Here is a 114,454-nt window from a genome sequence, read left to right as displayed (position 1 = left end):
CGGCGCACTCCATGTCCAGGGTGTGCACCAGGCCGAGGCCCAGGTCGGTGGCGATGAAGAGCCGGCCGTGCTCGTCCAGCCAGGCCGACTCGAAGCTGGCCTCCAGGCCGGTGTGGCTGCGCAGCTGCGGTGCGGCCGCCGTGGCCGTCAGGCGCCACACCCAGGGCGTGGCCTCCAGTTCGACATAGACGCGCTGCGGACCGTTCTGGAAGAACCAGCAGCCGGCGTCGTCATGCAGATAGTTGCGCTCGATGAACTCGCGCAGCTTCTCGTGGGCGATACGGCTGCCCTTGACGACGGGGAAGGGCCCGGCGGCCTGGATGCGGTCGTCGCGCATGTACCACTCACCGCGCGCGTCCAGCGCCAGCCAACCGTAGCAGTGCGGCACATTGGGCCATTTCTTCAGCGCGGCCTTGACGATGTCATCCATGCGAGCCAGTTTGCCCTATAGAAGCATCAAAAGGAACCGGCCAGCCAGTTGCAGACGGCCTCCGGCATGGCCAGCACATGGCCCGGTGGCCAGCCGCTGGGGAAGCCGACATGCCCACCCTGGCGCGGTTGCCACAGCGTGACGAAGGGGCCGACCTCGGACTCGCGCGGCAGGCAGTCGGCCGGCACGAAGGGGTCGTTGCGCGCATTCATCACCAGGGCCGGGATGCGCAGGCTTTTCAGATGGGGCTTGGCCGAGGCCCGGGACCAGTAGTCGTCGGTGTTGCGGTAGCCATGCAGCGGCGCCGTGAACAGATTGTCGAACTCGTACAGATCACGGGCGGCGCGCAGGCGCTCGCCGTCGAACAGGCCCGGGTGCTGCTGCAATTTGCGCAGCGCCTTGGGCACCATGCTGCGCAGGAACATGCGGGTGTAGACGAGGCGATTGAAGCCCTTGCCGATGGCGCGGCCGCTGGCCGCCAGATCGACCGGCGAGCACACCGCCGCCACCGCCTGGGCCGTGGTGCCAGCGGTGTGGCCGGCCTCCTGCGCCCAGCGCAGCAGGGCATTGCCGCCCAGCGACACCCCGACGGCGACGATGGGCCCGCGGTGCTGGGCGCGCAGCCGGTCCAGCATCCAGCCGACTTCGACATGGTCGCCCGAGTGATAGGCCCGCGGCGCCAGATTCAGCTCGCCCGAGCAGCCGCGGAAGTGCGGCACCGCATAGGCCCAGCCGCGGGCCCGGGCCAGGCTGGCGAAGGCCAGCGCGTAGTGGCTGTTGGACGAGCCTTCCAGGCCATGGAACAGCACCAGCAGCGGACGTTCCGTGCCGGCCGCGACCTCGTCGACCAGATGATCGACATCGACGAAATCGCCGTCCGGCGTGGCCCAGCGCTCGCGGCGATAGGTCGGCTTGGCGGCCTGGAAACGGCGCGCCCACAGCGCCGCCCAGATCGTCTGTGCATTGCCGCCGGGCAGCCACAGCGGGGCGTGATAACCCGAGGCGTCACTCATCCGTCAATGCAGCACAGCCGGCGCTTCGATGATCTCCTGCACGTCATTGGCCGTGCCGGGGCTGGCATGGTGGACGACCATGCGCCAGCCCATGGCCGTCTTCAGATAGACGTTGGTGGCAATCACCCAGGCGCTTTGCGGGCCCTTTGGGCCCTGCACCTGCACCCGTTCCAGCACGTTGTGAATGGAGGTCTCGCCATTGCTGAGCGTGCGCACGCGCTCGGGCATGGCGTGCACCGGCCCCTGACTCAGCACGGCCTCGAAGGTGGCGCGGATGGCGCCGATGCCGACCACGCGCGGCCCGCCCGGGTGCACGCAGGAAACCTCCTCCTCGTCGGCCCAGACGGCCATCAGCCGGTCCAGATCTCCCTGCTGCAGCGCTTCGTAGAACTGTGCCTCGGTGTCCTCGGGCGAGGACAGCAGCGCGGCGGCCCGGGCTTTTCGCAAAGGCATGTGCAAGCGCGGCTCAGTGGTGCGCGTGCACGACTTCGCCTGCCTTCAGGCGATACACGGTGCCGCAGTAGGGGCACTTGCCGCCCTCGGCGTTGGTCACCACGTCGATGAAGACCTTCGGGTGGTTGCTCCACAGCGCCATCTTCGGGTTCGGGCAGGCGACGACGCCGGGGCCTTGCAGCTCGGCTGCGGTGACTTCAACAACTGATTTGGATTCGCTCATGATGTGCCTCAGACCTTGGACAACCAGCCGGCGTACTTGGGATTGCGCCCGTGCACGATGTCGAAGAACGCGGCCTGGATCTTCTCCGTGATGGGGCCACGCGAGCCGACGCCGATCTCGATGCGGTCGAGCTCGCGGATCGGCGTCACTTCGGCGGCGGTGCCGGTGAAGAAGGCCTCGTCGCAGATATAGACCTCGTCGCGGGTGATGCGCTTCTCGACCAGCTTCAGGCCCAGGTCCTGGCAGATCGAGAAGATGGTGTTGCGGGTGATGCCGTTCAGCGCACCGGCCGACAGGTCGGGCGTGTAGACCACGCCCTTGTTGATGATGAACAGGTTCTCGCCGGCACCCTCGGAGACGAAGCCCGAGGCATCGAGCAGCAGGGCCTCGTCATAGCCGTCGTCGGTGGCTTCCATATTCGCCAGTATGGAGTTGGTGTAGTTGCTCACCGTCTTGGCCTGCGTCATCGTGATGTTGACGTGGTGGCGGGTGAAGCTCGAGGTCTTGACGCGGATGCCGCGCTTCATGCCGTCCTCGCCAAGATAGGCACCCCAGGACCAGGCCGCGACCATCAGATGCACCTTGGCACCCTTGGGGCTGACGCCCAGCTTCTCGGAACCTATCCAGATCAGCGGGCGGATGTAGGCGCTGTCCAGCTTGTTCTCGCGCACCGCGCTCTTCTGCGCCTCCATCACCTGCTCGGGGCTGAAGGGGATCTTCATGCGCAGGATCTTGGCGCTGTTGAACAGGCGCTCGGTGTGTTCCTGCAGGCGGAAGATCGAGGTGCCGCCATCGGCCGTCTTGTAGGCGCGCACGCCCTCGAAGGCGCCGCAGCCATAGTGCAGCGTGTGCGTCAGCACATGGATCTTGGCGTCGCGCCATTCGACGAGTTCGCCATCCATCCAGATCTTGCCGTCGCGGTCGTCCATGGACATGAGGGGCTCCTAGCTGTGGTTTCGGGCCATTTTATGCGCTGGCACCCGAAGCGCCGACCGTGACTTTGTTCTCACAGATCGGCGGCGCAGTGCGTCAAGCCCCCCGAGGCGCGGGGGCGCGGATGCTGGCGCTGATTCCGCCCATTTTTTACAGTCCGGGCACCAAAGCAAGAAACCGCTTTTCAATTTTGTTGGGAATCCGCATGAACCGCCCTCTGACCCTCGCCTCCTTGATCTCGGCTGCTGCGCTGTCGCTGGCTGCGCCCGCACAGGCCCTGACCATCAATGCCGGCGGCCCGCTGTGCTCGGCCTCGGCCACCACCACCTCGCAAGCCGGTTATGTGGCCTGCCTGGGCTCTTTCGACGGCAATATCGACAACCAGCTGAACGGCGCCGGTGGCGTGTTTGCTGCCATCGCCGCCGCGCCGAGCGCGGGTTTCGGCTTCAGCACCAATCAGTATTTCAACAGCGGCAACTACGCTGTCTCGGGCAACCCCTTCGCCACGGATGCGGGCGCCCTGGACAATGGCGTGATCAAGTTCGACAACGCCCAGACCGGCAAGTTTGTGCTGGGCATCAAGCAGGGCAATGATTTTTCGCTGTATCTGTTCGATGGCTCCGCCGTGGTTGGCGGCATCTCGCAACTGTCCATCGACTCCAATGGCGTCAAGGCCGGCGGCGGCATGGTGATCTCGCATGCCGGCTTCTTCGGCACGCCGACCGCGGCCGTGCCCGAGCCCGAGACCTATGCGCTGATGCTGGCCGGCCTGGCGGCGGTGGGATTTGTCTCGCGCCGTCGCAAGAGCGCCTGATTCGCTTCGACACATGGTGAACCCCGCCGCGGCGGGGCTTTTTCATGCCGCAGCGGTTTCGTCGCCTGCCTCGGGCCGTGTCAGCGTGCGGCGCACGCAGCGGCCGTCGGCGAACTCCAGCTCGACACCGACGCCGCCTTCGTCCTCCCAGCGCCAGACCTCGGGTTGCTCCGTGACCCGGATGCCGAGGCTGCCGGCGATGGCGATCACGTCCATCAGCCGCATGCCGTCGCGCAGCTTGGTGTGCAGCATCACGGCGCTGCCCACCGATCCCTTGGGCGCGCTGCCGGCCTTTTGCAGCAGCCGCATCACGCGGCTGAACTGCAGCAGCAGCCAGAACGCCACCAGGCTCACTGCCAGCACGACGCCCTGCCAGCCATAGGAAAACCATCCCGCCACCACGGCGGCAATGGCCAGGGCCCAACCAATCCAATTGTTCATGGGCGCGATGTTAGGGCCTGATCCACACGGATCGAATGCGGGGAGACCACAACCCGCCGGGTGACTATGCCAACTCCCGCAGCAAATCGATCGCCTGCTCGATCCGCTCCACCGCATGCACGGTCAGCCCCTCGATGGCCTTCTTCGGCGCATTCGCCTTGGGCACGATGGCGACGCTGAAGCCCAGCTTGGCTGCCTCCTTGAGCCGCTCCTGGCCGCGCGGCGCCGGCCGCACCTCGCCGGCCAGGCCGACCTCGCCGAAGGCGATGAAGCCCCGCGGCAGCGCCTTGCCGCGCAGCGAGCTCTGGATCGCCAGCATCACCGCCAGATCGGCCGCCGGCTCGCTGATGCGCACGCCGCCGACCGCGTTGATGAACACGTCCTGGTCGTTGGTGACGACCCCGGCGTGGCGGTGCAGCACGGCCAGCAACATGGCCAGGCGGTCGCGGTCCAGGCCCACCGACAGGCGGCGCGGGCTGGGGCCGCCGCTGTCCACCAGCGCCTGCAGCTCGACCAGCATGGGCCTTGTGCCCTCCAGTGTCACCAGCACGCAGGAGCCCGGCACCGGCTCGCCATGGGTGGACAGGAAGATCGCGCTCGGATTGGCCACGCCCTTCAGACCCTTGTCGGTCATCGCGAACACGCCGATCTCGTTGACCGCGCCGAAGCGGTTCTTGATCGCCCGCACCAGGCGGAAGCTGGAATGGGTGTCGCCCTCGAAGTACAGCACCGTGTCGACGATGTGCTCCAGCACGCGGGGGCCGGCGATCGCCCCTTCTTTCGTCACATGGCCCACCAGCACGATGGCGCAGCCGCTGGCCTTGGCGGTGCGCGTCAGCTGGGCCGCGCATTCGCGCACCTGGGCCACCGAGCCGGGGGCCGAGGTCAGGTGCTCGGAGTAGAGGGTCTGGATCGAGTCGATGACGCAGAAGGCCGGCTGCTCTTGTTCCAGGGTGGCGAGGATCTTCTCCAGGCTGATCTCGGCCAGCACCCGCACCCTTGTGCCGGCCAGGCCGAGCCGGCGCGAGCGCATCGCGATCTGCGCGCCCGATTCCTCGCCGGTGACGTACAGCACCTTCAGCCGGGCCGACAGATCGTCGATCGCCTGCAGCAGCAGGGTGGACTTGCCGATGCCGGGGTCGCCGCCGATCAGCACCACGCCGCCCTCGACGATGCCGCCGCCGAGCACGCGGTCAAGCTCTTCCTGGCCGGTCGGGGTGCGCTCGAAGTCGCTGGCCTCGATCTCGCTCAAGGTGGCCACCGGCTGGCTCTTGGCAAGGGCCTGGTAGCGGTTGTTCTTGCCGCCGCCCCCAGGCGCCTCGGCCACGCTCTCTATCATCGTGTTCCAGGCATTGCAGTGCGGGCACTTGCCCAGCCACTTGGCGCTGGTGCCGCCGCATTCGTTGCAGGTGTAGATCGATTTTTCTTTGGCCATGGGCCGATTGTCCTAGCTATTTCTGCGCAGCATCGTCAGCGCCTCGGGCAGCGAGTCGGCCGCGGGCAGCCAGTGGTCGATGGCGGCGCCCAGGGCGATGCCCAGCACCAGCATCATCAGCGCACCGCGCCAGGTGTGGGCCAGGGCCCGGCCCAGCCAGCCGTCGCGCTGGTAGCGGTGCTTGTAGGCCAGTCCGCCCGCCCAGGCCGCCAGGGCGACCTCGACCGCCACCGCCAGCAGTACCTCGACGCCGAACACCATCAGCACGGCCGCACTCAGCACGCCGGCCAGCAGGGCGATGATGGTGACCAGGGCCACCAGCGGCACGACGACGACGGCGCCCTCGTCCAGCGCGCCCAGGGCCTCGCCACCGACCTTGGCCGCTCCCTTGGCGAGCTCTCCGGCGGCGTCGCCGGCCAGGTCACCGAAGTCACCGGATGCACCGCCGCCACCAAAGTCGCCGCCCCCGCCCGCCTCGAACGGCTGGCTCGCGCCGCCGCGACCGGGTCTTGGCAGGGGCAGATCGGTCAGGGCGTCGGCCAGGTCCGGCAAGCCCTGGTCCCGGCTCAGCAGATAGGCGGCCCAAAGCCGCAGCAGGGCCAGGTAGATCAGATACGTCAGGGGCAGCAGCAGGGCATAGCGCCAGGCCAGCGCCTCGATACCGGCCCATCTCAGCAGGGCGCCGCCGCACATCATGCCGGCGAGGGTGCAGGCGGCGATCAGGAACACGTGCCAGCGCAGCCAGCGCTCGCGGCGCAACTGCCTTCGGGTCAGCTCCACCCTGCGGCGCTCGGCACGGTGGAACGAAACGCTGTCGGTCATGGCGGACGCTCCCCCTTTGAGCTGCATGGCCGGTGGCCCCGGCGTTCTTCGCACAACTGTACTGCCTGCGCCGCCAGGGTTTGTCCGGGCGTGATACAAGGCTCGCTGCGTTGTGCGCCCCATCTTGGGGCTGGGAAGAAAAAAATGGATTTCTCCGTCTGGCTGACCTTTTTCGCCGCCTCCTGGGCCATCAGCCTGTCGCCAGGGGCCGGCGCCATTGCGGCGATGAGTTCGGGGCTGAACTACGGCTTCAGGCGTGGCTATTTCACGACCTTCGGGCTGATCCTGGGCATCCTGACCCAGGTTGTGGTGGTGGGCGCCGGGCTGGGCGCGCTGATCGCGGCGTCGACCCTGGGCTTCACCCTGGTCAAGTGGCTGGGCGTGGCCTATCTGGTCTGGCTGGGCATACAGCAGTGGCGGGCACCGGCCAAGGCGATGGTGGCGACCGACACCGGGGCCCGGGAAGTGACGCGCCGCCAACTGGTGCTTCGCGGCTGGATGATCAATGCGGTCAACCCCAAGGGCACGGTGTTCCTGCTGGCCGTGGTGCCTCAGTTCCTGGACCTGCATCAGCCGCTGGCCCCGCAATACCTGGTGATTGGCGCCACGCTGTGCTTCACCGACCTGGTGGTGATGGCCGGCTACACGGTGCTGGCCTCCAAGGTGCTGTCGGTGCTGCGCTCCGCGGCCCATATCAAGGCGATGAACCGCGCCTTTGGCACCCTGTTCATTGCCGCCGGCGCCTTGCTGGCCGGCTTCAAGCGCGCCGCTTGAAGTTCTCTGACCGCGCGCTGTTCTGGGGCCCGACCCTGATCTGGGCCTCGACCTGGCATGTGATCCTGTACCAGCTGGACAGCACGGTGCCGGTGCTCAACTCCGTGGCCTGGCGTTTCGGCCTGGCGGCTCTGATGCTGTTCGCCGTCGCGCGCTGGCAGGGCACTTCGCTGCGCCTGCCGCTGTCGGCCCATGGCCTGATGCTGGCCACCGGCATTGTCCAGTACAGCGGCAACTACTGGTCCGTCTATCAGGCCGAGCTGCACATTCCCAGCGGCCTGGTGGCGGTGCTGTTCTGCCTGATGGTATTCGGCAATGCGCTGTCGGGCCGGGTGTTCTTCGGCCAGCGGGTGACGCGGCGCTTTCTGATTGCGGCCAGCGCCGGCGTGATCGGCGTGGTGATGATCTTCTGGCCCGAGATTGCCGAGACCGGCGCGAGGCCCACCGCCGCCCTGGGCCTGGGGCTGGGCCTGCTTGCGGTGCTGGCCGCCTGCATCGGCAATGTGCTGACGCTAACGCTGACCCGCCGCAGCCTGCCGCTGATCCCGATCCTCGCCTGGAGCATGGGCTATGGCGCGCTGTTCCTGCTGCTGATGTCGCTGCTCACCGGCCAGGGCCTGCATTTTGATTGGCGGCCCAGCTATCTGCTGAGCCTGCTCTACTTGACCGTGTTCGGCTCGGTCACCGCCTTCGTGCTGTATTTCAAGCTCGCCCAGCGCCAGGGCACGGCCCGCGCGGCGCTGACCGGGGTGGTGATTCCGGTCATTGCGCTGGTGATTTCGGCCGCACTTGAGGGCTGGCAGCCCAGCTGGCTGTCGGTGGCCGGCATGGCGCTGTGCCTGGGCAGCATCTACGTGGCCACGCGGCGCGCCTGACAGGCTTTACAGCCAACAGCTACAGTCGGTTGGGGTCGGAGCTGCCGGGAGTACCCGTCAAGTCCAACCCGCAATGACTAATCAAGCAGGCGCTGCGTGCGGGCCTCCCGGGCGGCCTGGGTGCGGTTGCTGACGCCCAGCGCACGGAAGATGGCGCCGACATGAACCTTGATGGTGCGCTCGGCCAGGCCCAGCCGGCGGCTGATGTGCTTGTTGGACAGGCCGTCGCAGACCAGGCGCAGCACCTCCAGCTGGCGCGGCGTGAGCTTGCCCGCCGTCGGCGCCATCGTGGCGGCCTCGCTGATCTCGTCCGCCTCGGCATCCGGCAGTGCCAGCATCAGCGGCGGCACATAGGTCTGGCCGGCCAGCACCAGGCGCAGGGCCGCCGACAGCGTGGCCGGGCCGGCCGACTTGGGCGCGAAGCCGGTCGCGCCGGCGGCGATCAGGCGGCGCACCTGGGCATGGTCTTCGCAGGCGGTCAGCACCAGGATGGGCAGCTCGGGGCTGCGCCGGCGCAGCTCGGTCACCAGCACGGCGCCATCGCCGTCCGGCAGGTTCAGATCGACGATCAGCGCGCGGATCACGCCGCTGTCGGCGAGCCGCAGCGCCTCGGCCACGCTGCCGGCCATCGCCACGGCGGCGGCGGGCGCGATGTCGCGCACCAGGCTGGCCATGGCCTCGCGCATCAGCGGATGGTCGTCAACGACGAGATAGCTGCCGCCGAGGTCCGGGCCGGCCACCGGGTCGGTCATGATGCTCACAGGGCGGCCTCCGCGGCGGCCGCTGCCTCTTCCGCCTCTTCCGTATCCGCCCGCCGGCCTTGGGCCAGGGCCTGGGCGATGGCCACCCGCAGGTCCTCGGTCGCCACCGGCTTGTGCAGCAGCAGCAGGCCGCTGGCCTGGGCCTCGACCAGACGCTCGGGCGCGGTATCGCCGGTGATCAGGATGGCGGGTATGTCCTGGTTGTACTCGTCGCGCAGCCGCGCCACGGCATCCAGGCCGCTGGCCCCCTCGCGCAGACGGAAGTCGCTGATCAGCAGCTCGGGTGTGGCCGGCTCCAGCAGCAGGCCCGCCAGCAGTTCCGCCACGTCGCCGGCCGTCAGCACCTTGCAGCCCCAGCCGGACAGCACCGCCTCCATCGCGGCGAGGATGTCGGCGTCGTCATCGATCACTGCCACGAACAGGCCCGGCGGCGGGGCGCTGTCGGGGGCCGGGGCCGCCGGACCCTGCTCGACGGCCGTCACCCCCGCACCGGCCGGTGCGACGACGGGCAGCGCCAGCGTGAAGACCGTGCCGCGCCCCGGCGCCGAGCGCAGGTTCAGCGCCAGGCCCAGCAGCTCGACGGTGCGCCGCACGATGGCCAGGCCCAGGCCCAGGCCCTTGTTGCGGTCGCGTTCCGGGTTATGCAGCTGCACAAACTCCTGGAACACATCGGCCTGGCGCTCCGGCGGAATGCCGATGCCACTGTCGCGCACCTGCAGCACCCAGCCGCCCGCCCCGCGACGCAGCGCGATCAAGACCGTGCCCCGGTCGGTGTAGCGCAGCGCGTTGGACACCAGATTGCGCAGCACCCGTTCGAGCAGCACCGGATCTGTCTCTATCCACAGCGGCTGGGGCGGCAGGCGAAGACGCAGGCGCAGGCCGGCGGCGCCGGCGCTGGGCTGCTCCTGCTCGGCCACCCGCTCCAGCAGCGGCGCCACGGGAAAGCGGCGCCGCTCTGGGTGCACCATGCCGGCGTCCAGCCGCGACACATCGAGCAGCGAGTTGAACAGATCGGCCATGGTCTCCACCGCGTGGGCGGCATGGGTGGCCAGGCGCTCGCCCTCGACCGTCAGCGGCTGCTTGCGCAGGGCGCTGAGAAACAGCGACAGCGCATGCACCGGCTGGCGCAGGTCATGGCTGGCGGCGGCCAGAAAGCGGCTCTTGTCCAGGCTGGCGGCTTCGGCGCGCTCCTTCTGCAGTTGCAGATCGGCCGCCAGTTCGGCGACGGTGTAGCGGCTGCGCAGCGAGTCGCGCAGCGTTCGGTTCAAGCTGGCGGCGAAGCGGATCGAGGTCAGGCCGAAGGCAAGCACCGTTGCTGCCACCGCCAGGTGGGCCACGCTGCCGGCCCACAGGCTCATGCCGACGACGCTCGCCACGCTGGGCACCAGGAAGGCGTAATAGGCCGGCAGCAGCACCGACAGCGCATGCATGGCGCTGCTGGTCATGCCGCCGATCAGAAAGATCAGCAGAATCTGCAGGTCCAGCCGCTCCGGGGGCCACAGAAACACCAGGCCCGCAGCCCACAGCAGGCCGCTCAAGCCCGAGGCGACGATGATGGCGCGGGCGCGGGCAGGCGCATTGCGCGGGTGGGCCGGCCGGTGGCGAGTGAGCCACCAGGCCCAGGCGTTGAAGGCGCTGTGCAGCATCTGCAGCGCAAACCAGCTGCCCAGCGCCACCGTGCTGACCAGCCCCTTGACGCAGACCAGCACGACCAGGGGCGTCAGCGTGTTGCCCAGGATGATGGAGGGCAGGGTGCGCTGCAGTGCGGTCACTTGGTCGGCCAGGATGCGCGCCTCCAGCGGGATGGCGGCGGTGGATGGGGCCATGCGTTGCATGGCCGGCATTGTGTCCGCCTGCCCCGCCGTGAGGAACCCCCTAATGACGCAGATCGGCCGCAGACCGCCGCAGACCGCCCACAGATGGCGGATTACTCGATCAGGCCCTGCGCCCGAGCCACCGCAGCGATCTGACTGCGGCTGCGCACCTGCAGCAGGCGGAACAGGCCGTCGATTCTTTCGCGCGTGGCCGCCGGCGCCAGGCCCAGGCGGCGGCCTATGTCCTGACTGGACAAGTCCTGGCACAGCAGGCGCAGCAGTTCCAGCTGCGGCGCCGCCAGGCTGACAGGCGCGAGCAACTGGCGCAGCGCGGCCAGCAGCGCGTCGTGGCCGGCCGATTTGGCGCAGAAGCGCCGGGCGCCCAGCGCGAACAGGCGGGCCAGGCCGGCCTCGTCGGGCTCGCAGGCGCTGAACACCAGCATGGGCAGGGCCGGGCGGCGGCGGCGCAGCGCCTGCATCAGGGTCTCGCCGCGGCCGTCGGGCAGTTGCAGATCGACGATGGCCGCGTCGGGGGCGTCGCGCTCGGCCAGCGCCAGCGCCTGCTGCAGGCTGCCGGTGACCGAAACCCGCAGAGCCGGCTCGACCTCGCGCACCAGCGCCGCCACCGCCTCGCCCATCAGCCGGTGGTCATCGACAACCAGCACATGGCGCATGGGCGCGGCCGTCAGGTCCTCGCAGCCCGGCGCCGCCCTGCGAGGCCCAGGCCGGCCAGCAGCAGGGCCGCCGTGGCGGGCTCGGGCACCGGTGTGGCAAAGCTCTGGCCCTGGGCGATCAGGGTCAGGCCGGCGCTGACGCTGATCGCATCGGCGCCGGTATTGTCCAGCTGCAGCGCAAGCGTGTCGCCGACGCTGTCGGCGGACGGGCCCAGATCGGCATAGGCCGCGGCATAGGCGGTGTGGAACACCGGCAGCGTCGAGGCCGAGCCCAGCATCACCACCGTCAGGTTCACCTGGGCGCTGTCGCAGCTCAGGCAGCCGGGGGCCAGGCCGCTCACCTCGGCATCGAGCTGGTAGCTCAGACTCAGGCGCAGCCCGGTCTTGGCGCCGAGCAGGATGCCGCCGAAGTCCAGGCCATAGCCGCTGATGGCCGAGGCATAGAAGCTGCCGCCCCCGCTGCTGCCGCCGGCCTGCAGGCCGGTGGCCGTGACCGCCGCCGCCGCGCTGGACCCCGAGGCCCCGGTCGAAGCCGCCAGAGGTCCGCCGGCGCTGGGCAGGAAGAGGCTGAAGGGCAGGGCCGCGGGGTTGTCGCCACCGACCTCGCCGCTGATCAGGCTGCTGCCGTTCAGCCAACTGGCGCTGGGCGCCAGCCCGTCGCCGGGGTCGAGGTCGATCAGTTCGAAGCTCAGGCCGCTGATCTGGCCCTGGGCGCTGACCTGGGCCGGCGCGGGCCCGGCCAGGGCCAGGCCGGCGGCGAGTGCGGTGATGCCGGACAGTAGCTTGCGGTTCATGGTGCGTGATCTCCGGGTGAAGGTGAACGGGTTGCGGTGAACGGGTAGGTGACGGTGCGGCGATGCTCACCAGACCGTCGAGGCGGACAGATGCAGGCGCGGGCGGCGGGTCGGTGCCTCTGCGGCCTCGGCGGGCGGCTGGCGCAGCGGCCAGGCCAGGCCCAGACGCACAGAGACCGGGCCCCGCTCGCCGGCCAGGCCCAGGCCGACCGAGGCCAGGGTCTGTGCGCCGTGGCCACCGCCCGGCCGGCTGCTGCCAACGTCGGCATGGGCCAGCAGCTGCAGGGCGCAGTGCGTCGCGCAGCGGGTGAGGTCACCGAGGGCCAGCGGCCGCCGCCATTCCAGCGAGGCAAAGGCGCCGCGGCGTGCCGAGAGCAGGCCTTCGGCATAGCCGCGCACGCTGGCGGAGCCGCCCAGCTGGAACTGCTCCGACGAGGGCAGGTCCGGATCGGGCGAGAGCTGCAGCGCGGCGCGCAGCAGCCATTGCTGGCCGTTGGCCAGGCGCAGCAGCCGCGCCAGACTGGCGCGCAGCACGGTGTAGCTCGCCTCGCCGCCGGCCGCGCGCAGGCCGCGCGCCAGCTGGGCCTCGCCGCTCCAGCTGCCGGCCTCGTCCTGCCAGTCCAGCGTGCTGCTCAGGCCCAGCACCGTCAGCCGCTGCTGGCGCACGCGCTCGCCGGCCACGTCGGTGGCCGAGTCCTTGGCGCTCAGGCGCAGGCCCGCGCTCCAGCTGCCTTCGGGCTTCAGCCACAGCGTCTGGGTCAGGCCCAGGCCCAGATCGCGCGAACTGCCGGTCAGATCGAGTGCGGCGAAGCTGCCACGCCGCACCGCGATGCGGCCATGGCTGTAGCTCAGGTCGAGCCGGCGCAGCGGTGCCAGGGGCAGTGCATAGCCCAGGCTCAGGCTCGGGCTGGGTGCCCGGCCGGTGAGCAGCAGGCTGGCGTTGAGGCTGTCGCCGCGCTCGCTGAGCAGGGGCAGGCGCAGGGCCAGGCCCAGGCGCCGCTCGCCCAGGCTGCTGCTGCCGGCGTTGTCGGCGAACAGCGTCCACTGGCTGAACGGCGGATCGCTGGCCTGCAGGCCCAGATCGCTGGTGCCCGGGCTGGCGCCGGCGGCCAGGGTGGCGGCCAGCTGCACCTCGTGGCTGCGGTTGAAGCGCTGCAGCGCCGCCTCGATGCGCGGCACCGAGACCAGCTCGCCGCTGACCAGGCCCAGATGTTCGCGCACCAGGGCCTGGCCTAGCCGGGTCGGGCCCAGCGCGATGCGGCCCAGCCTGGCCTCGACCAGCTGGATGCGCACCCGGCCCTGTTCGATCTCCTGCGGCGGCAGCAGCGCCCGCGCCGTCGGCGCGCCCTTGGCGGCGTAGAGGGCGTTGATGGCCTCGGTGAGCTCCACCAGGTCGGCCAGGCTCAGCGTGCGGCCCTCGTAGGGGGCCACCAGGGCGCGCAACTCGTCGGCGCCAAGCACTTCCGACGGCCCGGTCTCGATGCGCTGCACCGGGATATTGCGCAGGCGCGAGGCCGGCGGCAGCGCCGCCGGGGCGGCCGGCGTGCCCAGAGGCGCCGGCGCCGGCCTGCGCTCCAGCTGCTCCTCTTGGCGCTGGCGTTCGCGCTGCTGGCGCTCCAGGCCCTGCTGGGCGCCGGGGTCGGGCGGCTCGGCGGCCTGTACGGCGCCTGCCAGTGCCATGGCGATGAGGCCCAAGCCCCTCATGGCTTGGCTGGCGGCAGCACCTTGCGGCGCCCCGCTTCGAGTGTCACCCCCTGCACCGCCGTCGGCATCGGCCCCAGCACCAGCAGATCGCGCACGGCCTTGGCCTTCAGGCTGCCGCCGGCGCTGACAAGACCGCTGGTGCGCAGGTCGCGGCCGGCCGCAAAGCCGGCGTCGCCGCTGCTGCGCATCACGCCGCCCAGGGCCAGGTCGTTGCCGGCCTGAGCCTGCACGCTGGCGGCCTGCAGCATGCCGCGCAGCGTCCAGTCGCCGCCGGCCTGCAGGTTGGCCAGGCCGCCGATCTGCAGCAGCCCGTCCAGGCCCAGCGTGCCGCCGGCCAGCAGGGCCAGGTCGCCGCGCGTCATCAGCGTGCCGCCGATCTGCGCGATGCCCAGCAGATTGAAGCTCGCCGGGCCACGCAGCTCCAGGCTGCCCTGCTGACGCAGGCTGGCGGCCTGCGCCCGCAGCGCACCGCCGACCACACCGGTGCCGCGCAGCTCCATCGCACCGCCGGCAGTCAGCTCGGTCGCGCCCTGCAGCGCCTGATGGCCGGCCAGCAGCAGGCTGCCGTCGGCCGACACCGCGCTGGCGCCGCTGGCGCTCAGGCTGCCCAGGCTCTGCAGGCGGCCGCTGGCGCTCAGGTTCAGTGCGTCGGCCTCGACGCGGCTGCCTTCATCGAGGCTCAGGTCGCCGCTGCGGGCCTGGAGCCGAGTGTCGCGGGCCTGTATCGTCGTGGCCTGCGCCTGCAGGTTGGCGGCCGTCAGGTGCACGGCGGCGCCATGCAGGGCGCTGCCAGGGCCCAGGGTCAGGCTGCCGGCGCTGTCGATATCGATGCTGGTGAGGGCCTCGACGGCGCCGCTGATGCGCATTGCCGGCACCTGGGCGGCGATGCGCAGCGGGCCGTTCGCCACCCGTGCCGAGGCCAGCTCCAGCGCCTCGCCGCTGGCCGCCAGCCAGGCGCCGCTGCCGGCCTGCAGCTGCAGCGGGCCGGTGACCGAGACATCCAGCGCCGCCAGCGGATCGCCCGGCAGGCCGATGCTGCCGCCGGCGATCAGCGTCAGCGCGCCGGCGCGCACGTTCAGATCGGCGCTGTTGAGCCGTCCGGTCAGCGAGCCGGGGCTGGACAGCCAGGCCGCGCCGGGCGTGAAGATCTGGTCTATCACCAGCCCCTGCGCGCCGGCCAGGGTCAGGTCGTGCGCCGCGCGGGCGGTGACGCTGCCGCCGGCCTGGGTGGCCACCTGCAGCGGTGTGCCCGGTGCGCCGAGCGCGCCGCCGCCGGCCTCGACCAGCACGTCGCGCCCGCTGACGGCGCTGCTGCCGGCGGTCAGCTGGGTCAGGCTGCCGCGCGCCTTGATGCGCACCTCGCCGTTGGTGCTGAGCACCTGCTGCAGGCGCAGATCGCCCTCGGAGCCGAGGTAGATGGCCTCGCCTGCCTTGGCGCTGAGGGCGCCGCCGCTGCCGCCAGTGTCGCGCATCGCCAGGTCGATATCGTCCTTGGCGGTGATGCGCAGGCCGGTGGGCGTGAGCTGCAGATCGGCGCGGTCGGCGGCCAGCAGCGCCAGCTGCTGCTCGGGCGTCCACTGCCGCGGGTCGCGCGAGATGTCGGTGCCGGCCGATGCCCGGCCGATGCCGTTGCGCGCCTCCAGCTGCAGATTGCGGCCGCTGACGTTGGGGTTCTCGACCAGGATCTGGGTGTCGGCCGTGTCCTTGAACAGCCCGGCCGCGACGCGCTGGGTGATCTGCGCCTCGTTCCATACGCCGCCGTTGGCCAGCGCCTGGCGCAGCGCCGGATGAGCAGCGCTGTCGAAGTGCCAGACCGGGTCGTAGCTGCGCGCATCGCCCTTGCCGAACTCGGTGGCGGCGCGATGATAGAAGGCCGTCTGGCCATCGCGCCAGGCCGCCAGCTGGGCATCGTTCCAGCCATTGGCCGCCTTCAGCTGGGCCGCCGTGCCGGCATCGACGACGTAGACGAACTTCGGGTCGTAGGCGCTGGCCGCGAAGCCCTGTGACAGGCCCTTGCTGTCGAAGCGCTCCTTGAGCCCGCGCATCTGCCAGTAGGCCAGGTACTCCTGGCGCTTGCCCTGCTCGTAGCGCTGCAGATTGAGCTCGACGCCGGCCTGGGCGCCGCTGTCGGCGGTGAGGCCGGCGCGGCGCGCCACGCCCAGCAGGGCCTCGCGGGTCTCCTGCTTGACCGATTGCACGGTGTCCACATCGACGATGCCGCCGTTGGCCGCGCGCAGCAGCACGTCGCCGCCCGAGCTGGCAACCTGGGCCAGGCGCAGGTCGCCGGTGGCCTCGGCGATGCCGATGTCGCGCGCCGCGCGGGCCTCCAGACCGCCGCGGTCGGCCGGCAGATTGATCAGCAGCGGTGCGGTCAGGCTGCCGATGCTGCCGTTGTCGGAGATCAGCCGCATGTCCCCGGCGGCCAGCGCCGACGTGGCGCCGCCGCCGCGCACGATATCGCCCTCGGCCTGCAGGTACAGGCGTCCGGGGGTGTCGACACGGCCCAGCCGCAGCCCGCCCTGGTAGGCGCGCAGGGCGATGTCGGTGCCGGCACGCAGGTCGACGCTGCCGGTGGCCGAGAGCTGCACCTCCAGCGGCCGGAACTCGCTGCCGCTGCCGTTGCCGAACTCGCCGATGGCGCCGTTGCGCGCCGTCAGTGTGAGCCGGTCGGCGATCACCTGGCCGGCCGTGACGCCGCCGGCCAGGCCGATGCGGCTGGCGTCCAGCAGGGTCGTGCCCTTCAGATTGCGCACCGTGTCGCCCAGCTTGATGGCGGCATCGCGCGAGGTGACGCTGAGCGTGCCCTCGTCGGCACCGATGAAGTTGATCGCCACCGGCCGGCTGGCCGCCAGGCTGTGGGTGAAGAAGTTGCGCTCCTTCCAGCTCCAGTCGCGGCGCGTCTCGATGTTGTCGTAGAAGTCCGCCGCGCCCGAGCGGTAGCGGCGCAGGAAGTACTCGGGCGTGCCGCCGCGTTCGTAGCGGTCCTTGCGGAAGTCGTAGATGTAGTCGGCCGTGCGCTTGTCGCCATTCGTCAGCCACAGACCGCTGATGCGCGGCGTGTAGACCGGTGGCGGCGCGACCACCACGGTCTGCGTCGGCGCGTTCTTGGCCAGCCAGTCGGCCAGCTCGCCGAAGTCGCAGCTGACGGCGCAGGTGCGGGTGTAGATCTGGCTGTAGGCGACGGCGATGTTCTCGGCATTGATCCAGTTCAGCCGCCGGTTGGCCCGCGGCGTGTACAGGGCACTGCGGCCGCTGGTGTCGCTGGCGACGGCGCTGACCAGCGGCCGCGCATCGTCCTTGCTCGCCACATTCTCCTGGGTGGTCTGGACCTGGCCGTTGCTGCGTGTGATCGTCGTCACCAGATTGTTGCCTGCCGCGTCGCGGGTGCTGGTGTCGGTGATGCGGATGCGGCCCTGGGTGCCGGCGCCGGTGTCCAGGCGGTTCAGCACCAGCGCACGGTCGGTCAGGTTCTCGACCTGGATGCGGCCGTAGCCGTCCAGCACATTGAGCTGGCCGCCGCCGGTGCTGAGCACGTCGCCGAACAGCTGCATGAAGCCGCCCTCGACCTGGATATTGCCCAGCTCCAGCTCCTGGGCCGCGGCGTTCCAGCGCAGCTTCGGGCGCAGCGCTGCGTCGAGGCTGGCCATGGCGTTGTTGCGCAGCGGCACCCAGGCGCCGTTGGCGTTCTTGGCGTCGGCGTAGGCGGCGTTGTCTATGCTCACCCGCACATCGGCGATGCCGCTCTGGATCACGCCGTTGAGATTGAGCTTCTCGCCGCTGATGAAGACATTGTTGCCGGCGATGATCGTGCCGCCGGGCCTGGCCACCGTGGCCACCGTGTCGCTATTGGTCAGCGGCGTGATGGTCGCGGTGAGCGGGTCGCGGGCGGCCGGGAAGCGGCTCTTGGAGGCCGCCTCCTCAGCATCGGTCAGCGACTTGATGACCAGCGTCGGGTCGCCGGCCGTGTGGGTGTAGCCCAGACTGAAGGTCTTGATGAAGTCGCCCTGGGTGGCAATGTCCACCGTCTGGGCGCTGATGTCGGACGAGACCTGCACCGAGCCGGTGCTGGCAATGCGCACCAGGCCGCGCGGGTTCAGGATATTGCCGAACACCTGCACCTCCGGCTTGGGCGTGGTGCCCTCGGCGGTGTTGCGCAGCTCGATCAGCGGCGCCGGCGAGTTGCTGCGCTCGTCGATGCGGCCCAGCGCGGCCACCCCGCCCGGCGCGTTGCGCAGATTGATGTCGGCGTTGGAGGCGATGCGCGCGCCATTGAGCGTGATCTCGCCGCCGCTGTCGCCGGGGATGCACAGCGCCGCAGGGCAGGCGGCCGTGCCGGCCTGGTTCTTCACGCTGAGGAAGCGGTTCGAGGCGTTGTTGACGCGGATGCTGGCGTCGCCGGGCGCCACCAGCTCGCCGCCGCTGCCGCCCGTCAGCGCCCCGCCGCTGATGCGGATGTTGCCGCTGGTGGCCATCGCCGGGTTGAGATCGATGAAGCCGACCTTGGCGCCCACGCCCAGCTGGGCGCGGCGCGCCTGCAGCAGGTCGAGGTCGGCCTGGAAGCCGGCGGCCACCGCCGGGTTGTCGGCATAGGTCTGCACCAGCTGCTTCAGCGCATTCATGCGGCCCTCGATCTCGCGGCCGAGATCGACGTTGTCGCGGGTGCTGAAGCTGATGCCCTCGCTCTGGCGCAGCACCTGGCCGGCGCTGCCGATGTCCAGGTACTGGCGCCAGTGGGTGCCGGCGAACAGCGTGCCATCGACCTGCACCGTCGAGGCCGGGCGGTCGAACTCGGCGCCGGCCTGGATGTCCAGGCTCAGATCGCTGTCGAAGATCTGGCCCAGGGCCTGCAGTGCCTCGCGGTACAGATCGGTGCCGCGGCCGAAGCCGCGCAGCTCGCGCTGGCCGCCGCCGGCCAGCAGCTCGATGTCCTTGACGGTGGCGATCGCCGCGCGCTGCATCTGCGCCTCGCGCGGCTCGCTGGCCAGCGGCGTGCCGGCCGGCAGTGCGTAGGGCTTGACGACGATGCGATTGTCCTGATCGACGATGGCCAGCGCATCGGGCGCGCTCGGGATGGGCACGGCCGTGCGGTTCCACAGCCGCGTCTCGGCATCGGCGCGCAGCACGTTGTCGACACCGGCGCGCAGGCGCACGCTCTCGTCGGACTCGATGCGCCCGCCGTCCAGAGTGATGCCGTTGGCGGTGACGATGCGCGAGCGCGTGCCGCCTTCTGCCGCGCCGGCCAGGCCATAGGTCTTGCTCTGCGCCTCGGTATCGACGACGCCGCTGGTCGAGGCCTCGATGCGCACATCGCGCTGGCTCTTCAGCAGCGCACCGCTGCCGATGCGCACCTGGGCGTCGTTGCGGCGTGCATCGACGAAGGATTCGGTCCTGGCCACCGCGATCGCACCACCGGTGTCGAGCAGCACGCTGTCGAACACATCAAGCCGGTTGCGCGCGGCGATGTCCAGCTCGGCCTGCTTGCCGCCCTGGTCGTTGCTGCTGATCTGGGCGCCATCGCCGACCAGCGCGCGGGTGATGTTGTCGATCTGCGTCAGCGTGCCGCCGGAGGAGCCGGAGAGCACGCCGCCCGAGGCGGCGCGCACCGCCCAGTCGGCGCCGGCGCTGTCCTTGGCCACGGCGCTCAGCGCGTCGAGCTTGAAGGCGTTGGCGCGCACCACGCTGTCCGGCGCCAGCTCGGCGCTGGTCGTGTTGGCGCTGCTGTTGAACACATTCGCGCCCGAGTAGCCGGCCACCGAGGCCGAGGTGCTGTCGGCCTCGCCGTGCAGCCGGGTCAGGTGCTCGGCGGCGATCTCGACGCTGCGCGCATCCACGGTGCCCGCCAGGCGGGTGAGGGTGTTGGCGGTGGCCACGTTGTTGACACGGGCCGCCAGCACCACGCCCAGGCCACCGGCGCCCGAGGCCGACTTGGCGCCCAGCGCGTCGCTGCTGTCGCTGCCCAGGCTGACGGTCTGGGCCGTCAGCCGGCCGGCGCCGATCAGCGTCTGGGTGTCGCTGTGCACCTGGGTATTGGCCAGATTGCCGCCGGCCGCCAGCAGGCCGCCATTGATGCCGCTGACATCGCTGCGGCCATCCACGTCCGACTGCGCATGGGCCGAGAAGCCGCCCGACAGCGTGATCTGGTGGCCGGCGCCCAGGCTGACCTGGGTGGCGGGCCGCACCGTGGTGCTGGCCTCGGTGGCGCTGGCACCAAGCAGCAGGCCACCGGCGGCGGCCTTGGCTTCGGCCTCGGCGCTGGGCGCGTACAGGGCCAGATTGCCCGGGCCGGTGCCGATGCGCTCGCGCTGCGTCTCGGCGCGCAGGCTCAGGCTGCCGGCCTGGGCCTTCAGGCGCTCGCCGATGCTGACGCTGGCGTTGGACGCGATGTCCACATCGGCCAGCGACATGCCCATCGACACGCCGGCCGAGACCGTGATGCCGCGGGCCACCGCGCTGCCGCGCGGTGTGGCCGTGGCGCTGAAGCTGGCGCTGCCCTGGCCCAGGGCCAGGCTCACATCGCTGCCCACCGTGGTGCTGGCACGCACGCGGTTGTCGGTGTCGGCATCGACACCGGTGCCGGCGCCGACCAGGCCGCCCGCCGCCGCCAGCACGTCGGTGGTGGCGGCGCTGCCGGCATGGCCGCTCACCGTCAGACCCGCCGCCTTGATGCTGCTGCCTGCGGCCACCCGGGCATCGGCCAGGCTGCTGTCGGCGCTCAGGCCTATGGCCGCGCCAATGCCCACCAGGCCACCGGCCGCGCCCAGGCCCTTGGCTTCAAGCCCGTGGTCAACCCCGGCATCGACCGTCACGCCACCCGCGGCCTCGACCGTGCCACCGATCTCGGCCACCGTGTTCGCCGACTTGCGATTCAGCGCCAGGCTGGCGGCCAGGCCGAGCGCACCGCCGCCGCCGGCATAGGCCTGCTGGCTGGCCGTCTCGGACTGGTCGTCCCGTGCCTGCACGCGCACATCGCGGCCGGCCCGGCTGCGGCCCAGCAGGGCGGCGCGGGTGCGTTCCTCGGACAGCGCCACCGCAAAGCCGCCGCCCAGCGAGGCCCCGGCCGACAGGGCCACGCCCACAGCCTTGGTCCGGATGTCATTGCGGGTATGGGCATCGACGGCGATGTCGCGGCCCGCGGTCAGGCTGGCGCCACTGGCCACCGCCGCCTCGGCGCTCTGCCGCGTGGGCGTGGCGGCGAAGTCGCCGGAGGGATCGACGCCGGCACGGGCGCTGTCTGCCTTGGCGCGGGCCTGCTGGGCCCGTGCACCGCCCGAACTGCCCAGCTGGTTGCCGGTGCTGCTGCCGCGCATCAGCTCACCGACCTTGGCCACCGAGGCCGAGGCGTTGTCGTTGGAGTCGCTGTCTGGCCGCCCGCCCACCGACACCACCGACACGGCGCCGGCAATGCCGGCCGTCAGGCCGGCGCCGCCGGCGATGGACAGGGCATCGATGTCGCGGCCGGCCTCGGCCTCGACGCGGATGTCGCGGCCGGCGCGCACATCGGCGCCGCCGGCGACGCTGGCCCGCGCGCCGCTGCGCAGCAGCACCACATCGACCGCCGCGCTGGCGCCCACGCCGACGCCCACGCCCAGGCCGCCGACCTTGTTGTCGATGCGCACCGTCTCCTCGGCCCGCAGCAGCACGTCCTGCGTGGCGGCGCTGAGCTGCGTGTTGATGCGCGATCCGGCGCCGATCTCGGCCTCGGTGCTGCCCTTGGCGACCAGCACATCGACCGTGCCGGCCACGCCCACCGCCCCGGCCAGCGAGGCGGTGGCGCCATAGACGTGCTGGGTGAAGTCGGCATCGGCGGCCACCGTCGTGGTGGCCGGGGCGTCCAGGCGCGAACCCAGGGTGCGCGCCGAGGTCTGCTGCTCGCTCAGATTGATGGTGGCGGTGATGCCCACGCCTACCGCGCCGGCGGCCAGCGCGCCGGCGGCGATATCGACATCGCCGCGGCTGGTGGCCTGCACATCGATGCGGCCCTGGGCGCCATCGATCTGGCTGTTGCTGACCAGGGTCTCGGTGCGGCCCTTGCTCATGATCAGGCCCAGCGAGCCGGCCAGGCCCACGGTGCCGCCGCCCAGGCCCACCACGCCCTGCGTGATTTCGTTGCTGGAGCGTGACAGCACCCGCGCGGCCTCGCGGCCGGCCAGCGCCGCTCCATCCAGGGTGGCACTGGTCAGGTGGCTGATGAAGGCTGTGTCGGCCGCCCCGCCGACGCCGGCCGTGCCGCCGACCGCGCCGCCGCCGGTGCCGGAGAACAGCTGGTCGTGGTGGTAGGCGGCGACCAGGCCCTGCTGGCTTGCCTGGCCCTGGTCCAGCGCGCGGTTGAGGCGCGCCTGGCCGTCGACGCGGGCCCGCGTGGCGCCGCCCATCAGGCTGACGGTGACCGTGCCGGCCACACCGGCCGTGCCGCCGCCGGCCACGGTGAGGGCGAAGTTCTCGACCCCGGCGGTCGAGACGGCGACCACGCCGGCGCCATGCAGCTGCTCGGTCTGCTGGCGCGTGGACAGCGGGTTCTGCGAGGGCAGCTGGGTGGCACTGCTGCGGGCGCTCAAGGCCCCGCTGGGCACGGTCACGCCGTTGGAACTGTTTGCGTTCTCGACCAGGCCTTCGAGCAGGGTGCCCGCACCGCTGAGCTCGGCCGCGGTGTCGGAGGTGATGTCGTTGAAGGCGATCGCCCCGCCGGCGCCCACCGTGCCGCCCACCGCCGCAGCGCCGGCGCGCGACTTGATGAAGTCGTCGGCATCGGCAAGCAGCAGCGCGTTGTTGCGCGCGCTGACCCGGGCCCCGCCGTCGATGCGGGCCAGGGTCGCGCCGCCGGCCAGATTCATGGCAATCGAGCCGGCCACGCCGGCGGTGCCGCCGGCCGTGCCGGCGATCGCCCAGACGTCCAGGGTGGCGCTGCGCTGGGCCTGCACGGCGATGTCGGCCGCGTCCAGGCTGCCGCCGCTGACCCGTGCCGTTACTTCGCTGTCCACCTCGTTGTACGAGGCGGAGGCGCCCACCGCGGCATTGCCGGCGGCGCTGGCCGCGCCGGTGACGGACTGCAGCTCGGCGCTGTCGCGCGCCAGCAGATTGATGTTGCGGCTGGCCGCCAGCTGGGCGCCGCTGGCCTCGGCGCTGGTGTCGTTGGCGATGCGGTTGATGCCCAGCGAGCCGGTGACGCCGACATTGGCGGCGCCGCTGCCGCCGGCGGCGACGGCCTCGATGTCCGAGCTCTCGCGGGCGTCCAGCGTCAGGTCGCGCCCGGCCAGACTGCCGCCGACGAGCTTGGCGCTGGTGCTGTTGGCGATCTCGTTATAGGCCGCGGCAATGCCGATCGAGGCCGAACCGGTGGTCAGCGCCACGGTGCCGGCCACCGACAGGATGGACGAGTCGTCGAGCGCCGCCAGGGTGACCTGGCCCGCGCCGGTCTGCACCATCGCCTGCCGGGCCATGGCCTGGGTCTCGTTGCCTATCAGGTTGATGGTCACCGCACCGCTGCCGGCAATGCCCTGCGAGACGCCCAGCGCCGCCGCGACCGAAATGATCTCGTTGTCGCTGCGGGCCCGCAGCTCCAGGCCACCGGCATCGACGCTGCCGCCCGACAGATCGGCGTTGCTGCGGTTGTTGACCTCGGCCAGGCCCAGCGCGGCGCCGAAGCCGGCCTTGCCGCCATAGCTGGCGGCACCGGCGATGCTGCGTATGCTGGACGCGTCGGTGGCCTCCAGCCGCACCGTGCCGTCCGAGCTCAGCTGCGCGTCGCTGGCCTGGGCCAGGGTCTGGTTATCGACCGTGCTGTAGGAGACCGAGCCAGCCACGCCGACCTTGCCGCCGGCATTGGCGCCGGCCGTGACCGACCAGCTGGCGTTGCTGTTCAGCGCGCTGCTGGCAATCGCGGCGGGGGCGCTGAGCCGGGTGCTGGCGATGCCGGCCTCGGTGACCTTTTCCAGCTGGTTCCAGGCGAAGGCGCCGGCCAGGCCAGCGGTCTTGCCCGAGGCGATGCTCAGCCCGCCGGCGGCGGCCAGGTTCAGCGTCGGGTTGCTGGCCACCAGCTGGGCGCCGGGGGCCAGCCCGCTGAAGGACCAGGTCTGACCGTCGTCATCGCTGGCATAGGCGATCAGGCTGGGCAGGGTGCCGCGGACGCTGATGTTGTCCAGGCCGCGCACGCGCGCGCCGGTCTGGTCGCCGGCGATGTTGACCGAGGCGGCGGCCGAGATGCCTATGCCCGATTTGCCCTGCTGGCCGGTGTCGCCGCCGGCGGTCTTGGTGCCGTCGCCACCCTTGCCGGCCTCGGCGCTGCTGCCCGAGGGGCCGCTGCCGGCCAGCGCAAACGCGCCCTGGGTGCCGGCACTTCTGGCGTCCAGCAAGAGATTACCGCTGGCCGTCAGGCTGCCGCCGCTGGCGGTCTCGAACAGGCGGTTGCCCAGCAGGGCCTCGGTGTGGCGGTCCATCTCGTTGAGCGCGACGGCAAAGCCCACGCCTATGCTGCCGCTGCGCGCGACGCCACCGGCGATGTTGACGATCAGGCTGTCGTCATGGGCCAGCAGCAGCACATTGCCGGCCTCGACCTGGCTGCCGCCGGCGATCTGCGCGACGGTGCTCAGCTCGGATTGCAGCATCGAGAACGAGCCGTTGATCGACAGCTTGCCGGCCTTGCCGGCGGTCTCGGTGACCATGATCTGGTCGAAGTCGGTGCGGGCGGAGACGGCCAGATCGTCGGCGCGCAGACTGGCGCCGCTGCCTATGCTGGCGTCGGCGCCGCCCTTCATCACGAATTGCAGATAGGAGCCGCCGACCCCGGCCTTCCCGCTGCCGCTGTTGCTGGTCAGCAGGGTGGCGTCCATCTCGGGCACGCCGGTCAGGTGCAGCATGCCCTGCTCGGCACTCGCTGCGACACGCACATCGCGGGCCGGTGTGACGGCGGCGCCGTCGGTGTTGATCTGGGCCGCGCCGATGCGGGCCCGGGCGGCGTTGTCCAGCGTCAGGTAGGTGACGGCCGCGGTCAGCGAGAGCTTTTCGCTCTCCACCGAGTTCTGCGTCCAGGTATTGCCCTGGCTGGGCTTCTCGGCCACGTCCTTGAGCTTGGAGCCCAGTTCGGCGTAGGCGGCCGGGCTCTTCCAGTCCATCTCGCGCAGCTGGCGTATCAGCGCGGCATGGGGCTCCCAGCCGGGCAGCAGCCTGGACTGGGCGCTGAGGTCCAGCGCGCCGGCGCTGTTGACGGTGGCGCCGTCGCCTATCGTGGCCTCGGTGACATGGTCCATATCGGCCACCACCACGGCGCCCGAGATCGCCACGCTCTTGTTGTTCTGCTGGTTGTCGCCGGCCGGAGGAGGGTCCGAGTGGGCGCGCTCGTCGACGGCGGCCGAGGCGCGGAAGATGGGGGTGTCCACCGCCCTGGCGCTGACGCTGGTGCTGCCCTGGCTGGTCAGCCGGGCGGCCGGGGCGATGGCGGCGCTGACCCGGTTGTCGATATCGGCGAAGGCGACGCTTGCCGACAGGCCGAACTTCTCCTTGTTGCCGCTGCGGCCGTCGGAGCCGGGGATCTTGGCGATCAGGCCCGTCAGGCCCTCGATGAAGGAGCCGTCCAGCGTGCGCGCGCTGGTCACCGCTTCGCCGACGTTCTGCGGCTTGCCGGCGGTGCCGGCGGCGGCCTGCACACTGCTCGTGCCATCGTCTAGCAGGGCGGCCACCTTGATCGCACCGGCCTGGGCCGTGCCGGCCAGACGGGCATCGAACAGGGTCTTGTTGAGGCCCACCGAGACGCCGGCCGAGGCCATGCCGTCCTGGAAGGAGCCGCCGCTGCTGGCCACCTCGAAGCTCTTGGCGCCGCCGGCGTCCAGGCTCAGCGTGCGCCCGGCCGTGAGCTGGCTGGCGGCCGTGCTGCGCACGGTGGCGGTCTCCTCGGCAAAGCCCAGCGCCACCGCCGCATTGGCATAGCCGGTCGGATTGGAGGCATTGTTGTTGGCATTGCCGAGATTGGTGGTGCCGACCTCGACCGACACGGTGTTGTCGGCCTGGGCCTTCAGCAGCACATCGCGGCCGGCCTGCAGGCTGGCCTGACCTATGTCTATGCTGGCCCGCGAGGTTGATTCGCCATAGCCGACGCCGATGATGGTGCTGCGCACATTCATGCGCGCCTCGGCCCGCGAGGTGGCGCGCATGTCGATGTCGCCGCTACTGGCCTGCAGCAGCGAACCGCCGCCGACGCTGATGCCGGCCTCGGCCTTGGAGATCGTCACATCGACGAACAGGCGCAGCGAGGTGAAGAAGTCCAGCAGCGTGTTCTCCAGCGACTGGAAGGGCGTGGGGTTCTGCGCCGACTGGCTGGCGGCGAACAGGTATTTGTCGTCGGCGGTGGCGCGCAGCTGCACATCGGCGCCCTTCAGCGTGGAGCCGCTGATGACGATGCGGGCCGACTGGTCCTCGGTGGAGCCGAAGGTGGCGCGCGAGGCATCGTCGCTGGCGCTCAGGCGCAGCAGGGCGCCGGCCTGGCCGGCCGAGCCCTGGGCCAGCAGGCGGGCGTTGTTGCGCAGCTCGATCTGGGTGGCGGCCAGCTCGATGCCGCCCGAGGGGCCCTGCGAGGGCGCGCTTTCGTGCTCGGCGGCGGTGCCGACCCTGGGGCCCAGATCGCGGCTGCTCAGCAGCGCGCCGTCCAGGCTGAGCTTGCCGCCGGCCTGCGCCGTCACGGCCGCGCCGCCGCTGGGGCTCAGCGCGCCATACACCTCGCCGGCCAGGGCGATATCGGCGCTGCCCAGCAGGCGGATGCGGCCGCCCGCCGTGCTGACGCCGGCAGCGCTGTCCAGGCCGCTGACATTGACCAGGCTGGCGAAGGCCGCCGCCCCGCCGGGCCCGGCGGCGATGCGCGACCCGCCCTCGGCCGCGAGCTGGCCGGCGGCCAGGCTGATGGCGTCGGCGGCGTTGAGCCGGCCCTGCACGCGTACGAGGCCGCCGGGGCTCAGCGGGTAGCTGCCGGTCAGCGCCTGCAGCACAGCGCCGTCGCCGATGCCGCCCTGGCCATCGATCAACTGGCCCATGAACAGCGGTGTCGGCGCGGCCAGGGTCAGGCTGCCAGCGTTGAGCACGCCGCCGGCGCCGACGACGAAGCCGGCACTGTTGAAGAAGTAGACATTGCCGCCGATGCGGCCGTCCTTGTAGGCATTGACCCAGCCGTCGATCTGCGAGGGCGGCCCGGAGACGCTGTTGATCAGGTTGGCGCTGCCGGCGGGCAAGAGCAGATTGACCTGCTGGCCGCCTGCGACATCGAAGCGCGAGAAGCTGTTGAAGGCGGTGCTGCCGCGCGTGGTGGCGGTCGTCACGGTGGCCAGATTGCCCTGCTGGCTGACCTGGGTGGCGGTGCGCTGGTCGGGCACCACATGGATCGTCTGGCTGGGCGTCTGGCCAAGGGCGGCGGGCGTGGCCACCATCAGGCTCATGCCCAGACCGCTGGCCCAGGCGCAGCGGCGCAGCACGCAAATATATTGACGGCGCAGGTATCCGATAGCGGCGGCGGTCATATTGTTCTCCCTGACTTCGCGGAACCAGGTTCGACTCTCGCCGCTTGAGCGTCCGCCGACCATTGGGCAGAAGGACTAGTACCCCCCTGTTTCACGGCGCAGGGGCCGTGACTTTGCGCCGCCCCGGCGCGCACGTTCTGGGCTAGCATCGCTGCGCGGTGAGTGCCGGATCGGTCGCGGGAGGGCGAGTTGGATCGAATGCTGGGGCGTCTTGCGGGGCTAGGAGCCTGTCGGGCTTGGGGTCGGGCCCGCGCCGGGACGAGTTGCGGCGCCAGACTAGGCGTCGGCGAGGCGTGGGATGGGTCGCCCACAACGAGCCGGCAACGACGTATGGCGCCGCAAATCGTCCCGGCCCTTCGGGTTGAGTCTGCAAGGGGGAGCATCCGTCGTTGCAAATGCGCGCCGGGTGTACAACCCGGCTGTGCTTTGCGCCTAGGCTGCCCCCCCTTGCAGACTCAACGCGGGCCCGACCCCGAGCCCGACAGGCTCCTAGAGTTGCCGACCAGGCTATGGCTTGCATCGGCCTGGCGGCTGTTGGCGCTGCTGCTGGTGGCCTGGATGGCGGCCGGCGCGGCAGGGGCAACCGAACCGGCGCTGCGGCTTGAGCCGGCCGAGCGGGCCTGGATCGCCGCCCATCAAGACAAGGTGCTGACGGTCGGTTTCGACCCCTATGCCGGCCTGGACAGCTTCGAGTTCCAGGGCCGTCGCCTGGGTTTGCTGCCGGCCTTGCTGAAAGACATGCGCGAGCAGCTGGGCCTGCGCCTCGAGCCGGCCGAGGTGAAGAGCTGGGACGATGCCTACAGCCGCTTCGTGGCCGGCAAGATCGATGTGCTCTATGGCGCCAATGTCACGCCCGAGCGCGAGAAGATCATGCGCTTCACGGCCCCGGCACAGAAGTACCCCTACACCGTGTTTGCACGCAAGGACTCCAGCGTGCAGACCCTGGGCGACCTGGACGGCAAGCGGGTCGGCTTTCTGTCCAACGACTTCGTCATCGAGCAACTGCCCAAGGAGTTCCCCAATATCCACATCCAGGTGGTGAGCTTCGATGACCAGCAGCTCGGCCTGAAGGCCCTGGCGGCAGGCGAGGTGGATGGTTTCGTCACCGCCGGCGGCGGCATCGAGTACGAGTTCCTGCACGAGCACCCGGGCCTGGCCCTGGTCGCGGTGCTCAAGGCCATCACCTCGGACATGACCTTTGCGGTGGCCAAGGACCAGGTCTTGCTGGGGCAGATCATCAACCGCTATCTGGAGCAGCGCCGCGACGCCATCCGCGCGCTGGCCGGCGACGCCGGGCGCATTTACAACCGCAAGGTGCTGCGCCTGACCGAGGCCGAGCTGCGCTGGCTGGATCAGAAGGGCGAGGCCGTGGTCGGCGTGGCCGAGGACTATCTGCCCTTCGACTACTACGACAAGGGCCGCTACAAGGGCATTGCCGGGGCCACGCTGGAGCGCATTGGCGACATCATCGGCATCCGCTTCAAGGTCGTCAGTGCGCCGTTCGTGCAGCTGATGGAGAGGGCCAGGGCCGGCGACGTGCATGTGCTGAACATGGCCAAGACCGACGATCGCCTGGCCCACTTCCTGTTTCCGCGCGCCATCAGTACCGAGCGCGACATCATCGTCGGCCTCAAGAGCAGCCCGCCGGTGCAGGATGTCTATGACCTGGACGGCCAGCGTGTGGCCGTCATCGATGGCTTCTGGCACGAGGAGTACCTGCGCAAGAACCTGAAGCAGCCGCTGATCGTCAAGACCGACAGCATCCAGGAGTCGCTGCGGCTGCTGCGCACCGGCAAGGTGGCCTATGTGATCGAGAACCCGACCGTGGTCGAGTTCTATATCAATGGCCTGGGCTACGCCGAGCTGGTCAAGCGCGGCGCCACGTCAAAGGACTCCTTCATCTATTTCGGCGTCAGCCGCCAGCAGCCCGAGCTGGCGGCCATCATGGACAAGGTCATCCCGCTGATCCAGTTCGAGGAGATGAAGCACCTCGGCATCCAGACCGTGCCGACCCTGCGCAACGAGGCCAACAGCCAGCTGATGATGATGCTGGCCGCATTGGGCGCACTGCTGCTGGTGATATTGGCGGTGACGGCCTATGTCGTGCGCAAGCTGACCGCTCAGCGCGCCAAGACCCAGTTCCTGCGCGAACGCGAGCACCTGCTTTATACCGACAGCCTGACCGGCTTCCACAACCGTAACTACTTCAGCCAGATGAGCGATGCCGGCACGGCCGGCGACTGCCCGCAGGCCATCGTGGTGGCCGACATGAACAACCTCAAGCAGGTCAATGACAGCCATGGCCATGCCGCGGGCGACGTCTTGATCACCCTGTTCGCCCAGACCGCGCGGGCCCAGTGGCCCCAGGCCAACTGCTTTCGCATCGGTGGCGACGAGTTCCTGTTCATCCTTCCCAATCGCGGCGAGGCGCAGTTGCTGGAGGAACTGGCGGAGTTGAAGGCTCGCCTGCAGCAGGCCCGCCACGAGGCGGCCCCCGGCGTCTGGGTCAGCCCCAGCGCCGCCCTGGGCCATGCGCTGCGCAGCGATCCGCAGATACCGCTGCACAGCTGCATCGCCCAGGCCGATGCCAGGATGTATGAGGTCAAGGCGGGCATGAAGAAACGTCGCACCGACAGGCCGGACGGGGCCTAGGGGCCAGTCATGCCGAAGCGACTGTTGCTCATCGCCCTGTCGATGTGGGGCTGCGTCGTGTCGGCCGCCCCGATCAGCGCTCGCACCGAGCAGGTCGAGGCGCAGTTGCTGGCCAGCCATGCCGTCGTGCAGCCGGGCCAGCGCCTGACGGTGGGCCTGCGCCAGCGCATTGCGCCGCATTGGCATACCTATTGGAGGAACCCCGGCGACTCAGGCCAGGCGACCAGCATCGAATGGTCACTGCCGGCCGGGGCGGCGGCCGGCGAGATCGAATGGCCGGCCCCCAGCCGCCAGGCGATCGGGCCCATCACCAACTACGGCTATGAGCAGCAGGTCGTGCTGCTGGCCGAGCTGACGGTGCCTGCCGATGCCAGGCCCGGTGGTCAGTTCGCCGCGACGGCCCGCGTCAACTGGCTGGTCTGCAAGGACATCTGCATCCCGCAGCAGGTCGAGCTGGGCCTGGATCTGCCGGTGGCGGTGGTTTCGCTGCCCGGCAGCGATGCCCAGGAACTGGCGCGTGCCAGGGCCAAGCTGCCGCAGGCCAGCCCCTGGCCGGTACAGCTGCAGGCCGGCGCGCAAGGCCTGACCCTGCGCTGGCCGGCTGCGGCACCGACCCAGGCCTGGTTCTTCGCCGAGACCTGGGGTGTGGTGGCGCACAGCGCGCCGCAGCCCTTGGCCCGGGACGGCGAGCAATGGGCACTGCAGTTGCCGGCCGGCGAGGCGCCGCTGGCGGTGGGCAAGGCGCTCACCGGCGTGCTGGTGCTGACCGGAGCAGAGGGTGCCCGGGCCTACCGGATCAGCACCACCGTGGCCGGGCCAGGCGCCGCGCCGACCGGCGATGCCCCGGGGCTGGCCGCCGCGCTGCTGCTGGCCCTGGCCGGCGGCTTGGTGCTGAATCTGATGCCCTGCGTGTTCCCGGTGCTGTCGATCAAGGCGCTGGGCCTGATGGCGGCGGCGCGGGACTCGGCCCGTGTCACGCGCCGCCATGGCCTGGCCTACACCCTGGGCGTGCTGGCCAGCTTTGCGCTGCTGGCGGCGGTGCTGATCGCGCTGCGCGCGGCCGGCGCCGAGATCGGCTGGGGCTTTCAGTTCCAGTCGCCGCTGTTCGTGCTGGGGGTGGCCTATGTGCTGTTCGCCGTCGGCCTGAGCCTGTCGGGCCTGTTCGATATCGGCGCGTCGGTCACCGGGCTGGGCTCGGGCCTGGCCGAAAAGCCGGGCTACACCGGCAGCTTCTTCACCGGCGTGCTGGCCACCGTGGTGGCCACGCCGTGCACGGCGCCGTTCATGGGGGCGGCGCTGGCCTTTGCGCTGGCCCAGCCGGCACCGCAGCTGCTGGCGGTGTTCCTGAGCCTGGGTCTGGGGCTGGCCCTGCCCTATCTGGCGCTGAGCCTGTGGCCGGCGCTGCAGCGTTGGCTGCCGCGGCCCGGAGCCTGGATGAACACCCTGAAGCAGGGGCTGGCCTTCGCTATGTATGCCGCCGCCGTCTGGCTGATCTGGGTGCTGGCCCAGCAGACCGGGCCTGACGGCGTGCTGGTCGCCCTGGCCGGCATGACGGTGATTGCCTTTGCCCTCTGGTTGCGCGGCGTGCTGGCCTCGGCCTGGGTGGGCAATGGGCTGGCCGGACTGCTGATCGCCTTTGCTCTGGCCGGGGGCGCCTGGCTGCCGCAGGCCGGCCCAGCCCCGCCCGCGGCCAATGCCGGCTTCGAGGCCTACACACCGGAGCGCCTGCGGGCGCTGCGCGCCGAGGGGCGGCCGGTGTTCGTCAACCTGACCGCCGCCTGGTGCATCAGCTGCCTGGTCAACGAGCGGGTGGCGCTGAGCCGGCCCGAGGTGGCGGCAGCCTTCCAGCGGGCGGGCATCACCTATCTGAAGGGCGACTGGACGCACCAGGACGCCCGCATCTCGGCCCTGCTGGCCGAGTACGGCCGCAGCGGCGTGCCGCTGTACCTGTATTTCCCGGCCGGCGTGGGGACATCGGCCCTGGTCTTGCCGCAGCTGCTGACGCCGGGTATCGTCATCGATGCCTTGGCGACCCCTGTCAGGCCAAGTAAGGAGTGATCACGATGTTGATGCCGTCCAAATGTCAGGTGTTGTTGCTGGCCCTGAGTGTTGGCGCCACGGCCGCCTTCGCGGCAGCCAGCGTCGATCAGCCGGCCCCCGCCTTCACCGCCACCACGGCCGACGGCCGCAGCGTGGACCTGGACTCGCTGCGCGGCAAGACTGTGGTGCTGGAGTGGACCAACCACGACTGCCCCTATGTGAAGAAGCACTACGACAGCGGCAACATCCCCGCCCAGCAGAAGGACGCGGCGGCCAAGGGCGTCGTCTGGCTGCAGGTGATCTCGTCGGCGCCGGGCCAGCAGGGGCATGTGGATGGCGCCACCGCCGCCAGGCTCAATACCAGCCGCAGCGCGGCGCCGTCCGGCGTGCTGCTTGACCCCACGGGCGCGATCGGCAAGGCCTATGGCGCGCAGACCACGCCGCATATGTATGTGATCACGCCGACCGGCCAGCTGGCCTACAAGGGCGGCATCGACAGTATCGCCACGGCCCGGCATGAGGACATCGCCAAGGCCGAGCCCTATGTGAAGCTGGCCCTGGCCGATGTGGCCGCCGGCCGCAAGGTGGCGCAGGCCAGCACGCGGCCCTATGGCTGCTCGATCAAGTACGCGAGCTGATTCGCCTCAGGCGTGTATCAGTTCGTCCTCGGGCACAAAGATCCACAGCAGCAGATAGGCCAGCAGCCCGGTGCCGGCGCAGACGGCCAGCGCCACGAAAGCCAGGCGCCAGACCCAGGACTCCAGGCCGGTGACCCGGGCGATGCCGCCGCAGACGCCGCCGAACCAGCGGTCGTTGCGGCTGCGCCGCAGGCTCGGGCCGGCTGCTGAGGCCGAGTAGGCGGGGCCGCTGCCCAGCACGCTGGCCTTGGCCCGCGCATATTCGTCGTCCGAGAGCCGGCCGCTGCGGTGCAACTCGGCTAGGCGTTCCAGTTCGATGCTGATGGACATGATGGTCAGAGACTCCTGTGCATGGCAATGCGCCATGTCTGCAAGATAGGGGCGCATACCCGCTATTGCCAGGTCGGGGCGACAGACTGCAGACAGCCGAGCATAGGGGGCGAAAACCCGGTCTCAGTCAGTTGTCGGCTTGGCCCGTCCCGCTTTGATCCCGCTGCGCAGGCTCTTGCCCTCCAGGCGGCGCTGCTTGGAGCCATAGGTCGGCTTGGTGGCGCGCCGCGCCTTGGGGGTGTGGGCGACTGCCTGCACCAGCTCGACCAGCCGAGCCACCGCGTCGGCGCGGTTCTGCTCCTGGCTGCGCGACTCCTGGGCCTTGATGACGATCACGCCCTCGTTGGTGATGCGCTGGTCGGACAGCGCCAGCAGCCGTTCCTTGATCAGCGGCGGCAGGGTTGAGCGGCGGATGTCGAAGCGCAGGTGTACCGCGCTGCTGACCTTGTTGACGTTCTGGCCGCCGGGGCCGCTGGCGCGTATGAAGGAGAAGTCGAGCTCCCAGTCGGCCGGCGACCAGTCCAGCTTCATGCCGGCGGTGCTATTCGTGCGCCTGCACCGTCACCGGCACGCGCTGGGTCACGGCGGTCATCAGCTCCCAGCCAATGGTGCCGCCGGCGTGGGCGACCTCGTCGATGGACAGCCGCGTGCCCCTGGGCCCCTCGCCCCACAGCGTGACTTCGCTGCCGATCTGGGCCGAGGGCATGGTGGTCAGATCGACGGCCAGCATGTCCATCGACACCCGGCCCACCGTCTGCGTGCGCTGGCCCTCGACCAGTATCGGCGTGCCGCTGGGGCAGTGGCGGGGGTAGCCGTCGGCATAGCCGCAGGCGACGATGCCGATGCGCATCTTCGCTTCAGCGCGGAAGCTGCTGCCGTAGCCGACCGTGTCGCCAGGCTGCAGGTGCTGGGTGGCGATCAGCCTGGAGCGCAGCGTCATGCCCGGTTTAAGGCCCCAGTGGGCGGCGCTGTGCTCCGGATAGTCGGGCGAGCCGCCATAGCTCATGATGCCCGAGCGCACCCAGTCGGCGCGGACGGCGGGCGACTGGCTGTGCCTCAGTGTTGCGGCGCTGTTTGAGAGCGAGCGCTCACCGGGCAGGTCTTCCGTCGCCGCCACGAAGGCCGCCACCTGGTGGGCGATGCCATCGGCACCGAGGCGCTGGGCGTCGGCGTCGGAGAAATGCGTCATCAGTGAAATCTCGTCCACCTGGGGCAGCACATTGAGCCGCGTCCAGGCGGCGCGGAAGGCGCTGGGCGTGAAGCCGAGGCGGTTCATGCCGCTGTTCATCTTCAGGAACACGCGGTGCGGCTGATGCGTCTTGTGCATCGCCAGCCAGTCGATCTGCTGCTCGCAATGCACCGCATGCCAGAGGTTCAGGCGCGAGCACAGCTCCAGGTCGCGGGGCTCGAAGCAGCCTTCCAGCAGCAGGATGGGGCCGCGCCAGTCGAGGGCGCGCAGGCGCTGTGCCTCGTCCAGATCAAGCAGGGCAAAGCCGTCGGCGCCGCGCAGGCCGGGGTAGGCACGCTCGATGCCATGGCCATAGGCATTGGCCTTGACGACGGCCCAGACCCTGGCGTCCGGGGCGCTGGCCCGCGCGCGGGCAAGGTTGTGGGCCAGGTTCTGGGGGTGGATGAGGGCTTCGATAGGGCGTGGCATGACCGCAATTGTGGCAGCGCCCGGCAGCGCACGGGCGTGCGAGGCGACCCGGCAGGCTGCCGCCCAGCAAGACGCGCGTGCTATAAACCTCGCGGCAAGGAGATCAAGCGCCGGCAGGTCGCCGCAGCATCTGCGCAAATCGAATCGATGAAAAAAGGTTTTTACACGATCATGTCGGCGCAGTTTTTCAGCTCGCTGGCTGATAACGCCTTGCTGGTTGGTGCGATCGAGTTGCTGAAGTCCACCAACGCGCCGGCCTGGCAGGTGCCCGCGCTGGCGCCGATGTTCGCGCTGTTCTATGTGCTGCTGGCGCCGCTGGTCGGCGCTTTTGCCGATGCCGCGCCCAAGGGCAGGGTGATGTTCATCTCGAACAGCATCAAGGTGGTCGGCTGTCTGATGATGCTGTTCGGTGGCCATCCGCTGCTGGCCTATGCCATCGTCGGCCTCGGCGCCGCCGCCTATTCGCCGGCCAAGTACGGCATCCTGACCGAGCTGCTGCCGCCCTCGCAATTGGTCAAGGCCAATGGCTGGATCGAGGGCCTGACGGTGGGCTCCATCATCCTCGGCGTGCTGCTGGGCGGGCAGCTTGTCGGCCAGCGTCTGTCGGGCATGTTGCTGGGTTTTGATCTGCCCCTGATGGACACCGGCATCGACACCGCGCCCGAGGCGGCGATCGCCTCGATGATCCTGCTCTACATCATTGCCGCGCTGTTCAATCTGCGCATTCCGCGCACCGACACCGAGCTGCAGCCGATGAGCATCAAGCCGCTGGAGCTGGTGCGCGACTTCATGCTGTGCAACTCGCGGCTGTGGAGCGACAAGCTGGGCCAGATCTCGCTGGCCTCGACCACCCTGGTCTGGGGCGTGTCGGGCAATCTGCGCGTGATCGTCTTCCCCTGGGCTGCCGTGGCCCTGGGCTATTCGACCACCCAGGCCGCCTCGCTGGCCGGCGTGGTGGTGATAGGCACCGCGGTCAGCGCCGTCGTCGCCTCGATGGTGATGCGGCTGGACAAGGCCACCAACCTGATCCCCCTGGGCATCCTGATGGGCTTTCTGATGCTGGGCCTGAACTACATCACCAGTCTTGCGGTAGCCATTCCCTTCCTGGTGATACTGGGCGCGACGGTGGGCTATCTGGTGGTGCCCATGAATGCGCTGCTGCAGCACCGTGGCCACAATCTGATGGGCGCCGGCCGCTCGATCGCGGTGCAGAACTTCAACGAGCAGGCCTGCATCCTCGGCCTCGGCGCGGCCTACACGGCCTTGACCAAGTTCGGCATGTCGGCCTTCGGCGCGATCACCATCTTCGGCCTTGTGGTGGCCGGCGTGATGTGGCTGATACTGCGCTGGCACCAGCGCAACTGCATCGTCCATCGCGACGAGGTCGAGCGCCTGCTGGCGCTGGCGCGTACCGACAAGCATTGAGGTGACTTCGGCCAAGCTGCTGCCGGCGCTGGCCCTGTGCCTGAACGCGCTGATCTGGGGCCTGTCCTGGTGGCCCTTCCGCCAGTTCGAGGGCCAGGGCCTGCATCCGCTGTGGACCACGGTGCTGGTCTATCTGCTGGCGGTCGTGGCCATCAGCGTCACAAGGCGCGGCGCCTGGGGCCAGCTCTTTCGCACACCGGCGCTGTGGGTGCTGGTCGTGGCCTCGGGCACGACCAATGCCGCCTTCAACTGGGCGATGACGATAGGCGATGTGGTGCGCGTGGTGCTGCTGTTTTATCTGATGCCGCTGTGGGCGGTGCTGCTGGCGCGGCTGCTGCTGAAAGAGAAGCTGACCCGTCTGGCCTTGCTGCGCGTGGCCCTGGCCCTCACCGGCGCGGTGATCGTCCTGAGCCCCGAGGGCGGCGGTCTGCCGCTGCCCAGCAGCCTGCCCGACTGGCTGGCCATCGTCGGCGGCTTCAGCTTCGCGCTGAACAATGTGATGCTCAGGCGCGAGGCCGCCCAACCGGAGGCGGCGCGCGCGCTGGCGATGTTCTGCGGTGGCGTTCTGGTGGCGGCGGTGCTGGCCTCGCTGCTGTCTGTTCAGGGCCTCGCAACCTGGCCGCCGCTGCTGAGCCTCGGCTGGGCCCTGGCCGCGCTGGGCTTGGGCGGCTTCTTCCTGATCAGCAATCTGGCCCTGCAGTTCGGCGCCTCGCGCCTGCCGGCCAATGCCACGGCGGTGATCATGCTGGTCGAGGTACCCGTGGCGGCGGGCTCTGCACTGCTGCTGGGTGGCGGGGCGATCACGGCCGCCATTGCGACCGGCGGACTGCTGATACTGGCGGCCGCCCTGCTGGCCGCGCTGGAGCACGGTTAGGGAGGCCTGGGGTCATTGAAAGCCTTGCTGCACGCCGGCCCGGCCAGGGCTACGATGGGGGCTCTATCCCTGCCATTCACAACCCGGAGCGTCCCATGGCCGAACCCAGCGTCTACGACTTCAGCGCCGTTTCCATCGACGGCAAGCCGGCCGATCTGGCCAGCCAGCGCGGCAAGGTGCTGCTGATTGTCAACACCGCCAGTGCCTGCGGCTTCACGCCCCAGTTCGGTGGCCTTGAGCAGCTGTGGAAGGACTATGCCGCCCAGGGCCTGGTGGTGGTCGGCTTCCCCAGCAACGAGTTCGGAGGCCAGGACCCCAAGGCGAATAGCGAGATCGCCAGCTTCTGCCAGCTGAACTACGGCGTCAGCTTCCCGATGATGGGCAAGGTCAAGGTCAATGGCGCCGATGCCCATCCGCTGTGGAAGTGGCTGAAGGGCGAGAAGCCCGGCTTTCTCGGCACCGAGGGCATCAAATGGAATTTCACCAAATTCCTGGTCGGCCGCGACGGCCAGGTGATCAAGCGCTATGCGCCCAATGACGAGCCCGCCAAGATGCGCGCAGACATCGAGGCGGCGCTCAAGGCCTGAGTCTCAGGCGCGCACCCAGAGGCGACCATAGCCCAGCCGCAGCGCGCCCTGGCCGGCCTGTTTCCGCAGCCATTCATTGACGGTCTGGCGCGAGACCTGGGCCAGCGTAGCGAGTTCGGCCTGCGTGGTCTGCAGGGGCAGCCAGCCTTGCGCATCGGCCTGTGCGCCGCCGTGGCGTCGCACCTGCTGCAATGCCACGGCCAGCCGTTCGGCCGCGCTGGCGTGGCGGGAGGTTTCCAGCAGATGCAGGGTGCCGTCGAAGCGCTGGGCCAGTTCGCGCAGCAGGGCGCGGGCGAAACCCGGCACACGGTCCATCAGGTACTCATAGGCGGCATTGCCCAGCACCAGTAACCGGGTGGGGCAGGTTGCCAAGGCCTCATAGCGCGAGGGTTGCTGGGTGGCGAAGGCGGCAAAGCCGAACAGGCGCGGCGCGCCGACCATCTCGATGGCCGAGACCCGACCGTCCTCGGCGGTGAAACGGGTCTCGATCTCGCCGGCCAGCACGGCGTAGAAGGCACTGGTGTGTTGACCCTGGGCGAACAGCAGCTCGCCGGTGCTCAAGGGCCGGGCGCTGAGCAGGGGCGCGATGGCCGGATGTTGCACCGCCGCCCAGTCCAGCTGCGGGAAGTTGCTGCCCAGCACGTGCGCCAGGGCGGCCGCCAGCGGGGTGTCCGCGACGCTGAGCTCAGTAGCGATCGAGCGTTTTCTTCCAGCTGCCATCTTGCTGCAGGGCCTTGAAAGCACGTTCCAGTTCGGGGGCCCGGGCCAGCCAGGCAGAGTTCTTGGACAGCACCACATACGCGGGTTCGCCCTCCAGCCGGAATGGTTGCTGGGTCAAGGGCAGGGTGGAGCCGGCCATCATCAACTCGCCCTGGCGGGCAGGCAGAACCACCACATCCACGCGGCGCGCCGCCAGCATCTCCAGCGCCTTGCCATAGTCGTTGACCTCGTAGCGGGTGTAGCCGGTGCCGGCATCGAACAGCGCGCCATAGCGCTTGCCGCGCTGCACGGCGATGACGCGGCCCTGCAGGTCGCCGAGTTCGTGTATCGGTGCCGAGCTTTTGTGGGTGTAGAAGATCTTGGGCTCGCTGGGCAGCACGATCTGGGTGTAGTGCAGATAGACCTCGCGCTCAGGCGTGCGCAGCGGGCCCATCATCAGATCGGCCTCGCCGCGCTCCAGCATCTTGAAGGCCCGCGCCGAGGGCAGTTCGCTGAACTCGGCCTGCCAGCCCAGCCGGGCCAGCGCCAGCTTGAGCAGGTCGTAGTACATGCCTGAGCCCTCGCTGCCGCGAAACTGGCGGTAGGGCGGGTCCGAGCTGCCGACGACGCGCAGCGGCGAGCCAGCGGTCTGGGCCCACGCCTGCCAGCCGGGCAGCAGTCCCGCCAGGGCGACCAGAATCTGCCGTCGTGCCGGGCCACAGGGTCCGGCCTCCGCTGTCTCGATGAGAGGGCTCAAGCGCATGGGCGCAGCATACGCCGGCCTTGCGAGCGGGCGACGTGCGAATGTCGGCAACCCGACAATTCTGACCGCTTCTCCGCAGTAGGCTTGGCAGCATGACAAGCGACACCCCTTCCTTCCGGGCCGCCCAGGCCGCCGGCTATCGCCACTTCGCTGCGCAGGAGTGCGCCGACGACCCACTCTATGTGGCGATCTGCCTGGCTGTGGCCGACTCGCCCGAACTGCTGGAGCTGATGCTGCATGCGCCGGGCCGCCAGCGCCGGCCCAATCTGCTGCTGGCCGCCCTGCATGAGCGCATCCTGGCCGGTGTGCCGCATGGCTTGGCCGCCTATTACCCCAGCGTTGGCGGCCAGCGCCTGCCCGATGCCGAGCTGCCCGCGCTGCTGCTGGATTTCGCCCGCCAGCAGGGCGATCTGCTGGTGCGCTATCTGCAGACCCGCAGCACGCAGACCAATGAGATCGGCCGCTGCGCCGTGCTGTGGCCGGCGCTGCAGCAGATCGCCCGGCTCAGCGGCCGGCCCGATCTGGCGCTGCTCGATTTCGGCAGCAGTGCTGGGCTGAATCTGGGCGTCGATGGCTATCACTACGACTACGGCCGCTTCCAGCTCGGCGCCCCGGCCGCGCCCGGCCGGCCGCAGATTCGTTGCGAGTGGCTGGGCGACGCGCCGCCGCTGCGGGCCGATCTCGGCTGGCGCATCACGCGGCGCCTGGGCCTGGACCTGTCGCCCATCGATGTGAGCGACGACGACGCGGTGCGCTGGCTGGCCGCCTGCCTGTGGCCCCATGACCGCGAACGGGCGCTGCGCCTCGATCAGGCCGTGGCCCTGGCGCGTGCCGCCGGCCACCGTGTGCGGCGGGCCGATGACTGCATTGCCGAGATTGAGCCCTGGCTGGACACGCTGCCGGCCGGCGTGCAGCCGGTGCTGTTCAACAGCTGGGTGCTGGCCTACTTCCCGGCCGAGGAACTGGCCCGCTACCAGGCCGAGGTGGGGCGTCTGGTGCGCAGCAGAGGCCTGGCCTGGCTCAGTGCCGAGTCGCCGTCGCTGCGGCCGACGGGGCTGGCCCTGCCACCTACCGCGCCGGGTGCCTCGCCGCACAGCCTGTGGTCACTGGTCTGGCGCGACAGGACCGAGGCGCTGGCCTGGTCGCACCCGCACGGCCGCTGGGTGCAGTGGCTGGGTTGACGCGGGAACCGCTGGACAGGCCATCCAAAATGTTGGATGATTTCGTCCATCATGCGGGAAGAAGACACGATCAATCAACGCATCGCCCAGCGGGTGCGTGAGCTGCGCGCGGCGCGGGGCCTGTCGCTGGAGGGGCTGGCCGCTGAATGCGGCGTCAGCCGCTCGATGATTTCGGTCATCGAACGTGGCGAGAGCAGCCCGACCGCCGTGCTGCTGGAGAAGCTGGCCACCGGCCTGGGTGTGACCCTGGCCTCGCTGTTCGACGCCCCCGACGCCCGGCCCGAACCGGTGGCGCGCCGCGCCGAGCAGCCGCAGTGGCGCGACCCGGCCTCGGGCTATCTGCGCCGCAATGTCTCGCCGCCCGGCGTGGCGGCACCGTTCCAGATCGTCGAGGTCAGCCTGCCGGCCGGCGCCCAGGTGGCCTATGAAACGGGGGCCCGCGAGTCGCGCGTGCACCAGCAGGTCTGGGTGCTGGAGGGCAGGGTGCGGGTCACCGTCGGCGACGAGCAGCACCAGCTCGACAGCGGCGACTGCCTGGCCATGGCGCTCGACCAGCCGACCGGCTTCCACAACCCCACGAACGAGCCGGCGCGCTATGCCGTCGTGCTGACAACCCCCGCCAACCGATAGAGCCATGAGCCACGAACCCACCTCGAGCCGCCTGCAGACCGTCAACGACACCCAGCTGCAGCAGCTCGCCGAGCTGCTGATCGATTGCGTCGAGGGCGATGCCTCGGTCGGCTTCATGCACCCGCTGTCGCTGGAGCAGGCGCTGGCCTTCTGGCGGCGCGTGGCCGATGGCGCAGCCCGCCGCGAACGGGTGCTGCTGGTGGTCGAAGACGGGCAGGGCATTGTCGGCACCGTGCAGGTGGTGCTGGCCCAGCCCGACAACCAGCCGCACCGAGGTGATGTGTCCAAGATGCTGGTGCACCGCAGGGCCCGTCGCCAGGGCCTGGGGGCGGTGCTGATGCGCGCCGCCGAGGCGGCCGCCATCACCGAAGGCAAGACGCTGCTGGTGCTGGACACCGCCAGCGACGACGCCCGCCGCCTCTACACCCGCCTGGGCTGGCAGCACTGCGGCGACGTGCCCGGTTTTGCGCTATGGCCGCGCGGCGGCCTGTGCGCGACCAGCTTCTACTACCGCGAGCTGGACGTCTAAGCCGCCTCGATCTCGACGCGGTCGCGGCCCGCCGCCTTGGCTCGGTAGAGCGCCCGGTCGGCGCGGCCGAGCAGGGTGTCGGCGGTGTCGCCGGGCTGCCAGACGGTGGCGCCAAAACTGGCCGTGATCGTCGGTGCCGCGGCGGCAGCGGGCTGGGCCACGGCCGCGCGCAGCCGTTCGGCCAGCACGCGCACGCCGGCCGCGTCGGTGTCGGGCAGCAGCACGCAGAACTCCTCGCCGCCATAGCGGAAGGGCAGGTCCTGGGCGCGCAGCGCCGCGCGCAGGCGCCGGGCAAAGGCGGCCAAGGCCTCGTCTCCGGCGCGGTGACCCAGCTGGTCGTTGATGCGCTTGAAGTGGTCCACGTCGGCCATCAGCACCGCATAGGGCTGGTGGCTGCGCTGGGCCATGGCCAGCGCATGGGCCATCGCGTCGTTCAGCGCGCGGCGGTTGGCCAGGCCCGTCAGGCCATCGGTCATCGCCTGCTGGCGCACCTCGGCCTCGGCGCGCATCTTGCACAGCTGCAGAAAGCCCAGATTGGTGACGATGACGAACAAGAAGCCGAAGATGTAGATGGGCTCCTGCCAGGTCAGGGGCATGTTCAGGTAGTCGATGTTGGCGCCGGCCAGCAGCAGGCCGGCCGCGCGCAGCGGCAGCACCAGACCCATCAGCACATAGCAGGCGGCGACGACGCGCTGCACCCGCTGCAACTCGGCCTGCGGCCGCTGCCATAGCGCCAGGCCGTTGAGCAGCTGCAGCAGGCCGTAGACAAAGCCGTTGAAGATGGTGGCCACGGCGTACTGGCTGCCGGTCACCGCGCCCACGGCGGTGACGATCACAATCATCGCCAGCAGCCAGGGCTTGGCATAGCGGCGACCCAGGAACTGCCGGATCGCGACAAAGTACAGCGCCACGCTCACGGCGCCCAGCGCATTGCCCAGCCCGGCCGAGGCCCAGGCAGGCAGACGGCCGGCATTGGCGAGCAGCAGATAGGCCAGGCCCTGGGCAGTGACGGCCAGCGTCCAGGTGCGTAGGCCGTTGCCGCGATCGGCAGGGGTGCGCGCCACCCAGAACATGGAGGCCATGGCGGCCAGCGCGCAGGTCTGAGCCAAAAACAACGTGCGAAGGTCCACGAGAGGCTCAAAGGAAATCCAGGCCCGCATCGTAACGCGGGCGGGGCCAGAAGCCCCTGTGCCCAAGCGTGCGCTAGGTCCGTTTCTTGAGCTTTTGCAGCAGCGCCTGTGCTGCCTGGGTGGATTGCGTGGCGGCAGCACTCGCTCCTCGGGCGGCGAGCTCCTGTGCGGTGGCCGCACCGCTCTTCAGCCGATCCAGCGCCCCCGATCTGACAAAGGCGTCGGCACCCGCCTTGGCTGCCGTGCCCAGCGCCGCGGCGCCGGAGGCGACTGCCGCCGAGCCCTTGTCCAGCGTCGCGCTCAGGCCGCTGCCGACCGTCGCCAGCGAGTCCTTGAGCAGACTGCGCCGGGCCTCTTCGAAGACGGCCGCGAGCTTCTCCAGTGCCAGTTCTTCACGCTCGTCAATGTCGCCATCCGCCTCGGCCACCGCACGCAGAAAGGCCAGCAGCTCGCCGGTCATGACCTCGTAGTTGCAATCCGGATTGGTCTGGATGAAGTCGGCCAGCTGGCGGGCCAGCTCGCGCATCGAGAACGCGTCGAGGCCTGGTTCGATGTGCTTGCAGCCGATCTTGACGAAGGATCGGTCGTAGCCCCAATCGTCGATGAAATGGTCCTGGATGCAGGTGCGCTCCTTGGCCTTCACGCGACCATCGACGGCGGCCAGCTTCAGGGCCAGCGGCAACATCAGATCGAACAGGCTGATGGCCAGGAGGTCGATCGGCGTGTTGATGAACTTCGGTATCACGGTGACCCGGTCGCCCGATGCGCCGTTGAGCAGGTGCATCACGCCGTACCATGCGCCGCCGGAAACCACCGCCGCGGCCACCACCCAGCCGAGCGGCGTGCTGGCCGTGCCGAGGGCCGCCGCCACCAGGCCCGACTTGGCCACCGCCGCGCCGCCGCCCACCGCGCCGAACAGATCCCAGTACTTGCGCACCGCATTGGCATGGCGCAGCGAGGCATAGGCGTTCTCGCCTATGGCCAGCTTGCCCTTGAACTTCAGGGCATCGCTGACCACCTGCCTGACGCCATCGAACGGGGTCGCTTGCTCGGTCATGTAGCAAGGGTACCCCATCGCCCAAGGATGCCTACCTGCCCAGCGGCGGGAACGGCGCCTCGAAGGGCATGGCCTGCAGCGCATACCAGGAGCCGCCCCAGCCGCGCAGGGTCAACTGTCTGCCGGCCGAGCTCAGGTCTATGGCCTGGCAGGTGGACTGCGGGCGTTTCGGATTGGGGCCGCGCGCCGATTCGCAGGCCGCCAGTTCGGCATGGCAGTGCACGCCATAGCGCTTGCTGCCGGCGGTTCCCGAGTCTTCCTGGTAGCAGTAGGCGCTGGCCGGCGGCGCGGCATCGGCCGTCGCCAGCGGCGGCACCCAGACCTCGATCACGCCCGGCGTGCCGCTGAGCCGTTCCGACAGTTTGGTGACGGACCAAGCGACCTTGGCCTGCCGCGGCTGCAGCGCCTCGGCACATTCCTTGGACGCCGCGTCATGGTGGAGGACGGTGATGCGCTTAGGGCTTTGCGGCGGGCTGCGGCCGGCGCGGCGGGCGCTGTCCCAGACGTCTTCGACCGGTGGCACATTGGCGCCCAGCTCGCGCCAGCGGTCGCGCAAGGAGCGCACGCTGTCGCGCAGCTCGGGGCCGAAGATCTGGATGTAGATCGTCTTGCCGGCGCAGACAAGCGGCGGCGCGGCGGGCGCGGGGGCCGGGGCAGGGGCCGGGGCAGGGGCCGGCGCCTGCCCCGGCTTGCCGGGCTGCATGCTCAGCTTGTCAGGGCCGCTGGAGGGGGTCTTGGGCGTGTCCGGTGTCTCGATCGGCGGGGGCGGTGGTGCCACCGGCGTCGCTGCCACGATCACCGGCTTGGTCGGCTGCGGGGGCTGGCAGTTCAGCCGCGTCTTGTCGTCGGCGGCATAGTCGCGCACCCAGTAGCGCGGCACGCAGCTGAGCCGCGTCTCTTCGCGCAGGCAGGAGACGATCTCGCTGTCGTCGAGCAGCACCTCGCAGGCCGGATGCTTGGGCGAGGCCTCGGCGCAGCTCTTCTTGGTGTTGTTGAGGATCATCTGCATCAGCGCCGATTGCTTGAAGGCCTGGGTGTTGTTGCCGGTGCAGGCGGCATCGCTGATGCGCAGCAGGGCGGTGGCCATTTCGCCCAGCCGTGTGTCCTTGGCCTCGACGCCGGAGGCCGCCGCGGCGCTGGGGGCCAGCTTGCCGTACAGATCGGTCAATTCCTTGAGCACGCCGGGGTCCACCCGCTTGGACTTCTCGATCGCCTGCAACTGGCTGTCCACCGTCTGCCAGGCGGTGGCGCCCAGCGTGGCCAGCGCGCCGAGGCTGACCGAGGCGGTGACGGCGCCGGTGGCCGCGATGCGCGAGGGCAGGCGCTTGGGTGCGGCCACGCTCTTGGCCTTGCCCTCGGCGTCCTGCGTGACGACGCTGCCGTCGTCGATCTCGAACAGCATCTCGGCGTGGCGCTGCACCTGGGCCAGGAAGCTGGCGTCGAGCTGGCGGCCCAGCGTGTGGCCCAGCTGGAAGTAGCTCTCCCACTGCGCCTCGCTGAAGAACTGATCGGTCGTCGGCTCCTGCGGGAACAGCGGGTTGTCGGCCTTGAAATTGACCAGATCGACGGGCACCGCCTGACACATATTCGGTTTGACGATGACCATGTGGCCGACCTTGTCGCTGCGCCCGTAGCTGATGCGGGCCAGCGCCAGGCAGGCATGGCTCTCCGGCGAAACCAGATCGTTCAGCGACCCGAACACGCAGGGCGCCATGGCCGGGTCGTTGGCCGCGCCGAGCCTGGGCTTCAGGAAGGTGATCTCGGTCTGCAGATCGATGCGGGCCTTGCGCACCAGATTCTCCAGGTCGCCGAAGGCATAGCGGGGATCGGCGCCGCAGTCGGCGACGACGATCAGCTTGCATTCCTCGCGCAGCAGCGCATAGGCGCCGGTGTTCTCGAAATGGCCGCCATCGCTGAGGAACCAATCGCGACGCTGATTGCCGTCGAAGCGGCCGCGCAGCTCATTGAGCAGCTGGCCATACTTGCCGACGATGGGCGGCAGCACCTCGCCGGCGCGCCGCGCCAGCGCCGTGCTGTCCCACCAATAGCCCAGCCGTATGCCGGCCATGGTGAGCAGCGCGGCCATGCCCGAGCGCGTGCTGCCGCCCAGACCGGGCGCCACCGCCGCGCCCGAGATCGCCATCCAGGCGCCGAGGCTCAGGCTGCCACTGGAGTCCACCGCGCGCCAGTCGTCCTGGCCCACGCGCACGCTGCCCCGCGGGCCCACCGTCATCAGCAGGCCCTTGCGGTCCTGATTGAACAGGCCGCCGCGCGGGTCGCGGGTCTGGTTGACGCAGGCATTCAGCAGGTGGATGGGGCCGCCGGCCAGATGGGGCTGGTAGTCGGCCATGGCCTCGTCGTCATCGGGGTGTACATCCTGCACCGCGACCTGGGGGCCCTCGGCGGCCAGATGGCGCGGGTAGGGCGCGGTGGCGACCAGCGTGCCGGGCTGAAAGCGCTTGGCATTGGCCGCACCCAGATAGCTGCGCACCAGCCGCGCGCGGTAGAACGAAAACAGTGACGAACGGTTCAGGAACTCGCGGTTGCGCAGCGACACCAGCACCATCACCAGCGGCGGCAGCACCAGCACGGCCAGCCAGGTCCAGCTCAGCGTGTACTGCAGCCCCCGGGCCTGCTCGCCGTTGTTGAACAGCGAGCCACTGGCATTGCGATGCAGCAGGCTGACCCAGAACACCAGCAGCAGGGCCATCACCGCCAGGCCGGCGAAGTTGATCAGGCCCATCAGATTCATCCGCGTGCCCGGCGTCAGACTGCGCGGCAGGTCGGCGATCTTGGGCAGCACCGTGCGCAGCACCACCACGGTGATGCCGATGACCACGCCGGCCGTGCCATGCTGGACCAGCGAGGCATTGGCCAGCAGCCAGGCGAAGCCGTCGACCAGACCCAGGGCCGCGATGCTCAGCCCTATCTTGAGCGTGCGCGCCAGCGCGCCGGTGAGCTTGTTGCGCGAGAGATCGGGCGCGCGGCCCCTGCGCGTCAGCCGCCAGGCGATCAGGGTGCCGGCCACCCAGGCCAGCAGCACCCCGCCGGCAAACAGCATCAGCAGCGAGGGCAGCTGCAGGCTTTCCGCGGCCGTTGCCGACGGGGCGGTGTCGCGGGCTTCGCCCCAGTAGTTGGCCAGCTTCCAGACGCCGGCCAGGCTCAGCGCCGCGATGATCCAGCGCTGCGCCGCCAGACCCTCACCGGCCTTGGCCGGCAGGGCCCAGTAGGCGGTGGCCTGCACCGCGCCCCACCAGATGACCGGCGGCAGCAGCAGCCACAGGGTCGGCCAGTTCGATAGCGCGGCCAGCGTATCGACGCTGACCCAGCCAGGTCGCCAGCAACCGCCGTTTGCCATGCTGGCGCTGAAGATGCAGTCGGCCCAGCCCCACATCAGCAGATCGAAGCCGACCAGCAGCCCGCCCAGGAGCAGACAGAGCAGGGCCAGCTCGATGTGCACGCCAACCAGATTGCGGCCGAAGTTGGCGGCGGCAAACATCATGTCGCGGCCGCCGCGCGGGATCAGGTAGCGGCCGTTGGCGCGCAGCCAGAAGGCGAACCAGCGCCGGTCGGCCTCGCCCAGTGCCGCCTCGACCTCGATGGCGCTCTGGCCGCTGTCGCGCGCGTTCTGGAACAGTTTGCCCACCGTCGAACCGATATAGCCGCCGCCCGACACGGTGGACAGGATGTCGAAGTGATGGAAGACCTTGTTCTGCCCCAGGGCCTTGAGCAGGCCGAAGCAGAAGGTGGCGCTGCGTATGCCGCCGCCCGACAGCGCCAGACCCCACAGGCCCTGCTCGGGCGCGGGCCGGTCAGTGGTGGGCAGCTGGGCGCGGCGGGCCGCGGCCATGGCTGCGATGCTTTGCAGCGCCGCGGTTTCGGCGACTTGATCATCCGACATGCCGGTTCTCCCTGCGCGGCTATGGAGGCGCGCGCGGCCGACCTTGCTACAAAGCTGACTCGGTTGCAAGCCCTAGGTAGCCCGGATGGAATCCGGGGCCCCGGATTCCATCCGGGCTACTTCAGTCGATCAGCTTGCCGCTCGGCTCGAAGAAGGGATAGGGCCCTGCATAGTCGCCCACCGCCACCACATGGCTGACCAATTGACCGCCGTGCCAGCGGTGCAGCATATAGCCGGGGGGCTCCATACGGAAGGCGCTGGGCGCTTCGGGCCGCAGATCAAGGGCCACCTGGTGCGCGGTGCTGGGGCAGGTCAGCACCGGCCGGCCACCGACCGTGGTCTGGATGCTGCGGTGCAGATGGCCGCACAGTATCAGCTGGATCTGCGGGTGGTCGCGCACGATCTCGGCAAAGGCCTCGCGGCCGCTCAGGCCGAGCGCATCCATATGGGCGATGCCGGTCAGGAAGGGCGGGTGGTGCATCAGCACCAGCGTCGGCTGCGTCGGTGCGGCGGCCAGGGTCTGCGCCAGCCAGTCCAGCCGGTCGGCACACAGCTCGCCGCGGCCCTCCATGGGCACCAAGGTGTCCAGGCCGATGATGCGCAGCGGCCAGCGGCCGCCGGTGTCGTAGTGCATGAAGCCGCTGGCCGGGAAATAGGCCTGGTCGGCAAAGGCCTCGCGCAGTGCCTGGCGCTCGTCGTGGTTGCCGGCAATCACCAGCATCGGCATTTGCAGCGGCGCCAGCAGCGACCTCAGGAACTCGTACTCGGCCGGCCGGCCCAGATCCACCAGGTCCCCGGTGATCAGCAGCAGGTCGGGCTGTGGTCGCATCGCCGCCAGATGGGCGACGCTGGCCTGCAGCATCTTGGCGGTGTCCACGCGGCCATAGGCCAGCTTGCCGGGGATCTTGATGTGGGTGTCGGAGAACTGGGCAATCAGCATGATGAGGTCCCTCGGTTCAGGCCGCCAGCGCAAGCAGCCCTTGCGGATCGACTTGAAGGCGCACGCTCTGGCCCACGGCGGGGGCGCTGCGGGCCAGGCAGTCCATCGTCAGCGGCTGGGCCTGGCCGAGGTCGACGATCAGTCTTGTGCGGTCGCCCAGGTACAGCGAAGCGGTGACGGTGCCCACCAGATCGGCCGGCTCATCCTCGCCGACGATGCTCACATCCTCGGGGCGGAACAACAGCTCGCCTGCACCCGAGGCCTGGGCGCCCGGCCAGCGCAGCCGCCCCGCCGGGCAGGTGAAAAGCCCGCCGTCGCGGTACTCGCCCTGCACCCGGTTCATCGTGCCGATGAAGCCGGCCACATAGCGGTTGGCGGGCTGGTGGTAGATCTCGTGCGGCGTGCCCATCTGGGCCACGCGGCCATGGGACATGACGATGATGCGGTCGCCCAGCGCCATCGCCTCGGCCTGGTCGTGGGTGACGTAGATCGTGGTGATGGCCAGCCGGCGCAGCAACTGGTTGATCTCGACGCGCAGGGTGTCGCGCAGCTGGGCGTCCAGGGCGGTCAACGGTTCGTCCAGCAGCAGCGCGCGGGGGCGCACGGCCAGCGCCCGGGCCAGGGCGACGCGCTGGCGCTGGCCGCCGGAGAGCTGGTCGATCGAACGGTCGGCCAGCGGCGCGATGCGCATCATCTCCAGCATCTCGGCCACGCGCTCGCGCTGTGCCGCCGCCGGCAGCTTGCGTATGCGCAGGCCGTAGCCGATGTTCTCCGCCACGCTCATATTCGGGAACAGCGCGTAGGACTGGAACACCATGCCGACATTGCGCGCCTCTATGCTTTGCTGGGTCACATCGACGCCGTCGAACAGCACCTTGCCGCCGGCATCGGGCTGCTCCAGCCCGGCGATCAGGCGCAGAGTGGTGGTCTTGCCGCAGCCCGAGGGGCCCAGCAGCACCAGGGTCTCGCCGGCCTTGATCTGCACGTCGAGCGGCTCCAGCACGCGGGTGCCATCGGCAAAGGTCTTGGCGCAGGCCTGCAGATGAATGGACAGGGGGGCGGTCATGGTTTGGCGTCCGGGGTAGCGTCGTCGGCGATGAACTTGGTCGTGCGCGGCCGGGCCAGCGTCTGCATGGCCAGCAGCAGCGGCACGATCATCATGAAGAAGATCAGCGTGTAGGCGCTGCCCACCTCGAGGCGCAGCGAGGCATAGGCATCGGCCAGGCCCACCGGCAGGGTCTTGGTCAGCGGTGTGTGCAGGAGCCAGGTCATATTGAATTCGCCCATCGACAAGGTCACGACCATCAGCGAGCCGGCCAGGATGCCCTGCCGGCAGTTGGGCAGCACGATGTCGAAGAAGCGCCGGGCAAAGCCTGCCCCCAGCGAGGCCGCGCCTTCCTCCAAGGTTTTGAGATCGATGGACTGCAGCACGGCCAGCACCGAGCGCACCATGAAGGGCAGGGTGAACAGCACATGGCCGACCAGGATGAAGCTAAAGGAGGTGCGAAAGCCGCGCAGCGCGCCGTAGCTGGCGATCAGCGCCAGGGCCGTGGCCAGGCCCGGCATGGCGATCGGCAGCACCAGCAGTTCCTCGATCCAGCGGCCCACGCGATTGCGTGTGCGCGCCAGCACATAGGCGGTGGGCACGCCCAGCAGCAGGGTCACGACCAGGCAGGCCAGCGCGATGCCCACCGAGCGGAAGATGGTGTCGCGGTAGCCGTCCCAGACCTCGAAGATCCAGCGCAGGGTCAGGCCGCTGCTCAGGCCGGCAATGTAGTTGACGGTCAGCCCGGCCAGCATGGACAGGATCACCGGCACGATCAGGAAGGCGCAGACCGCCAAGGTGAAGGCGAGCTGCAGCACAAAGAGTTTGCGCGGGCGGTTCATGTCGGATCCTCCGACGCGCTTGGAGCGACATCCGACGCATAAAGGTTGAGGCGGCAGGGACGAGGGCGCGCCGGCCGCTGCGGGCTGAAGCATTGTCCGGTCCTGAACGGACCGAACTTCGGCTTCCTTATGCCCGCTGCGACCGGCACACCCTCGTCCCTGCTGCAGCGGGTGTGCAGGTTCGCAAGGCCGCAAGACTCTCGTACGTCTCGGAGTTGGCGGTCACCAGCGTATCCGCAGAGGGGGTGGGGGGCCGGCCACGGCGGGCATAAAGAAGCTGGAGGTCGGGCCGAAGGGACCGGCCCAAGCTTCAGCCCGTGGTGGCCGGCCCCCCGCCTCCTCTGCCACCCCATCGCGTCGAGGGACAAAGCACCGGTACACCGTCGCGAGTCGATCAATTTCATCTCAGCCTCAACCGGCGGCGGCCACAGACGAGCCAGCCGCCGTGCGCGCCAGCGCCAGAACCAACCAGGTGAGCGCGCCCAGCGTGAAGCTCAAGGCGGCGGCCATTGCGATATTGGCCGACATCGTGAACTCGGTGTAGATCACCATCGGCAGCACATTGATGCGGGTGGCCAGGGTGAAGGCGGTGCCGAAGGCGCCCACGGCGGTGGCAAAACAGATCGCGCCGGCCGAGATCAGCGCCGGCTTCAGGGCCGGCACGATCACGTCGACAACCACGCGCCAGGGCGAGGCACCCAGCGAGCGGGCGGCTTCTTCCAGCCGCGGGTCCAGCTTTTCGGTCGCGGCCATCACGGTGAGGATGGTGCGCGGGATCGAGAAATAGACGTAGCCCATGAACAGGCCCAGCATCGAATAGGCGAACACCACGCGCTCTCCGGTGGCCCATTCGGTGACCTGGCCTATCAGCCCCTGGCGGCCGGCCAGCATGATGACCATGAAGCCGATCACCACGCCGGGAAAGGCCAGCGGCAGCGTCAGCATCGCCACCAGCGCCGCGTTGCCGGGGAACTTGTGGCGCTGCAGGAACACGCCGGTGATGCCGCTGATCAAGAGCGTCAGCGCGGTCGTGGCCGAGGCGATGCCGAGCGTTGCCAGCAGCGCGTTGAAGTAGTTCGCGTCGGTCAGTATGGCCGTGTAGGCCGCCCAGCCGGTGGCCCCGCTGCCGCCCACCAGGAACAGCCGTGCCATCGGCAGCACGAAGAAGGCGCCGAAGAACAGGGCGGTGGGCAGTATCAGCAGGACCATGGCCGGGGGGGCGGTGAGTCGCTTACTGGACTTCGTTCTTGTAGCGCTCGATGATCTTGGGCTGGGCCGTGGCCAGGCGCTTCAGATCCACCGGCTTGGCGCGGGCGTAGTCGGCGTCGGGCAGGAAGCGGGCCTTGGCCTCGGCCGACAGATGCTCGGCGAACACCGGGCGCAGATAGGCATTGCCCCAAAGCGTCTGGCTCTCGTCGGACAGCACATAGTCCAGTACCTTGCGGCCGTTGTCGGCATTCGGCCCACCCTTGACCAGCCCCATCACATAGGGGAACACGACCGTGCCCTCCTTGGGGATCACGAAGCGCACGGCGGCCTTGTCGGTGTACTGGCCGCGGTAGGCATTGAAGTCGTAGTCCAGCAGGATCGGGATCTCGCCCGAGATCACGCGGGCGTACGAGGTCTGCTTGGGCACGATGGGCTGGTTCTTGGCCAGGGCCTTGAAGAACTTGATGCCCGGCTCGAGGTTGTCGTAGGTGCCGCCCAGCGCCAGATTGACCGCCATCACCCCCAGCTGGCCGACGGCCGCCGAGGTCGGGTCCAGATAGCCGACCATGCCCTTGTATTCGGGCTTGAGCAGATCGGCCCAGCTCTGCGGCACCGGCTTGCCGCCCAGCGCGGCGGTGTTGATGAACAGGCCCAGGGTGCCCGAGTGGATGGCGAACCAGTTGCCCTCGGGGTCCTTCAGGCCGGCCGGGATCTTGTCCCAGGCCTTGGGCTTGTAGGGCGTCAGCACGCCGGCGTCGCGGGCCGGGTCGGCGGCGATGCCGCCCAGATAGACGACGTCGGCCACCGGGCTGGCCTTCTCGGCGATCAGCGCAGCAATTGCCTGGCCCGAGTTCTTGTTGTCCGACGGCACCTGTATGCCCAGTCGCTGATTGATGGTCTTCAGCTGCGAGCCCCAGTCGGCCCATTCGGGCGGGCAGTTGTAGCAGATGGCGCGTTGCTGGGCCTGGGCCGGCGCGGTGCCGACCAGGGCGGTGAGGGCCAGCGCGGCGGCCAGCGCGTAGCGGTGGAATTTGGGCATGGACATGTCAATGTTCTCCAGTAGTGAGAGCAAGCGGGGGATAGGTCAGTGCAGAGGCCACCACCAGCTGCACGCCGGCGTCAAGCAGCATGGCGGCGATGGGCGCGGGCACCGGTCGGTCGGTGAACACGCGGTGGGCCTCGGTGATATGCCCGCCGCGCACGGTGGCGCTGCGGCCGAACTTGGAGTGGTCCAGCACCAGATAGCGCTGGCGGCAATGCTTGGCCAGCTCGCTGCGCATGCGCACCTCGTCCTGGCTGAAATCGAGCAGGCTGCCGTCCTCGGCCACGCCGCCGACGCCGTAGATGCCGATGTCGGCCGCATAGCGCGAGAAGAACTCGTGCGCCTCGCCGGCCACCACATCGTTGTCGGTATTGCGCAGCCGGCCGCCGGCCATCACCAGCTCGCAGCCGGGGTTGCGGCGCAGCGCCGCGACCACGTTCAGGTTGTTGGTCATCACCCTGAGCTGCTGGCGCTGCTGCAGGGCCGCCGCGCATTCCTCGGGCGTGGTGCCGATGCCGAAGAACAAGGAGGCGCCCTCGGGCACGGCCTGGGCCACGCAGCGGGCGATGGATTGCTTAGCCTCGCGGTGCAGGATGCGCCGCGCGGTATAGGCCACGTTCTGGGCCGCGTCAGGCAGCACATCGACGCCGCCGTGTCGGCGCCGGCACAGGCCGCGCTCGCACAGCGCGTTGACATCGCGCCTGATCGTCTGGGTGCTGACGCCGAAGCGCTCGGCCAGCATGTCAATCGATTGAAAGCCTTGCTCACCGACCAGGCCGAGGATGGCGTTCAAACGATCCTCCGCCGCGGTCAGCGCGGCTGGGGTCGTGTCGGAGCGCTTTGCGGCATTCATATGAACATGTTGCCCGTTCAAAATGACCATCTCGTGACGTTCATATGAACACAGCAAGGCTGCTCACGCAAGCCGGGTCACTACTGCCCCGCCGGCGTTCGAAGCCGCAGCCCCGATAATGCGGGCTGCCCGATTCAGGAGTTCATCACCATGTTCCAGCACGTTGACGCCTACGCAGGCGACCCGATTCTTTCGCTCAACGAGGCCTTTCAGAAGGACCCGCGCGCCAACAAGATCAATCTGTCGATCGGCATCTACTTCGATGACGAGGGCCGCATCCCGATGCTGGACTCGGTGCGCAAGGCCGAGCTGGCCGTGGTGGCCGATGCCGGCGCCCGCCCCTATCTGCCGATGGAGGGCGCGGCCAACTTCCGTACTGCGGTGCAGCATCTGCTGTTCGGCGCCGAGCATCCGGCGCTGAAGGCCGGCCGCATCGTCACCATCCAGGCGGTGGGCTCCAGCGGTGGCCTGAAGGTCGGCGCCGATTTCATCAAGCGCTATTTCCCCGACAGCGCCGTGTATGTCAGCGAGCCGACCTGGGACAACCACCGCGCCGTGTTCGAAGGCTCCGGCATCGAGGTCAAGAACTACCCCTATTACGACCCCGCCACCGGTGGCCTGCGCTTCGACGCAATGCTGGCCGCGCTGCGCGAGATGCCGAAGAAGAGCGTCGTGCTGCTGCACGCCTGCTGCCACAACCCGACCGGTGTCGACCTGACCCCGGCGCAATGGCAGCAGCTGGTGCCGGTACTGCGCGAACGCGAGCTGCTGCCCTTCCTGGACCTGGCTTACCAGGGCTATGGCGATGGCATAGAGGAAGACGCCTACGCCGTGCGCCTGCTGGCCGACGAGGGCCTGAGCTTTTTCATCGCCAACTCGTTCTCCAAGAGCATGAGCCTCTACGGCGAGCGCTGCGGTGCCTTGAGCGTGGTCTGCCCCGACGCCGCCCAGGCCGCGCTGGTGATGGGCCAGCTGAAGGCGGCGATCCGCCGCAACTACTCGAACCCGCCGATGCATGGCGGCCAACTGGTCGCCCGCGTGCTCAGCACGCCCGAGCTGCGCGCCGCCTGGGAGGCCGAGGTCAAGGGCATGCGCGAGCGCATCAAGGCGATGCGCAAGAGCCTGCACAGCGTCTTGAGCGCCAAGCTGCCGGGCCGCGACTTCGGCTACTTCCTGAGCCAGCACGGCATGTTCAGCTACACCGGCCTGACCCCCGAGCAGGTCGAACGCCTGAAGGCCGAGTTCGGCGTCTACGTGCTGCGCTCCGGCCGCATGTGCGTGGCCGGTCTGAACACGCGCAATGTGGAGGCTGTTGCCGTGGCGATGGCGGCGGTGCTGGCGGACTGAGTCGCGCCTGTGTCTTAGGCGGGCGGTGGCGCACCACTCTTGCCACGCCGCCCTGGTTCCGCGCATGCGCAGCCCCGCCAGACGACGGGCGGCTGTGCGGGGCTGAGGAGCGCAGCGGTTTGGGCCAGCACGCGCCAGCGTGCGGATCAAAAAACTGACTGGGCGCGTTTGTCCGAGCTTAGTGAGCGAAGCGAACGGGGGCGAGTTACGCGCCCGGCCCAAGACGGGAGCACCGCAGGGCAGTCGCCCTGCAAGGGCGACCCCCGCACTGAAGCCCGGCGACTGGTGGGGCTGCGCGTGCGCCGCCGCCAGCTTTGAAAAGCTTAGTCAGTCGCTGAACTTGGCGGCTGCAGTGCCCGCTCCGGTATCGGCGTTGACATCACGATAGACGTGCGCGTCTCGCCGTACTTGTTCATGCCCTCCAGCAGCGCCTCCAGCGCCTTCATGTCGGGCGCCACCACCGTCATCAGGTAGGAGTCGGCGCCGGTGACGTGGTGGCATTCCAGCACCTCGGGCTGCCTGCGCAGATGCTCCAGCAGCGGGCGCTTGCCGGGCTGCAGGGCGGTGATGCCGATGATGGCGCGCACGCCGTAGCCCACCACCGTGGCATCGAGCTGGGCGTGAATGCCGCTGATCACGCCGGCCTCCTGCAGGCGCTTGAGCCGCTCGGCGGTGGCCGGCAGCGACAGGCCGGCCTCCAGCGCCAGCTGCTTCAGCGGGGCGCGGCCGTCGAGCTGCAGCGCCTGCAGGATGCGCCAAGCCTTGTCGTCAAGTTGCAGCGTGTTCGTCATCGCCCTTGTTCACCAGAAATTCAGCAAGTCGGTGCCCATCATCGCCTGAATTTCACCATTCCGGCGGCAGCGCCCGCTGGCTACAGTGACCGTCATGGACACCTTCTATGTTTTCGCGAAGTCGCTGCTGATAGGCCTGTCGATCGCCGCGCCGGTAGGGCCCATCGGCCTGCTGACCATACAGCGCAGCCTGCAGCTTGGCCCGCGCGCCGGCCTGGCCACGGGCCTCGGCGCGGCGGCGGCCGATGCGGCTTACGGCGCGGTCGGTGCGTTCGGCGTGGCCTGGCTGATCAGCGCGCTGTCGGCGGCGCGGTTGCCGCTGGCCTTGTTTGGCGGCGCCTTTCTGCTGTGGATGGCCTGGCAGCTGCTGCGTGCGCCGGTCGCGCAGACCACGGCCAAGCCGGTCGGTGCGCCGGCCCCCCTGTGGCGGCACTTCGCCAGCACCTTTGTGCTGACCCTGTCGAACCCGGCGACGATCTTCTCCTTTATCGCCATCTTCGGCGCGATGGCAGGCGCCGGCCAGGTGGCGGCGCCCTGGACCATGGTCTCGGGCGTGTTCATCGGCTCGGCGCTGTGGTGGCTGGCGCTGAGCAGCGGGGTGGGGCGCTTGCGCGGGCGCTTCGACGCGCGCTGGCAGCGCCGCGTCAACCTGTTCAGTGCCGCGGTGCTGGCCGGCTTTGCGCTGTGGCAGTTGGTGCACATTCAAGAATTCTTCTGAAGGGCGTAAGGAAGCAGGCGGGGGTCACGACTCACGTTGGCAAGCAAGCGCAGTGCGGCTGCATCCAGCGAACTAGGGCTCGCGTAGATGCATCAGGCCACTGCAGGTTTGCAAGAGTGCCTACAACCGTCTGATTCATTCATTCGTTCCTTCCCCACATCTTTCAGGAGAACCACCATGTCGAACTTCAAATCCGGCCTCGCCGTTGCCGCCGCCGCCGCTGCCCTGCTGTCCATGGGCACCTTGAGCACCGCGGTGCAGGCCGCCGAAGATGGCGGCGTCAAGTGCGCCGGCACCAATAGCTGCAAGGGCACGTCCGAGTGCAAGACCGCCAAGAGCGAGTGCAAGGGCCACAACAGCTGCAAGGGCCAGGGCTGGGTCAAGGCCAAGTCCAAGGACGAGTGCACCAAGGCCGGCGGCAAGGTCGTGATGTCCTGACCGGCCGAATCGCCTCCCGGCCCTGACGCATGCGCCAGGGTTATGGGAGGCCCCCGGCCTTTCATTGGATCAATGGCGGCGTTCTCCTTACCCTGAGTGCCAGTCATAGGCTCCGTGGGTCGGGATGAAGCACATCGTAGTGATAGGCGGCGGCGTCGTCGGTCTGACGACCGCCTGGTCGCTGCTGGAAGCCGGCCACCAGGTGACGCTGGTCGAGCGCGAGGGCGAGGTGGCCAGCGGCGCCAGCCATGCCAATGGCGGCCAGCTCAGCTACCGCTATGTGTCGCCGCTGGCCGACGAGGGGGTGCCGTTCAAGGCCTTGAAGTGGCTGTTCGACCCCGATGGCCCGCTGCGCTTCCGCCCCGAGGCGAGCTGGCAGCAATGGTCCTGGCTGCTATCGTTTCTGCGCGCCTGCCGCGGCCCGGTGAACCGTCGCACGACGGCGCGGTTGCTGGCCCTGGGCGCCTACAGCCAGGCGGTGTTCGCCGATCTTGTGCGCAGCACCCGCCTGCAGGCCTTCGAGTTGCGCACGCCGGGCAAGCTGGTCGTCTACCGCCAGCCCGAGGAGTTCGCCCGCGCCGCGGAGCGCCTGCGCCTGCAGGGCAGCGGGACGGAACAGGCCCTGTCGCTGAGCGAGTGCATGCGGCTGGAGCCGGCGCTGGAGCCGGCCCTGACCCATGGCGGGGCGGTGCTGGCCGGCGGCATCTTCACCCCCGCCGAGGCGGTGGCCGATTGCAACAAGTTCTGCCAACAGCTGGCAGCACGCCTGCGCGAGCATGGCTTGTTCCGCGGCTTTGTGCAGGCCACCGCGCGGAGCTTCGAGCGGCGCCAGGGCAGGGCGGTGTCGCTGCACACCGACGGCGACAGCCTGAGCGCCGACGACTTCGTCATTGCCGCCGGTCTGCAGAGCCGGGCGCTGGCGGCCACACTGGGCCTGTCGCTGCCCATCTACCCGCTCAAGGGCTACAGCCTGACCGCACCGATAGGCCCGCAGCACCGTCCGCCGGTGGTCAGCGTGACCGATTTCGAGAAGAAGATTCTCTACGCCGGCATCGGCGACCGGCTGCGCGTGGCGGCCATGGTCGATCTGGTCGGCGATGACACGCGCATCGACCCCGGCCGCATCGCCTCGCTGCAGCGCTCGGTGCGCGCCACCTTTCCGCTCGCCGCCGACTATGACCAGGCCAGCGCCTGGGCCGGCCTGCGCCCGGCCACGCCCAGCGGCGCGCCCATCCTCGGCGCCAGCCCGGTACCCGGCCTGTGGCTGAACGTGGGCCATGGCGCCTTGGGCTTCACATTCGCCTTCGGCTCGGCAAGCATCCTGGCCTCGCTGATCTCCGGCCGGGCCAGCCCGATTCCGCTCGACGGCCTGCAGCTGCCATGAATGCTGGCGAACTGGCCGAGGCGCTGCGCGCGGCGGTGCGCGAACAGCGCTTCGACGAGACGCCCGACGCGATGCTCGGCGGCGCGGCGCTGACGCACCCACCCAGCATCGACCTGGCCGTGGCCGCCTTCATGCCCGGCCGTGCGCCGGTGTGGGCGAATGTGCTGTTCTCGCGCGAGCATCCGCAGGGCCTGGTGGCCGACATCTCGGCCGACGCCGGCCCGGTGCGCAATGTGCACTTCCTGGCCGATCAGACCGACGCCCAGCTGAACTCGATCGCCTGGAGGCCGCACAGCGACTGGTCGCGCCTGAGCTGGCGCAGCCTCGGCGGCGCGGGCGCGCCGCTGCGCTTCGTCGCGCCCTATCCGGCCTCGCTGTTGAAGCTGATGGTGGCCGTGGGCGTGGCGCGGCTGGTGGATGCCGGCGCCGTGGTCTGGGACGAGGCGCTGAGCTACCAGGGCGAGGTGCGCGAGGTGCGCGACTGGGGCCTGGACATGATCGCGCAGAGCAGCAACCAGGCCACCTCGGCCCTGGTGAGCCTGCTCCATGCCTGGGGTGCGATACGCCGCGACGCCGGGGGCGAGGTGCACAACGAGCTGCACCAGCTGTTCGAGGCCCAGGGCCTGCCGACGCTGCGCCTGGCCAATACCCGTGCCGATGGTGGCTGGGGTAATGGCGCCGGCTCGGGCGTGGGCCAGATCCAGATGACGGCCTGGGACACGCTGCGCCTGCTCTGGCTGCTGGACGAACAGGCGCCGCCACCACCCTGGCTGCCGCCCGGCGCGCCACCGCTGCTCAGCGCCGCCAGCCGCGCGCGGCTGCGCGGCTGGCTGGACGCCCAGGGCCTGCACACCCTGCTGTCCAGCGGTCTGTTGGCCGGCCTGCCCGGCTGGGTGCCGGGTCTTGATGCCCGCTTGCCGGCGGGCTGGCTGCAGGCCGACGGCACGGCCCGGGTGGCGGGGGAGACCTATCCCGGCGACCTGCGCGCGCTGGCCGCCAGGGCCACGCTGCGTTTTGCCCACAAGACCGGCACGACCGAGAACTACGCCTCCGATGCGGGTATCGTGCAGGGCATCGCCCCGGCCAGGCGCCACTACCTGATCGCCCTGCTCAGCAACCTCGGCAGCCGCTATGCCCCGCATCCGCTGTGCGCCAGCACCTGGCGCCTGCCGGCACTGGGTGCGGCGATCGATCGCTATCTGAGCGCCCGCATGGAATCTGCATGAGCTTTTCGCACCATACCGGCCTGCGCCCCGGCGCCACCCTGGGCGTGATCGCACCCGCCGGCCCGGCCGACGCGGAGCGCGTCGCTCAAGTCCCGGCGCTGCTGCAGCGCCACGGGTTTCGCGCCAAGATATTCCCCGGCTGCCACGCGCAGCACCCGACCCTTTCCTATCTGGCCGGCGACGACACGCAGCGCCTGCAGGACCTGCACGCCGCCTTCGCCGACCCCGAGGTCGATGCCGTGCTGTGCCTGCGCGGCGGCTATGGCTGCCTGCGGCTGATGGACCGTATCGACACCGGGCTGCTGCGCCGCCACGCCAAGCTGCTGATCGGCTACAGCGACATCACCGCCCTGCACCTGCTGCTCAACGGCATGGGTCTGCCCAGCCTGCAGGCACCGATGCCGGCCTCCGACCTGCTGCATGAGGAGGCCGGCCCCGACGCCGAGGCGCTGTTCACGGCCCTGCGTTCCGGCATGGCCGCCGGTCTGCGCCTGGAGCCGTCGCTGGGCGCTGGGCTGCGCCAGGGCGGGCAGGCGGTGGGCGAGCTGACGGGCGGCAATCTGGCCGTGCTCTGCTCGCTGCTGGGCACACCATTTGCGCCGCAGCTGCAGGGGCGCATCCTGTTCCTGGAGGACGTCAGTGAGGCGCCCTACCGGGTCGACCGCATGCTGGCCCAGCTGCGCCTGGCCGGCCAGCTCGATGCCGCCGCCGGCTTCCTGCTGGGCGGCTTCACCGAGGCCGACTCGCCGCAGGCGGTGCTGGCCGACTACCTGCTGCCGCTGGGCAAGCCGGTGCTCGGTGGCTGGCCCTCGGGCCACTGCAGGCCGCACCAGGTCTTGCCCTTCGGCCGACGCGTGGCGCTCGATGCCGGGCAGGGCAGCGTGACGCTGTTGGAGGATTTGCTGCATTTGACGTCGGAATAGGGCCAAACCGCGCCGCGGCCTGCTAACCTGCGCTCATCCAAACGGATGAGCAACAGATGGGTGCGCTCTGGTTTCGCGGTCCCTGGCTTGCGGGTGGGCTGGCGCTTGCGCTCGGTGCGGGCGTCAGTGTGCAGGTGGCCCGGCTGGACCTGGAGCATCAGGCCCAGGCCCAGCGGGCGCAGGTGTTCGGCCAGTTGGTGGCCCTGCAGGCGCAGCTGGTGGGCGTGCTCAAGAGCACCTTCAGCGCCACCAGCGGCCTGGTCTATCTGACCAGCCACCAGGAGCGGCTGCCCGCCGATCAGTTCAATGGCATCGCCCGGCGCACGCTGGCCCGGCTGCCGCAGATTCGCAATATTGCCGTTGCGCCCGATGACCAGGTGCAGCTGGTCTATCCGCTGAGCGGCAACGAGGCGGTGCTGGGCTTTCGCTACCAGACCCGTCCCGAGCAGTGGGCCACTGTGCTGCGCGCGCGCCAGCAGCGTCGACCGGTGCTGGCCGGGCCGGTCAAGCTGGTGCAGGGCGGAGAGGCCCTGATCGTGCGCGAGCCGGTGTTCCTCGACGCGCTGACGCCGGACGCCGGGCCGCGTTACTGGGGGGTCATTTCCATCGTTGTGTCGGTCGCGCCGTTGCTCAAGGCTGGCGGCCTGGTCGAGAGCCATCCGCTGGCCCTGCACCTGGTGGGCAGCGATGCGCGAGGTGACAGCGGTGCGCCGATCTGGGGCAATGCCCGCGTGGCGCAGCAGCGGCCGGTGCGCGTGCCGGTCGAAGTGCCCGGCGGCGAATGGACCTTGATGGCCACGCCGCAGGGTGGCTGGCAAACGCCACCGTTCTGGATGTCCAGCTACTTCCAGATCGGCCTGCTCAACAGCCTGCTGCTGGCGGCCTTCGTGGTGGCGCTGCTGTCGCGCCAGCTCAGGCTGCGCGAGAGCCAGCAGCGCTTCACCGAAATGGCCGCCAGCATCGACCAGGTGTTCTATGTGGCGGCGCCGGACCTGAGCCGCTTTGACTACGTCAGCCCGGCCTATGAGCAGATGTTCGGCCTGCCGGCCGAGACGCTGCTGCACAACCCGCGTGCCTGGTGGGATGCGGTGCATCCCGACGATGTGGATCGGCTGCGCAGCCGCCTGCGCGGAGGCAGCTGGCTGGGCAAGGTGCAAACCTTGTGGCGCGCCCGGCGCGCCGATGGCGAGCTGCGCAATCTGTGCACCAGCGCCTTCGCCGTCAAGGGCCCCGACGGCCGGGTGCAGCGCATCGTCGGTGTGGTCGAGGATGTGACCGAAAGGTTGCGGGCCGAGCAGGCGCTGCTGGACCTGAACAACACCCTGGACCAGCGCGTGCGCGAGCGCACCGCCGAGCTCAGCGACACCCTGCAGCATCTGCGCCAGACCCAGCACGAACTGGTGCGTTCGGAAAAGCTGGCGGCCCTGGGCGCGATGGTCGCCGGCGTGGCCCACCAGCTGAACACGCCGCTGGGCAGCAGCCTCACCCTGGCCACCGCCTTGCAGCACCAGCTCGACGAATTCGAGGCCGGCACCCGCGAGGGCGTGCGCCGCTCGACCTTGACGGGCTTCGTCGGCTGGACGCGCGAGGCGCTGGTCTCGCTGGTGCGCAATCTGCTGCATGCCACGCGTCTGGTGGAGGGCTTCAAGCAGGCCGCCGCGGATCAGGCCGGCAGCCCGCGCCGCAGCTTCCTGCTCGACGAGCTGGTGCAGGAGGTGCTGGTCACGCTGCAGCCGCTGCTGCAGGGTCAGACGGTCGCGGTGGCGGTGCAGCAAGATCTGGCCCCGAATCTTCGGCTGGAGAGCTACCCCGGTGCGTTGAGCCAGGTCCTGGCCCATCTGATCGAGAATGCCCTGCTGCATGGCCTGCATGGCCTGCAGGGCTGCGAGGCGCCGCAGCTGCGCATCGTCGCGCGCAGGCTGGACGATTGCCTGATCAGCCTCAGCATCATCGACAACGGCCACGGTATTGCCGCCGAGCACCTGCCGCGCATCTTCGACCCCTTCTTCACCACCCGCCTGGGCCAGGGTGGCTCGGGCCTGGGCCTGCACGAGGTGCACAAGCTGGTGACCGGCGTGCTGGGTGGTCGTGTCGAGGTCGAGTCCGCGGCGGGCCAGGGTTGCTGCTTCAAGCTCACCTTGCCGTTCGAGGCGCCGCCGTTGGCGCCGACCGAGGTGCAAGAAGTCAGCACCGAGGCCGCGGCCTAGAATGGCCCGATCTCTTCGATGCGAATGCCCCTTATGAAACTCCGTACTCCGCTGCTCGCCGCGCTGCTTGGCGCCGCCCTGCTGGCCACTGCCTCGGCCCAGGTCGCCGTCAAGGACCCCTGGGTACGCGCCACCGTCGCCCAGCAAAAAGCCACCGGCGCCTTCATGCAGCTGACCGCCGCCAAGGACACGCGCCTGGTCGCGGTCAGCACGACCTTGACGCCGATGGCCGAGGTGCACGAGATGGCGATGGACAACAACGTCATGAAGATGCGCCAGATACCGGCGCTGGACCTGCCCGCCGGCAAGGCCGTCGAGCTCAAGCCCGGCGGCTACCACCTGATGCTGATGGACCTGAAGCAGCAGGTGAAGGCCGGCGACACCGTGCCCCTGACCCTGGTCTTCGAGGACAAGGCCGGCAAGCGCGAGAGCGTCGAGGTCAAGGCCGAGGTGCGTGCGCTGGGGGCACCGGCCAAGCATTGAGCACAGTTCGGCCTCGCAGGCCGGCCCCGATGGATGCAGAATGGGCCATGAGGTACGCCGCCGCCGCGGCGACGTGTGTTTCGCGCTGAGGACAAGCGCAAAGGGAACCAATATGGCCAAGCTTTCCACGCTCGCGTTGATGGGAGCCTCGCTGTTGCTGCTGGGCGGCTGTGCAGTGGAGTGGCAGAACCGCCAAGCGGCGAAGGAGCTTGCGGAGCAGGCCCGGCCGCCCGGCTCGGCCTATGCGGGTTGGCGCGTGTTCCAGCAGCGCTGCGCCTCCTGCCACGGGCCGGCGGCCAGCGGCACCGCCCTTGCACCCGATCTGCTGCCCAGGGTTCGCGAGATGGGCTCGCACCGTTTCATTGGCCTGGTGCTCAAGCGCTACGACTGGAACCTGCCTGCCGCGCAGGCCGGCAGCAGCACCCTGGTCGATGAGGTCGTGCAGCGCAAGCAGGGCGCGCTGAGCATGCCGGCCTGGCAGGGCGAGCCGGTGGTCAGCGCCCATATCATCGATCTCTATGCCTATCTCTCGGCCCGCGCCCAGGGCTCGGTGGGCACAGGGCGCCCGGTCCAGCAGTAACTCGCGGACAGGCATGAGGATGAAGCAGGCCGCAAGGCTCACCACCGCGGGCGCCAGCATCGCGGTGCTGGCCGCATGCGCCCTGCTGCCCTTCAGCCCCGATCGCCGCGCCACGGCACCGGTGCTTGACGGCTTCGGTGCCAGCAGCCTGGTGCCTTCGCAGGCCAATGAGGCGGCGCGGCGGTTGTTCGCCCAGGGCATCGCCCAGGCCTATGCCTTCAACGAGGTCGAGGCGGTGCGCGCCTTCAAGGCCGCGCTGGCCCAGGACCCGGATTGCGCGTTGTGCGCCTGGGGCGTGGCCTATGCGCTGGGGCCGAATATCAACAACACCGATCGCGGCGATCTCAAGGAGGCGCTGCAGCATGTGGACCACGCCTTGAAGCGCAGCGCCGGCGCTTCGGCCCGCGACCGCGCCCTGATCGAATCGCTGGCGCTGCGCTATGGCCATGGCAGCGAGGCCCGCAATCTCGCGCCGCTGCAGGGCGAGGTCTGCGGTGCCGGCGGCACCGAGGAGAAGGCCGACCCGCTGGACATCGCCTACGCCGAGCGCATGCGCATGCTGGCCGATCGCTTTGCCGATGACGCCGATGTGCTGGCCATCTACGCCGAGGCAGAGCTGGTCGCCACCCACGGCGACTGGTGGGACCGTGACACCGGCAAGCCGGCCGGCCGCATCGGCGAGGTGGCCGACCGGCTCGAAGCGGGCCTGGCCAAGCACCCGAATCACACCGGGCTCAACCACTACCTGATACACACCGTTGATGCGGTGCAGGTGGCCGGCCGGGCGGTGGCCGCCGCCGACCGCCTGGGCGCGCTGGCGCCCAAGTCGCCGCACCTGCTGCATATGCCGGCCCACACCTATGCGCTGGTCGGCCGCTATGCCGATGCGACGCGTGTCAACCAGCAGGCCAACGCGGCCGATCTGGCGATGATGGCCGAGCTGAAGGCGCAGAAGTTCAGCATCAGCAAGGACTGGCGAGGCCACAACACGCATTTCCAGTGGTATGGAGCGCTGATGGAGGGCCGCGGCGACCTGGCACTGGAGACCGCGCGCGCCAGCGCAGCCCTGTCCACGGGCAACCACGAGTATGCCGAGTACCGGCGCAGCCTGCCGATGCTGACCCTGCTGCGCCTGCAGCGCTGGGACGCCTTGCTGCAGGAGCCGCTGCCCAGCGGCGGCAAGGGCCTGGCCTCGGTGCTGGGCGAGATGGCGCGCGGCACGGCGCTGGCACGTACCGGTCAGCTGGCGGGGGCCACGGAGGCCCTGGCGCGGCTGGAGCCGGCCGCCGCCAGGCTGATCACCCAGCACGCCGGCAGCACCTTCATCCCCAAGATCGTGCGCAGCCTCGTCAATACCGCACAGGCACAGCTGCGCGCCGAACTCGCACTGGCCGAAGGCCGCATCGACGACGCGCTGGTACGCCAGTCCGAGGCGGTGATGGCGTCCAGCTACGCCGACCAGACGGAGCCGCCTATGCTGGCCGGCGGCGCCCGCCTGCTGCTCGGCGAGATGCAGCTGCGGGGGCAGCGCCACGCCCAAGCCGAGCAAAGCTTTCGCATCGCCCTGGCCGAGCAGCCGCTCAGCGGCTGGGCGCTGGACGGCCTGGCCCGGACCCTGCTGGCTCAGGACAGACGCGGCGAGGCGCAGTCCTTGAGGGCCGAGCTTGACCGCAGCTGGCTGCTGGCCGACGCAGCCCTGCGCGCGCCGCGCTGAGCCGGCCCATGAAAAAACCCGCCAGCTTGCACCGGCGGGTTTGATGGGCCTGGGCCGAGGCCGCGATCAGAAGAACTTGTAGTTCGCCATCAAGGTGAACGAGCGGCCACGCGGGTCGGCCACTCGAGGCTCCCAGGAGCTGCCCGAACCGAGGTTGGAGTCGTAGGCGACCGAGAATGGCGGATCCTTGTCGAACAGGTTCTTGATGCCCGCCGTCAGGGTCAGGTTCTTGAAGCCGGTGTAGCTGGCGCTGGCGTTGTAGGTGGTGTAGCTGGCCACGTTGGGGTTCCATGCCGGCGGCACGACCAGACCCGAGGCCACGCCCGGCAGCACATAGTCCTTGTAGCCGTCACGGTAGGTCTGCGAGACAGTACCGATCCAGGGGCCCTTGGCATAGCTCAGGCTGATGGTGTGCTTCCAGCGCAGGCCCAGATCGCCTGCACGGCTGAACACGCCCACCTCGCTGGCACCGAACGGTGCGTTGACGATCAGCCGCGACTTCTTCTCGATCAGATAGGCACCGTCCAGATTGGCCGCCCACTTGCCGCCGGCCAGTTGGCCGTTGATCTTGGCGCCCACCTCGACGCCCTTGGTGACGCTCTCGCCGGCATTGATCCAGCGCCGGTCGATACCGACCAGATTGCCGCTGCCATCGCGGAAGAAGGCCTCGGGGAAGAGACCGAAGTTGCTGACCATTTCGGTCAGTGACAGGGTCTGGATCGTGCCTTCCTTCTTGATGTACCACCAGTCCACGTTGGCACTGAACTGGGCATTGGGCGCCCAGACGATGCCGAAGGTGGCCTGCTTGGACTCCTCGGGGCCCAGCGTGGTCTTGCCGCCGGTCAGGATGTCGGGGGTGATCGACTCGCAGCCGGGCTTGCTGGTGTCCACCTTGCCGGTGGCGCACTTGGCCGGGTCGACCAGGTCCTTGCCCGAATAGGGCGAGATGGTCACGCCGTTGAACAGCTGGTTGAAGGTCGGCACACGGAAACCCGTGCTGTAGGAACCGCGCATCAGCAGTTCGTCGAAGGGTGTGAAGCGCAGCGTGACCTTGGGGTTGGTGGTGTCGCCGAAGCCGGTGTAGTCGTCGCGGCGCACGGCCAGCGTGGCCTCGAGCTTCTTGGTGATGGGCACCAGCAGCTCGCCGTAGACGGCCTTGATGTTGCGGCTCACGCCGCCCAGCGCATTGATGTCGTCGAACGGTGCGTTCAGGATCGCCTGGCGGGCGGCAATGTCGCGCTGGTCGCCGTTGAAGCGGTACTCCTCGCGGCGCACGTCCACGCCGACGGCGGCCATCAGGTCACCGGCCGGCAGCTTCATGATGGTGCCCGAGGCCGAGGCATCGACCTCGGTCATGGTGAACTTGCCGCCATACAAGGTCACGCCGGCGGCCGAGGTGGCGGCCAGGGCGTCCATCGCGGCCTGGCTCTGCGTCTCACCCGGAGCAAGGAACACATTCATGATGCCGCTCTTCAGCATGTTGACGAAGGGCACGGTGTAGTAATAGCCGGTGCCCAGCACCGAGCTGGACTTGCTGAAGGCCTGCGACAGCCCGACCTTGTAATCCCAGTTGCCCAGGCCCATCGGCCCTTCGGCGCCGATCAGGAAGCGACCGGTGTCGGACTCGGTGGCGATCTCGCGGTTGCCGCACTCCATGCAGCGCCAGCGATAGGCGATGCCCTTGCCGTAGTTGGGCTGTATCGTCGGGAAGACCTTGGCGATCTCGTTGAACACCGTGTTGTAGGCCGCGCCGGTGCTCGGATAGGTCAGGTTGAACAGCGCGCTGCTGGCGGTGCCGCTGCTCGACACCTGGTTGGGCGAGAAGGACTTGGCCGACTCCGACTTGCCGGCCACGACCTCGCCGAACATCAGGTGCTCGCCCAGCTTCAAGGTGCCGCGCAACACCAGATTGGTGTTGGTGACCGGCTGCTGCAGCACGGCGGCGCGGCCGGTGTCCCAGGCGCAGGCCCACTTCGAGGCGGCCACGTCCCAGAGCTTCTCGTCATAGGGCGCCTGGCCGTCGATCGCGTTGCAGCCCTTCTGCCCGGGCAGGTCCAGCACATTGATGGCCGACATCTGCTGCGTCGTGCCGGGCTGGATCGGGCCGGTGCTGCTCTTGTTGCTGAGGATGGAGTCGATGCCGCTGACGGCAAAGGCGGTGGCATAGGGCGTGCCGCGCGTGTCCACCGACAGGCCGCGCTCGGGCTGGAAGGTGTTGACGAAGTCGCGCTGGTTGCCGCGCAGCAGCTTGCTGTCGCTGCGGGTCAGCGAGGCCAGCACATTGAAGCCGTCCTTGTCGATGTCGCCGAAGCCGCCGGTCAGCGAGGCGCGGAAGACATTGCCGCCGCCGGCCTCGGTGGCGTCCATGAAGGCATTCGCCTCCAGGCCGCGGTAGTCCTTGCGCAGGATGAAGTTGATCACGCCGCCGATGGCATCGGTGCCGTAGATGGCCGAGGCGCCGTCCTTGAGGATTTCGATGCGCTCGACCGCCGCGAACGGGATCGAGTTCAGATCCACCGCCGCGCCGTTCAGGCCGTGGGCAGCGACGCGACGACCGTTGAGCAGCACCAGGGTGCTGGAGGCGCCCTGGCCGCGCAGATTGGCCGAAGTGGCGCCGTTGTTGCCGCGCTGGGCGCCATCGACGACGTCGGCGTTGCTGGCCAGGTTGTCCAGACCGTTGCCGTTGATGTTCAGCGTCGAGATCAGCTGCTCGGCGGTGGCGATGCCGGCGCGGTCGATCTCGCCGCGGGTGATGACCTGCAGCGGCAGTGCGCCCTCGGCGGCGATGCGCTTGATGCTGCTGCCGGTGATCTCCACCCGCTGCAGCTTGCTGACGTCCTGCGCCGTGGCGGCAAGGTGGGCGCTGAGCCCCACGAGGGCCAGGCATTGCACCAGCTTGTTCAACTTCATGATGACTTCTCCTTGAATGCGGATTCGGTGGACGCCTGCGGTCCGGGCCCCATGCGTGCGGCAGCCGGCGAAGCGGCAGATCTGGAGTCATGATCAACAACGTTGCGGACTCGCGCCATAGAGAACGACTCTGAATTGCTACAAATGCGCAATGAATGCTTGTCGTGCTTGCATAACCCCAGGGAATATGCGCGGTGGTCCGCCGTGGGCAGGCACCGCCGCAGTGCGTGCCCGCGGCCACGAAGTTGCGTCTGTTCGGAGCGCTCCTGCGCCGATACAGTGCAGGCCAATGTCAAGAAACGGGGCGGGTGCATGGGGTTCGAGCTGAAGCGGCGTCTGGTGGGTGGGGTCTTGCTGGGTGCCTGCGTCTGGCTGGCCGGCTGTGCGGCCACGAGCGGTGGCGGCGCGCTGCCGGCTCCGGTGCTGCAAGCGCTGGACCAGGCCGGCCTGCCGGCCGACAGCCTGGGCCTGATGGCATTTGCACTCGATGATCCCCGCGCGGCCCTGCTGCACAACGAGCGCCGGTCTATGCAGCCGGCCTCGACGATGAAGCTGCTGACCACGGTGGTGGCGCTGGACCAGTTGGGCCCGAACGCCCGCGGCCACACCGACCTGCTCGCCGACGCGGCACCCCAGGGCGACACCATCGAGGGCCCGCTCTATCTGCGCGGCGGGGCCGACGCCGACCTCGACTTTGCCGCGCTCTGGCAGCTGCTCGGCGACCTGCGCGAACGCGGCGTGCGCCGCATCGCGGGTGGCCTGGTGCTGGATCGCAGCCTGTTCCATCCGGCGCGCATGGACCAGGGGCTGCCGCCCTTCGACGAGGCCCCCGAGTTCCAGTACAACGTGGTCCCGGACGCACTGCAGCTCAATGGCAATCTGCTGGGCTTCGCGCTCAGCGCGGACGGGCAGGCGGTGAGCGCCCAGGTGCGGCCCGCCTGGGCGCCGGTGGACCTGCGCAGCGCCCTGAGTCTGAACGACAAGCCCTGCTCAGAGTGGGAAGACGGATGGCTCACCCCCGAGGCCGCGCTGCAGCCGGACGCCGGCCAGGGCGCACGCATGCGCATCGAGCTGCGCGGCAGCTTCCCGCGCAATTGCAGCAAGCTGGTGGCGCTGAACCTGGTGGACCGCAGCCTGCTGGCCGATGCGGCGGTGCGCGCACTGTGGGCCCAGCTGGGCGGCGAGCTGCTGGGGGCCACTCGCGAAGGGGCAACACCCGGCACCGCCAGCCTGCTGGCCACGCACCGCGGCCGCGCCCTGGCCGAGCTTGCCTGGGGCATGAACAAGCGCTCGGACAATCCGCTCACCCGCATGGTCTATCTGCGCCTCGGTGTCGATGCCGGCAAGCCCGCAGGCGCCGATCGCACCGCCGATGCCGCCGGGCGTGCGGTCCGGGAATGGTTCCAGCGCCAGCGCATCGACGCGACGGGCCTGGTGCTGGACAACGGCTCGGGCCTGTCGCGCAGCGAGCGCATCAGCCCCATGCAGCTGGCCGCGCTGCTGCAGACCGCCCATCGCGGCCTGCACGCGCCCGAGCTGCTGGCCAGCCTGCCCATCGTCGGTGTCGACAGCCCCTGGACCCGCCGCCTCAAGGGCAGTCCGGCGGCCGGCCGCGCCCGCATCAAGACCGGCTCGCTGCGCAATGTGGCGGCGGTGGCCGGCTATGTGCTCGATGCCCGCGATCGCACCTGGGTGCTGGTGGCCTTCATCAACGACGAACGGGCCAGCGCTGGCCGGCCCGCGCTGGACGCGCTGATCGACTGGGTGGCGAGGCAGGGGCAGTAGGAGGCCCAGGCCGCCGCGCTCAGCTCACGGCCGGGCGCAACAGCTGCAGGGTACCCGCGTCCGCGTCGATCTCGGCCTCCAGGCCCACCGGCACGGTGAACTTGCGCTTGATGTGGCCGATCATCGCACCACGGTACACCGGCACCTGCAGCGGCAGGAAATAGTCGTCGAAGACCTCGTCCAGCGTCAGGGTGCCATAGCCGTCGCCCGGCTCGCATTTGGTGAACTTGCCCAGCACCACGCCGGCCAGCCCACCCAGCGCACCGGCCAGGCGCAGCGTCGAGAGCATGCGATCGACGCGGTAGATGTATTCGTTGATCTCTTCCAGGAACAGGATGGCGCCTCTGAAGTCCGGGAAGTAGGGCGAACCGGCCAGCGAGCTCAGCACCGCCAGATTGCCGCCCAGCAGACGGCCGCGCGCGCGGCCGCCGCGCAGCGTCGTGGTGCGGTCCTGGGTCTGCACCAGGTGCTCGCCGCGCTCGCCCTGCGGATTGCGCAGCAGCATGGCCTGGCCCTCCATCACCAGGGCCTGGAAGTGGGCCACGCTGAAGGGGTTCCACTCCGAGGCGGCCACCGGGCCATGGAAGGTCACCAGTCCGGTCTGCTGCTGGATGGCGTTGAGCAGGCAGGTGAGGTCGGAGAAGCCGCCGAAGAACTTGGGCTTGCGCCGTATCAGTGCGTAGTCCAGCTTGTCGACGATGCGGTTGCAGCCCGAGCCCCCGGTCAGGGCCATGATGCCGGCCACCTCGTCGTCGGCAAACATCGCGTTGACGTCGGCCGCGCGCTGCGCGTCGGTGCCGGCGAACTGGCCGTAGCGGGCGCGCAGATGGACCCCGGGCTTGACCTTGAAGCCCAGCGCCTGCAGGGCCTCGATGGCGATCTGCACCGGCTCGCGCTCGTAGCTTGCGTTGGCCGGGCTGACCAGGCCTATCGTGTCCCCGGGCTGCAGGCGTTTGGCATACAGCGCCTGCGGCCTTGCCGCCTGGGCCGAAGGCAGGGCGGCTGCGGCTGTGCCGGCGGCCAGGGCTTGAACGAAGTGGCGTCTGGGGTGGGGCATCTTGGTCCCGAAAATTACAACACGCGCGGCAGATCCCGCCGCACGGTGGCGCGATCGCCGAAGTCGAAATGCCACCACTCGGTGGTGATGGCGTGAAAGCCGGCCTGCAGCATGGCCGCGCGCAACCAGCCGCGGTGGCTCAGTTGCTCGGCGCTCAGAAAGCCCTGGGCCAGATGCTGCGCCTCAAACTCGGGGTGCGACAGGGCGCTCATGTCGTCGAAGGGCGTGCCCATATCGCATTCGCGGCCCTGCGGGTCGAGCAGGGTCGCGTCCACGGCCATGCCGAAGGAGTGGATGGAGCCCCGTTCCGGATGGGCCAGATACAACTCCAGCGGCGTGCCGGCCAGCTCGGCGAACAGGGTCTCCTGCACGCTTTGCGGGCGCAGCGCGTCCAGCACCAGCAGCTGGTAGCCGGGGCGCTTGTGAGCCAGCCAGGCGACGGCCGACTCCAGCCCGGCGGCGGCCTCGCGGCGCAGGAAGTTGCAGTCCAAGCCGCCATACAGCGGCCGGCCGACGAAGTTGTCCGGCGTGGCATAGCGCAGGTCGATGGCGATGCCCGCTATGCTCAGCAGCGAGCGGAAGTCGGGGTGGGCGGGCAGGGCCTCGCATTCAATCCAGGCGGGCTTCACTTCGGTGTTTCCTTGATGCTTTCCAGGCAGTCCTTGGCGGCCTCGCCGAGGTACTTGACCAGGCGCCTGGCCGACTGGGCCAGCGGCGCGCTGGCCGCGGTGAGCAGGTAGAGCTGCACGGAAATAGCCGGCGCCAGCGGGCGTATGCGCAGCTTGGACCGGTCGCTGGACGCGGCGGTGAACGGGTCCACCACCGTCATGCCCACGCCGGCCTCGACCAGGGAGCGCGCCAGCTGGTAGGTCTGCACGGTGATGCGCGACTGCGGGTGCACGCCCTGGGCCTCGCAGGCATTCATCACCACGCTGCCCAGCGCGTCGTCGGCGGCCAGGCCGATCAGCTCGGTGTCGAACTCGGCCACCGCCAGCGGTCCGCCGAGGCCGGCCTCGACGCTGCCATTGGGGCACAGGGCGACCATGGTGCCGGTGGCGATGCACTCGGTCTTGATGCCCGGGTGGCGGGGGTCCTGCAGCGACAGGGCCAGGTCGGCCTCGCCCAGCAGCAGCGCATTGACGATCTCGCGCGTGTGGTTGGTGGACAGCTCGCAGCGGCCCTTGGGGTAAGCCTTGCACCAGCGCGTCATGGCCGGCGGTATGACCGAGGCCCCCAGCGTCGGCGTGGCGACCACGCGCACCAGCTCGGTCTCGCCGACACGCAGATTGGCCGCCAGCCGGCGGATCGCGACCAGGTCGCGGTTGAGCTTGTCGATCTCGACGAACAGGCGCTCGGCCTCGGGCGTCGGGTAGAGCTTGCCGCGCACCCGGTCGAACAGGGCCATGCCCAGCTGCAGCTCGCAATGCTGCAGCACCTTGGTCACGGCCGGCTGCGAGATGTGCAGCAGCTGCGCCGCGCCGCTGATGGTGCCGGCCTGCATGACAGCGTGGAACACCTCGATATGTCTAAGTCTCATGCATCGCTTTCATCGGGCCGAGCGCCGGGCCGCCCCAAGCCGGCCCGCGCCCCCTCGGGGGGCCGCACCATGTACTCGTGGGGCGAGGGGTTTCATCTTCGATACACGTTCTCGAATTCCACGCTGCCATTGGGCGCCATGACAAAACCTGTCACCTCGCTGCGCAGCGGGATGTAGACGGACGAGTGCGCCATGGTGATCCAGGGCCGCTCGCGCTTGAAGATCTCCTGCGCCTGCTCGTACAGGGCGACGCGCTTCTTCGCGTCGGTGCTGGCGCGGGCCTCGTTGACCAGCCGGTCGAACTCGGCGTTGCAGAACTTGATGCCGCTGGGGTTGGCGGCGCAGGTCAGGTTGGGGCTCAGGAAGTCGTCGGCGTCGCCGGTGTCGCCGGACCAGCCGCTCATATAGACGTTGTGCTCGCCGCTGTTGGCGCGCTTCAGGTACTCGCCCCACTCATAGCTCTTGATCGTCGCCTTGACGCCGATCTTGGCCCAGTCCTGCTGGATCATCTGCGCCATCAGCGCGCCATTGGGATTGGTGGGCCGCGCCACCGGCAGCGACCACAGGTCCAGCGCCAGCCCCTTGGCATGGCCGGCCTTGGCCAGCAGCTGGCGGGCGCGCTCGGGGTTGAATTCGTTCTTCAGCTTTTTGTTGTAGCCCGGGATGGACGGCGGAAAGGCGCTGACCGCCTGCATCGCGTCGCCGCGCGGGAACAGGGCCTTGAACAGCGCATCGCGGTCGATCGCGATGTCCAGCGCCTCGCGCACCTCGCGCTGGTCGGTGGGCGCCTTCTTCAGATTGAAGGACAGGTAGGAGATGTTCAGCGCCTGCGTCTTCATCACGGTGACGCCGGGCTTGCCATCCAGCGCGCTGACATCGACATCGCGCAGCGGTGCCGTCACATGGCATTCGCCGGCCAGCAGCTTTTGCACGCGCACGCCGGGCTCGCGGCTCATCGTGTAGATCAGCGCCTCGGTCTGCTGCGGCTTGCCCCAGTAGTCGCTATGGGCCTCCATGCGCAGCACATCGTCCTTCTTGTAGGACTTGAAACGGAACGGGCCGGTGCCTATGGGCAGGTTGTTGATGTCGGGCGCCTTGCCGGCCTTCAGTAGCTGGGCTGCGTACTCGGCCGACTGGATACCGCCGAAGGACATCGCGAAATAGGACAGGAAGGTGACGTTGGGCACCTTCAGCCGGAAGCGCACCGTCATGTCATCGACGCGGTCCATGCCCGCCAGCATCTGTGCCAGGCCGAGGTTGTGCGGATAGACGAAGGTGGCCGGAAAGGCCACGTTGAACGCATGCTTGGCCTCGGTGAAGCGGCCGAAGGTGAACAGCACGTCGTCGGCGTTCAGGGTGCGCGTTGGCGTGAAATAGGCCGTCTTGTGGAACTTCACGCCCGGGCGCAGGCTGAAGGTGAAGGTCCTGGCATCGGGCGAGACTTCCCAGCGGGTGGCCAGGGCCGGCTCCAGCTCGGTCGTGCCGCGCTTGAAGCCGACCAGGCCCTGGAACATCTGGTTGTTGACGTTGCTGGTGCTGCTGGTGTCCCACAGCCCGGGGTCGAAGCCCTCGGGGCTGGCGTCGGCGCAGTAGACCAGCGGCTTGGCCTGGGCGCTCAGGGCCAGCAGCAGGGCAGCGGCGGCAAGGACGATGGGACGGCAGATGGGCTTCATGGCGGGGCAGGGCAGCAAGGAGGGCCCATTGTTGAAAGGGCGACATCCGATCAACAAGTGAAATGGCCGGTTCTGTCGATAACTATAGGTTATGGGGATTCGCGGGAACGCTACCCCAGCCTATGCCCTCGCCGCTATGCGCCCGCACAGATAGGTCCAGACGAACTGGGCGGCCGCATAGCTGGTCAGCTCGGCATGGTCGTAGGGCGGGGCGACCTCGACGCAGTCCATGCCGACGAAGTTCAGGTCGGCCAACTCCTCCAGCAGGCTGAAGACCTGGTTGGTGCTCATGCCGCCGGGCTCGGGCGTGCCGGTGCCGGGGGCAAAGGCCGGGTCCAGGCAGTCGATGTCCAGGCTCAGATAGACGGGCGGGTGGCCCAGCGCCGCCATCCGTTCGCGCACCGCGGCAAGCACGGGTGCCAGCTGAGCCGGGCTCTCCAGCCCGCGCAGGCTGCGCGCGTCGAAGATCTGGCCGCCCTGGTCGCGCACGTACTCGCGGGCCTCGCGCAGACCGGCCGAGCGTATGCCGAACTGGACGAAGCCCTCCCGGATGACCAGGCCCTCCTGGATCGCCTCGTAGACCCAGGTGCCATGGCCGCTGGGCTCGCCGAAATGGTCTTCCCAGGTGTCGCAATGGGCGTCGAAATGGATCACCGCCAGTGGCCGGCCGAGGTGCGCCTTGTAGGCGCGCAGCAGCGGCAGGGTGATCGAATGGTCGCCGCCCAGCCAGGCCATGTGATGGCCGGCAAGCAAAGACGGCAGCAGCGGCATCATCGCCGCCCGCATGCCGTCGAGGCTGGTGTTGGGCAGGGCCAGGTCGCCGACATCGGTGAGCATGGCCTCGGGGCTGCAGTCGAAATGCGGGTGCGTGCCATCGCACAGCATATGGCTGGCCTGGCGGATGGCGCTGGGGCCGAAGCGGGCGCCGGGGCGGTTGGTCACGCAGCCGTCCCAGGCAATGCCGGCGATGGCATAGGGCTTGCCGCCCTCGCCGGCAGCGACCTTCATGAACGTGCTGTTGCTGTGAAAGGCGAAGTTGGACATGGGTATTGGATGCAATGGATGGCCGGGCCACTGTACCAAGCCGGCTTGCCATTTGTCATGGTCGGGTCAGCTGTCGCGGCATAGACTGGCCCGAGCGCCCGACCCTGACCACAGGGCGCGACCGGAGACAGCCATGCTTGCCGCCTACATCACCCATGCCGACTGCGCGCGCCACGAGATGGGCGCCCACCACCCCGAGTGCCCTGAGCGGCTGGGTGCCATCAATGACCACCTGCTGGTCAAGGGCCTGCTCGACTACATGCTGCCCTACGACGCACCGCTGGCCACGCTGGACCAGCTCTCGCATGCCCACTCGTCGCTCTATGTGCGCGAGCTGATGGATGCCTCGCCAGCCGAAGGCCATCACCAGGTGGACCCCGACACCAGCATGAACCCGTTCACCCTGCAGGCCGCGCTGCGCGCCGCCGGGGCCGCCGTGCTGGCCACCGATCTGGTGCTCAAGGGTGAGGCTCCGTCGGCCTTCTGCTGCGTGCGCCCGCCGGGCCACCATGCCGAGCGCGGGGCGGCGATGGGCTTCTGCTTCTTCAACAATGTCGCCGTCGGCATACGCCACGCGCTGGACGTGCACGGCATCGAGCGTGTGGCGCTGATCGACTTCGACGTGCACCATGGCAATGGCAGCGAGGACATACTGCGCGACGACGAGCGGGTGCTGATGTGCTCGATCTTCGAGCGTGGCCTCTACCCCTTCTCGGGCGAGGAGGACCAGGCCCGGAACATGGTCAACGTGCCGCTGCCGACGCGCTCGGGCAGCGAGGCCTTCCGCGCCGCCGTGACCGGGCGCTGGCTGCCGGCGCTGGAGGCCTTCCGGCCGCAGCTGATCTATGTCTCGGCCGGCTTCGATGGCCACCGCGAGGACGATATGGGCAATCTGGGCCTGGTCGAGGCCGACTATGAATGGGTCACCCGGCAGCTGATGGACGTGGCACGCCGCCATGCCCAGGGCCGCGTGATCTCCTGCCTGGAAGGCGGCTATGTGCTGAGCCCCTTGGCGCGCAGCGTGGCCGCCCATGTGAAAGTGCTGATCGGAGCCGACTAGAAGTCTATGGACAAGCATTACCTGACCCCGCTGTTTCAGCCCGAGGCCATCGTCGTGTTCGCCGGCCGGGCCGATGATCCGGCCTCGCTGACCCCCCATGCTCAGGCCCTGCACGCGGCTCTGCGCGCCCAGCGCTACACCGGCACCCTGCAGTTCCTGGACATACACACCACCGGCACCCTGGCCGATCTGGCTCAGGCGCGGGCCGACCTGGCCATCATCGCGCTGCCGCCCGAGGACCTGGCCGCCGCGCTCGAAATCGCGGGCCGGGTGAGTTGCCGAGCGGCGCTGGTCATCTCCAGCGGCATCGGCGCGGAGCAGGCGGCCGAGCTGAAGAAAATAGCCCGCCGCGAGGGCGTGTTCCTGCTGGGGCCCAACTGCCTGGGCCTGCAGCGCCCGCAGCTGCAGCTCAATGCCAGCGCGGCCGGGCCGCTGGCCCGGGTGGGCTCGCTGGCCCTGGTGTCTCAGTCGGGGGCGCTGACCGCCTCGATGCTGGACTGGGCCAGCAACAATGCGGTGGGCTTCTCGTCGGTGGTGTCGCTGGGGCCCAATACCTCGGTGGACATCGCTCAGGTGCTGGACTTCCTGGCCAACGATGCGCAGACGCACAGCATCATCGTCTACCTCGAAGGCATCTCCAACGCGCGCCGCTTCATGAGCGCGCTGCGCATGGCCGCCAATGCCAAGCCGGTGGTGGTGCTGAAGGCCGGCCGCCGGCCGGCCGGCAATGAGGCGGCGCAGACGCACAGCGGCACCATTGTCGGCAGCGACGACGTCTTCGATGCGGCGCTGCGCCGGGCGGGTGCGGTGCGCGTGCGCTCCTTCGTCGAGCTGTTCTCGGCCGCCAAATGCCTGGCCTCGCGCTACCGGCCGGTGGGCAAGCGCCTGGCCATCGTCACCAATGGCGGCGGGCCCGGCGTTCTGGCCGCCGACTGGATCAACGAGATCGCGCTGGACCTGGGCAAACTGTCGGCCGACAGTGTGGCGGCGCTGAAGCCGCTGCTGAACGGACATGCTTCGTTGGCGGACCTGATCGACCTGTCCGAGGAGGCCACGCCCGAGCACTACAAGGCGGCGATCGAGGTAGCCTGCCGCGACCGGGCCATCGACGGCGTGCTCGCGATCTACTCGCCCAAGGTCGGCGGCGACGCCTCGGCCGTGGCCCGCGCGCTGGGCGAGATCAAGCGCAGCATCGGCAAGCCGCTGCTGTGCTGCTGGATGGGCGACGCCACCGTGCAGGCGGCGCGAGTGATATTGAACGAGGCCGCGATACCGAGCTTTCGCACGCCCGAGGCGGCGGTGGGGGCCTTCGGCAATATCGCCTCCTTCTATCAGAACCAGCTGCTGCTGCAGCAGACGCCGCCGCCGCTGTCCACCCTGGCCAAGCCCGACATCGAGGCCGCTCGCCTGGTCATCGAGAGCGTGCTGGCCGAGCGCCGCAAGGTGCTGACCGAGATGGAGTCCAAGACCCTGCTGTCGGCCTTCCACATCCCGGTCACCAACACCATACTGGCGCGCAATGCCAACGAGGCGATGATGATCGCCACCCAGCTGGGCTTTCCGGTGGCCTTGAAGATTGCCTCGCCCGACATCAGCCACAAGTCCGATGTGCAGGGCGTGGTGCTGAACCTGGCCAGCGGCACGGCGGTGCGCGACGCCTACAACGATATGGTCGAGCGGGTCGGCCGCCTGCAGCCGCAGGCGCGCATCAACGGCATCACGGTGCAGAAGATGGCGCGGGCCCGGCGCGGGCGCGAGATCTATATCGGACTGGTCAGCGACGAGCCCTTCGGCCCGGTGATCGTGTTCGGTGCCGGCGGCACGATGATCGAGCTGATCAATGACCGCGCGATGGAGCTGCCGCCGCTGAACCAGTTCCTGGCGCGGCGGCTGATCGAACGCTCCCGCGTGGCCGAGACGCTGGGCGAATGGCGGGGTGCTAGCGCCGTCGACATGGACGCACTGGAGCAGCTGCTGCTGCGCGTGTCCGAGATGGTCTGCGAGCTGCCTCAGCTGCGTGAGATGGACATCAACCCCATCATCGTGGACGAGTCGGGCGCGGTGGCCGTCGATGCACGCATCGTCATCGACAACGCGCCGCAGGCGGTCAGCGGCCGCTCAAGCAACTACGGCCATCTATCGATACTGCCGTATCCGGCGCGCTACGAGCAGAACTGGCCGCTGCCCGGTGGCGGAGAGTACGCCGTGCGGCCCATCCACCCGGACGACGCGCAGATGCTGCAGGACCTGGTGCAGCAGCTGTCGCCGGAGAGCCGCTATTTCCGCTTCGTCTCGTCCATGGTCGAGCTGCCGCCGTCGATGTTGGCCCGCTTCACGCTGATCGACTACGACCGCGAGATGGCCCTGGTGGCGGTGGCCAAGGAGCGGGTGGCCGGCGCCGATGGCGAGATCAGCGAGACCGAGCGCATCGTCGGCGTGTCGCGCTACATCACCAATCCGGACCAGTCGAGCTGCGAGTTCTCGCTGCTGGTGGCCGACGACTTCAAGGGCCGCGGTCTGGGCTCAAGGCTGATGGAAAGCATCATGGACGTGGCCCGCGAGAAGGGCCTGGCCGAGATCGAGGGCCTGGTGCTGGCCAACAACCCAGGCATGCTCAAGCTGATGCGCGGCCTGGGTTTCACCGTCAAGCCCTTCGAGGAAGACCGCGACTTCAAGCTTGTCACGCATGCGCTCTGAGCGCCTGGCTACCAGCGCGAGGTCCAGGCCTTGGCGCCCGGGTCCGAGGGGCTGGGCTTGAGCATCAGCATGCCGCCCGGCGAGGTCGTCGCGTAGAGCAGGGCGGCGGTCTCGGCGTCGGGCTGGCCCGAGATATTGCCGGGCCGGTACTTCATCTGGAAGGTCGAGATCACGTTGCGGGTCGAGACATCGAGCTCGCCATGCAGCGGCACGGCGAAGCCGTGGTCGGCCAGCCTGCGCTGGAACCAGGCCACATCGGGCAGCTGCAGCTCGAACTCCGGCCGCTTGGCGTTGACGACGATGGTGTCGGGCCAGGGGATCAGGCCCTCTTCCGCCAGGCGCTTCCAGGGGAAGTTCGGCCCGGGGTCCTGCTTGTACTGCGGCGACACATCGTTGTGGCCGAGGATGCGCTCGGGCCGCACCTCGTGGCGCATGGCCACTTCCTTGACCAGGGCGATCACCTCGTCGATCTGCCGGGGCGAGAACGGCGCATAGACGCGGCCCGCGGGGGTGTCGGTGTAGCCGGGATTGACGATCTCGATGCCGATCGAGCTGGCGTTCAGGTTGCCATGGCTCTTCCAGTGGCTGGGGCCGGCATGCCAGGCGCGCCGGCTCTCGTCCACCAGGCCATAGATGCGCACCGGTTCATCACTGACCAGGTAGTGGCTGGAGACCTGACCCTGGGTCAGCGTCTTCAGGGCGCCGGGGAAGTTGCCCACCGTGTAGTGCAGGACGATGAACAGCACCCGGCTGTCCTGGCCGGTCGCGCTGTAGCTGCGGTCCACCAGTACGCCCCTGGGCGCGCTGGCGCAGGCGCTGAGCAACAGGGCTGCGGCGAGGCAGGCGGGGCCGGCGAGGCTTTTGATCGAAGGTGTCATGGCTTGAAGGGTGTGCCGTCCTGCATCAGCAGGCCGCCGGGCGTGGTGATCACGTCCAGCAGCGCGGCGGTCTCGGCGTCGGGCTGGCCATCGTAGCGGCTGTTGCGGTACTTCATCTGGAAGGCGGCGATGACGCGCAGCGTCGCGGCATCGAGCTCGCCGGTCTGCGGCACGGCGAAGCCATGGCTGGCGAGCCGCTGTTGGAACCATTTCACGGCCGGCAGTTGCTGCTCGTAGGCCGGGCGCTGGCGCGCGACGGCGGCGCCATCGGGCCAGGGTATCAGCCCGGCATCTGCCAGCTGCTTCCAAGGGAATCGCGGGCCTGGGTCGACCTTGCGCTGCGGCGCGATATCGCTGTGCGCGACGATGCGGTCGGCTCTCACCCCATGGCGCCTGCCGATGGACCTCACCAGCGCAATCACCGCGTCGATCTGCGCCTGAGGGTAGGGCGTGTTCCAGATGAGGCCGGTGGCCGTCTTGATCGGGGCCGGGTTCACCACCTCGATGCCCACCGAGGCGGCATTCAGACTGCCGAACTGGCCCCAGCTGCTGACCCCCGCATGCCAGGCGCGCTGATCCTCGTCCACCAGGCGGTAGACGGTGGGCGGCGTGGCGTCCACCAGGTAGTGGCTGCTGACCGGACCCTCGGTCAGTATGCGCAGCGAGTCCTCGAATCCCTCCTCGGTGGCGTGGATGACGATGAACTGCACCCGGCTGTCCTGGCTCGCGGCGCTGAAGCGGGTGTCCAGCGGCGGCATATCGGCCGGCGGCGTGGCGCAGGCGCTGAGCGCCAGGCAGGCAATGGCCAGGGTTCGGCGCGGCCAGGGGCTTGTCGTCATGTGGTGGGTTCCAGGGTGAGCGCGAGCCGCGCGGCGGCGCGTTGGGGCGCCAGATCGGCTTGCAGGGTGAGGCCAATCTCGTCGGGAAGGGCCTGGCGCATACCCTGGGCCACCAGGGGGTGCAGCTGCTGCACACGCCCGGCCAGCAGCACCGGCCGCGGGCCGAAGCGCTGCAGCAGGCAGTCGGCCAGCCGGCCCAGCTCTGCCCCGGCACGCAACAGCAGCGCGGCGGCGGCGGGATCGTCCTCGGCCGAGGCCGCCACCTGCAAGGCCAGCTGGCCGATGGCACCGCGCTCGCTGCCGTAGATGAAGCGGCGCGACAGGGCCCAGTCGCTGCCGCCCAGCTGTTCGAAGATGCGCCGCGCCATGGCTGATGCGCGCCAGGCACCCGGCTGGCTGTCCTCGGCGCGCCAGATCTGTGCCAGCGCCTGGCAGGCGATCCAGTAGCCGCCGCCCTCGTCGCCAAGGGCCGCGCCGCGGCCGCCGGCGCGGTGCAGCAGGCCCTGCGCGTCGATGAAGGCGGCAATGGCGCCGGTGCCGGCATAGACCAGATAGCCCTGGCCAGGCGCATATGCGGCGCGGCAGGCGATGTCCATATCGCTGCGGCAGGTGACGGCCCGGGGCGGCAGCGTCAGCGCCTGCGCCAGCAGGGCCCGCATCTGGCCAAGTGCGGCCGCATCGGTGTCGGGCAGGCCGGTGAAGCCGGCATAGGCGCGGATCGGAGCGCCCTGCTGCAGCACCTGGGCGGCCAGCTGATCCAGCGTCAGCCGCAGCTGTTCCAGCCCGGCACCGCTGGCCAGCTGCATGCCGCTGAGGCCGGCCACATGGCCCTCGGCCACCACGCATCCGCTGCCGGCCTCGGCCAGCGCCCAACGGGTCTGTGTGCCGCCGGCGTCCAGGCCCAGGCCCAGCGCGGCAACGCTCGGCGAGGGGGTGGGCTCGGTGCCAAGGCTCATGCCCGGATTATGGTCAGCCGGCCCGTGCGGCCCATAGCAATGCGCGGGTCGGGCATAACCTCGGCGCATGCGGCCGGCGACTCGGCGTCGTGGTCGTTCATGAGCCGACCGGCCCATCGCGCGGACCCGCTGCTGTCATACACAGCCAGAAGAATGCGGACTCCGATCCAACCCCTGCGTACTGGAGCTGCCATGACCTCGTCGTCCGTTCGATCCACTTCCCGGCTGGCCCTGACCGCCGCGCTTGTGCTGGGCATGTCGCTGGCCCAGGCCGGCGGCTTTGCCGAGGATTTCGACAGCGGACTCGATGGCTGGAGCAGCGCCGGCGATGTCAGCGTGATGGAGCTGTCGGGCTACCGGTTCGCGGCGCTGGGCACGGCCTCGTTGGACGGGGCCGACGATGCGCCCTATCCGGCCGGCGCGCTTAACTTCAGCGGCAAGCCCCTGGCGGCGGCCAATCTGGACGGCGGTCTGGAAGCCGCGGCAGGCCTGGCCTTCGGCGCGCTCAACCTTGATGCCACCCGCCTGGCCACTGAAGGTTCGGTGCTGAAGCGCAGCTTCCAGGTTCAGGCCGGACAGACGCTGAGCTTCGACTGGCTGCTGGCCACCAATGACCAGGGCCCCGACTTCGGCCTGGACCTTGCCTTTGTCGTGGTGGACGGCCAGTTGATCGGCCTGGCGCGCGCCAGCCAGGCGGGGGGCAATGATGTGCCGCCCTTCCAGCGTGACACGGGCATCCGCCAGTTCGAGTATCGGTTTCAGCGCAGCGGCGAGATCGGCGTGGCCTTTGGCGTGGCCGACGTGGGCGACACCCTGGCCAGCAGCATGCTCGCCATCGACAATGTGAGCATCAGCCCGGTGCCGGAGTCACAGGCCTCAGTCTTGCTGCTGGCCGGTCTCGCGGGTTTGCTGGGCTGGGCTCGTCGCCGGACCTCGGTAGGCGTCCGTAAATGCTAAAATCGAGGGTTATTCGGGGGCACAACCGTCCCCGGTGAAACAATGGCCCGGCTCGCAGCGCACGCGAGCCCGGGCTCTGCCCGAGGATGGTCCCACGTGCGCGTCGCCGATGTCAGGTCCTTGCCCGCGCCACTGCAGCTGTACCGGCAGGAGGTGCAACAACGCTTTGTGCAGGGCAGCCCGCCCCCAGTCCAACTGGACACCACCGCCCTGGCCAGCTCGCCGATACGCGAGCGCAATGCCGCGGCCGCGCAGGACCTGCTGAATGGCGTCAAGCCGGCCGGCGCGTCGGCCGCGTCGGTCAAGCTGATGCTGACCCCCGCCTACTCGCGCAACCAGGTGCAGATCGTCGATGAGCCCGGCCTGCGTATCCGCGTCGAGCTGGGGCCGATGATGTGGAACCAGATCAGCCGTGGGGACAGCCTGGGGCACTTCGTCGATACGTTCGCCTGATCAAGGCTGCAGCGCATAGCCGGCGCGCAGCCCTTCCTGGCCGATCCGATTGATCGCCGACACGACGATGGCATCGAGCCCGGCCGCCGGCAGCAGGGTCTCGGCCTGGGTCAGCAGCCGGAAGCTCCAGCGTCCGTCCTGATGCAGCCAGGCCGCATGGCGCCGTGCCGCGGGCCGCAGCCTGAGCCGCCACTGGCCATCGGCGGCCGCGCTCACCGTCAGCACCGTGGCATCGGGTAGCCGGTCCGTCAGCCACGGCGTGGCCGGCACCAGGGCCGGTTCGGCATAGGGCCCGGCCTTCAGCGCGTCGGCCAGGCCCTTGCGGTTCTGGCTCAGCGCCACCATGCTGAAGTGGGCGTGGCCGGTGCCGGGCCGTTGCTCGCGCACCAGGGCGATCTGGCTCAGCACTTCATCGGGCTGCCAGCTGTCGGCCTTGTCGGTGATGCGGCTGGTGAAAAGGCCCGGCCAGACATGCCGGCCCTTGGGATTCAGGCCGTGCCAGGCCTCCAGCAGCGGCGCGAAGGCTTGGGGCCTCTGCGCGATCGGCCAGTAGAGCTGGGGCACCAGATAGTCCAGCCAGCCCTCGGCCAGCCAGCGCTCCACATCGGCATAGAGCTTGTGGTATTGGCTGAAGCCGGTGATGCCCGGCGGGCGCAGATCGGGCCTCGGCAGGCCGAAGGGGCTGATGCCGAAGCGCACCCAGGGCTTGGTCTGGCGGATGCCGTTGTACAGCCGTTCGATCAGGTCATCGACATTCCTGCGCCGCCAGTCGGCGCGGGTGAGCATGCCTCCGCCGTCCAGATAGCGCTGCCAGGAGGGTTGGTCGGGGAAGTCGATCTCCGCCTTGCTGGGGCTGGAATCGTTGATCGGGTAGGGATAGAAGTAGTCGTCTATGTGGATGCCGTCCACGTCGTAGCGCTGCAGCACGTCCATGAACACGGCCAGCGTGTGGTCGGCGGCGCCGGGCTCGCCGGGGTCTATCCAGAGCTGGTCGCCGTAGCGCTTGACCCAGTCCGGCTGCGTCTGGCTCAGGTGCGTGCCGGCCAGCGCCGAGGTGGCGCTGCTCTGCCGCGCACGGAAGGGGTTGAACCAGGCATGCAGCTCGATGCCGCGCCGGTGCGCCTCGGCTATCCACAGCGCCAGCGGATCGTAGCCGGGCGACTGCCCTTGCGTGCCGGTCAGGTACTCGCTCCAGGGCTCGAGGGCGGACTCGTACAGTGCGTCGGCGCTGGTGCGTATCTGCAGGATGATGGCGTTGAGCTTCAGCGCGGCCGCCTGGTCCAGCAGGGCAAGCACTTCGGCCTGCTGCTCCGCGGCACTCAGGCCCTTGCGGCTGGGCCAGTCGATATTGGCCACCGTGGCCACCCAGGCGGCGCGGAACTCGCGCGGCGCGGGCGGGGGCAGGTTGGCCAGCTCGGGCGCTGCCACCCAGCGCGAGCCGGCAAGACCCGGCCCCGTGGTGCAGGCAACGAGGCCGGCCGATGCTGCGCCGGCCAGCAGCGCACGACGTGACATGGCGCTCATTCGGGCACCTTCTTGCCGAAGCCTTCCGGGATGCGTATCAATGCCGCCATCGCGAACGAGGGCAGGGTGGCGACCAGCACCCAGACGAAGAAGGCCAGATAGCCCAGCTGCTGCTGCAGCCAGCCGCTCCACATGCCGGGCAGCATCATGCCCAGGGCCATGAAGCCGGTACAGATCGCGTAATGCGCCGTCTTGTGGGGGCCATCGGCGACCAGAATCATGTACATCAGATAGGCGGTGAAGCCCAGGCCGTAGCCGAACTGCTCGACGGCCAGTGCGAGGCTGATCAGGGCCAGGCTGGTCGGGTGGGTGGCGGCCAGCAGCACGAACACCGCATTGGGCACATGCATGACCAGTATCAACGGCCACAGCGCGCGTTTCAGCCCCACGCGCGAGATCACCCAGCCGCCCAGCAGGCCGCCCAGGGTCAGGGCGGTCAGGCCCACCGTGCCATAGGCAATGCCCACATCGGCGGTGGACAGGCCCAGGCCGCCCTGCTCGACCGGGTCGAGCAGAAAGGGCGTGGCCAGCTTCAGTAGCTGCGCCTCGGGGAAGCGGTAGAGCAGCAGAAAGCCCAAGACCACCACGATGCCCGGCTTGCGGAAGAAGGCCGCAAAGACGCGGAAGAACTCCCGCACCAGGCCGCGCGCCTCACCGGCGCCCAGGCCGCGCGTGTCGGCCGCCGGCCGGGGCAGCAGGAAGTGGTGGTACAGGGCCATCAGCGCGAACATGCCGGCCAGCACCCAGAACACGATGCTCCAGGCCAGCTGCATGCTGCCCGTGCGCTCCTGCAACATGCCGGCCAGATAGACCAGGCCGCCCTGGCCGCCGATATTGGCCAGGCGGTAGAAGGTGGAGCGCACGCCGACGAAGGCCGCCTGGCTGTGCTGAGGCAGGGCCAGCATGTAGAAGCCGTCGGCGGCAATGTCGTGCGAGGCCGAGGCGAAGGCCATCAACCAGAAAACCGCCAGGCTCATCTGGAAATAGGCCGGGCCGGGAATCGTCAGCGCCACGCAGGCCAGCGAGGCGCCGACCGCGAACTGCAGCGCCGCGATCCAGGCCCGCTTGGTGCCGAACAGCTCGATCAGCGGCGACCACAGCGGCTTGATCACCCAGGGCAGATAGAGCCAGCTGGTGTACAGCGCGATGTCGGTGTTGGACACGCCCAGGTTCTTGTACAGGATCACCGACAGGGTCATCACCACCACATACGGAATGCCCTGGCCGAAGTACAGCGTCGGGATCCAGCGCCAGGGATTGGGGGTGTTCATGTACGGTGTCGGTCGGGCAAGGGCCGGGGCTTGCCTCAGGGGGATGGGTCTCCAGATGTTAGCGCCTGCCGCACGCTGCCCGAGACGGCGTCCAGGCGCTCGCGGGCGGTATCCACGCCGATGCCCAGACGGATCGCCACGATGGCCACCTTGACGTGGAAGTCGCAGCCCTGCAGTGTCGCCATCGCGACGGCCTCATCGCAACCGGCGGCGCGCATTGTCAGGGCCACGGCGCGCTGCAGCAGCTTGGCGTTGCTGGCCTTCAGGTCCACCATCAGATTGCCATAGACCTTGTTCAGCCTGACCATCAGCGCGCTGGAGAAGGTGTTCAGTGCGATCTTCTGCGCCGTGCCGGCCTTCAGCCGCGTGCTGCCCGAAATGACTTCGCTGCCGGTGTCCAGGGTGATGCCGATATGGGCCTGCCGGGCCACCGGAGCGCCGGTGTTGTTGGCGAAGCCCAGGGTCAGTGCGCCGGCCTCGCGCGCAGCCTGCAGCGCGCCCAGCACATAGGGGGTGGCGCCCGAGGCGGCCAGCAGCAGCACCACGTCCCGCGGGCCGACCTTGACGGTCAGCAGGTCACGCCCACCCTGCGCGGCATCGTCCTCGGCGCCCTCGACGGCCACGAACATCGCCCCCGCACCGCCGGCAATGAGGCCCACGGCGCGCTCATGCGGCCAGGAGAAGGTCGGGTAGAGCTCGACGCTGTCCAGCACACCCAGGCGACCGGAGGTGCCGGCACCGGCATAGATCAGCCGGCCGCCGTCCAGCATGCGCGGCAGTGCCGCCTCGACCGCCCGTGCCAGGTCAGGAGCAGCGGCGCGCACGGCGCTCACCGCTTCGAGCTGATCGTCCACCAGGGCGCTGACCAGGTCGGCCACCGGATAGAGGTCCAGGTCCGGATGCTGGCTGCTGGGAGTCTCGGTCTTGAGCATGGAGTCCTTGGCTGAAGAACGGTCGGGGTGGGGCCGGAATGCCTGCACTCTAGGGCCAGGCACCGGGTCTTGCCAATGAATGCCGGCTTTGGGGGCATAACTCCAGGTGATCCGGCGCACTGTAAGGAAAGCCGCGTCCGGCGCGACTGGCATCCAGCACACTACCCGTCACGTACCAGCACCATGAGCAATCCGATCAGCGGCTTCGGCCTGGGCCTGCGCACCGAGCACTACGCCGACTTCGTGGCCGCGCCGCAGCCGGTGGACTGGCTGGAAATCATCTCCGAGAACTATCTGGTGCCCGGCGGCAAGCCCTTGCACTTCCTCGATCGCATCCGCGCCGACTACCCGATGGTCATGCACGGCGTGTCGCTGTCGATCGGCAGCGGCGACGCGTTGGACATGGGCTATCTGCGTGAGCTGAAGGGCCTGATCTCCCGTGTGCAGCCGGCCTGGGTTTCCGACCACCTCTGCTGGACCGGTGTCGATCACCACAATCTGCATGACCTGCTGCCCATGCCCTGCACCGAGGCGGCGCTGCGCCATCTGGTCGACCGGGTGCAGCGCGTGCAGGACTTTCTGGGCCGGCGCCTGGTGCTGGAGAACGTCTCCAGCTATGTGAGCTTTGCCGCGGACGAGATGAGCGAGTGGCAGTTCATTGCCGAGCTGCTGCGGCGCGCCGACTGCCAGCTGCTGCTGGACGTCAACAATGTGTACGTCAGCAGCGTCAACCATCGCTTCGACGCCCTCGCCTATGTCGACGCCATGCCGCCCGAGCGGGTGGTGCAGATCCATCTGGCCGGCCATGAGGACCATGGCGAGTATCTGATCGACACCCACGACCATCCGGTCTGCGAGGCGGTCTGGCGGCTTTACGACTACACGGTGGCGCGGATGGGACCGAAGCCGACCATGATCGAGCGCGACGACCATATCCCGCCGCTGCCCGAGTTGCTGGCCGAACTGGCCGAGGCGCGGCGCCGGCAAGACCTGGCAGTGGCGGTGACGATATGAACCCGGACCTGCTTCAACAGCAGCACGCCTTGAGCCTTTGGGTGCGCGAGCCCGGCTCGGCCGCCCCGGCCCTGCTCAAACCCAAGGGCCGGCCCGAGATCTACCAGAACGCCTACCGGGCCCGGCTGATCGCCGCGCTGGGCGACAACTACACGGTGCTGCAGCGGGCCATGGGCGATGAGGGCTTCGAGACCCTGGCCCTGGCCTATATCGCCGCCCACCCATCGAGGCAGGCCTCGATACGCTGGTTCGGCGATGGCCTGGCCGGCTTCATGGCCGAGCATGAAGACCTGGTGCCGCACCCGGCCCTGGTGGACTTCGCCCGCATGGACTGGGCCCTGCGCGGCGCCTTCGACGCGGCCGATGCTGCGGTTCTCGGCTTGCAGGACCTGACCGTGCTGGCCCCGGACGAATGGCCGACCCTGCGCTTCAAGCTGCATCCCAGCGTGCAGCGCATTGGCCTGACCTGGGCCATAGCACCCGCCTGGCATGTGCTGCGCGACTTCGAACCCGAGACCGGGGAGGACGCGCCCGAGATGCCGGAGCCTGACGCCTCGGACCACACGATGCTGGTCTGGCGCCAGGGCCTGGAGACGCGCTGGCGCTCGCTCGACCCGATCGAGGCGCAGCTGCTGCAGGCGCTGGCCGAGGGGCAGGACTTCGCCACGCTGGGCGCGAGCCTTGCCGAACAGCTGGGTGACGAGGGGCACGCCGCTCGGGCGGTGGCCGCGCTGCTGGGTCGATGGCTGGCCGATGGGCTGCTGCGCCGCTGACTCAGGCTACGATAGGGCGCAGAGTCCTGGTATCCCTGCCCTTTCCAGAATCCGACGCCTTCGAGTCATATGCAGCCAATCATGCCGATGGATCAGATGCACGCCGTGCTGAGCGCGATGCCTGATCTGGTTTTCATTCTGACCCGCTCCGGGCGCTACAGCGCCGTGTATGGCGGCACCGATGCTCGCTACTACCACGACGGCAGTTCGCTGATTGGCATGCGCATCGCCGATATGGTGGTGGCGGAGAAGGCGCAGTGGTTTCTGACTCAGATCGAAGCCACGTTGCAGCAGAAGAATCTGCAGATCGTCGAGTACAGCCTGGCGGGCAGCGACGTCAAGGGCCTGACAACCGACGGCCCCAGCCAGCCGATCTGGTTCGAGGGGCGGGTTCAGGCGCTGCCCTTCCAGGTGGATGGCGAAGACGCCGTCTTGTGGGTGTCGAGCAATATCACCGCACGCAAGGAGCTCGAAGACAAGTTGCGCCTGCTCAGCGAGACGGATCCCCTTACCGGGCTGTACAACCGCCGCAAGCTGATGGCGACACTGGAGGCACAGTTCCAGATCTGCGCCCGCTATGCCACGCCCACGGCCGTGCTGATCTTTGACATCGACCACTTCAAGCGCATCAATGATGAACATGGTCATCAGGCCGGTGATCGTGTTCTCACGGCCGTTGCCCATGTGTGCCGGGCCGAGTTGCGTGTGACCGATGTGGCCGCCCGTCTGGGTGGGGACGAGTTCGTGATACTGATGCCGGAGACGACGCAGGCCCAGGCGGCGCCGTTCGCCGAGCGGCTCAGGATGATGATCACCGAGCTGTTGAAGGTGCTGACGCGCGGGCTGGAGGCCGGCACCGTCAGCGCCGGCCTCAGCGAGCTGCTGGCCGGTGATGCGGGCATCGATGACGTGATGGCCCGCGCTGACCGGGCGCTCTACCAGGCCAAGCGCAGCGGCCGCAACCGCATCGTTCTGCACGACGCCGCCTCGGCGGGCTCGTCGCCGGACTGATCAGCGAGGGCTTGGCGGTCGGCGGGCTGGCGATGCTATCGTCGCTTCACCACTGCTCCGGAGGCCTGCCCCATGCCCAACACCCGCACCGCAAATGCCGCGCGCCTGGAGTTCTTGTCCAGCGCCCTGGTTCACACCAACCTCTCCGGTGCCGCCGTGACAGGGGATTGGCTTTGGGTTGCGGGCGACGAGGCCTGCGGTGTGGATCGCTTGCGGCGGCTCGACCCGGTGGGGGGCGAGGCCCTGCGCTTCGGCGAGGCCTGTGACTTCCCGCTGGCCGAGTTGCTCGACCTCCCCGGTGAACCCGACGAGGAGGCCGATCTCGAGGGCATGGCCGTGGCCGACGGCTGGCTCTGGGTGGTCGGCTCGCATGGACTGAAGCGCAAGAACGTCAAGCCGGGCCGTGACCACGCCGAGAACGCCAAGCGGTTGGCGAAGGTCACGCTCGACGGCAACCGGCGCCTGCTGGCCCGCCTTCCCATCGAGCCCGACGCCACTGGCGCGCCCTGCCTGGTGCGTCTGGCCAAGGATGGCCGGCGCGCGCTGCGGCTGAAGGGCGATGCCGAGGCCAATCAGCTGACCCGCTTGCTCGCCGATGACCCGCACTTCGGGCCCTATATGGCGATCCCGGGCAAGGACAATGGCTTCGACATCGAGGGCCTTGCGGTGAACGGAAATCGCTTGCTGGTCGGGCTGCGCGGCCCGGTGCTGCGCGGCTGGTCGGCGCTGCTGGAGATTTCGGTCGAAGCCCAGGGCGACACGCTGCGCTTGGTGCCACTGGACGAGCGCGGCGCGCTGATGCGCAAGCACTTTCTGCAGCTCGACGGCCTGGGCATTCGGGACCTGCACTTCTGTGGCGACGACCTCTACCTGCTCGCCGGTCCGACAATGGTGCTCGACGGCGAGATCCGCGTCTTCAAGTGGCGCGATGCCCGATCGGTGTTCGCCGCCAACAGCGAGCCGGTGCGTTTCGAGGCGGCGCTGACCGAGTCGGTGGCGCTGCCCAGCGGCCGCGGCAGTGACCGTGCCGAGGCCCTGTGCGATCTGCCGCCGGAACTCACGCGTGGCAAGCCAAGCTGGCTGGTGCTGTACGACGCCCCGGGCGCCGATCGCAGGCAGGGCGAATTCACCGTCTTCGGCGACCTGCTGCGCCACGAGTGAGGGGCTGTTTCAGAACCCCAGCACCGACACATCGGCCGTTCGCTCGATGAACCACAGGCTGCCGACCATGATGGCCGCCATCGAGCCGCCTCCTATCACCCAGCGTGGATAGGCGGCGCGCCGGCGCAGCAGGTAGAGCAGCGAAACCACCGCCAGCACGATCGCCAGCTGGCCCAGCTCCAGACCGAGGTTGAACTGCAGCAGCGCCCAGGCGAAGGTGGCGGCGGGCAGATCCAGCTCCGCCAGCACACCGGCAAAGCCGAAGCCGTGGATCAGCCCGAACAAAAAGGTCACGGCCGCGCGGGGCAGGCGGGAGAACAGCGGCCACAGATTGTCGATGGCAGCCAGCACGATGGTGGCCGCAATCGCCGGCTCGATGAGGGACGAGGGCAGGGCCACCAGCTTCAGCGCCGCCAGCGTCAGCGTGATCGAATGAGCCAGGGTGAAGGCGGTGACGATGCCCACCACCGGCCACACGGCCTGCTTCAGCAGATCGACCGGCCGCCAACCTTGCGGCGTGCGCCGCATCACCGCCGGCAGCAGCAGGCAAAGCAGGAACAGCACATGGTCGTAGCCTGTAGCGATATGGTGCACGCCTTCGCGCAGAAAGCTGGTGTCCAGTGTCGGCTCGGCCAACGGCGGGGGCGCTGCCGCTGCGGCCTGCGTCACGGCCGGTTGCTGAGCCGTTGCCGATGGCCACGCGGCGGGGTGCATCGGGTCCAGCACGCGCAGCTCCGGGCGGCTGCTGCCCAGCGTGATGCGCGCCAGGCCGCGATGGGTCGGATCCACCTCCTGCATCACCGTGTAACGGATCATCGGCAACTCGCTCGGTTGGCAGGGCGATTGCAGGCTCAGGGCGGCATAGACGCCATCTGCGCGCTTCTCCAGGGCGTGGCCGTTGAGCGCCAGCTCGCAGCCCTGCACCTGCAGGCGCGCAACGACGTAGGCGTCGATGGCGGGCCAGGCGGCCCGCACCTCGCCCCAGGTCAGGCGGCCGTCGCCATCGGCGTCCAGGTCCAGCGCGGCATCGAGATCGCGCAGCGCGACGTCGATGCGCAGGCTCAGACCCTGCTCGGTGGCGGCCAACTGCAGATAGGCGTCGCTGGCCTTGTGTGCCCAGGCACCTGCCGGCAGCAGCAGGGCACTGCACAGCAGCAGGCGCTCAACGAAGGAGTTCATGACGGGCGTCCTTCAATCCAACGGTCTGGCTCAACAGAGTTGCTTCCTGCTGCGCTGCTTCCTGGCCGCTGGCCTTGGCGGCCTGCGCCAGCAGCAGCAGGTCGATCGCCTCGCGCTGCAGCTTCACATTGGCACGGGCCAGCTCGAGCGCACGCGCGGGCTGGGCGTCTATCCACAGCGCGAACATCGCCTGCTCGCGGGCATGCGAGGCGGCCGCGCCAGGGCGCTGATTGGCCTGCGCGATGCGTTCGCGCAGCTCGCGCACATCGTTGCGGGCGGCAGGTGCTGAGGTGCGCTGACCTGCGATGGCCAGACGGAGCAAGACCGCGTCGGAGCGCGGCTGGCCACTGAGCAGGGCCAGCGCTTCGGCATCGCGTGACTGCAGCATCAGGAAGTCGGCGAATGACAGCCGCGTGTAGTCATCGCTCTGCGCGCTCAAGGCCGCGCGATAGGCCTGCTCGGCCTGGGCGGAGCGGCCCGCGCGGGCTTCGAGCTCCGCCACGCTGGTGAGCAGCCAGTTGCGCGCGCCACCGTCCAGCCGGGTCGTCAGCAACTGGTTGAAGCGCATGCGGGCGCTGTCGAACTGGCCGCGCAGGCCGTCGTTCTCGGCCTGGCAGGCCTGGGCGTAGAGCGTCGCACCCGCGGCGGTGAGCCCGGCACAGGCGCGGTCCGAGTCGGCATAGCGGCCCTGCACGCGGCGTATCGTGGCCAGCGTCAACCAGGCCTGGGCCATGGCCGGCTGGCGCTGCGCCAGACCCTCCAGCAGCTGGGCGGCCGTGTCGAACTGGTGCAGATACTGCAGCACCGTGGCCCGCATCAGCAGCACAGCGGGCGGTGCGTCCGACGTCTGGGCCCAATGTTGAAGCGCGGCCAGCGCTCGCCCGGCAAAGCGCGGATCGCCCTCTCGGTGTGCCTGCTCCAGATAGTTTCGCGCCAAAGCCACTGCAACGGCGGCATCCCCGGGCTTGGCCTGGTGCTGCCGGCGCAGCGCGCGCTCTTCGGCGCGATCCCCGGCCGGGGCGGCCAGGGTTTCGATCACCTGCGCATCAGAGGTTGGCAGCAGCGGCGCGCCCTGGGCTCCGACGGCCAGGGTCATGCACAGCAATAGCAGGGCGCGCTTCATTGATCAGCCTATCGCCATCGGCTCGGTGGTGTCGCTCAGGGCCGGGTTGAAGGTGGACAGATCCACCGGCTCCAGCCCATCGGCACTGGCCTTGAACAATGCGTCGAGGTAGGCGAACAGCCCCGCCTCGGTGGCGCTGGCGCTCGGCGGCACCTCGGCCGTGACCGGTGGCACGACCACCACCGGCGGCGTGCCCATCACCTCGTCGTCGCTGCCACCGCAGGCGGTGATCACTGCCGAGCTGACGACGATCAATGCAAGTTGGAGTTTGTTCATCTGATGCTCCTTACTTGGTGCCGCCGGTGGGCGTGTACAGATACGGGAAGGTCTGGAACAGCGGCACGGTGGCCTGATCGACCGCGTCGTGCAGTGCTGCCGAGGTGGCACCCAATGGCACCTTGCCAACCCGGCATTCGGAGGTCAGCGTCGTCGACGTCGTGCCCGGGATCACGAAGCTGTTCAGCCCCAGCACATTGGCGTTGTCGCCGGCCTGGATGGCGCCGATGGAGGCATTGCTGTTGATCACGCACAGGCCGCCGGCCACGGCAACAAGCGCAATGTCGACCACATCGTCCTTGGGTCGGCGGCCGTTCGGGAAGCCGGCCAGATCGACCGCATTGGCCAGATTGCCAGCGCCACCGACGCGCAGCACCTCGCCGGCCACTCCCAGGCGGTTCTGCTGGGCGAAGGGCACCGCGGCGATCTTTGTGTTCAGCCGCAGCATCTCGGCCGGAGTCACCGTGCCGGCCGGCTTGTTGACGCCAGCGATGCCGGTCAGGAACACGTTCAGCAGATCGGTGCGGGGCAGATTGGTCGGCGCCAGGAAGGCGGCGTCGCCGGCCAGCGCGATTCCCAGCAGGGCAGGCAGGGTCGGATTCGTCACATAGTCGGCGAACTGCAGGTCGTCCTTGGGCTTGGAGGCGTTGAACCTGTCCTTGTCCGGCAGGCCGATCACCACCTCGTTGACCAGCGGATTGCCCAGGCGCGAGACTTGCGTCCAGGCCCCGCCGGGAATCGATGCGGTCTGGTGGCCCTGCTTGGGCTTGCCGTTGAGCAGGCTGCCCTGGCGCAGGCTGGCCGTGGTCCAGCCGCCAATCACCGGGTCATGGCTCGCGTCGGTCGAGGGCTTGGCGGTCAGGCAGTCCTTGGGAACTTCCAGCGCCAGCGTGGTGATGTTCTTGTCATCCAGATCGCCCTTGCCGGCCGCGCCGATATTGGCCGGGTTGGTGATCACCGCCGGCGAGGCATTGACCAGGTCGAAGATCGTGCCCAGATTGACGGCGAACGGGTCCTTGCGCTGGCCGACGAAGAGCTTGGCCGGCATCGCGCAGCCCGGGATGTCCACCGTGTAGATATGCTTGGCCGCATAGCCGGCGTAGTCGGGAATGGTCTTCACGCCGATGTTGTCCACCGGTTTGTCGAACGTGGCCGAGCCGGCCGTGCCGTTGGGCGAACCGGCCGCCACCTTGACGGCGGCGCGGGTGCCGGTGCGGCGGTCACCGCGCACCACATCGACGCTGAAGCTCTCGTTGACGTTCAGCACCGCCGAGTTGGCCACCGCATTGCTGCCGGTCAGCTGGCCGGCCTGCATCAGCGGAATCGCGACCATCTTGTCGCCTATCGCCAGCGAGATGCCCTTGGTCCCGTTCTTCAGGGTGTTCTTGAAGCGGAACTGGAAGCTCAGGTCTTCGGTGGCATCGCCGTTGTTGTCGATATGGATCTCGTACAGCGCGTTCGGGTCCATCGTGAAGTAGTTCGGGCCGCCGTAGGCATCCTGCAGCGGCAGGTAGTTGGCGATCAGCGTCACGTAGGCGCCGCGGCCGGTCTCGTAGCTGTTGAACATATAGAAGTCGCTGGCGTCGACCTTGGGCGTGGTCGTGATGCTTGGCGCTTCTCGATGGCTGGAGGCCTGGGCCTGGCCGTGCAGGCCGGCGGCGGTGAGGGCGAACAAGGCCGCTGCGAGTGGCAGCAGGCGATGGGGGAACAGGGGCAGAGTCTTCATGGCGAGGGGTCCTTGTGGTGGGGTGCCTGCTGTCCTTACGCGCCCAGATGCCGATTGGATGCAACGCTGCATGAGCCTTTTGCCGAACGAGCGGTGCGTTAAGGACTGAGACAGACCACGGAAGACTCGTGCGCTGCTCGCGCCCCAGTCACTTTCCGGACCCTGCCCACCATGAAGAACCCTGCGATCTGCCACCGTCTCGCCTGCGTGCTGCTGGCCTTGAGTGCCTTGTCGGCCCAGGCCCGCGAGGAGGCGTTGATCCTGGACGCCGGCTTCAAGCCGGCCGAGCTGGCGGGCACGCTGATGAAGTCATCGACCGATGCCAGGGAGGTGCGCGGCCTGAAGCGGGTGGCCATCACCGGCTTTGACGTGGAGTTCGTGACCAAGGGGGCGGCCAGCGCCAGCGCCACCGAGATCGGCCGCAGCGGCTCGGCCAGCACCTCGGTCTATGTGACCTTGGTCGGGGTCGCCGAGCCGGACTTCCAGGCCATCGTCGATCAGCTGTATGCCGAGTTCGTGCGCGATGTGCAGGCCAGCGGCATCGAGGTCGTGCCCGCTGCGCAGCTGATGGCCAGCGGCACCTACCGCAAGATGGCCGCCGGCGGCAGCCCGGCGCCGCACAAGAAGAGCGGTGGCGGCGAATGGTCCACCGTGTTCACACCCGAGGGCCGCCCCGTGATGGGCCTCAGCCTGCAATCCAAGGGCGTGCTGGGTGCCTTCGGCGGCCTGGCCTCGATGTCCGGCGCCATCTTCGACAACATCGAGCTGCAGAAGGAGCTGGACGCCACCCTGCTGACGGTGCGCATGGTGGTGAAGTTCGTCGACCTGGCCAGCAGCAGCTCCAGCTTCCTGGGCCGCATCTCGGGCACCGCCTCGGTGACCGGCAAGGTCAGCCCGACGATCGCCGCCGGGGCTACCCAGATGTCGCTGCAAAGCGCGCTGGGCGGGGCCCAGTTCGGCCTTCAGCGCCCACTGCAGATCGATGCGGCGGCGATTCCGGAGATCAAGGACGTCAGCTCGGTGGCGGGCAATATCGGTCTGGCCGTGCTGTCGCTGGCCATCGGCAAGGGCGGCAGCGCCACCGCAGTGGAGAAGGAGGCGGTGGCCGACCCGGTGCGCTACCGCGAGCTGGTCAGCGCCGGCCTGGGCAATGTGCGCGAGCTGATGGTGGAGCGCATCAAGGGTGTTCGTTAGCCCGGCTCAATGCCGCCGCGCCCGCCGTGGGGTATAACCCGCGCGGTTGAAACAACAAGTCGCGGCAGCAAGGAGCAAGAGCATGGGCGCACAGTGGAAAGCAAAGCACAAGGACCTGGCGTCCAACGCCAAGGGGCGGATCTTCGGCAAGCTGGCCAAGGAAATCATGATTGCCGCGCGCAATGGCGCCGACCCCAACCAGAACGCCCGCCTGCGCCTGGTCGTCGAACAGGCCAAGAAGGCCTCGATGCCCAAGGAAACGCTGGACCGTGCGATCAAGAAGGGCGCGGGCCTGCTGGGTGACGCGGTGCAGTTCGAGCGGGTCACTTACGAAGGCTTTGCCCCGCACCAGGTGCCGCTGATCGTCGAATGTCTGACCGACAACGTCAATCGCACCATTGCCGAGATGCGCGTGCTGTTCCGCAAGGGCCAGCTCGGCTCGGCCGGCTCGGTGGCCTGGGATTTTGACCACCTGGGCATGATCGAGGCCTCGCCGGCAACACCTGGCGCCGACCCCGAATTGGCCGCCATCGAGGCCGGCGCCCAGGACTTCGAGCCCGGTGAAGAGGGCGCCACGCTGTTCCTGACGGAACCGGCCGACCTCGATCTGGTCGGCCGCGCGCTGCCCAGTTTCGGCTTCACCGTGCTCTCGGCCAAGATGGGCTACCGGCCCAAGAACAGCGTCACGCTGGGCGCGGCCGAGCTGGAGGAGGTGGAAGCCTTTCTGGCCGCCATCGACGCGCACGATGACGTGCAGGATGTCTACGTGGGCCTGGCGGGCTGACCCTCCAGCATCCGTGCCGCGATTTCGCCCAGGGTGCGGATGCCGCGGGCGCGGGCCTCGTCCAGCGGATGGCCGGCCGTCAGCCGCAGGCAGTGGTCGAAGCGTGCGTCGGTGGTGAACACCGCGCCGGGCACGAAGGTGTAGCCGCGGTGGCGTGCCTGCTCCAGCAGCGCGCAAGCGTCCAGCCCGCCCGGCAGCTCGACCCACAACACATATCCGCCCTGGCCGATGCTCACCCGCGTGCCGGGCGGAAAGTGCGCCACGACCGCCTCGTGATGGGCGGCCAACTGGGCGGCGAGCAGCCGCCGCAGCCGGCGCAGATGGGGCTCGAAGGCGCCGCTGGCCATGAAGGCCGCGAGCGTGGCATCGGTCAGCGCATGCAGCAGCTCGCCGTGCACGCTGCGGGCGGCCTGCAGCTGCAGGTGATGGCGCCCGGCCACCACATAGCCGACGCTGAAGCCCGGCCCGGTCAGGCAGGCGAAGCTGCCGCAGTAGAGCACCCGGTCGGCCTGGTCAAAGGCCTTCACCGGGCGGGGGCGCTGATTGCCGCGGTACAGCTCACCCATCAGATCGCATTCGATCAGCGGGATCTGGTGCTGGGCCACCAGCGCGGCCAGCTGCTGCTTGGCTTCGTCGCTCATCAGGCTGCCATCGGCGCTGGCGAAGCTGGGCTCGATCACGCAGGCTGCCACCCGGTGGTGCTGCAGCGCGAAGGTCAGCGCCGGCACTGACAGGCCTTGATCACCTGACGCCGGAATCTCCAGCACCTGCAGCCCCAGGCTGACGATGATCTCCAGGCTGCGAAAGGGCGCCGGGCTGGCCACGGCCACCAGGTCGCCTGGCTGCGTCAGCAGGCGCAGGCACAGCTCAAGCGACTCGGTCTCGCCCTGGGTGACGACGATGCCGTCGCCATCGAAGCTGCAGCCCAGGGCCCGGGAGCGCTGCGCCAGCTGTTCGCGCAGGCCCGCCGTGCCATGGCAGTTGCGGGTGGCCAGCACCGAGGCATCGCGCTTCAGCTGCTGCATCAGCAGCCGCTTCAGCGCGGCCAGTGGCAGCAGCCCATCGTCCATCGCCAGATGGCCCAGGGACAGGCAATCGGCCTGCGTGGTGGCCAGCGCGAGCAGCCGTTTGCGCCGCCCGGCCAGCGCGATCGCGTCGGTGGCCGGCGCCTTCTTGGGCGCCACGGCGGAGGCGCGCACGAAGAAGCCGCGCCTGGGCCGTGCCTCGATCAGCCCGGCGTCCTCAAGCCGGTGCAGCGCATGGGTCACCGTCGCGAGGCTGGCGCCATGGTCGGCGCAGAGCTGGCGCACCGAGGGCAGCTGCGCGCCGGGGCGGAGGCGGCCGGCACGCAGCTCCTCGGTCAGGGTGGCGGCCAGGGCGCGATATCGGGGCAAGGACCGGGGCAGGGGTTTGGACACGAGGCAGCGGGATCGGTGGTGCAGACCCGGCACGATAGCGCGGCCAGCCGGTACTGCATCGATACAGCGAGCCCGATTTGCATCGATACAGACGGGCGCTGTATCGAGCGAGGCGGCGAGCGCTGGGTCTTACCCTGACCGCCAGCCATTTCTAGACTGGCCGGCATCGAAGAAGGAGATCGCGATGCTGCGTTTGTTGATGGCCAGGATTGAGGCCTGCGCCCCGCCGGTGCGGCTGTTGTTGCTCAGCGAAATGCTGTGCCTGCTGGCAGGTGCCATGGGCCAGGTGGCGGTGGCCTGGTGGATCGCACAGCGCGGCGGCGCGGCCGACCTGGCCCGCTACGGCGCGCTGATGGCGCTGTGCGCACTGTTGGCCACGCCGCTGATGTCGCCACTGGGCGACCGCTGGCCCAAGCGCCGGCTGGTGCGCCTGGGCTCCGCCTGCCTGGTCCTTGACGCCCTGGCGCTGGCGCTGCTGGCGTACAGCGGGTGCTACCAACTGGCACTGCTGTGCGCCTGCAGCGCGCTGTCGATTGTGGCCAACGCGGTGCTGCTGCCGGCCAAGGCGAATATCTTGCCGGAGCTGGTTGAGGTGACCCAGCTGCCCGAGGCGATACGGCTTCGGCGCGCTGCTCAGGCGCTGGGCGGCTTGCTGGGGCCGGGTTTGGGCGGCGCGGCCTTGGCCGCCGGCGGCGTGGCCGCCGCGCTGACCTTGAATCTGCTGATGTTCGGCATCGCGGCGGTGGCCGCGTTCCGGCTGGGCCGGCCGCAGTTTCCGGCCCGGCCCGCACCGGCCGGTGGCTGGTTCGCCGATATGCATGCCGGCCTGCGTGCCAAATGGGGCGTGCCGCTGGACCGCTGGTGGACGCTCACGGGCGCGCTGATGATGGTCTTCCTGCTGCCCGCCACCGGCATGCTGCTGCCGCTGCGCGTGCAGTCGCTGGGTCTGTCGTCACTGTGGTTCGGTGCCTGCGGCGCGGCCCTGTCGCTGGGCCTGCTGGTCGGTGTGCTGGGCCTGGCCGACCGCCTGATCGCACGGCTGGACCGGGTGCGGGCGATGTTCGCGGCGCTGGCCCTGTGCGCCGTGGCGGTGGGCGCCATGGGGCTGTGCGACCGGGGGCCGGCCCTGGTGCTGCTGTTCGCCGTGGTGGGTGGCTGCATGTCGGTGACGCAGATGGTCGGCCAGACGCACCGCCTGCTGGCCATGCCCGAAGACTTCCGTTCACGCATGACGGCCGGCAACCTGGCCACCGCGCAGCTGTCCGCCGCCCTCGGTCCGGCCCTGGCCGGGCTGTTGCTGCAGCACGGGTCGGTGGCCACCGTCTATCTGTGGATGGCCGCCGGCTTCACGCTCAGCGGCCTGTTGCTGCTGGCCGTGCCCGGGCTGCGCCCCTTTCTGCGCCTGGAGCATGAGGCGGTGAAGAACTGGTACGGGCGCAAGTATCCGCAGGCGTTTACGCTGCGGCGTTGATGACGTCGTTCGCCTACAGCGCAACGCGGCTTGCGCCGACAGGCGTTTCCCGGACACCAGGGTTCAATAGGGCAGCAGTGGGCTCTCGCCCATGCCGGTCACCGTTGGCCCCGCCTGGCCACCCACGCAGACGTCCATGCAGCCCTTCCGATGCAGCCGGTGCGAGACCCCGGTATTTTTCGAGAACGACCATTGCGGGCATTGCGGCGCGGCGCTGGGCTTTGTGCCGGCACTCGGCCGGATGCTCGCCTTCGACACCACCTGGCAGCCCTACGGTGGCGGGCCTGCGCTGCAGGCCTGCGCCAACCGCGCGGCCCACGGCATCTGCAACTGGATGCTCGATGCCGATGACCCCGCGCCGCTGTGCCGCAGCTGCTGCCTGACCCGTGTCATGCCGGCCTTGAGCGAGGGCCGCAATCTGGACCGCTGGCGCGCCATCGAGCAGGCCAAGCGCCGGCTGATCTTCACCTTGTTGGGCATGGGCCTGGCCCCTCAGCCCAAGACCGGGCCCGACGATGCCGATGGCCTGGACTTCCTGTTGCTCGAAACCCAGGCCGGCCAGCCGCCGGTGCGCACCGGCCATGACCGTGGCACCATCACACTCGATGTGGCGGAGGCCGACGACGAGCAGCGCGAGTTGCAGCGGGTGCATTTCGCCGAACCCACGCGCACCCTGCTTGGACATCTGCGCCATGAGGCCGCGCACTATCTGCAGTACCGCTGGCTGAGGGGCAGTGCCGCAGCCGAGGCCTGCCGAGCCAGCTTTGGTGACGAGCGAATCGACTACGCCACCGCACTGGCCCGGCACTACGCCGAAGGGCCTCCGGCCGATTGGCCCCAGCGCTTTGTCAGCGCCTATGCCAGCGCCCATCCCTGGGAGGACTGGGCCGAGACCTGCGCCCATGTGCTGCTGGTGCTCGACGCGGTGCAGACCGCCGCGGCCTGGGGCCTGTCGCTCGACGGCCCGGCCGATGCTGCGCCGACCGCGCAGAACCTGAACGACAGTCCGCCCGTCGCCGAACTGGCGCTGCGCCAATGGCTGCCGGTCGCGCAGTTCCTCAACGCCATGCACCGCAGCCTGGGCCAGCGCGACAGCTACCCCTTCCTGCTGCCGCCCGGGGTGCTCGACAAGATGAGCACCGTGCAGCGACTGCTCAAAGAGGCCTCGGGCGCCTGATCCATTCCCACCCCCTGCCAACGGAGATCACCATGCCACGCACTCAACGCCAACACTTCCTTTCAGTCGCCGTCCGGGCCTCCCTCGGCAGCGGCTTGTTCGTCCTGGCCACCGGACTTGTTGCCTGCGGACCCACGGTACAGGCGCCCTCCGCCGAGCGGCCGGCCGTCACCGGCGCACCGCTCGTCCAGGGCCCCGATCGCGACCCGTCCGTGCCCATGGCCGCCGCCGTCTTCGCCGCCCAGGACAGCGCCAAGGCGGCCCCGCCCAACCCCGTCGCCAGCCCGCAGAAGCCGTTGACCAACGCCGAGGAATCCGCCGCCATGCCGATGGCAGGCCAGGTCAACAACCACTCCGGGCCGTCGACCAAGGCGGCGAAGTAGGGCGGGCCCCGCGGCTTGCCGGATGCCGCGGCGAGGCCTGCCCGGCGTGATGTTGACGAATCCGGTTTCAGCGGCTCAAATGAGCCTCTGCATATGGACATACGCCCCATCCGCCCCGATGACCTCGAAACCGTCCGCGTGCTCCTCGTATCGAACGGATGGGAGCAGCGGGCCGCGGACCCGACGAAGTTCACGGAGCTGGTATCCAGATCCCAAGTCGCGCTGGTGGCCTGCGACGGCGCCGAAATCATCGGATTCGTCAGGGCATTGACCGACGGAATCTCAAACGGCTACCTATCGATGCTCGTGGTCTCGGACAGCCATCGGTACCGGGGCGTTGGCACCGCGCTTGTCAGGGCCTGCATCGGCGACGCAGACATGACCTGGATGCTGCGTGCTGGAAGGCCTGGGCTGCATGTCTTCTACGAGAAGTTGGGGTTCAAGGTCTCGGAGGTTGCCATGGAACGGCCGCGGCGGGCAAGGAGTGGCCCCTGATGATTCCGGCGAGAGGATGATCAGCGATGCCCATACACAGCTTCGAGATCATCTCGGTGCCCGCCAGCGACGCGCAGCGCGCGAAACACGTCTACCGCGATGGCCTCGGCTTTGCGCTGATTGGTGACCCGGTTCGATGGCAGGGCGCGTCGGTGAACACGGACGACATTGACGGAGCATTCACTGCTACGCGGCCGCGGTCCGGACATCGACGAGATCAGGCAGGAACCCTGGGGTCGGCATGCCATGTTCAGCGACCATGACGGGAATGGCTGGGTCCTGCGGCAAGCTCCCTTGGGTGCGTAGGTCAGGCTACGATTCGCCGTCCCGTTGATCTGAAAAGTCGAGGTGGATCGAATGAACCTGAACACGGCGCGCATCTTTGTGCGAAACCTTGCCGAGGCACAAGGCTTCTACACCTTGGCGCTAGGGCTGCCGCTGCTGGCGGGCGGCTCGGAGCACGGCTATTGCGTCTTCAATGCGGGGGCAATGACGCTTGTCGTCGAAACCGTGGGTGCCGAGGCTCCGGAGGAGGAGCAGGTGCTTGTCGGCCGATTCACCGGACTGTCCTTCGAAGTGCCGAATGCCCAGGCAATGTACGAAGCGCTTTCGTCTCGGGGTGTCGTGTTCACGGGCCTGCCCGAGAAGCAGTTCTGGGGCGGGACACTGGCCACGCTGCGTGATCCGGCGGGCAATGAGATTCAAATCTGCCAGCAGCCCTAGCCTCTTTTTCAGCTCGCCGCCCGTGAAGATTCCGACCCTCACCACTGGGCGCCTGCAACTGCGGCTGCCCGACGCGGATTGCGAAGGCATGTACCAGCGCTTCTACACGGATGCGGATGCATCAAGGGCCTACGGCGGTCCCTTGTCGCCTGCCGCCGCCTTGGCGAGACTGTCGAGCGACCTGGGAAGTTGGCAACTTCATGGATTCGGCGTGTGGGCGATCCGCCGGCGCAAGGAGGGGGACTTTATTGGCGTCTGTGGCTTCTGGCAGGGCAAGGACTGGCCCCGTGAACTGACCTGGTGGCTGGTGCCGGAGGCACGGGGCCGAGGTTTTGCCCACGAGGCATCGCTTGCGGCGGTTGCCCATGCGTACGCTGCATTTGGGTGGGAGTCGGTTGAGACGTACATGAACGATTCAAACGACCCTGCTCGTGCCTTGGTGCTTCGCCTTGGTGGCGTGAAGACGGACAGGCGCTTGTTCCCCGACAATCTGGAGCGGGACGTGTATCGCGTACCTGCGCCGACTGCTGCCTCAGGAAGCCAGCCGAAATGACAAGGCAGCCTACTAACATTCGCCAAGCTAGACTCGAAGACGCTACCAAGCTTTTCGCAGTCCATCAGCGATCCGTCCAATTGCTCTGCGCCGCGAACTACTCGGCAGAGCACATGGCCACCTGGTTCACTGGTCGGTCACCGGACATGTATTTGCCGGCAATGCAGGCAGGGCAGCTGTGGGTCGCGGAAGCCAACGGGCAAATCATTGGCTTTGTTGGCGCGGAGCCTGGTGAAGTCACCCTGCTCTTTGTGGCGCCAGAAGTGGCTGGGCTATCCATCGGCAGCACGCTGTTCGAGTTCGGGCTCATGCGCGCGTCGGAGAATTTCCAAGGTCCAGTGACCGTTGTCGCCACCCGGAACTCGGTTTCCTTCTACCGCAGGTTCGGATTCAACGAGCTGGAAGAGCTGTCGTTTGTTCGCGGAGAGCCCCCGCTTCACTATCCAGTTGTGAAGATGGTGCGCAGTCCATTCGCGCCAGCATCATCCCTGCAAACGGAAGCTATCCGTCGTCGTGCCGGCTCGGGTCGGTAGGCCTGCGCTCGCCGCTCAGGTTCAACCTCTGGTCATACAAGGCAGCAATGGCGGTATCTCAACATGCTGGGAAAGTCATCGTGCTCAACGGCACGTCCAGCGCGGGCAAGACCTCGCTCGCCTTGGAGCTTCAGCGAGTCGCGCCTGAGCTGCAGCCAATTCACGTCCAGCTCGACGCCTTTCGTGCCATGGAACCCGCAGGCTACTGGTCAATCGAGTACAAGGAACAGGGCCTCTTGCGACTCGAGGCGTTGTGTCGCGCCATCAACAGCGCAGTGGCTCAGTTCGCCCGCTTCGGCCAGAACGTGATCCTGGACCATGTCCTCACGCCAGAGGCCTGCAGGTTCCTGCTGGAGGACCTGGCCGGGCATGACGTGCTTCTCGTCAAGGTCGAATGTAGTCACGAACAGTTGAGGCTGCGGGAGGCAGGTCGCGGCGACCGAGAGTCTGGGCTAGCGGAATCTCAGCTTGAATCGGTGCATACGGCCTGTAGCTACGACTTCGAGGTCAACACAACATCGAGCCCGCCAACGGAACTGGCGCGCCGCGTAGCCGTCTGGCTTCGCGCAAACTCCTCTCCCGCTGCCATCAACCGCATGCATAGCGCACATGCAGCCAAGGATGCCTGACGAAGTCGTTAGAGTTAGCGGCGCGAGCTCAACAGCGGCCACGCAAACGGAGCAGAACATGACGAGCGACTCCATGAATGCCATTCTGCGAGGCCTCGCGGAACAAGGTGCGCCGCCGTCTCACCTTCGCCGGATTGAAGCGCTCCGCCAGCTGTGCGAAAGATCACCCGGTTGCGTCGGCTTGGCGCTTGTCGGCTCATACGCCCAGCAGCGGGGAGATCGAATCTCTGACCTGGATCTGGTGGCCCTCTTCACGGGTGGCGATGCTGACTCGTACCTGGTTCAGGCCAATGAGATTCTTTGCTCGGAAGAGTGGCTCTCTGCGTATTCCGGAAGGGTCGGGGTCCGGGGCAGTTTCTGCAAGTACGTCTTCCTGGATTTCTCAAGCTGCGAACTCTATGCGCTCGATCTGCCTACAAGCTTGAAGTTGCGGAGACCCTACGTCCGCGTCTGGGATCCAATCGGGCTTCTTGTCACCCTCGAAACTGAAGGTCTTCCCCCTCGACACGAGGACTTCGAGGCCTACCAGCACGGTGACGACGGCCTTCTGTGGGAGCTCTTTGACTGCATCAAGTGGTTGAAACGTGGTCGCACCGAACTGACCAAGAGCTACTTGCGCAAGCTCGTCGCCAAGCTGCCGCCGGAGGAGTCGAATGAGGTGGTCTCGCCCTTGTCGGAGCTTGAGTCGCAGCCTTGCCTGCCGATGGCTCCGAACAAGGCTTGTGCTGTGGTGTTGCGTGACTCCGATGCGGGTCCTGAGTTGCTGGTTTTCGCCCATCCGGGCGCGGGCATTCAGTTGGTCAAAGGATCCATCGAACCTGGCGAGGCCTGTGCCGAGGCGGCCCTTCGCGAGCTGTGGGAAGAGGCCGGTGTGGCTGCAGCCACCGTCACCCGCGATCTGGGAGTCTGGGACTCCGGGTTCGAGGGTCAGGTTTGGTCATTCAGCCTTTGCGCGCCCGCCGCCGAGCTGCCGGATGCCTGGGAGCACCACGCCGCAGACGACGGCGGCCACGTCTTTCGCTTCTTCTGGCACCCGCTCGCGACCCTGCCGACGAGCCAGTGGCATCCGGTGTTTCGAGGCGCCCTTGGGTTTATCCAGAGGGCCGTAAGGCCGGGCTGATGCCCGACGCTGCTATATCCTCTCCGCATCAACAAGAAGTCTGGGTCCAGGGAGGATTCAATGAAGTCAAGATCTGACGGCGGGCGACTGCCTTGGCAGCGCGGTTTGCTCCATTTGGGGACCATGGCCTTCGCCGTGTTTGCCAGCACCCAGCTATTGGCCCAGCCCGCGCAAAACGCGGCCGGCGAGGGGGCTGCAGCCCAGGCCCCGGTGCCGCTGGAGCGCTTCTTCCAGCGTCCTGCGGTGCTGGAGGCCAAGCTGTCACCGTCGGGGCGGAGGGTGGCCGTGAGCACCTCGCGGGGCGCCAATCGCGTCGGCCTGATGGTGCTGGAATTGCAGCCTACGCCCACCGCCAAACGGGTGGCCCTGTTTTCGGACGCCGATGTCCGTCGCTTCGACTGGGTCGGCGATGACAGGCTGGTGTTCGATGTGGTAGACCTGGAGTCCGGCAGCGGCGAAGACAGGCGTCAGGCGCCGGGGCTGTTTGCCATCAATGCCGATGGCAGCGAGTTCCGCATGCTCGTCAAGCGGCGCGGCAACCCCTTTGTCAGCGATGGCAGCTGGCGACCGGAATCGCTCGACTGGAACCACATGCTGCTGCAGGTGCCGCTGCCCCAGGAGGGGGTGCGCCCCGATGAGGTAGTGATCGGTGCCATGCGCTTTGGTGACAACGATATCAAGGCGGTGACACCGCTGTGGCTCAATGTGCGCACCGGCCGGACCCGCTCGCTGGAGTTGGGCGACGCGCCGCGCAATGCAGTGAGCTGGCTGTTCGACAGCAAGGGCCAGCCACGGTTGGCCACGACGCTGGGCGAGGGGCGCCGCGCGCTGCATTGGCGGGGGCCGGGCGAGACCGGATGGCGCGAACTGGCACAAAGCGATTTGCTGAACGGCCCCTTCACGCCCAACGTGGTCGATGACAGCGGTGCGCTGTACGTCACCCACAGCGAAGGCCCGGCGGGCGAAGCGGTGCTGACCCGCTTCGATTTCCAGACCATGAAGCCGATGTCGCCGCCGCTGGTACGCACGCCAGGCTTCGATTTCCGGGGCCGCCTGATACTCGACCGCGCCGGTTCTCGTGCACTGGGCGTGCGGGTCGACACCGATGGCGAGCAGACCGTCTGGTACGACGAGGCAATGAAGCGCATGCAGGCGCTGGCCGATGAGCGCCTGCCGGGCCGCGTCAATCGCCTCAGCTGCCGCCGCTGCGGCGCCGACGATATGGTGGTGCTGGTGCGCTCCTATGCCGACCGCGATCCCGGCCGGCTCTGGCTGTACGAAGCCGCCCAACGGCGCTGGCAGCATGTCAGCGCGGTCATGGACGGGATCGATCCGCAGCGCATGGCGACCGTCGACCTGCAGCGCATCAAGGCCCGCGATGGCCGTGACCTGCCGGTCTGGTTGACCCTGCCGCCCGGCGTACCGGCCGGACAGCCCGCGCCGGCCGTGGTGCTGGTGCATGGCGGCCCCTGGGTGCGCGACGGGCACTGGCGCTGGCAGGCGATGGAGCAGTTCCTGGCCTCGCGCGGCTATCTGGTCATCAGCCCCGAGTTCCGCGGCAGCACCGGCTATGGCGATGCCCACTACCGGGCCGGCTGGAAACAGTGGGGTCAGGCCATGCAGGACGACGTGGCCGATGCGCTGCTGTGGGCGCAAGCCAAGGGTCAGGCCGGCAAGCAGGCCTGCATTGCCGGCGCCAGCTATGGCGGCTATGCGACCTTGATGGGCCTGGTGCGCCATCCCGAGCTTTACCGCTGCGGCGTCGCCTGGGTGGCGGTGACCGATCCCTTCCTGTTCCTCAAAGGCTCCTGGTGGATCGGTGACGACATCGGCGGCCAGGGGCGCCGCCATATGCTGCCCGAGCTGGTCGGAGATGTAGAGAAGGATGCCGCCATGCTGACTGCCGTCTCGCCACTGGCCCAGGCGCAGCGCATCAAGGGGCCCCTGCTGCTGGCCTTCGGCGAGGACGACCGGCGCGTGCCTATCGCCCATGGCGAACGGCTGCGCGAGGCGCTGCGGGCGGCCGGGCGGCCGCCGGAATGGGTCAGCTATGCGAACGAAGGCCACAGCTGGCGCCTGCTGGCCACGCAGATCGACTTTGCACGCCGCGTCGAGCTGTTCCTCGGCAAGCACCTGAAACCCTAGGGGGCTGTCGCGACGATCTTGAGGATGGCGCTTGCGCCGACGACGTCGAGTCCTGCCACTGACACCTGACCCTGCATGAAGACCAGGGACGAGGTCGCCTTGACCACGCGGCCGCGAGCCTCCAGAAACTGCCCCTCGCGCGCCGCCGCAAGGAAGTACGTGTCCAGCTGCACCGTCACGCAGGCGCGGCGCTCGACGGCCTCCCAGGCAATGGCGCTGAGGGCGTGGTCGATCAGTGTCGTCAGCAGTCCGCCGTGGACCCTATTCGCCGGGTTCAGATGGTCCCGGGTGGTGAGCAGACCGTAGGCCCAGCCCTGTTCCTCCTTGCGCGTCCACAAGGGGCCGACCAGGCCGGCAAAGCCCGGCAGCGTGCGCTGACGCCAGCCCGCGGCGCTCAAGGATTCATGTGCAGCATCCATAGGCTCAAGCCTTGGTGGCCATCAGCTGCGACAGCGCCTTCGCCTCGGCCTGCAGATCCTTGGCGAGGGCCGCGCTCTTGGCGCCACTGAGCAGGTCGGCGACGCCGGCCGCGACCAGCGAATGGGTCATCCGGCCCCGCCCATCGAATACCGGCACGGCGATCACTGCGATGCCGCTGATGTAGTTGCCGCGGTCGATGCTGAAGCCCTTGCGGCGCACCGTCTCCACGTCCTTCTTCCAGGCCTCGAGATCCGGCGGCTGATCCCAGCGCAGGGCCTTGAAGCGGCGCTCAATATCAGCGTCAGGCAGATCGGCGAAGGCCGCCACCAGCCGGCCGGTGGCACTGAGCAGGGCCGGGAAGCGGCTGCCGACGTCGACGTGCAGGCTGAACGGCGCGCTCGAACGCGACAGCGCCAGCACCACCATGTGATCGACGCCCGTCACCTCGACGCCTATGGCGGTGATGCCCCAGGCGCTCGACAGGCGGTCGAGCGCCGGTTGCACCAGGACCGGGAACGGGCTGCTCTCGATCACGCTTCTGGCCAGTGCCAGCATACCAACGCCCAGTCCATAACGCTTGGTGCCAGCGTCGATCTTGACCAGGCCTTCCTCGACCAGCACCCGCAGGATGTGCAGGCAGGTGCTGGTCACCATGTCGAGCTCCTGCGAGATTGCCTTCAGCGTCAACGGCGTCTCGCTGCGGCCCAGCAATCGCAGGATGGCGATCGCACGGGTCACTGCGGGAACGGGACGCACGCGCGGGCCGGCGGCGACTTCTGAGTCTTTGGAAGCGGATAGGGCCATCTCTTTCTCCATTTGTACGCAGGCAAGCATAAGGGCTTAGGCACGGCGTCTGGGTGCATGAAAGCCGCGTTCTTAAATTGTATATAGACAATCAATGAACGCTATTGACAATTTTGGACGGGCGCGCAAAGTTGCTTCCACTGGCTGCAAAGCACAAGAGGCCCACGAGATGACGAAGCTGACCGAGTACACGTCCTACGCAGACGCCCAGGCGCACTGCACGACGGAGAAGTTGTGGGAGCTGTTCGATGGCAACCGTGAGCGCATGAACATCGCCCACGAGTGCATCGATCGCCACGTCGATGGCGAGCGCACGGCCATCATCCTGGTGCAGGCCAATGGCGCCGACCAGCGCGTCAGCTTCCGCCAGATTGCCGAGGAGTCATCGCGCTTCGCCCACTACCTGGTCGAGCGCGGTATCCAGCCTGGCGACCGGGTGGCGGTGATGCTGGAGCCTTCACGCGAGTTCTATGTCGCGATGTTCGGCGCGATGAAGATGGGTGCGATCGCGGTGCCCCTGTTCACGCTGTTCGGCCCTGACGGCATCCGCCTGCGCGTGCAGGACTGCAAGCCGCGCATCCTGGTCACCAATGCCGAGAAGGCGCCGCTGGTCGCCAACACGCCCGACCTGCAGTTGCTGGTCGCCGACAGCGGCTTCATGGATTCGCTGGCCGGCTTCCCGTCCGAGTTCGTGCCGCAGACGCGCGGCGACGACCTGGCGATCTTTCAGTACACCTCGGGCACCACACGCGAGCTGCCCGATGCCGTCAAGCACACCCATCGCTCGCTGGTCACCCTGATGCTGGCGGCGCTCTACGGCACCGGCGTGCGGCCGGGCGATCGCTATATGTGCCCCTCATCGCCGGCCTGGGGCCATGGCCTGTGGCATGGCACGCTAGCTCCCCTGGCCATGGGCGTGACCATCGGCGCCTACGCCGGCAAGTTCAATGCCGAGCGGCTGCTGAAGGCGCTGCAGGACCACAGGTTCACCAATATCTCGGCGGCCGCGACGCACTACCGGATGATGCGCAACTCGGGCGTCGCCGCGAACTACCACTACTTCCTCGAGAAGGTGTCCTTCACCGGTGAACCGATCGACAGCGAGACCGCCGAGTTCGTCGAGACCACCTTTGGCCGGCCCGTCTGCAGCATGTATGGCACGACCGAGATCGGCGTCTGCCTGGTGAACTATCCCGGTGCCGCCGACTTCGCCGTCCGCGTGGGCTCGCTCGGCAAGCCGATACCGGGTCTGAAAGTGGAAGTGCAGGACGCCAATGGCGCCCCTTGTGGCCCGGGCGTGACCGGTGAGCTCAAGCTCTGGCGCCGTGGCGAATGGCTGGCCACCAAGGACCTGGGCCGTGTCGATGCCGATGGCTATCTCTATCACGGTGGCCGGGCCGACGACGTGATCATCTCGGCCGGCTGGACCATTGGCGCGGTCGAGGTCGAGGACGCCATCCTCAAGCATCCCGATGTGACCGAGGCCGCCGTGATCGGTGTGCCCGACCCGCTGCGCGGCCAGGTCGTCAAGGCCTTCGTCGTCTCGCCCCGCCGCGGCGACGACACCTTTGTCCAGGAAATCCAGGAAGGCGTGCGTACCCGCCTGGCCCAGCACGAGTACCCCCGCCAGGTGGTGTTCGTGGTCGAGTTGCCGAAGACACCGGCCGGCAAGATTCACCGAAGAAAACTGCGGGAACAAGAGCTCGCCAACACCCCAGCGGCGTCAGCCGTCCATTGATATCGCGACCGAGGAGACACCATGTCGAACACCACCGAAAGAACATTTCCCAAGATCACCGACAGCGGTCTGGACGATCTGCGCCGACGCATAGGCGTCAAGATCGGCAAGACGATCGAGCCCTGGTGCTATGAGGCCACGCGGGACAATATCCGCCACTACGCCCACGGCATCGGCGACGACAACCCGCTGTGGTGCGACCCCGACTACGCGGCCACCACGCCGCACGGCGGCATCATCGCCCTGCCCAGCTTCCTGTTCTCGACCAGCCGCATCGTCTCGGGCTATGTGGGCGGCCTGCCCGGCGTGCACGCGATGTGGTCGGGTGCGGACTGGACCTGGCACAAGCCGATCAAGCGCAACGATGTAATCTCGACCGAGGCCTATCTGAAAGATCTGGTCGAGCACCAGACCCGCTTCGCCGGCCGCGCGATCCAGCAGACCTACAACGTCAAGTTCTACAACCAGTCCGGCGACTTCATCGCCGAGGCCGACAGCTGGTGCTTCCGCACCGAGCGTGACCATGCCCGCGAGCTGGGCACCAAGTACAAGGAGGTGCGTGCCCGCGAGCCGCGCCGCTACACCGACGAGGAACTCGCCGCGGCCTACCAGCTGTACCGCGAAGAGTCGGTGCGCGGTGCCACGCCGCGCTACTGGGAGGATGTGAAGGAGGGCGAGGCGCTGCCCGTGATGTTCAAGGGCCCGATGACCGTGACCGGCTTCATTGCCTATGCCCAGGGCTGGGGCGGCCTGTACATCCGCGCCAACAAGCTGGCTTGGAAGCTGCATGACGAGCACCCCGGCACAGGCATCAAGAACCGCTTCGGCATCCCCGACTGCCCCGAGCGCGTGCACTGGGAAGAAGACTTCGCCCTTGAGGTCGGTGCCCCGGGCGCCTATGACTACGGTCCCGAGCGCACATCCTGGATGACGCATCACCTGACCAACTGGATGGGCGACGCCGGCTTCCTGCGCAAGGCCAGCTGCAAGATCCGCCGCCACAACCCGGAAGGCGACATGCTCTTCATCAAGGGTCAGGTCAAGCGCAAGTTTGTCGAGGACGGCAGGCACCTGGTTGAGATCGAGCAGGAGGCACGCAACCAGGACGACGAACTGTCGGTGCTGGCCACCGGCATCGTCGAACTGCCGTCGCGCGGCTGACAGCCACGATGATGGGGCTGGACTCAACGAGATCAACCATGTCTGCTTCAGCAACGCCCTCCACCGGTGCCCTCGCGGGCATCCGCGTGATAGACCTGTCCCGGGTGCTGGCCGGGCCCCTGTGCACCCAGATGCTGGCCGATCAGGGGGCCGATGTGATCAAGGTCGAGCCGCCTGCCGGCGACGAGACCCGCACCCTGGGCCCGCCGTTCAACGAGGCCGGCGACGCGGCCTACTTCACTGCTGTCAACCGCGGCAAGCGCGCGATGGCGCTGGACCTGTCCCGTCCCGAAGGCCAGGCGACGCTGCTCCAGCTGCTGGAGACGGCCGATGTGCTGGTGGAGAACTTCATCCCTGGCACCATGGCCCGCTGGGACCTGGACTTCGACGCTGTGCTCAGGCAGCGCTTTCCGCGGCTGATCTACTGCGCCATCTCGGGCTTTGGCGCAGATGGCCCGCTGGGCGGCCTGCCGGGCTACGACGCCGTGATGCAGGCAATGTGCGGGCTGATGAGCATCAATGGCGACCCGGCCTCGGGGCCGACGCGCATCGGCGTGCCCATCGTCGATCACCTCACCGGCTACATTGCCATGAGCGGCATTCTGCTGGCGCTGTTCCATCGCGAGCGCAGCGGGCTGGGCCAAAGGGTCGAGGCCACGCTGTTCGACTCGGCGCTGAGCCTGTTGGTGCCCCATGCGGCGAACTGGATGCAGTCGGACCGCACGCCCGAGCTGCTGGGCAGCGCCCATCCGAACATCGCCCCGTACGACAAGTTCGCCTGCCGCGATGGTGCGGTCTTTCTGGGCATCCTCAACGACCGGCAATTCCGGCGCTTCTGCGAACACGTCGGCCTGATCGGGCTGCTGGCCGATGCCCGCTTCACGACCAACAGCCAGCGCCTGCAGCACCGCGACGAACTGCGCACCGAGATCGAAGCGGCGCTGGCGCCCCTGTCCCGCGACGCGGTCTGCCAGGAGCTGATGCGCCAGGGCGTGCCCGTGGGCCCGGTGAACACGGTGCCGGAGGCCTTCCAGCAGGCCCATGCCGGGCACCGCCAGATGCGAGTCGAGCGCGACGGCTACCGAGGCGTCGGCGTGTCGATCAGGCTTTCATTGACCCCGGGCGAGGCGGCCGGCTCGCCGCCCCGCTACGGGCAGGACACGGACGAGGTGTTGCGAGAAGCGGGCCTGAGCGAGCTTCGCATCGCGAGTTTGCGCGAATGCGGCGTGCTGCCGCGCAGTCCAGGCACCTAGATTTCAAACCCACCGTTTGCATAGAACAAACCGGAGACAAGCATGAAGATCCCGACTCTCGTCGCCGCCCTTGCGGCCACCGTTGCGCTTGCGCAGCCCGCCACGGCACAGAGCTATCCGACCCGGCCGGTGAAGATCATCGTCGCCTACCAGCCGGGCCAGGGCACCGACGTCGCCACCCGCTACCTGGCCGAGCATCTGGGCAAGGCGATGGGCCAGACCTTCATCGTCGAGAACCGGGCCGGCGCGGGCGGCAATATCGGCACCTCGGAGGCCGCCCGTGGGGCGCCCGACGGCTACACCCTGATCATGGGCACCAACGGCACCCATGTGCTGAACCAGTTCCTCTACGCCACCATGCCCTTCGATGCGGAGAAGGACTTCGAGCCGGTGATGCTGGTCAGCACCTTCCCGATGGTGCTGCTGACCAACCCGACGTCGCCGTACGGCACGCTGGCCGAGCTTCTGGCCGCTGCGCGGGCCAAGCCCGATGCGGTGGACGTCGGCCTGCCGAGCACGACCGCGCGACTGGTGCTGGAGCTGCTGAAGCAGCAGAGCGGCACCAGCATCCGCGGCATCCCCTACAAGGGCTCGGGCACCTCGATGACCGACCTGATCGGCGGCCAGGTGCCGCTGGCCATTGACACGGTCAGCGCCTCCCGCGCCTTCGTGGCCAGCGGCAAACTCAAGGCGCTGGGCGTGACCTCGCTGAAGGAATCGGCCCTGCTGCCCGGCGTCAAGACCGTGGCCGCCCAGGGCGTCGATGGCTTCCAGGTGCTGGCCTGGAACGGCCTTTACGTGCCGCGTGGCACGCCCGCTGCGGTGGTTCAGAAGCTCGCCACCGAACTTGGCAAGATACTGGCCAGGCCCGAGGTGCGGCAGCGCCTACTGGAGCTGGGCCACGAGCCGGAGGGGGGCTCCGCTGCAGACTTTGCCGAATTCGCCCGCACCGAGCGCAAGAAGTGGGGCCCGCTGATCGCCAAGGCCGGGCTGAAGGCGGAGTGAGCCGCATCAGGCCGGCATCAAGCAGCGCGGCACCGCCCCTGTTTGAGGGGGACTGGGGAAGATAGGGGAGCCAGAAATCGCCGCAGCTGGAACAATGCGCTCCATCATGAGCCCCACACATCGCGCCCCCCGTTCCTGCAGCCGCATCGCGCCACGCCGGCTGGCTGCGGCGCTGGCTGCGGGCTCGCTGCTGACTTTGGGCATGGCGGCGGCCGACGCTCAGGTGCTGCCCAGCGGCCTGAGCGTGGTGCAGGGCAGGGCCCAGGTCAACACCGTCGGCAACAGCATGACGGTGACCAACTCGAATGGGGCGATCCTGAA

General features: G+C 68.9%; 96 protein-coding genes (1 of these 96 cut by a window edge). 48 read left to right on the top strand and 48 right to left on the bottom strand.

The features are described from left to right. The 5 genes in view from DES47_RS25650 to DES47_RS25630 are tightly spaced (at most 26 nt apart) and all read right to left on the bottom strand, a layout consistent with a single transcriptional unit that may run on beyond the window. On the bottom strand, positions 1-430 hold the 5' portion of the coding sequence (locus DES47_RS25650) for a DUF2946 family protein (RefSeq protein ID WP_133703627.1). The gene continues 110 nt to the left of window position 1, outside the view; 430 of the gene's 540 nt are visible here — the first part of the coding sequence; its start codon is at positions 428-430; its stop codon lies off the left edge, out of view. A 26-nt stretch (positions 431-456) separates the two neighbouring features. After that, on the bottom strand, positions 457-1,443 hold the full coding sequence (locus tag DES47_RS25645; RefSeq protein ID WP_133703626.1) for a YheT family hydrolase: 987 nt from the start codon (positions 1,441-1,443) through the stop codon (positions 457-459). A 3-nt stretch (positions 1,444-1,446) separates the two neighbouring features. Continuing rightward, positions 1,447-1,896, bottom strand: coding sequence for a YybH family protein (locus DES47_RS25640; RefSeq protein WP_133703625.1), 450 nt, complete (start codon positions 1,894-1,896; stop codon positions 1,447-1,449). 13 nt (positions 1,897-1,909) lie between these two features. Then, positions 1,910-2,119, bottom strand: a complete 210-nt coding sequence (locus DES47_RS25635; protein ID WP_133703624.1) for a zinc-finger domain-containing protein — start codon at positions 2,117-2,119, stop codon at positions 1,910-1,912. A gap of 8 nt (positions 2,120-2,127) precedes the next feature. Next, positions 2,128-3,054 carry a branched-chain amino acid transaminase gene (locus DES47_RS25630; RefSeq protein ID WP_133703623.1) on the bottom strand — a complete coding sequence of 309 codons (927 nt, stop codon included), beginning with the start codon at positions 3,052-3,054 and terminating at the stop codon, positions 2,128-2,130. Between the two features lie 203 nt (positions 3,055-3,257). Between DES47_RS25630 and DES47_RS25625 the strand changes: the two genes are divergently transcribed. After that, positions 3,258-3,866: a PEP-CTERM sorting domain-containing protein gene (locus DES47_RS25625; protein ID WP_133703622.1), complete on the top strand. Its 609-nt coding sequence runs from the start codon at positions 3,258-3,260 to the stop codon at positions 3,864-3,866. A gap of 42 nt (positions 3,867-3,908) precedes the next feature. On the opposite strand, the gene DES47_RS25620 is transcribed toward DES47_RS25625, so the two are convergent. The 3 genes from DES47_RS25620 to DES47_RS29640 all read right to left on the bottom strand — a co-directional run bounded on the left by DES47_RS25620 (position 3,909) and on the right by DES47_RS29640 (position 6,564). After that, positions 3,909-4,307 (bottom strand): hypothetical protein, encoded by a 399-nt coding sequence (locus DES47_RS25620; RefSeq protein ID WP_133703621.1) that lies wholly within the window; start codon positions 4,305-4,307, stop codon positions 3,909-3,911. 64 nt (positions 4,308-4,371) lie between these two features. Then, positions 4,372-5,742 (bottom strand): DNA repair protein RadA, encoded by a 1,371-nt coding sequence (radA, locus tag DES47_RS25615; RefSeq protein WP_133703620.1) that lies wholly within the window; start codon positions 5,740-5,742, stop codon positions 4,372-4,374. A gap of 12 nt (positions 5,743-5,754) precedes the next feature. Further along, entirely contained in the window at positions 5,755-6,564 is an 810-nt protein-coding gene (locus tag DES47_RS29640) for a hypothetical protein (RefSeq protein WP_133703619.1), read from the bottom strand. Positions 6,565-6,708: 144 nt separating this feature from the next. On the opposite strand from DES47_RS29640, the gene rhtB reads away from it, so the two are divergent. Then, the gene (gene rhtB, locus DES47_RS25605) at positions 6,709-7,338 is read left to right on the top strand and encodes a homoserine/homoserine lactone efflux protein (protein WP_133703618.1); all 630 of its coding nucleotides are present in this window, start codon (positions 6,709-6,711) and stop codon (positions 7,336-7,338) included. Beyond that, on the top strand, positions 7,335-8,213 hold the full coding sequence (locus tag DES47_RS25600) for a DMT family transporter (RefSeq protein ID WP_133703617.1): 879 nt from the start codon (positions 7,335-7,337) through the stop codon (positions 8,211-8,213). The genes rhtB and DES47_RS25600 overlap by 4 nt, the downstream gene beginning before the upstream one ends. Before the next feature lie 77 nt (positions 8,214-8,290). Here the strand turns inward: DES47_RS25600 and DES47_RS25595 are convergent, their stop codons facing one another. The 6 genes from DES47_RS25595 to DES47_RS25570 form a co-directional block, all read right to left on the bottom strand. Further along, positions 8,291-8,965: a response regulator transcription factor gene (locus DES47_RS25595; RefSeq protein WP_243748466.1), complete on the bottom strand. Its 675-nt coding sequence runs from the start codon at positions 8,963-8,965 to the stop codon at positions 8,291-8,293. Between the two features lie 5 nt (positions 8,966-8,970). Further along, positions 8,971-10,800 (bottom strand): ATP-binding response regulator, encoded by a 1,830-nt coding sequence (locus DES47_RS25590; RefSeq protein WP_208115119.1) that lies wholly within the window; start codon positions 10,798-10,800, stop codon positions 8,971-8,973. A 101-nt stretch (positions 10,801-10,901) separates the two neighbouring features. Next, positions 10,902-11,462, bottom strand: coding sequence for a response regulator transcription factor (locus DES47_RS25585; protein WP_133703614.1), 561 nt, complete (start codon positions 11,460-11,462; stop codon positions 10,902-10,904). Between the two features lie 11 nt (positions 11,463-11,473). Beyond that, entirely contained in the window at positions 11,474-12,256 is a 783-nt protein-coding gene (locus tag DES47_RS25580) for a PEP-CTERM sorting domain-containing protein (RefSeq protein ID WP_133703613.1), read from the bottom strand. A 66-nt stretch (positions 12,257-12,322) separates the two neighbouring features. Further along, entirely contained in the window at positions 12,323-13,951 is a 1,629-nt protein-coding gene (locus DES47_RS25575) for a ShlB/FhaC/HecB family hemolysin secretion/activation protein (RefSeq protein ID WP_166652171.1), read from the bottom strand. A gap of 5 nt (positions 13,952-13,956) precedes the next feature. Beyond that, the gene (locus tag DES47_RS25570) at positions 13,957-27,456 is read right to left on the bottom strand and encodes a leukotoxin LktA family filamentous adhesin (protein WP_166652170.1); all 13,500 of its coding nucleotides are present in this window, start codon (positions 27,454-27,456) and stop codon (positions 13,957-13,959) included. Between the two features lie 447 nt (positions 27,457-27,903). Here DES47_RS25570 and DES47_RS25565 point away from each other — a divergent pair, with 447 nt between their 5' ends. Genes DES47_RS25565 through DES47_RS25555 form a run of 3 tightly spaced genes read left to right on the top strand, consistent with a single transcriptional unit; the run spans position 27,904 to position 32,786 of the window. Continuing rightward, a complete protein-coding gene (locus DES47_RS25565) occupies positions 27,904-30,108 on the top strand; it encodes a transporter substrate-binding domain-containing protein (protein ID WP_166652169.1) in 2,205 nt (734 codons plus the stop codon). Positions 30,109-30,117: 9 nt separating this feature from the next. Next, entirely contained in the window at positions 30,118-32,166 is a 2,049-nt protein-coding gene (locus DES47_RS25560; protein WP_133703609.1) for a protein-disulfide reductase DsbD family protein, read from the top strand. 11 nt (positions 32,167-32,177) lie between these two features. Next, positions 32,178-32,786 (top strand): redoxin domain-containing protein, encoded by a 609-nt coding sequence (locus tag DES47_RS25555; protein WP_208115118.1) that lies wholly within the window; start codon positions 32,178-32,180, stop codon positions 32,784-32,786. 6 nt (positions 32,787-32,792) lie between these two features. On the opposite strand, the gene DES47_RS25550 is transcribed toward DES47_RS25555, so the two are convergent. From DES47_RS25550 to alr, 3 genes are all read right to left on the bottom strand, one after another. Then, entirely contained in the window at positions 32,793-33,116 is a 324-nt protein-coding gene (locus DES47_RS25550; RefSeq protein ID WP_133703607.1) for a PspC domain-containing protein, read from the bottom strand. Positions 33,117-33,239: 123 nt separating this feature from the next. Then, positions 33,240-33,647, bottom strand: a complete 408-nt coding sequence (gene arfB / locus DES47_RS25545) for an alternative ribosome rescue aminoacyl-tRNA hydrolase ArfB (RefSeq protein WP_133703606.1) — start codon at positions 33,645-33,647, stop codon at positions 33,240-33,242. A 10-nt stretch (positions 33,648-33,657) separates the two neighbouring features. After that, entirely contained in the window at positions 33,658-34,773 is a 1,116-nt protein-coding gene (alr, locus tag DES47_RS25540) for an alanine racemase (protein ID WP_133703605.1), read from the bottom strand. A 147-nt stretch (positions 34,774-34,920) separates the two neighbouring features. Here alr and lplT point away from each other — a divergent pair, with 147 nt between their 5' ends. The 3 genes from lplT (at position 34,921) to DES47_RS25525 (ending at position 37,659) form a co-directional block, all read left to right on the top strand. Next, positions 34,921-36,198, top strand: coding sequence for a lysophospholipid transporter LplT (lplT, locus tag DES47_RS25535; RefSeq protein ID WP_133703604.1), 1,278 nt, complete (start codon positions 34,921-34,923; stop codon positions 36,196-36,198). A 1-nt stretch (position 36,199) separates the two neighbouring features. Beyond that, the gene (locus tag DES47_RS25530; RefSeq protein WP_243748464.1) at positions 36,200-37,072 is read left to right on the top strand and encodes a DMT family transporter; all 873 of its coding nucleotides are present in this window, start codon (positions 36,200-36,202) and stop codon (positions 37,070-37,072) included. 95 nt (positions 37,073-37,167) lie between these two features. Beyond that, complete coding sequence (locus tag DES47_RS25525) at positions 37,168-37,659, top strand: glutathione peroxidase (protein ID WP_133703603.1); 492 nt, start codon at positions 37,168-37,170, stop codon at positions 37,657-37,659. 3 nt (positions 37,660-37,662) lie between these two features. Here the strand turns inward: DES47_RS25525 and DES47_RS25520 are convergent, their stop codons facing one another. Further along, complete coding sequence (locus DES47_RS25520) at positions 37,663-38,379, bottom strand: Crp/Fnr family transcriptional regulator (protein ID WP_166652168.1); 717 nt, start codon at positions 38,377-38,379, stop codon at positions 37,663-37,665. Continuing rightward, a complete protein-coding gene (locus tag DES47_RS25515) occupies positions 38,345-39,121 on the bottom strand; it encodes a substrate-binding periplasmic protein (RefSeq protein WP_133703601.1) in 777 nt (258 codons plus the stop codon). Before DES47_RS25515 ends, DES47_RS25520 begins: the two co-directional genes overlap by 35 nt. Before the next feature lie 92 nt (positions 39,122-39,213). On the opposite strand from DES47_RS25515, the gene DES47_RS25510 reads away from it, so the two are divergent. The 3 genes from DES47_RS25510 to DES47_RS25500 are packed head-to-tail and all read left to right on the top strand — an operon-like array spanning position 39,214 to position 41,461. After that, the gene (locus DES47_RS25510) at positions 39,214-40,302 is read left to right on the top strand and encodes a DUF2332 domain-containing protein (protein WP_133703600.1); all 1,089 of its coding nucleotides are present in this window, start codon (positions 39,214-39,216) and stop codon (positions 40,300-40,302) included. A gap of 51 nt (positions 40,303-40,353) precedes the next feature. Further along, a complete protein-coding gene (locus DES47_RS25505; RefSeq protein ID WP_243748463.1) occupies positions 40,354-40,932 on the top strand; it encodes a helix-turn-helix domain-containing protein in 579 nt (192 codons plus the stop codon). Positions 40,933-40,936: 4 nt separating this feature from the next. Continuing rightward, on the top strand, positions 40,937-41,461 hold the full coding sequence (locus DES47_RS25500) for a GNAT family N-acetyltransferase (RefSeq protein WP_133703598.1): 525 nt from the start codon (positions 40,937-40,939) through the stop codon (positions 41,459-41,461). On the opposite strand, the gene DES47_RS25495 is transcribed toward DES47_RS25500, so the two are convergent. From DES47_RS25495 to DES47_RS25455, 9 genes are all read right to left on the bottom strand, one after another. Next, positions 41,458-42,591 (bottom strand): GGDEF domain-containing protein, encoded by a 1,134-nt coding sequence (locus tag DES47_RS25495; RefSeq protein WP_166652167.1) that lies wholly within the window; start codon positions 42,589-42,591, stop codon positions 41,458-41,460. The genes DES47_RS25500 and DES47_RS25495 overlap by 4 nt on opposite strands. Before the next feature lie 73 nt (positions 42,592-42,664). Then, positions 42,665-43,648 carry a tellurite resistance TerB family protein gene (locus DES47_RS25490; protein WP_133703596.1) on the bottom strand — a complete coding sequence of 328 codons (984 nt, stop codon included), beginning with the start codon at positions 43,646-43,648 and terminating at the stop codon, positions 42,665-42,667. 31 nt (positions 43,649-43,679) lie between these two features. Further along, a complete protein-coding gene (locus DES47_RS29450; RefSeq protein WP_243748462.1) occupies positions 43,680-47,549 on the bottom strand; it encodes a patatin-like phospholipase domain-containing protein in 3,870 nt (1,289 codons plus the stop codon). Positions 47,550-47,670: 121 nt separating this feature from the next. Then, positions 47,671-48,489 carry a phosphodiesterase gene (locus DES47_RS25480; RefSeq protein ID WP_133703595.1) on the bottom strand — a complete coding sequence of 273 codons (819 nt, stop codon included), beginning with the start codon at positions 48,487-48,489 and terminating at the stop codon, positions 47,671-47,673. 16 nt (positions 48,490-48,505) lie between these two features. Further along, complete coding sequence (locus DES47_RS25475; protein WP_133703594.1) at positions 48,506-49,555, bottom strand: ABC transporter ATP-binding protein; 1,050 nt, start codon at positions 49,553-49,555, stop codon at positions 48,506-48,508. Then, positions 49,552-50,376: an ABC transporter permease gene (locus DES47_RS25470; protein ID WP_133703593.1), complete on the bottom strand. Its 825-nt coding sequence runs from the start codon at positions 50,374-50,376 to the stop codon at positions 49,552-49,554. Before DES47_RS25470 ends, DES47_RS25475 begins: the two co-directional genes overlap by 4 nt. A gap of 411 nt (positions 50,377-50,787) precedes the next feature. Next, positions 50,788-51,585 carry an ABC transporter permease gene (locus tag DES47_RS25465; protein WP_133703592.1) on the bottom strand — a complete coding sequence of 266 codons (798 nt, stop codon included), beginning with the start codon at positions 51,583-51,585 and terminating at the stop codon, positions 50,788-50,790. A gap of 22 nt (positions 51,586-51,607) precedes the next feature. Beyond that, a complete protein-coding gene (locus DES47_RS25460) occupies positions 51,608-52,630 on the bottom strand; it encodes an ABC transporter substrate-binding protein (protein WP_133703591.1) in 1,023 nt (340 codons plus the stop codon). Between the two features lies 1 nt (position 52,631). Then, on the bottom strand, positions 52,632-53,480 hold the full coding sequence (locus DES47_RS25455; RefSeq protein ID WP_133703590.1) for a DeoR/GlpR family DNA-binding transcription regulator: 849 nt from the start codon (positions 53,478-53,480) through the stop codon (positions 52,632-52,634). A 150-nt stretch (positions 53,481-53,630) separates the two neighbouring features. Between DES47_RS25455 and DES47_RS25450 the strand changes: the two genes are divergently transcribed. Beyond that, positions 53,631-54,827, top strand: coding sequence for an amino acid aminotransferase (locus DES47_RS25450; protein WP_133703589.1), 1,197 nt, complete (start codon positions 53,631-53,633; stop codon positions 54,825-54,827). 323 nt (positions 54,828-55,150) lie between these two features. Here DES47_RS25450 and DES47_RS25445 read toward each other — a convergent pair whose 3' ends face one another. Then, a complete protein-coding gene (locus DES47_RS25445; RefSeq protein ID WP_208115117.1) occupies positions 55,151-55,618 on the bottom strand; it encodes an Lrp/AsnC family transcriptional regulator in 468 nt (155 codons plus the stop codon). Between the two features lie 94 nt (positions 55,619-55,712). Here DES47_RS25445 and DES47_RS25440 point away from each other — a divergent pair, with 94 nt between their 5' ends. From DES47_RS25440 to DES47_RS25400, 9 genes are all read left to right on the top strand, one after another. Beyond that, positions 55,713-56,336 carry a LysE family translocator gene (locus DES47_RS25440; RefSeq protein ID WP_133703588.1) on the top strand — a complete coding sequence of 208 codons (624 nt, stop codon included), beginning with the start codon at positions 55,713-55,715 and terminating at the stop codon, positions 56,334-56,336. A gap of 177 nt (positions 56,337-56,513) precedes the next feature. Continuing rightward, positions 56,514-56,774 (top strand): BufA2 family periplasmic bufferin-type metallophore, encoded by a 261-nt coding sequence (bufA2, locus tag DES47_RS25435; RefSeq protein WP_133703587.1) that lies wholly within the window; start codon positions 56,514-56,516, stop codon positions 56,772-56,774. Positions 56,775-56,898: 124 nt separating this feature from the next. Then, entirely contained in the window at positions 56,899-58,158 is a 1,260-nt protein-coding gene (locus tag DES47_RS25430; protein ID WP_133703586.1) for a D-amino acid dehydrogenase, read from the top strand. Next, positions 58,155-59,384, top strand: a complete 1,230-nt coding sequence (locus tag DES47_RS25425; protein ID WP_133703585.1) for a serine hydrolase — start codon at positions 58,155-58,157, stop codon at positions 59,382-59,384. Before DES47_RS25430 ends, DES47_RS25425 begins: the two co-directional genes overlap by 4 nt. After that, positions 59,381-60,307 (top strand): S66 peptidase family protein, encoded by a 927-nt coding sequence (locus tag DES47_RS25420; protein ID WP_133703584.1) that lies wholly within the window; start codon positions 59,381-59,383, stop codon positions 60,305-60,307. Before DES47_RS25425 ends, DES47_RS25420 begins: the two co-directional genes overlap by 4 nt. A gap of 56 nt (positions 60,308-60,363) precedes the next feature. Further along, a complete protein-coding gene (locus DES47_RS25415) occupies positions 60,364-62,514 on the top strand; it encodes an ATP-binding protein (RefSeq protein ID WP_133703583.1) in 2,151 nt (716 codons plus the stop codon). 33 nt (positions 62,515-62,547) lie between these two features. After that, on the top strand, positions 62,548-62,997 hold the full coding sequence (locus tag DES47_RS25410) for a copper chaperone PCu(A)C (protein WP_133703582.1): 450 nt from the start codon (positions 62,548-62,550) through the stop codon (positions 62,995-62,997). 112 nt (positions 62,998-63,109) lie between these two features. Further along, a complete protein-coding gene (locus DES47_RS25405) occupies positions 63,110-63,577 on the top strand; it encodes a c-type cytochrome (protein ID WP_166652166.1) in 468 nt (155 codons plus the stop codon). A 13-nt stretch (positions 63,578-63,590) separates the two neighbouring features. Beyond that, entirely contained in the window at positions 63,591-65,291 is a 1,701-nt protein-coding gene (locus DES47_RS25400) for a hypothetical protein (RefSeq protein ID WP_133703580.1), read from the top strand. A gap of 66 nt (positions 65,292-65,357) precedes the next feature. Here the strand turns inward: DES47_RS25400 and DES47_RS25395 are convergent, their stop codons facing one another. Further along, positions 65,358-68,201: a TonB-dependent receptor domain-containing protein gene (locus tag DES47_RS25395; RefSeq protein ID WP_133703579.1), complete on the bottom strand. Its 2,844-nt coding sequence runs from the start codon at positions 68,199-68,201 to the stop codon at positions 65,358-65,360. A 312-nt stretch (positions 68,202-68,513) separates the two neighbouring features. Here DES47_RS25395 and dacB point away from each other — a divergent pair, with 312 nt between their 5' ends. Further along, positions 68,514-69,986, top strand: a complete 1,473-nt coding sequence (gene dacB, locus DES47_RS25390) for a D-alanyl-D-alanine carboxypeptidase/D-alanyl-D-alanine endopeptidase (RefSeq protein WP_166652165.1) — start codon at positions 68,514-68,516, stop codon at positions 69,984-69,986. Between the two features lie 19 nt (positions 69,987-70,005). On the opposite strand, the gene DES47_RS25385 is transcribed toward dacB, so the two are convergent. From DES47_RS25385 to speB, 5 genes are all read right to left on the bottom strand, one after another. Then, complete coding sequence (locus tag DES47_RS25385; protein WP_133703577.1) at positions 70,006-71,043, bottom strand: S66 peptidase family protein; 1,038 nt, start codon at positions 71,041-71,043, stop codon at positions 70,006-70,008. A gap of 14 nt (positions 71,044-71,057) precedes the next feature. Continuing rightward, the gene (locus DES47_RS25380; RefSeq protein ID WP_243748461.1) at positions 71,058-71,672 is read right to left on the bottom strand and encodes a M15 family metallopeptidase; all 615 of its coding nucleotides are present in this window, start codon (positions 71,670-71,672) and stop codon (positions 71,058-71,060) included. After that, positions 71,669-72,580 (bottom strand): LysR family transcriptional regulator, encoded by a 912-nt coding sequence (locus tag DES47_RS25375; RefSeq protein WP_133703576.1) that lies wholly within the window; start codon positions 72,578-72,580, stop codon positions 71,669-71,671. Before DES47_RS25375 ends, DES47_RS25380 begins: the two co-directional genes overlap by 4 nt. Before the next feature lie 92 nt (positions 72,581-72,672). Continuing rightward, positions 72,673-74,253 carry an ABC transporter substrate-binding protein gene (locus DES47_RS25370; protein WP_133703575.1) on the bottom strand — a complete coding sequence of 527 codons (1,581 nt, stop codon included), beginning with the start codon at positions 74,251-74,253 and terminating at the stop codon, positions 72,673-72,675. A 120-nt stretch (positions 74,254-74,373) separates the two neighbouring features. Further along, positions 74,374-75,297 (bottom strand): agmatinase, encoded by a 924-nt coding sequence (gene speB, locus DES47_RS25365; RefSeq protein WP_133703574.1) that lies wholly within the window; start codon positions 75,295-75,297, stop codon positions 74,374-74,376. Between the two features lie 133 nt (positions 75,298-75,430). Here speB and DES47_RS25360 point away from each other — a divergent pair, with 133 nt between their 5' ends. Together DES47_RS25360 and DES47_RS25355 are read left to right on the top strand one after the other, a co-directional pair. Then, positions 75,431-76,357 (top strand): histone deacetylase family protein, encoded by a 927-nt coding sequence (locus DES47_RS25360; protein WP_133703573.1) that lies wholly within the window; start codon positions 75,431-75,433, stop codon positions 76,355-76,357. 6 nt (positions 76,358-76,363) lie between these two features. Continuing rightward, complete coding sequence (locus tag DES47_RS25355; protein ID WP_133703572.1) at positions 76,364-79,054, top strand: bifunctional acetate--CoA ligase family protein/GNAT family N-acetyltransferase; 2,691 nt, start codon at positions 76,364-76,366, stop codon at positions 79,052-79,054. An 8-nt stretch (positions 79,055-79,062) separates the two neighbouring features. Here the strand turns inward: DES47_RS25355 and DES47_RS25350 are convergent, their stop codons facing one another. The 3 genes from DES47_RS25350 to DES47_RS25340 are packed head-to-tail and all read right to left on the bottom strand — an operon-like array spanning position 79,063 to position 81,727. Then, positions 79,063-79,932, bottom strand: a complete 870-nt coding sequence (locus tag DES47_RS25350; RefSeq protein WP_208115116.1) for an N-acetylmuramoyl-L-alanine amidase — start codon at positions 79,930-79,932, stop codon at positions 79,063-79,065. Next, on the bottom strand, positions 79,929-80,771 hold the full coding sequence (locus DES47_RS25345) for an N-acetylmuramoyl-L-alanine amidase (protein ID WP_279537347.1): 843 nt from the start codon (positions 80,769-80,771) through the stop codon (positions 79,929-79,931). The genes DES47_RS25350 and DES47_RS25345 overlap by 4 nt, the downstream gene beginning before the upstream one ends. Continuing rightward, on the bottom strand, positions 80,768-81,727 hold the full coding sequence (locus DES47_RS25340) for an N-acetylglucosamine kinase (RefSeq protein WP_133703571.1): 960 nt from the start codon (positions 81,725-81,727) through the stop codon (positions 80,768-80,770). Before DES47_RS25340 ends, DES47_RS25345 begins: the two co-directional genes overlap by 4 nt. A 192-nt stretch (positions 81,728-81,919) precedes the next feature. On the opposite strand from DES47_RS25340, the gene DES47_RS25335 reads away from it, so the two are divergent. Beyond that, positions 81,920-82,684, top strand: coding sequence for a PEP-CTERM sorting domain-containing protein (locus DES47_RS25335; protein WP_133703570.1), 765 nt, complete (start codon positions 81,920-81,922; stop codon positions 82,682-82,684). Positions 82,685-82,780: 96 nt separating this feature from the next. Further along, positions 82,781-83,137, top strand: a complete 357-nt coding sequence (locus DES47_RS25330) for a hypothetical protein (protein ID WP_133703569.1) — start codon at positions 82,781-82,783, stop codon at positions 83,135-83,137. On the opposite strand, the gene DES47_RS25325 is transcribed toward DES47_RS25330, so the two are convergent. Genes DES47_RS25325 through DES47_RS25315 form a run of 3 tightly spaced genes read right to left on the bottom strand, consistent with a single transcriptional unit; the run spans position 83,138 to position 86,864 of the window. Then, entirely contained in the window at positions 83,138-84,661 is a 1,524-nt protein-coding gene (locus tag DES47_RS25325) for a glycoside hydrolase family 10-like protein (RefSeq protein WP_133703568.1), read from the bottom strand. Continuing rightward, on the bottom strand, positions 84,658-85,932 hold the full coding sequence (locus tag DES47_RS25320) for an MFS transporter (RefSeq protein ID WP_133703567.1): 1,275 nt from the start codon (positions 85,930-85,932) through the stop codon (positions 84,658-84,660). Before DES47_RS25320 ends, DES47_RS25325 begins: the two co-directional genes overlap by 4 nt. A 35-nt stretch (positions 85,933-85,967) precedes the next feature. After that, positions 85,968-86,864 (bottom strand): N-acetylmuramic acid 6-phosphate etherase, encoded by an 897-nt coding sequence (locus tag DES47_RS25315; protein ID WP_133703566.1) that lies wholly within the window; start codon positions 86,862-86,864, stop codon positions 85,968-85,970. 183 nt (positions 86,865-87,047) lie between these two features. Here DES47_RS25315 and bufB point away from each other — a divergent pair, with 183 nt between their 5' ends. From bufB to DES47_RS25295, 4 genes are all read left to right on the top strand, one after another. Further along, complete coding sequence (gene bufB / locus DES47_RS25310; protein ID WP_133703565.1) at positions 87,048-87,878, top strand: MNIO family bufferin maturase; 831 nt, start codon at positions 87,048-87,050, stop codon at positions 87,876-87,878. After that, positions 87,875-88,651, top strand: a complete 777-nt coding sequence (locus tag DES47_RS25305; RefSeq protein WP_133703564.1) for an HvfC/BufC N-terminal domain-containing protein — start codon at positions 87,875-87,877, stop codon at positions 88,649-88,651. The genes bufB and DES47_RS25305 overlap by 4 nt, the downstream gene beginning before the upstream one ends. A gap of 81 nt (positions 88,652-88,732) precedes the next feature. Then, positions 88,733-89,662 carry a GGDEF domain-containing protein gene (locus DES47_RS25300; RefSeq protein ID WP_243748460.1) on the top strand — a complete coding sequence of 310 codons (930 nt, stop codon included), beginning with the start codon at positions 88,733-88,735 and terminating at the stop codon, positions 89,660-89,662. Between the two features lie 72 nt (positions 89,663-89,734). Next, positions 89,735-90,823, top strand: a complete 1,089-nt coding sequence (locus DES47_RS25295) for a DUF3616 domain-containing protein (RefSeq protein ID WP_133703563.1) — start codon at positions 89,735-89,737, stop codon at positions 90,821-90,823. Between the two features lie 9 nt (positions 90,824-90,832). Here the strand turns inward: DES47_RS25295 and DES47_RS25290 are convergent, their stop codons facing one another. From DES47_RS25290 to DES47_RS25275, 4 genes are read right to left on the bottom strand one after another with little or no spacing between them, the layout of a single operon-like run. After that, a complete protein-coding gene (locus DES47_RS25290) occupies positions 90,833-92,002 on the bottom strand; it encodes a HupE/UreJ family protein (RefSeq protein WP_133703562.1) in 1,170 nt (389 codons plus the stop codon). Next, the gene (locus DES47_RS25285) at positions 91,986-93,125 is read right to left on the bottom strand and encodes a tetratricopeptide repeat protein (protein WP_133703561.1); all 1,140 of its coding nucleotides are present in this window, start codon (positions 93,123-93,125) and stop codon (positions 91,986-91,988) included. The genes DES47_RS25290 and DES47_RS25285 overlap by 17 nt, the downstream gene beginning before the upstream one ends. A 3-nt stretch (positions 93,126-93,128) precedes the next feature. After that, the gene (locus DES47_RS25280) at positions 93,129-93,401 is read right to left on the bottom strand and encodes a hypothetical protein (RefSeq protein ID WP_133703560.1); all 273 of its coding nucleotides are present in this window, start codon (positions 93,399-93,401) and stop codon (positions 93,129-93,131) included. 10 nt (positions 93,402-93,411) lie between these two features. After that, a complete protein-coding gene (locus DES47_RS25275) occupies positions 93,412-95,127 on the bottom strand; it encodes a DUF4331 domain-containing protein (RefSeq protein WP_133703559.1) in 1,716 nt (571 codons plus the stop codon). 171 nt (positions 95,128-95,298) lie between these two features. On the opposite strand from DES47_RS25275, the gene DES47_RS25270 reads away from it, so the two are divergent. Both DES47_RS25270 and DES47_RS25265 read left to right on the top strand, forming a co-directional pair. After that, entirely contained in the window at positions 95,299-96,321 is a 1,023-nt protein-coding gene (locus DES47_RS25270) for a hypothetical protein (protein ID WP_133703558.1), read from the top strand. A gap of 82 nt (positions 96,322-96,403) precedes the next feature. Then, the gene (locus DES47_RS25265) at positions 96,404-97,105 is read left to right on the top strand and encodes a YebC/PmpR family DNA-binding transcriptional regulator (RefSeq protein WP_133703557.1); all 702 of its coding nucleotides are present in this window, start codon (positions 96,404-96,406) and stop codon (positions 97,103-97,105) included. On the opposite strand, the gene DES47_RS25260 is transcribed toward DES47_RS25265, so the two are convergent. Continuing rightward, positions 97,084-98,499, bottom strand: a complete 1,416-nt coding sequence (locus tag DES47_RS25260; RefSeq protein WP_243748459.1) for an aminotransferase-like domain-containing protein — start codon at positions 98,497-98,499, stop codon at positions 97,084-97,086. The two genes, DES47_RS25265 and DES47_RS25260, sit on opposite strands and share 22 nt — an antisense overlap. Positions 98,500-98,707: 208 nt before the next feature. Between DES47_RS25260 and DES47_RS25255 the strand changes: the two genes are divergently transcribed. From DES47_RS25255 to DES47_RS25210, 10 genes are all read left to right on the top strand, one after another. Then, positions 98,708-99,994, top strand: coding sequence for an MFS transporter (locus tag DES47_RS25255; RefSeq protein WP_133703556.1), 1,287 nt, complete (start codon positions 98,708-98,710; stop codon positions 99,992-99,994). 136 nt (positions 99,995-100,130) lie between these two features. Continuing rightward, positions 100,131-101,171 carry a zinc-binding metallopeptidase family protein gene (locus DES47_RS25250; RefSeq protein ID WP_166652164.1) on the top strand — a complete coding sequence of 347 codons (1,041 nt, stop codon included), beginning with the start codon at positions 100,131-100,133 and terminating at the stop codon, positions 101,169-101,171. A gap of 32 nt (positions 101,172-101,203) precedes the next feature. Next, positions 101,204-101,554, top strand: a complete 351-nt coding sequence (locus tag DES47_RS25245) for a hypothetical protein (RefSeq protein WP_133703554.1) — start codon at positions 101,204-101,206, stop codon at positions 101,552-101,554. A 93-nt stretch (positions 101,555-101,647) separates the two neighbouring features. Next, positions 101,648-102,049 (top strand): GNAT family N-acetyltransferase, encoded by a 402-nt coding sequence (locus tag DES47_RS25240; protein ID WP_133703553.1) that lies wholly within the window; start codon positions 101,648-101,650, stop codon positions 102,047-102,049. 357 nt (positions 102,050-102,406) lie between these two features. Continuing rightward, positions 102,407-102,772: a VOC family protein gene (locus DES47_RS25235; RefSeq protein WP_133703552.1), complete on the top strand. Its 366-nt coding sequence runs from the start codon at positions 102,407-102,409 to the stop codon at positions 102,770-102,772. 22 nt (positions 102,773-102,794) lie between these two features. After that, entirely contained in the window at positions 102,795-103,325 is a 531-nt protein-coding gene (locus tag DES47_RS25230) for a GNAT family N-acetyltransferase (protein WP_243748458.1), read from the top strand. Continuing rightward, positions 103,322-103,858, top strand: coding sequence for a GNAT family N-acetyltransferase (locus tag DES47_RS25225; RefSeq protein ID WP_133703550.1), 537 nt, complete (start codon positions 103,322-103,324; stop codon positions 103,856-103,858). Before DES47_RS25230 ends, DES47_RS25225 begins: the two co-directional genes overlap by 4 nt. Positions 103,859-103,905: 47 nt before the next feature. Next, positions 103,906-104,487 carry a chloramphenicol phosphotransferase CPT family protein gene (locus DES47_RS25220; RefSeq protein ID WP_133703549.1) on the top strand — a complete coding sequence of 194 codons (582 nt, stop codon included), beginning with the start codon at positions 103,906-103,908 and terminating at the stop codon, positions 104,485-104,487. 73 nt (positions 104,488-104,560) lie between these two features. Then, positions 104,561-105,607 carry an NUDIX domain-containing protein gene (locus DES47_RS29445; RefSeq protein WP_243748457.1) on the top strand — a complete coding sequence of 349 codons (1,047 nt, stop codon included), beginning with the start codon at positions 104,561-104,563 and terminating at the stop codon, positions 105,605-105,607. A 123-nt stretch (positions 105,608-105,730) separates the two neighbouring features. Next, the gene (locus DES47_RS25210) at positions 105,731-107,752 is read left to right on the top strand and encodes a S9 family peptidase (RefSeq protein WP_166652162.1); all 2,022 of its coding nucleotides are present in this window, start codon (positions 105,731-105,733) and stop codon (positions 107,750-107,752) included. Here the strand turns inward: DES47_RS25210 and DES47_RS25205 are convergent. Next, positions 107,749-108,171 (bottom strand): PaaI family thioesterase, encoded by a 423-nt coding sequence (locus DES47_RS25205; protein WP_133703547.1) that lies wholly within the window; start codon positions 108,169-108,171, stop codon positions 107,749-107,751. The genes DES47_RS25210 and DES47_RS25205 overlap by 4 nt on opposite strands. 4 nt (positions 108,172-108,175) lie before the next feature. Continuing rightward, positions 108,176-108,976, bottom strand: a complete 801-nt coding sequence (locus tag DES47_RS25200; RefSeq protein WP_133703546.1) for an IclR family transcriptional regulator — start codon at positions 108,974-108,976, stop codon at positions 108,176-108,178. 169 nt (positions 108,977-109,145) lie between these two features. On the opposite strand from DES47_RS25200, the gene DES47_RS25195 reads away from it, so the two are divergent. The 5 genes from DES47_RS25195 to DES47_RS25175 form a co-directional block, all read left to right on the top strand. Continuing rightward, positions 109,146-110,714, top strand: a complete 1,569-nt coding sequence (locus tag DES47_RS25195) for an acetate--CoA ligase (protein ID WP_133703545.1) — start codon at positions 109,146-109,148, stop codon at positions 110,712-110,714. 21 nt (positions 110,715-110,735) lie between these two features. Further along, positions 110,736-111,875 (top strand): FAS1-like dehydratase domain-containing protein, encoded by a 1,140-nt coding sequence (locus DES47_RS25190; protein WP_133703544.1) that lies wholly within the window; start codon positions 110,736-110,738, stop codon positions 111,873-111,875. A gap of 38 nt (positions 111,876-111,913) precedes the next feature. Continuing rightward, positions 111,914-113,128, top strand: a complete 1,215-nt coding sequence (locus tag DES47_RS25185) for a CaiB/BaiF CoA transferase family protein (protein WP_133703543.1) — start codon at positions 111,914-111,916, stop codon at positions 113,126-113,128. A gap of 42 nt (positions 113,129-113,170) precedes the next feature. Next, a complete protein-coding gene (locus tag DES47_RS25180) occupies positions 113,171-114,133 on the top strand; it encodes a Bug family tripartite tricarboxylate transporter substrate binding protein (protein WP_133703542.1) in 963 nt (320 codons plus the stop codon). Positions 114,134-114,239: 106 nt separating this feature from the next. Further along, the coding region (locus DES47_RS25175) for a hypothetical protein (RefSeq protein WP_133703541.1) at positions 114,240-114,454 on the top strand (215 nt) is incomplete at its 3' end.

Source organism: Roseateles toxinivorans (genome assembly GCF_004362525.1).
In the GTDB taxonomy this organism is placed as follows: Bacteria; Pseudomonadota; Gammaproteobacteria; order Burkholderiales; family Burkholderiaceae_C; genus Paucibacter; species Paucibacter toxinivorans.
The sequence above is the reverse complement of the archived record's forward strand: the minus strand, read 5'-3'. Positions and strand labels throughout refer to the sequence as shown.

Bases quoted from the DNA above. Each gene is read 5' to 3' on its own strand.
- DES47_RS25645 (WP_133703626.1), bottom strand. From the start codon at position 1,443: ATGAGTGACGCCTCGGGTTATCACGCCCCGCTGTGGCTGCCCGGCGGC.
- DES47_RS25640 (WP_133703625.1), bottom strand. From the start codon at position 1,896: ATGCCTTTGCGAAAAGCCCGGGCCGCCGCGCTGCTGTCCTCGCCCGAG.
- DES47_RS25635 (WP_133703624.1), bottom strand. From the start codon at position 2,119: ATGAGCGAATCCAAATCAGTTGTTGAAGTCACCGCAGCCGAGCTGCAA.
- DES47_RS25630 (WP_133703623.1), bottom strand. From the start codon at position 3,054: ATGTCCATGGACGACCGCGACGGCAAGATCTGGATGGATGGCGAACTC.
- DES47_RS25625 (WP_133703622.1), top strand. From the start codon at position 3,258: ATGAACCGCCCTCTGACCCTCGCCTCCTTGATCTCGGCTGCTGCGCTG.
- DES47_RS25620 (WP_133703621.1), bottom strand. From the start codon at position 4,307: ATGAACAATTGGATTGGTTGGGCCCTGGCCATTGCCGCCGTGGTGGCG.
- radA (WP_133703620.1), bottom strand. From the start codon at position 5,742: ATGGCCAAAGAAAAATCGATCTACACCTGCAACGAATGCGGCGGCACC.
- DES47_RS29640 (WP_133703619.1), bottom strand. From the start codon at position 6,564: ATGACCGACAGCGTTTCGTTCCACCGTGCCGAGCGCCGCAGGGTGGAG.
- rhtB (WP_133703618.1), top strand. From the start codon at position 6,709: ATGGATTTCTCCGTCTGGCTGACCTTTTTCGCCGCCTCCTGGGCCATC.
- DES47_RS25595 (WP_243748466.1), bottom strand. From the start codon at position 8,965: ATGACCGACCCGGTGGCCGGCCCGGACCTCGGCGGCAGCTATCTCGTC.
- DES47_RS25590 (WP_208115119.1), bottom strand. From the start codon at position 10,800: ATGGCCCCATCCACCGCCGCCATCCCGCTGGAGGCGCGCATCCTGGCC.
- DES47_RS25585 (WP_133703614.1), bottom strand. From the start codon at position 11,462: ATGCGCCATGTGCTGGTTGTCGATGACCACCGGCTGATGGGCGAGGCG.
- DES47_RS25580 (WP_133703613.1), bottom strand. From the start codon at position 12,256: ATGAACCGCAAGCTACTGTCCGGCATCACCGCACTCGCCGCCGGCCTG.
- DES47_RS25570 (WP_166652170.1), bottom strand. From the start codon at position 27,456: ATGACCGCCGCCGCTATCGGATACCTGCGCCGTCAATATATTTGCGTG.
- DES47_RS25560 (WP_133703609.1), top strand. From the start codon at position 30,118: ATGCCGAAGCGACTGTTGCTCATCGCCCTGTCGATGTGGGGCTGCGTC.
- DES47_RS25555 (WP_208115118.1), top strand. From the start codon at position 32,178: ATGCCGTCCAAATGTCAGGTGTTGTTGCTGGCCCTGAGTGTTGGCGCC.
- DES47_RS25550 (WP_133703607.1), bottom strand. From the start codon at position 33,116: ATGTCCATCAGCATCGAACTGGAACGCCTAGCCGAGTTGCACCGCAGC.
- arfB (WP_133703606.1), bottom strand. From the start codon at position 33,647: ATGAAGCTGGACTGGTCGCCGGCCGACTGGGAGCTCGACTTCTCCTTC.
- alr (WP_133703605.1), bottom strand. From the start codon at position 34,773: ATGCCACGCCCTATCGAAGCCCTCATCCACCCCCAGAACCTGGCCCAC.
- lplT (WP_133703604.1), top strand. From the start codon at position 34,921: ATGAAAAAAGGTTTTTACACGATCATGTCGGCGCAGTTTTTCAGCTCG.
- DES47_RS25525 (WP_133703603.1), top strand. From the start codon at position 37,168: ATGGCCGAACCCAGCGTCTACGACTTCAGCGCCGTTTCCATCGACGGC.
- DES47_RS25520 (WP_166652168.1), bottom strand. From the start codon at position 38,379: ATGGCAGCTGGAAGAAAACGCTCGATCGCTACTGAGCTCAGCGTCGCG.
- DES47_RS25515 (WP_133703601.1), bottom strand. From the start codon at position 39,121: ATGCGCTTGAGCCCTCTCATCGAGACAGCGGAGGCCGGACCCTGTGGC.
- DES47_RS25510 (WP_133703600.1), top strand. From the start codon at position 39,214: ATGACAAGCGACACCCCTTCCTTCCGGGCCGCCCAGGCCGCCGGCTAT.
- DES47_RS25505 (WP_243748463.1), top strand. From the start codon at position 40,354: ATGCGGGAAGAAGACACGATCAATCAACGCATCGCCCAGCGGGTGCGT.
- DES47_RS25500 (WP_133703598.1), top strand. From the start codon at position 40,937: ATGAGCCACGAACCCACCTCGAGCCGCCTGCAGACCGTCAACGACACC.
- DES47_RS25490 (WP_133703596.1), bottom strand. From the start codon at position 43,648: ATGACCGAGCAAGCGACCCCGTTCGATGGCGTCAGGCAGGTGGTCAGC.
- DES47_RS29450 (WP_243748462.1), bottom strand. From the start codon at position 47,549: ATGTCGGATGATCAAGTCGCCGAAACCGCGGCGCTGCAAAGCATCGCA.
- DES47_RS25480 (WP_133703595.1), bottom strand. From the start codon at position 48,489: ATGCTGATTGCCCAGTTCTCCGACACCCACATCAAGATCCCCGGCAAG.
- DES47_RS25475 (WP_133703594.1), bottom strand. From the start codon at position 49,555: ATGACCGCCCCCCTGTCCATTCATCTGCAGGCCTGCGCCAAGACCTTT.
- DES47_RS25470 (WP_133703593.1), bottom strand. From the start codon at position 50,376: ATGAACCGCCCGCGCAAACTCTTTGTGCTGCAGCTCGCCTTCACCTTG.
- DES47_RS25465 (WP_133703592.1), bottom strand. From the start codon at position 51,585: ATGGTCCTGCTGATACTGCCCACCGCCCTGTTCTTCGGCGCCTTCTTC.
- DES47_RS25460 (WP_133703591.1), bottom strand. From the start codon at position 52,630: ATGTCCATGCCCAAATTCCACCGCTACGCGCTGGCCGCCGCGCTGGCC.
- DES47_RS25455 (WP_133703590.1), bottom strand. From the start codon at position 53,480: ATGAATGCCGCAAAGCGCTCCGACACGACCCCAGCCGCGCTGACCGCG.
- DES47_RS25450 (WP_133703589.1), top strand. From the start codon at position 53,631: ATGTTCCAGCACGTTGACGCCTACGCAGGCGACCCGATTCTTTCGCTC.
- DES47_RS25445 (WP_208115117.1), bottom strand. From the start codon at position 55,618: ATGACGAACACGCTGCAACTTGACGACAAGGCTTGGCGCATCCTGCAG.
- DES47_RS25440 (WP_133703588.1), top strand. From the start codon at position 55,713: ATGGACACCTTCTATGTTTTCGCGAAGTCGCTGCTGATAGGCCTGTCG.
- bufA2 (WP_133703587.1), top strand. From the start codon at position 56,514: ATGTCGAACTTCAAATCCGGCCTCGCCGTTGCCGCCGCCGCCGCTGCC.
- DES47_RS25430 (WP_133703586.1), top strand. From the start codon at position 56,899: ATGAAGCACATCGTAGTGATAGGCGGCGGCGTCGTCGGTCTGACGACC.
- DES47_RS25425 (WP_133703585.1), top strand. From the start codon at position 58,155: ATGAATGCTGGCGAACTGGCCGAGGCGCTGCGCGCGGCGGTGCGCGAA.
- DES47_RS25420 (WP_133703584.1), top strand. From the start codon at position 59,381: ATGAGCTTTTCGCACCATACCGGCCTGCGCCCCGGCGCCACCCTGGGC.
- DES47_RS25415 (WP_133703583.1), top strand. From the start codon at position 60,364: ATGGGTGCGCTCTGGTTTCGCGGTCCCTGGCTTGCGGGTGGGCTGGCG.
- DES47_RS25410 (WP_133703582.1), top strand. From the start codon at position 62,548: ATGAAACTCCGTACTCCGCTGCTCGCCGCGCTGCTTGGCGCCGCCCTG.
- DES47_RS25405 (WP_166652166.1), top strand. From the start codon at position 63,110: ATGGCCAAGCTTTCCACGCTCGCGTTGATGGGAGCCTCGCTGTTGCTG.
- DES47_RS25400 (WP_133703580.1), top strand. From the start codon at position 63,591: ATGAGGATGAAGCAGGCCGCAAGGCTCACCACCGCGGGCGCCAGCATC.
- DES47_RS25395 (WP_133703579.1), bottom strand. From the start codon at position 68,201: ATGAAGTTGAACAAGCTGGTGCAATGCCTGGCCCTCGTGGGGCTCAGC.
- dacB (WP_166652165.1), top strand. From the start codon at position 68,514: ATGGGGTTCGAGCTGAAGCGGCGTCTGGTGGGTGGGGTCTTGCTGGGT.
- DES47_RS25385 (WP_133703577.1), bottom strand. From the start codon at position 71,043: ATGCCCCACCCCAGACGCCACTTCGTTCAAGCCCTGGCCGCCGGCACA.
- DES47_RS25375 (WP_133703576.1), bottom strand. From the start codon at position 72,580: ATGAGACTTAGACATATCGAGGTGTTCCACGCTGTCATGCAGGCCGGC.
- DES47_RS25370 (WP_133703575.1), bottom strand. From the start codon at position 74,253: ATGAAGCCCATCTGCCGTCCCATCGTCCTTGCCGCCGCTGCCCTGCTG.
- speB (WP_133703574.1), bottom strand. From the start codon at position 75,297: ATGTCCAACTTCGCCTTTCACAGCAACAGCACGTTCATGAAGGTCGCT.
- DES47_RS25360 (WP_133703573.1), top strand. From the start codon at position 75,431: ATGCTTGCCGCCTACATCACCCATGCCGACTGCGCGCGCCACGAGATG.
- DES47_RS25355 (WP_133703572.1), top strand. From the start codon at position 76,364: ATGGACAAGCATTACCTGACCCCGCTGTTTCAGCCCGAGGCCATCGTC.
- DES47_RS25350 (WP_208115116.1), bottom strand. From the start codon at position 79,932: ATGACACCTTCGATCAAAAGCCTCGCCGGCCCCGCCTGCCTCGCCGCA.
- DES47_RS25345 (WP_279537347.1), bottom strand. From the start codon at position 80,771: ATGACGACAAGCCCCTGGCCGCGCCGAACCCTGGCCATTGCCTGCCTG.
- DES47_RS25340 (WP_133703571.1), bottom strand. From the start codon at position 81,727: ATGAGCCTTGGCACCGAGCCCACCCCCTCGCCGAGCGTTGCCGCGCTG.
- DES47_RS25335 (WP_133703570.1), top strand. From the start codon at position 81,920: ATGACCTCGTCGTCCGTTCGATCCACTTCCCGGCTGGCCCTGACCGCC.
- DES47_RS25325 (WP_133703568.1), bottom strand. From the start codon at position 84,661: ATGAGCGCCATGTCACGTCGTGCGCTGCTGGCCGGCGCAGCATCGGCC.
- DES47_RS25320 (WP_133703567.1), bottom strand. From the start codon at position 85,932: ATGAACACCCCCAATCCCTGGCGCTGGATCCCGACGCTGTACTTCGGC.
- DES47_RS25315 (WP_133703566.1), bottom strand. From the start codon at position 86,864: ATGCTCAAGACCGAGACTCCCAGCAGCCAGCATCCGGACCTGGACCTC.
- bufB (WP_133703565.1), top strand. From the start codon at position 87,048: ATGAGCAATCCGATCAGCGGCTTCGGCCTGGGCCTGCGCACCGAGCAC.
- DES47_RS25305 (WP_133703564.1), top strand. From the start codon at position 87,875: ATGAACCCGGACCTGCTTCAACAGCAGCACGCCTTGAGCCTTTGGGTG.
- DES47_RS25300 (WP_243748460.1), top strand. From the start codon at position 88,733: ATGCCGATGGATCAGATGCACGCCGTGCTGAGCGCGATGCCTGATCTG.
- DES47_RS25295 (WP_133703563.1), top strand. From the start codon at position 89,735: ATGCCCAACACCCGCACCGCAAATGCCGCGCGCCTGGAGTTCTTGTCC.
- DES47_RS25290 (WP_133703562.1), bottom strand. From the start codon at position 92,002: ATGAACTCCTTCGTTGAGCGCCTGCTGCTGTGCAGTGCCCTGCTGCTG.
- DES47_RS25285 (WP_133703561.1), bottom strand. From the start codon at position 93,125: ATGAAGCGCGCCCTGCTATTGCTGTGCATGACCCTGGCCGTCGGAGCC.
- DES47_RS25280 (WP_133703560.1), bottom strand. From the start codon at position 93,401: ATGAACAAACTCCAACTTGCATTGATCGTCGTCAGCTCGGCAGTGATC.
- DES47_RS25275 (WP_133703559.1), bottom strand. From the start codon at position 95,127: ATGAAGACTCTGCCCCTGTTCCCCCATCGCCTGCTGCCACTCGCAGCG.
- DES47_RS25270 (WP_133703558.1), top strand. From the start codon at position 95,299: ATGAAGAACCCTGCGATCTGCCACCGTCTCGCCTGCGTGCTGCTGGCC.
- DES47_RS25265 (WP_133703557.1), top strand. From the start codon at position 96,404: ATGGGCGCACAGTGGAAAGCAAAGCACAAGGACCTGGCGTCCAACGCC.
- DES47_RS25255 (WP_133703556.1), top strand. From the start codon at position 98,708: ATGCTGCGTTTGTTGATGGCCAGGATTGAGGCCTGCGCCCCGCCGGTG.
- DES47_RS25250 (WP_166652164.1), top strand. From the start codon at position 100,131: ATGCAGCCCTTCCGATGCAGCCGGTGCGAGACCCCGGTATTTTTCGAG.
- DES47_RS25245 (WP_133703554.1), top strand. From the start codon at position 101,204: ATGCCACGCACTCAACGCCAACACTTCCTTTCAGTCGCCGTCCGGGCC.
- DES47_RS25240 (WP_133703553.1), top strand. From the start codon at position 101,648: ATGGACATACGCCCCATCCGCCCCGATGACCTCGAAACCGTCCGCGTG.
- DES47_RS25235 (WP_133703552.1), top strand. From the start codon at position 102,407: ATGAACCTGAACACGGCGCGCATCTTTGTGCGAAACCTTGCCGAGGCA.
- DES47_RS25225 (WP_133703550.1), top strand. From the start codon at position 103,322: ATGACAAGGCAGCCTACTAACATTCGCCAAGCTAGACTCGAAGACGCT.
- DES47_RS25220 (WP_133703549.1), top strand. From the start codon at position 103,906: ATGGCGGTATCTCAACATGCTGGGAAAGTCATCGTGCTCAACGGCACG.
- DES47_RS29445 (WP_243748457.1), top strand. From the start codon at position 104,561: ATGAATGCCATTCTGCGAGGCCTCGCGGAACAAGGTGCGCCGCCGTCT.
- DES47_RS25210 (WP_166652162.1), top strand. From the start codon at position 105,731: ATGGCCTTCGCCGTGTTTGCCAGCACCCAGCTATTGGCCCAGCCCGCG.
- DES47_RS25205 (WP_133703547.1), bottom strand. From the start codon at position 108,171: ATGGATGCTGCACATGAATCCTTGAGCGCCGCGGGCTGGCGTCAGCGC.
- DES47_RS25200 (WP_133703546.1), bottom strand. From the start codon at position 108,976: ATGGCCCTATCCGCTTCCAAAGACTCAGAAGTCGCCGCCGGCCCGCGC.
- DES47_RS25195 (WP_133703545.1), top strand. From the start codon at position 109,146: ATGACGAAGCTGACCGAGTACACGTCCTACGCAGACGCCCAGGCGCAC.
- DES47_RS25190 (WP_133703544.1), top strand. From the start codon at position 110,736: ATGTCGAACACCACCGAAAGAACATTTCCCAAGATCACCGACAGCGGT.
- DES47_RS25185 (WP_133703543.1), top strand. From the start codon at position 111,914: ATGTCTGCTTCAGCAACGCCCTCCACCGGTGCCCTCGCGGGCATCCGC.
- DES47_RS25180 (WP_133703542.1), top strand. From the start codon at position 113,171: ATGAAGATCCCGACTCTCGTCGCCGCCCTTGCGGCCACCGTTGCGCTT.